Raw genomic sequence first — 115,343 nt, 5'->3', positions numbered from 1 at the left:
TTTCGCTGTGGCTGCCGGGCGTGTTTGGTTTTCTGAATAACTGACCGGGTGTAAAACGTCTGCCCCCCTTGGGTATTCATGCTAACGTAGAGTAAATTCGGACCATGGTTGCACTGGCGGTCTGTTGGCATATCAAGGGGTTCACTTTTCAGCAAAGGGCAGATGAGCAGAAAATGACGTCGAAAAAAATTGAAACGGCGCTGATCAGTGCCGGCAGGGATAAAAGATTTACACAGGGTTCGGTCAACACGGTCATCCAGCGCGCCTCATCGCTGGTTTTCGAGACGGTACAGGCAAAAAAATACGCCACCGCCCAGCGGGCTAATGGCGAGCTGTTTTATGGTCGTCGCGGCACGCTGACGCATTTTTCGTTTTCTCAGGCTATGGTCGAACTGGAAGGCGGCGCCGGCTGCGCGCTGTATCCTTGCGGGGCGGCGGCGGTTACCAATGCCATCCTGTCTTTTGTCAGCGCCGGTGACCACATTCTGGTAACCGGTTCAGCCTATGAGCCCACTCAGGATTTCTGTCAGCATATTCTGGCTAAACTTAACGTCAGCACCACCTGGTTCGATCCGATGATCGGCGCCGATATCGCCAGCCTTGTCCAGGATAATACCCGCGTGGTTTTTCTGGAGTCGCCGGGATCCATCACCATGGAGGTGCAGGATATTCCAGCCATTGTGGCAGCGGTCAGGGCGGTTAATCCCCATATCGTCATCATGCTGGATAACACCTGGGCGGCGGGCATACTGCTGAAGGCACTGGATCTGGGGGTAGATATTTCGATACAGGCCGGCACCAAATATATCATCGGGCATTCAGATGCGATGATAGGAACGGCGGTCAGCAATGCCCGCTGCTGGGATCAGTTGCGTGAGCAATCCTACCTGATGGGACAAATGGTGGATGCCGATACGGCCTATATGGCCAGCCGTGGCCTGCGCACCCTGGGTATTCGGCTGAAACAGCATGAAAAAAACGGTCTTGAGGTGGCAACCTGGCTGGCGGCGCATCCGGCGGTTGCCCGCGTCAACCACCCGGCACTGCCGGGCAGCAAGGGCCATGAGTTCTTTATCCGTGATTTTACCGGCGCCAGCGGCCTGTTCTCGTTTGTGCTGAACAAACGGCTCAGCCAGGCACAGCTGGAACACTTTCTCGACCATTTCCAGCATTTCAGCATGGCATACTCCTGGGGTGGCTTCGAGTCACTTATTCTGGCCAACCAGCCAGAGGAACTGGCGGCCATCAGGCCGGCCGGCGGCATTGATTTCAGCGGTACCCTGGTCAGGCTGCATATTGGCCTGGAAAATGTCGAAGACCTTATCGCCGATCTGGAATCAGGCTTGGCCCGCATACAACAGGTGGAATAATCGCTCTACCGGCAGATGCCAGCTAGAATTAAACTTACAGACTTCGCTGTTGCGTCCGTCTCAAGGAATGACCGGATAATGCGCGATAAGTAGACACCCATTTGAGGATAACCAGGCACAGATGAACGTTTTGCATGAAATTACCCGTGCGCTATGGCAACAGGATTTTGCCGCCCTTTCCGATCCACGGGTAGTAATGATTGTCTACGGCGTGATGTTTACGACGCTGTTTTTGGAAAATGGCCTGTTACCCGCTTCCTTTCTACCCGGAGACAGCCTGTTGTTGCTGTCCGGTGCGATGGTGGCCAAAGGCGTCATGTCTTTCTTCCCAACGATTATCATACTCACCCTGGCGGCCAGCTTCGGCTGCTGGTTCAGCTACCTTCAAGGCCGCTGGCTGGGAGATACGCGTATAGTCCGCTGCTGGCTGCTGCACCTGCCGGCCCATTACCACCAGCGGGCTTATGCCATGTTTCACCGTCATGGCCTGGCAGCGCTGCTGGTGGGCCGTTTCCTGGCTTTTATCCGTACCCTGCTGCCGACGATGGCCGGCATTTCAGGACTGAGCAATGGCCGCTTTCAGTTATTCAACTGGTTAAGCGCGCTGATTTGGGTCGGAACCCTGGTCACGCTCGGCTTTGCCATTAGCCATGTCCCGCTGGTGAAACAGCATGAAGATCAGGTAATGACCGCTCTGATGATACTGCCGCTTGTCTTGCTGGTGGCGGGCCTGGCCGGCAGCCTGATCCTGGTGCTGCGCAAGCGCAGGCTCAAAGACGCCGCCTGAGGGCGGTGCCGACCAATGCCGGTTTTTCGACTAGTATTAGGAATACGCATTTATCAGCGCCCGCCTTTGCGGGCGTGACGCCGATACGAAAAGGAGACAGAATGGCAACGCAACCAACCGTCACATTGAACGATGGCCGTACCATGCCGCAGCTGGGCCTGGGTGTCTGGAAAGCGACTAACGAAGAGGTGGTCACCGCCATTCATGCCGCTCTGGAGGCAGGATACCGTTCAATCGATACCGCGGCTATCTACAAAAATGAAGAAGGCGTCGGCAACGCGCTGGAGCAGGCATCGGTGCCGCGAGAAGAGCTGTTTATCACCACCAAGCTTTGGAATGGGGACCAGACCGCTGCCCCTAAGGCACTGGAAGAAAGCCTGAAAAAACTGAAGCTTGATTATGTGGATCTTTACCTGATTCACTGGCCGGTCCCATCCAAAGATAACTATGTCCAGGCCTGGCGTGAGCTGGTGAAGCTCAGGGAAGAGGGTCTGATTAAAAGCATCGGCGTGTGTAACTTCCAGATCCCGCATCTGAAACGACTGCTGGATGAAACCGGCGTGACGCCGGTGATTAATCAAATCGAACTGCACCCTCTGCTGCAGCAGCAAGAGCTGCGTCAATGGAATGCGGATAACCGGATCATCACTGAATCCTGGAGTCCGCTGGCTCAAGGCGGCAAAGGTGTATTTGATACCGAAATCATCAAGCACCTGGCGGCGAAATACGGCAAGACACCGGCGCAAATCGTTATCCGCTGGCATCTGGACTCAGGCCTGGTGGTCATCCCCAAATCAGTGACGCCGGCACGTATCAAGGAAAACTGGGACGTGCTGGATTTCAGCCTGGGGCAGGATGAACTGCAGCAGATTGCTACGCTCGACAACGGCACCCGCCTGGGATCACATCCTGACAAAATGAGTCAGGTCTGAACCTGTGCCGCCAGGCTAGCTGCTGGCGGCAATAAGCAGGTCAGGCATCAAGCCCTTCCGCCAGCGCCTCAGCCCCAGCGCTGGCTTGCTGACAGCGTCAGAATCGACAAACCTCACTCGATCAGTGATTGCGTCATTTGCAGCGGTGACCTGCACGGCGCTCCCGCGCCGACAAACCAGCCTCTTTCCGCCAGCGTCTCGGTCAGAGATAGCGTTTGCGGTCATCGCTCTGTCAGTCAACGCTGGCCGCCTTTCAGGCAGAAGCCCGGACGGTAAACTGCCCGGCACAGCCCCGGTCAGCCATTTCCAGCGTCTGGCTATAATACAGATAAGGGAAATGATCGCTCGCGGCCTGGGGGAACCACACCATCAGCTCCACATCGCTGTCCACCCACACCGTATCTTTCCAGCCCTGATCTTCCGGTAAGGGTGCATTGCCATTAACCCGTCTGATAAGAAACGCCACGCCCTGGATATGAAAAGACTGAGGAGTGTCGGAGTGCACGATCCAGCGCTCAAAACTGCCCTGCAGAGACTGGAAATCGGTGCGGTTCATATCCCACAAGGCGCCGTTGATTTCGGGCTGCCTATCGCCCAGGCGGAACTCTCGGGTACGGCTGACGTTGCCGTCCAACATCTGATCCGCCATCAGGCGCATCGGCAGGTTATCGGTTACCAGCGGTAGCAGTCCGGTGGGCTTAAGGGTCAGCACGATACCTGAAATCAGGATCGACGAGGGTTCGAAGAAGCCGCGCACCCGGTCCATGATACCGGCGGACTCACCGGCAGTGATGGAAACATCTTCCCCTTTGGACATATCAACCAGGATTTCACGACGCTCCCCCGGCGCCAGCGACAGATGGGTCACCGGTACCGGCGCCGGCAGAAAGCCCTGATCGCCGGCGACAACCTGCATCGTCCGGCCATCGCTGAGCGAAAGCAGGTAACGGCGGGAGTTGGAGGCATTCAGCAGCCGCAGGCGCACCCAGCCGCGGGAGACGTCGAGAAACGGGCTCTGCGCGCCGTTAGCCAGCAATGTATCGCCAAGAAACCCCCCGTTGGACGGGGTGTCATACACCGGGACGCCGAAATTATCCAGTCGCTTATCCTGGATAATCACCGGGAAATCGTCCACACCGTAGTGATTAGGCAGCGGCAGTGATTGGCTCACCTCATCCTCCACCAACCATAGTCCCGCCAGGCCATTATAGATATGCGGCGCCATGCGATTCGGCGTATTCGCATGGTACCAGCAGGTGCTGGCAGGCTGGCGGATAGGAATGACCGGCGACCAGTCGACACCTGGGGACATCATGCGCGCAGCGCCTCCCATTAGCGAGCCGGGCACCTGCAATCCGCTTACGGTCATCGAGACCGGCTCATTCAGCCGGTTGTTATAGATCAATTTAACGTCATCGCCGTTAAAAACCCGCACCGTCGGCCCGAGATAACCGCCATTCACTCCCCAGGTGGCCGCACGACGGCCGGGCGTAAATTCCCAATGGGAACGCTGCATGGTCAGAAAAAGCGGCTGGCCACGCCGGGACTCCAGCAATGGCGGCACCGGCAGGGCTATTGGCGCGCTAGCGGCGCTTGCCTTAGGTGAAACGGCGCTGGTGCACAGTACGATGCCTGAGGCTTGAATAAACTGACGTCGGCTGAGCGACATGATTTGCTCCGTAAGAACCCTGCATTTCCCGGGCGGTGGTGCCATGGGCCATAAACCCGGAGGAGATCCGGAAAGGGGCCGCTGAATGGCAGCCAATACTGTTTCAGACATAAGCAGGACGCCATTGCGGCCGGCGTCCTGGAGTGACTATCTACCGGCAGCCTCGCGTGTTGCCACTTCCCCATCAAGCTCAGCCAGCCGGTGGGCCATGACTTCCCGGCAGTGTTCAGCCAGTTCGCGTACCTGATCACGGCCGTAGCCGCTGGTATCGATTGGCGGCAGCAATTCTACAATGACCAGGCCATTGGACCAGCGGTTTATGTTAATCTTGTTTGAGGTATTTGACACGCAAATAGGCACTACCGGCACGCCGGCGGCGATAGCGGCATGAAATGCGCCGGTCTTGAACGGCATCAGCCCGCGTCCGCGGCTGCGCGTTCCTTCAGGAAACATCCATATAGAGATCTTTTTCCTTTTGATCTGCTTGACGATCTGGGTAATCGTGCCGTGCGCCTTGGAGCGGTTATCTCGATCAATCAGCAGATTTCCAGTTAACCAATAGAGCTGGCCAAAAAAAGGTATCCACAGCAGGCTCTTTTTCCCAACAGTAACGGTACCGGGCTGAACCATATTGGCAGCCGTCACCATATCGTAATTATTCTGGTGGTTGGCGATATAGATGCAGCTGCCCTGAGGTGCCGGTTTTTCAGGATAGCGCAACTCCACTTTCAGGCCGAGCAACGGCGCCATACGGCCAAACCAGCGGCCAAAAGTTGCGACATGACGAGGGTTCCTCGGACTGAAAAGACAGTAAATCGATCCAAATACACAAATAAGCAGGGAACAGATAACCACCAAAATAGTGCGAATAATCGCTAGCATAATAACCTCTTAATCTTCAGCCGCCGCAAGTATAACGGCTTCATGACAAAAGACACGGTTATTCCCGGCCATAACGCCGGGAATGTGTACTCATGAGTCAGCCTGTGGATGCTTGAATATCAGGAAATCCCGCGAGGCGCCTGCGGGTCATCCACCTCGATCCGGTCTACACGCTGCAGGCCTCTGGGCAGCAGCGTCCCCTTACGGCCGCGCTCGGCGGTGTATTTCTGCAGATCTTCCGGACGCAGGGTAACCTTGCGTTTGCCGACGAAGAACGTCACCGACGCTTTCGACGACAGCAGCAGCAACCATGCCAGGCGGTCTTTGCCGGCGGCGGCATCTGCGGCAGTTATCGAGATAACTTTATTCCCTTTGCCTTTAGACAGCTGCGGTAAATCCGCTACTGGGAAAATCAGTAAGCGGCCGGCTTCAGTGATTGCCATCAGCCGGTCGACATAGTCTTCCAGCCATAACGGCGTCATCGCCCGTGCGTTCTCCGGCAGCGTCAGCAGGGTCTTGCCGGCACGATTACGGGTCACCATATCGGCATAAGTGCAGACAAAACCGTAGCCGGCATCTGAGGCCAGCAACAGCTTTTGCGGGTCTTCGCCGGTCAGCATGTGATCAACCGAGGCACCGGGCGGCAGGGTTAATTTGCCGGTCAGCGGTTCTCCCTGTCCCCTGGCGGACGGCAGTGTGGAAGGATCCAGTGCGTAGCTGCGTCCGGTTGAGTCAAGGAATACCACCGGCTGATTGCTCTTGCCCTGTACCGCAGCAAGATAGTTGTCGCCGGAACGGTAATTTAGCGAACGCGGGTCGATGTCATGGCCCTTGGCGCTGCGCACCCAGCCCATGGTCGACAGTACGACGGTCACCGGTTCTGAAGGGGTCAGCTCATGTTCGCTTAGCGCCCGGGCTTCGCCACGTTCAATAAGCGGCGATCGACGCGGGTCGCCAAAGGCCGCCGCATCGGCTTCAATTTCTTTCTTGATGAGATTGCTGAGTTTACGTTCAGACGCCAGGATACCCTGGAGCCGGTCGCGTTCCTTCTCCAGCTCCGCCTGCTCGCCCCGCAGTTTCATCTCTTCAAGCTTGGCAAGGTGGCGCAGCCGCAGTTCGAGAATAGCGTCTGCCTGGGTTTCACTCAGCGCAAAGCGCTGCATCAGTTGCTGTTTCGGCTCATCCTCGGTACGGATGATATGGATAACTTCATCGATATTCAGATAGGCAATCAACAGTCCATCAAGAATATGCAGACGGCGCAGCACTTTATCCAGGCGGAAATTCAGTCGGCGACGTACCGTGTCACGGCGGTATTCCAGCCATTCGGTCAGGATTTCCAGCAGGTTCTTGACCGCTGGACGGCCATCCAGACCAATCATGTTCATGTTGATACGATAGCTGCGCTCCAGATCGGTGGAGGCAAACAGGTGATTCATCACCTGCTCCAAATCCACCCGGTTTGAGCGGGGCACCACCACCAGACGCGTCGGATTCTCATGATCTGATTCGTCGCGCAGATCTTCGACCATGGGCAGTTTTTTGGCGCGCATCTGATTGGCGATCTGCTCCAGCACTTTGGCGCCGGAAACCTGGTGCGGCAGCGCGCTGATAACCGCCTCGCCATCTTCAATTTTCCAGACTGCGCGCATCCTGACCGAACCCCGGCCGGACTGGTATATTTTACGCAGGTCCGCAGCCGGAGTAATGATTTCCGCCTCGGTGGGAAAGTCAGGACCTTTTACATGCTCGAGCAATTCTTCAAGCGTGGTCTTTGGATTCTGCAGCAGCGTAATCGCTGCGCTGGTCACTTCTGACACATTGTGCGGCGGGATATCGGTCGCCATGCCGACCGCAATGCCGGTAGTGCCGTTAAGCAGAATGTTCGGCAACCGGGCCGGCAGACGGGACGGCTCTTCCAGGGTGCCGTCGAAATTGGCCACATAGTCCACCGTGCCCTGCCCCAGTTCGCCCAGCAACACTTCGGCGTATCTGGACAGACGGGATTCGGTATATCTCATGGCGGCAAAGGATTTGGGGTCGTCAGGCGCGCCCCAGTTACCCTGACCATCAACCAGCGGATAGCGGTATGAGAACGGCTGCGCCATCAGGACCATGGCTTCGTAGCAGGCGCTATCGCCATGAGGATGATATTTCCCCAGCACGTCGCCGACGGTACGGGCGGATTTCTTGTATTTGGCGCTGGCGCTCAGCCCCAGCTCGGACATGGCGTAGACGATGCGCCGCTGAACCGGCTTTAGGCCATCGCCGATAAAGGGCAGCGCCCGGTCCATGATGACGTACATGGAATAGTTCAGGTACGCATTTTCAGTAAATTTATGCAGCGCAAGACGTTCCGCGCCGTCATGAGACAAGTCGCTCATTGATTGTTATTCCTCTGACCGCAGTACTTAATCCGTTGAACACCCTCATTCGTCGGCAGCGGCATGGTGTTATTTTCAGTTGATATTACCTTATCCGCCCCATGGCTGTCACAGCGGTTATCTCCGCCGGCTTTGCCACGCGATGAGAACGCTTATACGGCATGACTGACCCGCTATGCGCTGCGGTACGCATTCCGTTTATCGGAACACATTTTCTATGGGTGAACAGCAATGGCAGTAATTATTTTTTACAAGGAATATCAATCTACTGGCATGCCTTTGCCGCCAATGGTGATCGTCAAGGGAGGCATCAAGCCATCGCTATCACGCCGGTTACAAAAAAATTTCGCGAGCATCTCGGCCGGGTCTTTGGTTAACTATGTACCACCATACACAAAGATATCGGTAATACAGGGGATGCAATGATCACGGTAATCGCAGAGATTAAAGTCAAACCGGGGAGAAGAGAAGCAGTACTGGCCGCTATCACCGCGCTCAGGCCCCAAGTTTTGGCAGAAGACGGCTGTGGTGAATATACCCTGCTCACTGACTATAAAGCGCAAGTACCGTGGCGCAAGACCTCACCAGACTCCATTTTCATGCTTGAGCAATGGAAAAGCATTCGTCATCTGGAACAGCATCAGCAAACCGCCCATATGGATGCTCATCGCTCTCATATTCGTGACGACGTGATGGACGTGACTTTCCATATACTGGAAAAGCGCGCGGGCTGAATACTGGAAAAGCGCGCGGGCTGGATAACGATGTAGCGCGATAAGATCGACAGGGGGAGGCGTCGCCTCCCCCTTGATCCTGCACAGCAGGCAATCAGAAAATCAGTTTGAATACACCGGTCAGCGTGAGAAGACCAACGATAAAGATAATCGCAATAATCCACAAAAATATTTTCATTCCCTGTTCCTTTTTTTCTGAGTTGTCATCATGTTAGACGATAATCTGATGATATCGTTATTTTCAGTATAGAAGAGAAAATGAAAATGGCAGAAATCTGCAGCATAAAATTGATTAACTGTACTGGCGAATACGGGCGGTCAAGGCGCCGATATCATCGATGCGCCCGGCAGCCAGGATCAGCATTCTGCCAAGCTCGATAGCACTGCGCTGGCACTGCAGCCGCATCGCCGCATTGCTGATGCTGTCCAGGTCGGCCACGTGGGCCAAGCCCACGACTCGACGAATCAGCTCTGTACCGCAATAGCCTACGGCGTCCTGCCAGACCTCCCTGAGGAAGCTGCTTGCGTAGCCAGGCTCAGCCAGCGATTCATCGCGGGTCTTTTGGGCTGCCAGGGCAAGGAACCCCTCGCAGAATGCCTGCCAAAGCTCTCGGATATCGGTCAGCCGCTGTTCGCGCGCCGCTGCGGCAGCCCGCAGACCGGTCAGCCCTGGCAAACCGCAATAGTTAAGCAGCAGGTTGCCGATAGCAGTACCGATATCAAAACCGATAGGGCCATAATAGCCGAACTCGGCATCAATAGCCTTCAGCCGCCCTTCGGCCACAAACACCGATCCGCTATGGATATCACCGTGCAGTAATGCCTCCGCCTTAGTCAAGAAACGATGCTTTAACGCAGCGACTTTGCGCTTGAGCTCACTATCAAGGCGCAGTGAAGCGGCGTCCGTTTCAAGGGCCGCATCGTAAGCGTTGCGCTCATGGATCCGGTAAGGATCGCTGAAGAACAGATCTTCGGTAATCTGGCACATTTCAGGATTGGTAAAACGTACCACCGCTGATTTTTTCTCATGGGGATGCTGGAAAAAATCGGAGGTATGGAACAGTGTCTGGGCCAGATATTCACCCAATTGGCGAGAGGCCTGGGGATAATGCACACCCTTGATCAGTTCGCGCCGCCAGATATGATGATCCGACAGATCCTCCTGTATCATCACCGCCATCGCGGCATCGTGATGAACGATCTTGACCGTGTGCTGGGGACAAAAGCGGCTGTGTTCCAGCAAGGTCTCCGCTTCTATCCTCGCCCGATCGAGGGTCAGCGGCCATGATTCACCGACGCAGCGAACATAGGGCAACGCCTGTTTGACGATAATGCGGCTTATGCCCGCCGCATCCAGAATCTTAAATACCAGATTCAGGTTGCCGTCACCCACTTCCTCAGCACTGACCAGCGTTGCGGGGTTTTCCAGGCCGGCGTGGCGACGGGCGTATTCCACGGCATCATTAGCGGCGAGAGTGCGATAAGCGGGCATGGCTGTACCTCATGGGGGTTTGTCATTAAAAGCCGTACAGGTGTAAAAGCATATAGACGTCTATACATCTCCTTGGCATGTTGGCAGAATAGCAAAATAGATGCAATAACTGAAAAGGATACAGGCCCTGATGGAGACACTGACCACTACCAGTCTGCAGGTTCGCGATAATCAGCTGTGGATCCTCGATCAGCAGGCGCTGCCGCAGCAAAAAATCTGGCATCCGGCACATACCGTCGACGAACTTATCGACCATATCCATACGCTGCGGGTGCGCGGCGCGCCATTGATCGGCCTTTCCGCCAGCCTGCTGCTGGCGCTGCTGGCCGAACAGGGCCAGGAGAAACAGCAGTTGGAAGCCGCCTGGCAATTGCTGCGCCAGGCGCGCCCGACTGCCGTCAATCTGATGAATAACCTTGGCCGGATGCGCCACGCCCTGGACAGGGATGACTACGTGCATGCGCTGCGGATCGAGGCTTTGCGCCTGGTGGACGAAGATCGCCGACTGTGCGATGCCATCGCCGGGCACGGCGCCCGGCTGGTCAAACCGGGCAGCCGCCTGCTGACCCATTGTAATACCGGCGGCCTGGCTACCGCCGGCGTCGGCACCGCTATCGGCGTTATCCGCGTGGCTCATCAGCAGGGTAATGTCCGCCAGGTCTGGGTGGGTGAAACCCGGCCGCTGCTGCAGGGTGGCCGCCTGACGGCATGGGAGATGGGCGAGCTGGGTATCCCTTACCGGCTGGTAACCGACTCGATGGCCGCCAGCTTGATGGCGGCGGGCGAAGTCGATGCCGTCTGGGTGGGAGCGGATCGTATTGCCGCCAATGGCGATGTCGCTAACAAGATAGGCACCTATAGCCTGGCGGTGCTGGCTCACTACCATCAGCTACCTTTCTATGTGGCAGCACCGCACACCACCCATGATGCCGACTGCCCTGACGGCGCCTCAATTCCTATCGAACAGCGGGCAGGCAGCGAAGTCACCGGCGTAGCCGGCAGCTTTGGCTCTTGTCGCTGGGCACCGCCCGGTGCGAAAGTCTACAATCCAGCTTTCGACGTGACACCGGCGGCGCTGGTGACCGGCTGGGTGTTTGATACCGGGGTGGTAAGCCAGGCGCAAGTCGCTGCGGGCATACTGCGCCGGCCTCTGAGCGGATTGCGCTGACCGGTGCTGGCCAGGCAGACCCGTGCTGGCGGCGCGGCCTGCGCTGGCCAGACCGATGAGTGCTGCACAGCCTATCCCAATAGCTAGCACTACCTGGCCGGCGGCGCGGCCTGCCGCCGACCTGTCGATATGCCTAACGTTCCAGACGCGGATAGCTGTCGGCGATTTTGTCGCCGGTAAACTGGGCGATCCAGCCTTCAGGATTATCAAATACCCGAATGGCGGTAAAGTGCGGCGCGGCGCCCATATCAAACCAATGAGGCGTGGTCGCCGGCACCGAAATCAGATCGTTCTTCTCGCACAGTATCTGGTAGATTTTGCCCGCAAGATGAAGGCAGAATAGCCCGGCGCCCTCGACAAAGAAACGGACTTCATCTTCCCCATGGGTATGCTCTGACAGGAACTTGGTCCTCAGCGTTTCACGGTCAGGATGATCCGCACGCATGCTGATCACATCCCAGCTCTGATAGCCCTTTTCCGCCACCAGCTTATCAATAGCATGCTGGTAGGCAGCAATCACCACTTCTGGCGCAGGATTAACGCCCAAATCCCTGTCAGCTTCCCAGCGTTCGAAACGTACGCCAATAGCGGTAAGCTGCTCACCGATGGCGGCGGCATCCCGACTTTGCCACAGGGGGGCCGAGGGGTCTTTGTCGCTGAAAATCGTCAGTGCACTCATTCGGTAAACTCCTGAATATTGATCTGGTCAAAACGGTTAACCTGCGGATGTTGCCGCTGCGGATCGGCTTGGTCGCGAACCAGTTGGCAGGTACGCCAGCCGGCTTGTCTGGCTGCATCCAGCTCCTGTCGGATATCGGACAGGAACAGGATCTCGTCCGGCGCGAGCGCCAGCCTTTCACCGATGGTGCGGTAGGCTGAAACGTCGCGCTTGGCCCCGATCCGGGTATCGAAATAGCCACTGAACAGGCGGGTCAAATCGCCGGCGTTACTGTTGCCAAACAGCAAGCGCTGGGCCTCTTCCGAGCCCGATGAGTAAACATACAGTTTAATGCCCTGCTGATGCCATTGAGTCAGCGAGTTGGCGACGTCCGGATAAAGATGACCGAGGAAATCGCCGTTGCGGTATCCGCTGCGCCAAATCATGCCTTGCAGGGATTTCAACGCGGTAGACTTGCGATCCTCATCCATGAATTGATAGAGGGCTGCGGTTAAACGATCGATATCGGCAGCGGGCTCGCCCAGTTCATGACGCAATGCGGTCAACGCCGCCGATACTTCAGGTGCGGCATGATGGGCCCTGATCCAGTCCGACAACCGCTCGCGCGCATAGGGGAACAGCACCTGATGAACAAAACGGATATCGCTGGTGGTGCCTTCAATGTCGGTAACGATGGCCCGGATCATTTCGCCTCCAGTAAACGCAGTTGCAGTTCGCACTGGAACAGGAATTCCAGCCCCTCCAGATGGCGCCGCGCTTCCTTGACGTCGCGCCCCCAGCAGTAGAGGCCGTGGCCGCGCACCAGAAAACCGTATTGCAGCGGGACCGTGGCGTGGCTATCGGCCACCCGGGATGCCAGTGCAGGAATATCCTGGCTGTTATCAAAGATGGGAATAATGACCCTGTCCAGATGGCTGCGCTGACCGCCAAGGGATTTCTGCATTTCATACCCCTCAAGGATCACCGCATTGCTTTTCTCGACCCGAGACAGCACGGTGGCGTTGACCGAATGGGTATGCAGGATAGCGCCAACCGTCGGGAACAGGCTGTAGACCAGCGTATGCAGTCCGGTTTCAGCTGACGGGATCCGTCCCCCATCCACTTCACCGCTTTGCAGATTCACTGTCAGAAAATGTTCGGCACTGATGCTGCCTTTATCATGACCGGACTCTGTAATCAGGCAATGCTGCCCGGACAGACGCACCGACATATTACCGCCGGTAGCCGGACACCAACCTTTGGTGCCTATCCAGTGGCAAGCGGCAACCAAGGCATCTAATGGCGGTTGTTGTTCTATTGGCATGGTGGTTCCCCCAGGTACAGCGTAGCAACGTCAGGTGTAGCGATATAACCGTCTACGCAATGTTTAGCCGTATAACCATCTATATGTCTTTATCGTTGGATAGTAACATCGGCTTTCGCGGGCGGCAACCGGGGGTTGTCGGGCCGCAAGCTTTTGTACATTCCCAGCGCCAATCAGCTGATCGATTAAAATAATCTCCCTGGGTGAAAATGAGTAGCAACAGACATTTTCGGATCCATTTTACTATTCCGACTGCACAGCACCAGGCCGTGTAAGCGTATTAATATTTCAACATCGCAAACAACTTTACCGCATATGCTTATTTCGCATATCTCCAAACCAAATTCACGCTTAGCCGATTCAAAAAGACGAAACCAGATAAACAAACCCGAACATGTTATTTAATAATAACAACCTCTGCATATAATATCTCCCGACAAAAAAGCTAATGCTGAACCTATTTTCTTATTATTCATTGCCGTCCTGCGCCAGGAGAGAATCAGTTATGTTACGGGTATTATTATATTTTTTTTCAATCGTATTTTCACTGGGACCTATCGCCTTCCTGGCTGCTGCCCAGGAAATACCGTCCCAGCCGGTTCATGGCGGCACGCTGATTGTTGCCATAGACCCAGAACCCAGTTCGCTGACTTCTACTTTTAATAATCAATATTCCAATCGAACTATCTCCGCCAACATCTTTGATGGCCTGCTGACCTATGATGACAAATATCAGCCTCGACCCAATCTGGCGGAATCCTGGGAAGCGTCGCCGGACGGCAAAAGCATCACTTTTAAACTGCGTCACGACGTAAAGTGGCATGATGGACAGCCGTTTACCTCCGCCGATGTTCGCTATTCGGCGCTGGAAGTATGGAAAAAGGTACACTCGCGCGGTCGTTCGACGTTCGCCACCCTTACTGACGTCGAAACGCCCGATGCCTGGACGGCGGTTTTCCGTTTGAGTGCCCCTTCCCAGGTAATTCTTAATGCGTTCGACGGCGCGGAATCGCAGGTGCTTCCGGCGCATATTTTTGCCGGCAAAGATATCCGAACCAATCCCGCCGGTGCCCAACCGATTGGCACGGGCCCGTTCAAATTCAAAAAATGGGAACGGGGGCAATACGTAGAACTCGAGAAAAACCCTGACTACTGGGATAAAGGCAAACCCTATCTGGACCGGATTATTTACCGCTTTATTCCGGATGCCTCGGCAAGAAGTGCGGCACTGGAATCGGGAGAAGTGTCTTATATTCCTTTTGCTGGCGTGCCATTTGCCGATATTAACCGTTTGAAACAGAATCCTGATTTGGCCTTTGACTCTCGCGGATACTCTTATGCCGCTCAGACTTACTTTCTGGCGTTCAATCTGCGTAATAATTATCTGGCCCAGCAAAAAGTCCGCCAGGCTTTTGCCCATGTCATCGACAGGCAGCGGCTGATTGATACCGTCTGGTACGGTCAAAGCAAGCCTGAATACAGCGTCATTCCTTCTTCACTGACCCGCTATTTTACCGACGATATTCCGCATTACGAACTCAACATCGATAAGGCTAATCAGTTGCTCGATGAAGCCGGCTTTAAACGCAAGGCGGATGGTCAGCGCTTTACGCTGCGGCTTTATACCGATCCTGCATCCAGCCAGGCATTACTTATCGGCGAGTTTCTGCGCCAGGCGCTGAGCAAAGTCGGCGTCACGCTCAAATATACCCCGCTGGATAATGCGACTTTTACCCGCCGCATCTATACCGACTATGACTTCGATGTGGTGTTTCAGGGCTGGGGCATCATGCTGGATCCCCAGATGGGGTTGACCCGGGTCTATGATTCAAAAGCTCAGACGCCAGGAGTGCCTTATGCCAATGCCTTTGCATACAGCAATCCGGCCATGGACGCTATCATCAACCGTTATCAGCGTGAAGTTGACCCCCAGCAGCGAGTAGCCGAGTTCCATGACTTTCAACGTCTGGCGATGACCGATCTGCCGCTGATACCCATTATGCAGGCGCCTTTCTTCACCGCCTGGAACCGGAAATTACAGGGGGTAGACCTTTCCCCTGCGGGTGCACACAACGGTTTTCGTAATGCATGGTTAGTCCCTTGATCCCTATACCTAATACGCCAATAACTGGAGGCAGCTATGTCTGAGTTGGTCCTTGAGCCGGTATCACGCCGAGACGTTAGCGCTGCCGAATGGCAGGCGCGCATTGATCTGGCCGCCGCCCACCATTTCTCGGTGAACAACGGTTTCAGTCAGGGGATCTATAACCACCTGACGCTCGCCGTGCCGGATGAACAGGCGTTCTTGTTACTCCCATTCGGCCTGCACTGGTCGGAGGCGACAGCCAGCCTGTTCCTTAAGGTGGGCTACGACGGCCGACTGCTGGCAGGCAAAGGCCAGATACAGCGTTCGGCCTACTGCATCCATGCCCCGCTTCATGCTTTTACCCAGCAGCATGCGGCGGTTTTTCACACCCATATGCCTTATGCCAGCGCCATTGCCCGGCTTGAGGATCAACGCCTGCTGATAACCGGCCAGGCCGAAGCGTTGCTGAGCGATGATATCGCATATGACAATGACTATCAGGCGCTGGCCCGCGATCCGGCTGAAGGCGAACGACTGGTCAGTCTGCTGCAGTACAAATCAATTCTTTTTATGGCCAATCATGGGGTGGTGGTGACCGGTGCTTCGGCTGCTGAAGCCTGGGATCGCCTGTACTCGCTGGAATATGCCTGCCAGGTCCAGCTTTACGCCCGCTGGACCGGCCAGCCTTTGCGCGAATTAACGCCGGCCTTGCGCGAAAAAGTCCGCCATCAGATTACTCGCACACCGCTGCATGATGGCCGGAGCAGCGACTATCTGCCGGGACACCAACTGCATTTCAATGCGCTTAAACGCCTGCTCGACCGGGATGGCGTGACTTATAGCGATTAACAAGGCACCAGCAGGAGATCAGCATGGCTTTAGATATTCACCCCGTCGAACCGGACAAGCCGGTTGGACATTTCGACTATCCGGTCGTCAGCGCCCAAAGCAATGCGAAGTCGCTTGTCAGTGCCGCCCAGGGCTTGACGGCGGCATTGGCGGCTGAAGCGTCGTTGCGCGATCAACAGCGTATCCTGCCGCATCAGGCCCTGGAATGGGTACGTGAAGCGGGCATTACCGCGGCCCGTGTGCCGGCTGAATGGGATGGTCCCGAACTCGCCTATCAGGACTTGGCTCAAATCATGATTGCGCTCGCCAAGGGAGACCCCAATGTGGCGCAGGTACTTATCCCTCATTTCACCTCAGTCGAACGGCTGCGACTGAATGGCAACCCGCAGCAGCATGCCAGGTATTATGCCGGTCTGCGCCACGGCGATATCATCAGCGGTGCGACCGGTGAGCTGGGCGGGAAGTTTGTCACGGATATGGTGACGCAACTGGTCACTACGCCGCAGGGGCTGCGCCTAAGAGGCAAGAAATTTTACAGCACCGGCGGCTTGTTTGCCGACCGGTTAAGAGTCACGGCTAAAAACCAAGACGGCGATACGCTCTCAGTCCTTATCCCGCGGCAGCGGGAAGGGGTGGTGCAGCATGACGACTGGGATGGTATGGGACAACGCCTTACCGCCAGCGGCAGTACCGAGTTCAACGATGTTCTGGTGTTGCCTGAAGAAGTGATGTTCTACAGCAATGAGCTGAATAAACGTCGAAACTATCAACCGGCTGCCACACAGATGCTGCATTCAACCATCGAAGTCGGCATTGCGCTGGCGGTGCTTGATGATGCGGTTCGCTGGGCGAACCGCGGTGCGCGTCCCCGTCAGGATTCAGGAGTTGAGCGCTCGGTCGATGACTGGTACGTGCAGCATATTATCGGCAATATCGCCGCCCATGCCCATGCTGCCGAAGCGACGCTGCTACGCGCAGCCGGCCAGGTTGATGTCGCTGTATCGAGCTGGTACAGCGGTGTTGAGGAACAGGAGCTTGAAGCGCGTTTGATTGCCGCGTCCATCGCCACCGCCGAGGCAAAAATAGTCTGCAACAGTGCGGCGCTACGTGCTGCCGAGTTGATTTACGATGTCGGCGGATCGTCCGCGACCCTGAGCGTAAACAATTTTGATCGCCACTGGCGCAATGCGCGGACTCATACCACGCATGATCCGGTGAATCATCGCTATCGCGTCGTCGGCCGTTTTTACCTCGACCAAACGCCGCCGCCCATCACTATGTACGATTAATAGGGATAACCATGAGCAGCAAGCAACCGCCTCAGATGCATCTCGGGGCCTTTATACAGGATGCCGGCCATCATATTGCCGCCTGGCGACATCCGGATGCACCGGTAGGCGCGGGCATGAATTATGATCATTTTCACTATCTAGCCAAACGCGCTGAAGCCGCAAAATTCGATATGATTTTCCTCGGCGACCAGATGACCTTTCAGTACGAGGAAGACGAATATCTCGGCCGTACTTCCCGCACGGTGAACTTCGAACCGTTAACACTGCTTTCGGCGCTGGCGGTTTCAACCCGCCGTATCGGCTTAATCGCTACCGCGTCTACCAGCTACAACGAACCTTTTAACATTGCGCGCAAATACGCTTCACTGGACCATATCAGCAAGGGTCGCGCTGGCTGGAACGTCGTCACCAGTTGGACCGGAGGTGAGGCGCGCAATTTCAACCGTCAGGAGGTCATGGAACACGGTTTTCGCTATCGCCGCGCTCAGGAATTTGTGGACGTCGTCAAAGGTCTATGGGACAGCTGGGACAGCGATGCCTTGCTTGATGATCGTCAGCAGGGCCGCTTTTTCGATCCGGAACGGCTGCACGTGCTCAACCATCAGGGAGAATTTTTTCAGGTGCGTGGCCCCTTGACCATCTCCCGCTCGCCCCAGGGCCATCCGGTGATCGTACAGGCCGGATCGTCCGCGGATGGGCAGACGCTGGCGGCGCGTCATGCCGAGGTTATCTTTACCGCCCAGCGCGATCTTGGCGAAGCGCAGAAATTTTACCGCGAGGTAAAGGCCCAATTGACCAGCCTGGGTCGCGCGCCGGACAGCTTGAAAATCATGCCCGGTATTTTCCCGGTGGTCGGCGACAGCGCCGAACATGCGCGTGAAAAATTCGAGCAATTACAGGAGCTGGTCAATCCCGAGATCGGCTGGGCGGTACTGGCTCGCCATCTGGGCGGCGTTGATTTATCCGGTTACCCCCCGGACGATCCGGTTCCCGACCTTCCCCCTACCCAGGGAAATCAAAGTCGGCAGGCGTTATTGCTGGCGTTTGCCCGGCGGGAAAATCTCACTATCCGGCAACTGTACTGGCACGTGACCGGCACCCGTGGTCATTGGTCGGTATTTGGCACCGCCGTTGAGATTGCCGATGTGCTTGAAAGCTGGTTCAAACAGGGCGCCGCCGATGGATTTAATATCATGGCGCCCTGGCTACCGGGCGGCCTGGATGAATTTATTGAGCAGGTGGTGCCGGTGCTGCAAAAAAGGGGATTATTCAGAACCGACTATTCAGGCGATACCTTACGCAGTCATCTTGGACTGCAGCAGCCAGTCAGTCGCTATGCTAAAAGTGAGGCTATCTGAATGTCCCGAACCCTGCATTTAGGCGTTTTCGTGGAAACCACCGGCAGACACCTTGCGGGCTGGCGTCATCCTGACGTTGATCCCCAGGCGCCGATGCGTTTTCAGCATTATCGCCAGTTAGTTGAAATCGCCGAGCGCGGGCTGTTTGATCTGTTCTTTCTGGCCGATGGGCTGGCGGTAAGAGACCGTGCGGCAGAACGTTTGGGGCGAACGCCGAAAGCCCATCTGGAACCCCTGACATTACTCGCCGCCCTGGCCCCGCTGACGCAAAATATCGGACTGATTGCCACCGCCTCCACCACGTTTAATGAACCCTGGCATCTGGCACGAAAATTTGCCTCGTTGGACCATCTGAGCGATGGCCGTGCCGGCTGGAATATTGTGACCTCATCCAGCCAGGCTGAGGCGGAAAACTTTTCCCTGGCGGAAATTCCTGCCCCCGAGACCCGCTATCGCCGGGCGGAGGAGTTCGTCGAGGTGGTACGTGGACTGTGGGACAGTTGGGATGATGATGCGCTGGTCGCTGACCAGCAACAGGGACTTTATTTTCCGCCCCATCGCCTGCATGCCCTTGATCACCAGGGTGAATTTTTTTCAATCCGCGGTCCGCTCACCGTATCGCGCTCCCCCCAGGGGTACCCTTTATTGGTACAGGCCGGATCATCGGCCCAGGGCATCCAATTGGGGGCAAAATACGGCGAAGTGATCTATACCGCCCAGACCCAGTTGGCCGATGCCCAGCAGTTCTACCATCAGATAAAATCACTGGCTGAACAGGCCGGTCGGCAGCGTGACGATATCCGCATTCTGCCCGGCCTGTTTCCAGTGGTTGCGCCAAGCCGCAGCGAAGCTGCAGAAAAATTCGAGCAGTTGCAGTCACTGCTTCACCCCGAGGTCGGACTGGCCCAGCTTGAGCATCACTTGGGCGGGGTGAGTCTGTCAGGATGTGACCTTGACGGCCCGCTGCCTGACTTGCCACCGGGACGGGAATATACCAGCCGGGCCGAACTGCTGGTAAGCCTTGCCCGGCGCGACCGCCTGACCATCAGGCAACTGTACCAACAGGTGGGTGTTGCCCGAGGTCATCCGTTGCTGGTCGGCACGCCGGCGGATATCGCCGACTTCATGGCGACTTGGTTCCAGGAAGGCGCCGCAGACGGCTTTAATATCATGCCGGGATGGCTGCCGGGCGGCCTGATTGACTTTGTGGATCAGGTTGTACCGGAGCTGCAGCGACGTGGCCTGTTTCGTACCGCCTATCACGGTAGCACGCTGCGTGAACGCATGGGTTTCTCCCGTCCCGCCAGCCGCTACGCGGTCGCCAACAAATGAGGAAATACTGAAGGTGAAGAATACCATTCCTGTGCTGAGCCCCGAGCAGGCAATAGCAGCGGCCGACGCCTTTCGAGAGCAGTTTGCCGCCGGCAGCAGCCGACGCGATCGTAGCCGTCAGCTTCCTTACCGGGAAATCGAACAGCTCAAGCAGAGCGGCTTGCTGGCTTTGCGGGTACCGCGTCAGTTTGGCGGCGCCGAGATTGATATGCTGACTTTCAGTCGCGTATTGAGTACGCTGGCGGCGGGCGATCCCAACATCGCCCAGGCGGTGGCGCCGCAATTCACCAATCTGGAAAAGCTTCGCTTATACGGCAACGACAGCCAGAAAAAACGCTATTTTTCCCACGCGCTGGCTGGTGGACTGATGAGCAATGCGGCGGCAGAAAAAGGCGGAAACTTCATTGGGGACGTCAGTACTGCATTGCAACGCCTCGATTCACGCTGGCGGCTGGATGGGCGCAAAGCCTACAGCACCGGCAGCCTGTTCTCGACGCTCATTCTGGTCACTGCGCTGCATCCTGACGGTGGCCGCGCCGCCGTTTTTGTTCCCGTCGACCGACCGGGGGTCAAGGTGCATGATGACTGGGATGGCATGGGCCAACGCACCACCTCAAGCGGCACCACTGAATATCACCATGTCATCATCGAAGAAGATGAAATATTGCCGGCGCCGGCATTCGGCCAGCGCCGCACCCATGAAGGGTCGTTCGCCCAGTTGATTCACAGCGCTATCGATGCCGGTATCGCCAGAGCGGCGCTGGAAGATGCCTGTGCGTATGGCCGTGAGCATGCGCGGGTGTTGCGCGACAGCGGCGTGGAGACGGCAACCGAAGATCCCTACGTGCTGCACACCGTGGGCGAAATGGCCATCCAGACTCATGGGGCCGATGCACTGCTCGAACGTGGGGCGCGTTTACTGGATAAAGCGCTGGAAGCCAGCTATCGAAACGCCAGCAGTGCCGATCGCCTGCTGGCCGAGGCGTCCGTCGCCATTGCCGAAGCCAAATATGCCACCACCGAAGCGTCTTTGCGGGTCAGTGAAAGCCTCTTTCGCCTGGGCGGCGCATCGGCGACCACCCAGGCGATGAACCTTGACCGTCACTGGCGCAACGCCCGGACGCATACCACCCACGATCCGGTCTCTTACAAAGCCCGCGCGGTGGGCGATTATTATCTTAACGGCACCCTTCCGCCTATCAATACTAAAATCTGAGGCAACCGATCATGGATCTTGAGTTGGAAAACAAAGTCGTCATTGTCACCGGCGGCAGTAAAGGGATCGGACTGGCAGTGGTCCGTCAATTTCTGCAAGAGGGCGCGCGGGTCGCCATTATATCGCGCAGCGAGGAAAATCTGCGCGCCGCGCGTGACAGCCTGCAGCAAAGTGAGCACCGACTAGTGACCCATGCCGCTGACCTGCGGGATGCGCAACAGGCGCGGGAGGCTATCGATCGGGTGGCTGAGCGGTTGGGTGAAATCGACATTCTGGTCAACAGCGCCGGTAATGCTCAGCGTCGACCGGCGGAACAGCTCGACAGCGAAGCTTGGCATGCAGCGATGGATGCCAAGTATTTCACCTATATTCATGCACAGGATGCGGTATTGGCCCGCTGGCGGAACAAACAACCGGATGCAGCTGGGCAGCGCGGCGCTATTGTTAATATCGTCGGCACCGGTGGACGGGTGCCTAATCCGTCGCACGCCGCGGGCGGTGCGGCCAATGCGGCGCTGCTGCTCTCAACGCTGGCGCTGGCGACGCATTATGCCCGGGATGGCATACGGCTTAATGCCATCAATCCCGGCTTCACCAACACTGAGCGCATTAACCGTTCAGTAGAACATGAAGCCAAACGTTTACAGCTCACCGCCGAAGAGGCGCTGGCCAAAATGGAAGCCGAACTGCCGCTAGGGCGCTTCGGTGAGCCGGAGGAGATTGCCGATGCCGTGCTGTTCCTTGCCAGTCGGCGCGCCAGCTATATTGCCGGCGCAATCCTGACCGTGGATGGCGCGCAGAAAGCGATACTCTGACAGGTCCTGCCCGCCGCTTTCAGGCGGCGGGTAAAGCCTGCAGCGGCATTGCCTGCGCGGCGTCGATAAGCGCCCGGGTATACGGATGGACGGGCGCGGACAAGAGACGGATCGTTTCGCCGGCTTCCACCACCTGCCCCTCTTTCATCACCAGCACCTGGTGCGCCATGGCGGCCACTACCGTCACATCATGGGTGATGACCAGATAACTCAAGCCGCGGTCGCGCTGAATGTCCTGCAGCAATTCTACTACCTGCTTTTGTACCGTCACATCCAGGGCGCTGGTCGGCTCATCCAGCACCACGACATCCGGCTCAACGATCAGGGCTCGTGCAATGGCGATCCGCTGGCGCTGGCCGCCGGAAAACGCGTGGGGATGGCGCTTCAACAAATCGGGAAACTGCTGTTGGTGCAGTCCGACCTCTGCCAGCAAAGCGATAATGCGCTGACGCCGCTGGGCGAACGAGAGATGAGGAGCGTGAAACTGCAGCCCTTCCCCGATGATCTGCTCTATGGTAAGGCGCGGCGATAATGAGGAGTAGGGATCCTGGAAAACAGCCTGTATCTTGCGGCGCTGATCCTTGTAAGCCGCCCGGCTGGTCCTGCGCGCCTGCTGCCATGATACCCCGTCAACTTCCAGCAGCCCCTGATGCGTTATCAGCCCCAGCACGGCGTTGGCCAGAGAGGTTTTTCCCGACCCCGATTCACCGATAATGCCTACCGTCTGGCCCTTTCTTAGCTCAAGGCTGGCGTGATTGACGGCCTGGTGCCAACCGGGGCGAAACCACTGCCGCAGCCCACGGCTGATGCGGGGATAACGGACCTGCACATCTTTCGCCCGCAAACGGAGAATGTCGCTGCCGCCGGCATCAACCGGCGCTACCCGACGATCTGGCCGGCTGGAAAGCAGCTTACAGGTGTAAGGATGCTTTGGTGAGTTAAACAGCCGCTCGGTCGGCGCATCCTCAACCAGGATGCCTTTTTCCATCACTAGCACCCGATCGGCAAAGCGCCTGACCAGATGCAGATCATGAGTAATCAATAAAACCGCCATGCCATTACGCTGCTGCAGTTCACTGATAAGATCGAGCATCTGCACACGCAGCGTAACATCCAGTGCGGTGGTCGGTTCATCGGCCAGCAGCAGTTTCGGTTCTCCCGCCAGCGCCATCGCAATCATCACCCGCTGCCGCTGTCCTCCTGAAAGCTGGTGCGGATAAGCATGGGCCCGCCGTTCAGGCTCGGGGATCCCGGTGTCTTTCAATCGCTCGATCGCCATGCTCCAGGCATTCCGACCGCTGATATCACGATGCAGACGGTAGATTTCGGCTATCTGCTCACCGGCAGTCTTTAACGGATTGAGCGCCGTCATCGGTTCCTGAAAAATCATGGCGATATCACGTCCGCTGATGCCGCGAATCTCTGCCTGGTTAAGGGTTAACAGGTTATTTCCAGCATAGCGAGCCTCCCCGGACACTTGGGCGCCGGGCAGCAGATGCAGCAGACTCATCGCAGTAATGCTTTTACCTGAACCTGACTCTCCTACCAGCGCCACCCTTTCTCCGGCATTGACCTGGAATGAAACACCGTGAACCAGCGATTTACCGGCAAAACCGATGCGTAAATCTTTTACTTCCAACAAGCTCATAATCATTCTCCTGAGGATTTTTCAGCTCAGTTGCCAGCGCGCGATTTGCGTCATATCCAGTTCTGCGCCGAAGCCGGGTAAATCGCCAACCTTCAGTTGGCCCTGGTTCACGCAGACGGGTTCAGTGACCACATCGCCGACCAGGTCATGCGTTACGCTCTGGGTGAACGGCGAAGGGATAAGCGTATGGGGCCAGGCCGTTGCCAGGTGGGCTGCCGACAGTGTAGCCAGCGATGTCGCCGGATGATTCCCTGCTCGGATACGCCAGCCGGCAGCATCGGCAAGCTGCCACAAAGGTCTGATATGCCACAGGCCGCCATTCTTTGCCGTTTTGGTGTGCAGGCCATGGGCGACACGTTGCGGAATAAGCTGCAGCAAATCTGCCTGGGTGGTGACGCTCTCGTCCAGTATGAACGGGATCGCACTTCGTGAGGCCAGCTCGGCCAGTCCCTGCCAATCATGGCTGGCAAGGGGTTGTTCCACAGCATCGATATCAAACGGGGCTATGCCTTTGATCAGCCGTAGCGCATCATCAAATTCCATTGCCGCATTGGCATCAACCAGCAGGCGGACCTGATCGCCCAGCAGTGCGCGCAGCGCCGCAATGGTCTGGATATCGCGCTTGACGTCTTTGCCCACCTTGACGCTGAAATGACGATAGCCCTGCTGGTAGAATATCTGCGCTTCATCAAGCGTTTGCTCAATCCGCGGTCGCAGGGTCAGCAGGGCGCCGGCTTCAATGGTTGCTCGGGCGCGGCCCCCCAGCAGTTGCCAGACCGGCACCCTGAGCAACTGGCCCTGAGCATCATAAAGCGCATCCAGCAGCGCCGCTTTGGCCGCCAGCCGCCCATACAGTACTGCATCGAACTGACTGGCTATCTTCGCCAGATCAAATATCGACTGGCCGGTCATCAGCGGAACCAGCAGGCTGCGCATGGCATCCACCAGTCCTGCCAGGGTTTCACTGCTGCCCTGCCGCCGCCAGGCCTGGGTTTCGCCCAGCCCGACCACGCCCTCTTCGGTAAGCAACCGCACGATAACCACATCAATAGTTTGCCGCTCTTCGCCTATGGCAATCTGCAGGGTGTTTTTCAACGGAATGCGCAACGGCCAGAGTTCGACCTGGCGTATCACCCCCTCTTTTTGCCGCCAAGGGGAAATAGAGCCCGCCGTCATACGCCGACACCCGGCTGCGCGGCAGCCTGGTTAATTGTCAAACGGCGGAAACCATGCAGTCCATCATGCACTGCCCATTCAGGCAGGCTGGCTTCCCAGGCCAGGTAATCGCGGGACGCCTGCAGATTCCCACTGTGCCTATCATGCAGCCAGAACAGGAAATCAATGCGCTGGTCGTCGCTTAACGATGACCTGTCGCTGAGCGGCCAACCGGCATGTTGCCAGGCACTCGGCTCTCCCGCCACCACGGTTGCCTTGATGCCGAACCGGGTAGCTAAATCCCAGGCTACCGCCCAGGCCAGTTCCGTTTGGGCCGCAAATATCCATACCGGCTTATCCGCGGATAAGCCATCGACCGCTTGCCAGAGCTGGGCCCGATTGACCCAGCGCGCGCCCTGCACATGCTGTTGCAGATAGTTTTTACTGCGATCGGCGCTGAGCAGTTGCACCTGGGGGGTATAAAGTGATCGAGCCTCGTCAGCGTCCAGTGTAGCGATATCGGCAAAAATAGCCGACAGATTGCCGGCCACCGACCGGGGAATGTCCAGCCGCCGATGTCCCTGGTAACGACTGACTGACCAGCCAAGCTGGTATAGCCACCAGGCCGCAAACTGCGCTCGCGTGCCGAGGGGATCAAACAGCACTACCCTTGCCGCGCGCGTGCCGGCGTATTCATCGATCATCTGAATCAGTTGGCCTCCCGGCACCCAGATGGCGCCCGGCAGTGAACCGGACAGGTATTCCTCGCGGCTGCGCACATCAAACAGGTAGGTCGTGCGGTGCGGGTCTGCTTGCCACTGGTCGAGCTGGATATTATCGATAACCGGTATGGACTGCGTCTCAAGCCTAGAGAACACCTTGGGGAGCGGCTGGGTATCCGGTGAGGTCAATGGCAGCGCTTCAGGCCCGTTTTGCTCCATTGGCAACCCGGCTATCCGCCAGGCCTGGGTGCCGCCGGCCAATGCATAAACCGGTTGAGCCACCCCCGCATCGATCAACGTTTGGGCACCGATAATGCCGCGAGTGCGGCCGGCACAGGTGACCACCACCGGCAGGCTGGCCGGGAAATCCTGACCCGTAAGCCATCCTGCCAGTTCCGCATTCGGGCAATTTATCGCGCCGGGGATATGGTGCTGGGCAAACTCCGCCGGCGTGCGTCCATCCAGTAATAGCAGCGGTTTTCCGGCCTGTTGCCATTGATACACTCGCTCGGCTGAAACCGAGGGAGTATGCGCTTCCAGTTCCAACCACTCTGAAAATGCCTTGCTGGGGACGTTGACGCCCTGGAAAAGCAGATAGCCCGCCTGCCGCCAGGCGCTCAGGCCGCCTTGCGCCAGGTGGACATTGTCATAACCCAGCTGGCGTAAGCGCAGGGCCGCCTGTCGTGCCCGCTCGCCGCCGTCAGCATCTTGTACCACCACGCGCGCAGTGCGGCGGGGAATGAGCCGCAGGGCTTTCACTTCCAGTTCGCTCCAGGGCAGATTCAGGGCCAGCAGCGCATGACCGTTACCGTATTCGCCGGCTTCACGGATATCGATCAGCGCTATTTCCTCTGAGTCCTGTAACGCTTCCCTGATTGCCAGTGGGTTCAGTAATGAAATGTCAGCTTCTGCCATGGGGGTTAATTCCTTGATAAACGTGGGTTGAAAATATCGTTCAGGCCGTTGCCGATCAGCATAAAGCTCATCACGGTAACAAAAATGGCCAAGCCAGGAAGCGCCGCCATATACCAGGCAGTACGCAATACTTCTCGGCCGCTGCCCACCATGCCTCCCCACGAGACCAGGCTGGGATCGCCCAGGCCGAGAAATGAAAGCGAGGCTTCAGACAAAATGATCTGCGCAATCAGTACCGAGGCGGCGACCATCACCGGCGTAATACTGTTGGGCAAAATATGGCGGAAGATAATGCGGAAATCGCCCAGGCCGATAGTCGAGGCTGCGCGAATAAAATCCTGCTCGCGGATTTTCATCGCTTCAGCGCGCACCAGCCGAGCAATCTGCGGCCATGAGGTCGCGCCCAGCGCCAGCGACAGGCTGATAAGCGATGGCCCGAGCACCAGAATGATGGCGATGGCGAACAGCAATCGCGGCATGGTCAGGAAAACCTCAGTGAAGCGCATCAGCACATCATCAAGCCAGGTTGAGGCGAAATAGCCGGCAATGACGCCGATAATGACCCCTGCCACCAGTGACAGTGCGGTAGCGATCAAACCGATGGCGAGCGAAGCCCTGGCGCCGTAAAACAGCTGCGCCATCACATCGCGGCCCATCATATCGGTGCCTAAAGGGAAGCCCGGCGCGCTGCCCGGCCACTGATTCGGCGCCGACACCATTTCACGGGGATCGCCGGGGAAAAGCCAGGGCGCCAGCACTGCGCAGGCAATGATGGCTATTAGCAGCAGTAGGCCAATGACCAACGACGGTGAACGGCCTGGCAGTTGGAGGATTCTAGACCTGGGGTGGACAGGACTGACAGTGGTTATCGTCATGAGCGGCGTCTCCCGATACGTGGATCAAGGGCGACATACAGCAGGTCGATCAGCAGATTCATCGCTACCACCAGCAGAGAGCTGAGCAGAAAAATACCCAGTAACAGATTGATGTCTCGCTGCAGCACCGCGTCATACGCCAGGCGGCCGATGCCGGGCCAGCCAAACACCGTTTCAATGACTACCGAGCCACTCAGCAACCCGCCGATTTCCAATCCGGTCAGGGTAACAATCGGCAGGGCGGCGTTGCGCAGCATATGACGAAAGATAACCCGCCATTCTGTCAGACCTTTAGCCCGGGCCGTGCGGACGTAATCCTGATGGTAGACATCCAACATGGCCGATCGGGTTAAGCGCACATAGACCGATAAAAAGAACAGGCTAAGCGAAAACGCCGGCAGTACCAGATGCTTAAGTATGTCAAGAAAGTAGCTCAGGCCGTTACTGTGCTCGGCTCCCACTGTGGAAAAACCGCCGACCGGTAGCCAGCGTAACCAGAGGGAAAATACCACAATAAACAGCAGCCCAATCCAGAACAGCGGTGTTGCAAAGCCGATGGTGGAGAACACAGAAATGAATCCATCCAGAAATGATCCGCGATAGCGCGCCGCAATAATTCCCAGCAAGACGCCCACGATCAGCGCAAACAGGATGGCCGTTAGGGCCAGCAACAAGGTGGCCGGCAATCGGCTGAAAATCAGCTCTGACACCTGGGCATTGTATAGGAATGAATACCCCATATTCATGGTGACAAGCGAATGGAGATAGTTGCCGAACTGTCGCCATAGGGAAACATCAAGGCCATATAAGTGACGCATTTCATCCATGTATTCTGGTGAGGCGCCGCCGGACTGTGAAGCGATGACATCGGCCATGTCTCCCGGGGCAAGTTTCATCAGCCCGAATGCCAGCAAAATTATAATAACCAGCGTGGGCACAACCTGGAAAATTCGCCAGATAATATAGGTAATGGTACTGTTCATTTTGTTTCCTCCGACTGGGAGCATATCGACTATACCCAGGAAGAAAACGACATTATTTGTATATCTTCATTCTCTATTTGGCATAAAAAATAATATCAATATTTCAGTTATCAATTCCTGAAATTCAGCAATAAGCATTTTTTATTTATATAAGAATATCAAGACTACCAGGCGGGGGAAATACAATATCGGCCGGTGGCAGCTGAGATGAGATGAGATGAGATGAGATAATATGAGCTGAGCTGAGCTGAGATGAGCAAGCTCCAGCTTAACCAAAGGCGCCATGAAGAAGAGCTACCGCGGCTAGTTGGCGGCAGGTGATCTTGCCTGCCGCCGGCGTACGGCAGGTGACTTTGCCTGCCGCAGGAGTATGGCAGGTGACCTTGCCTGCAGGCGCAGTACGGCACTTCGCAGCAGCAGACGCGCGGGATCGCGGGATATTGGAACCGTGCGGCGGGTTTGGCAAACCGAACGCATCGTTCTGCCAGGCACCGGGCATCCTTGCCGCTGGCCTGTCAGACGCCGATTTCGGCCTCGTCGCCCTTTTCCTGCAGCCAGTTGCGCCGATCTTCAGAACGTTTTTTGGCCAGCAGCATATCCATGATTCTCATCGTCTCATCGACGTCCTCTTCGCTGATGGTCAGTTGCACCAGACGGCGGGTATTGGGATCAAGGGTGGTTTCACGCAGCTGGAGGGGGTTCATTTCGCCGAGTCCTTTGAAACGCTGCACGTTGGGTTTGCCCTTTTTGCGTTTCAACTGCTCCAGGATGCCGGCTTTTTCTTCCTCGTCGAGGGCGTAATACACTTCTTTGCCCAGATCGATTCGGTACAGCGGCGGCATAGCCACATAGACATGGCCTTGGCGCACCACCGAGGAGAAATGACGCACAAACAGCGCGCACAAGAGGGTGGCGATATGCAGGCCATCCGAGTCGGCATCGGCCAGAATACAGATTTTACCGTAGCGCAGTTGGCTGAGATCTTCGCTGTCCGGATCTATGCCGATGGCCACCGAAATATCGTGAACTTCCTGGGAAGCCAGCACTTCATCCGACGACACTTCCCAGGTATTGAGGATCTTGCCCTTCAGCGGCATGATCGCCTGATATTCGCGATCCCTGGCCTGTTTGGCCGAACCGCCCGCCGAATCCCCTTCGACCAAAAACAGTTCGGTGCGTGAAAGGTCCTGAGCGGTACAGTCCGCCAGTTTGCCCGGCAACGCCGGCCCGCTGGTCAGTTTTTTGCGCACCACTTTCTTGGAAGCGCGCAGCCGGCGCTGGGCGCTGGCAACCGCCAATTCAGCCAGCTGTTCGGCAATATGGATATTCTGGTTGAGCCACAGGATAAACGCATCCTTGACCACGCCGGAGACGAAGGCGGCGCACTGGCGTGAGGACAGGCGTTCCTTGGTCTGGCCGGCAAACTGCGGATCCTGCATCTTTACCGACAGCACATACGCACATCGATCCCAGATATCCTCGGCAGACAGCTTGACGCCGCGCGGCAGGATATTACGGTATTCGCAGAACTCGCGCATGGCGTCCAGCAGCCCCTGGCGCAAGCCGTTTACATGCGTACCGCCCTGGGGCGTGGGGATCAGGTTGACATAGCTTTCGGTCAACAGCTCGCCACCTTCTGGCAACCACAGCAGCGCCCAGTCGACGGTTTCGGTATCGCCGGTCACCGACCCGACGAAAGGCGCTTCCGGCAGCGTAATCAATCCGTTGATCGCTTCATTGAGGTAGTCGGTCAGCCCAGACTGATAGCACCAGCTCTTTTCGGTGTTATTAACCTGATCCTTGAAGACGATTTCTACGCCGGGGCACAGCACCGCCTTGGCCTTGAGCAGATGCGACAGACGTGAGACGGAGAAGCGGCCGCTGTCAAAGAAGCTGGCATCGGGCCAGAAATGGACGCTGGTGCCGGTATTGCGCTTGCCGCAGGTGCCAATGACCGACAAATCCTCGACCTTATCGCCATTTTCAAAAGCGATACGATAGATATTGCCGTCACGGCGAACCGTGACTTCAACGCGGGTGGACAGGGCGTTGACCACCGAAATCCCCACGCCGTGCAGGCCGCCGGAAAACTGATAATTCTTATTGGAGAACTTGCCGCCGGCGTGCAGCCGGCAAAGGATAAGTTCAACCGCCGGCACCCCTTCCTCGGCATGGATATCGACCGGCATGCCGCGCCCATCGTCTATGACTTCAAGTGATTGATCAGGGTAAAGGATGACATCAATGCGACGGGCATGCCCGGCCAGCGCCTCATCGACACTGTTATCAATGACTTCCTGTCCAAGGTGGTTGGGGCGGGTCGTATCGGTATACATACCCGGACGACGACGTACCGGCTCCAGGCCACTGAGCACCTCAATGGCGTCAGCGTTATAGCTTGATTGAGTCATGTTTTAAATCGTATTTCGTGACAATTTGGTTGAGAGCCTACCGCAAAGGACACCTGCTGGGAAAGCGTTATTCTGCTAAAGGATGGTTAACAAAATCAGACGGCGGTCAATCCCAGAAAATGTACGATGGGAGAAAAATAATGATCAAATCCAACGAATGCATGATTGCCGCCGGACTCTACGGTTTGGCGACAGCTGGTGTAATATTCCACCGCCTGGCGGTAATCGAGAATTTCGTCGCCAGTCTGCTGCAACAGCCAGATAAGATCCGGCGATTCCAGCATATCGATCTGCATAATCCGGAGATCATAGATATGACGAGACTCTAGCACATAACGCTCGCCGGTGTAGGGATTCTGATTATCGCCGAGAAAGTCATTAAGCAGCTCAAAGGGGCGAACCGCTGGATTGACCACTACCGCCGGCAGCATGAATGATTGGGAAAGCCAGGTAGCGAAATACCCGCCAAGCGATGACCCGACGATACCAATATGCTCCCCGGCGCGTTCCATCACCATCGACTCAAGCATCTCTGCGGTGTCGGCCGGATAAGCCGGCAACTGGGGCACCAGCATCTCGACATCGGGATGGTGTACCGACAGCCAGGCCTTTAACGCCGTGGCTTTCGCCGACGAGGGCGAGCTGTTGAAGCCGTGCAGATAGAGGAGAACCGCCATCAGTAGCCTTCCGAGTCCATATCGGGAAGATGCTCCAGTCCCGCTAGTCGCCTGACTTCGGTCTCGACCGTTCCGTCAGGCAGCAAATCCAGATAGCGCCATCCCGGCGCGACGGTATCGATAGTGAAATTGGTGCAATGGGGCTTGAACTGTACGCAGGTAGAGGGCGAAGCCAGCACGCGCCGGCCCTGCCATGACAAGTCCAGCTCCTGATGAATATGGCCGCATATCAGCGTCTTGACCAACGGATATTTTGCCAGCGCTTCAGCCAGCATATGGGCGTTGCGCAGGCTATGCTGGTCAAGCCAGATACAGCCTGAAGCCAGCGGGTGGTGATGCAGAAACAGCAGGGTATGCCGTTCAGGGCGCGCCGCGAGCACTTTTTCCAGCCAATCGAGCTGATATTCGCTTAATTCACCGTGAGGCACGCCGAACACCTGGCTATCGAGCAGCACCAATTGCCAGTTTTCACCTACCAGCACATGTTTCGAAGGCGTAATGCCCTTGCTGGCCAGCACATTGACCATGGCAGGCTGGAAGTCATGGTTCCCCGGCAGCCAGACGCAGGGGGCCGATAAACCGGTTATCCCCTCGGCAAAATGCGCATAGGCAGCCGCAGAGTGATCCTGCGCCAAATCGCCGGTAGCGACCACCAGATCGTAGGGTCTCTGTTCTGCCTTAACCGCATCCAGCACCGCGCGATAGCTGCGCAGCGTATTGACACCGAGCAGGGTCTCATCTTCACCGGCAAACAGGTGAGTATCGGTTAACTGTAAAATCCTGATATTGGCCCCAATCGCCACAGGAAGTGTTAATAGGCTTTCCAAAGGGTATCCTTGGTTAACGAAATTTGCCTAACAAACAGGAACCGCCATCGCGCCATATGCTATGCAATAACGTAGCCAATCCGCAAGGAACTGGTTGATCTGATGTTTTTCGTCACGTTGATGTAACTTTTTGTTGGGGTAATCATACCTCGCCTTAAACCGATGAATCTGCTGAGTGGAACACACTTCCGCAACCATGGCGTCATGATACAGCCGCACGTTCATCGAAGGCAGGCTCCAGAAGCTGGCCGCCGGCGCGGTCTGGAGGATTTCCACAAGCGTGGTATAGCGCGTTGATTCTACAATGGTCAGTCGGTACTCGGCGCCGTTGACCTGGTAGGCCGTCTTGTCGCCCACTTCGTTGCTGCGCGGCAGCAACCGGCGCAACTGGGCGAAGTTAGTCTCGCACAGGCGCATCATCTCTGGAAAATCAGGGGTGTAGCGCTTAATCATTAATCTGCCCACTCGTTACGTAAAGATTCATGGTGCAATGCCAGCCATTGCAGCGCAATGACAGATGCCGCATTATCGATAACCCCTTCCTCAACCCAGCGATAAGCCTGTTCCCGGCTCACCACATGAAGGCGGATATCTTCATTTTCCTCAACCAGGCCATGTATCCCTTCGGCAAGTCCGGCGTCTACTTCACCGACCATGACATTCAACCGCTCGCTGGTACCGCCCGGGCTTGCCAGATAACTCAGCGCCGGCTTGCAACGTCCGACATCCAGCCCGGCTTCTTCTGTGCATTCCCTGCGGGCCACCTGTTCGAAAGACTCTCCAGGTTCAATCATCCCCGCCACCAGTTCCAGCAGCCAGGGCGTCGGGCTGGTGTCATAAGCGGCAATACGTATCTGTTCCAGCAATACCACTTGATCGCGCTTTGGATCGTAAGGCAGCAATACCACTGCGTGCCCCCGCTCAAAAATTTCCCGGCTGACTTCGCCGCTCATTTCGCCATTAAACAGACGATGGCGAAAACGGTAGGATACCAGGGAAAAAAAGCCGCGATAAAGGGTTTCACGTGCAATAATTTCTACGTCATCTTTGAGTAGGGTAATGCATGTAGGTTCATGAGCGGTCATATTTATTGTTCCTCCAAACATTAAACACTCTTTAATACTGGTGGTTATTAATACCAGTCTGCCGTAAAACTATGGCTGTAAGGTAGATTTTTGTAAAATTGGCGCTGGATGGCACGTTCCGCCACCTCCGCCCTCTGGATGATTCTGTTAGAATCGGATACAAATTATCAGTTAACAGCGCTTACACGACAAATTGTCCGTGTCAAAAGGAAAGCAAATGAAGAGACTGCTCCCACTTCTTATCGGACTGAGCCTGTCTGGCGTCAGCACGTTAAGTCAGGCAGAAAACCTGCTACAGGTTTACCAGCAGGCCCGATTATCCAACCCGGACCTTCGCCAGTCTGCCGCTGATCGTGATGCTGCCTTTGAGAAAATCAATGAAGCGCGGAGCCCGTTGCTGCCTCAACTCGGGCTGGGAGCAGATTACACTTACCAGAGCGGCTACCGTCAGCAGAAGGATGTTGATAATACTGCCTCCAGCGCTGCGCTTAAGCTGACCCAGACCGTCTTCGATATGTCGAAATGGCGCAGTCTGACGCTGCAGGAAAAAACCGCCGGTATTCAGGATGCATCTTACCAGACTGCCCAACAGGACCTGATACTGAATACCGCCGTCGCCTATTTCAATGTACTGAGCGCAATCGATACGTTGTCTTATACTGAAGCACAAAAGCAGGCCATCTATCGTCAGCTGGACCAGACGACCCAGCGCTTCAATGTCGGCCTGGTGGCGATTACCGATGTGCAGAACGCCCGTTCTCAATATGATACCGTGCTGGCGGATGAAGTGAATGCGCGCAACGATGTCGACAATGCCTTGGAAAGCCTGCGCCAAATCAGCGGGAATTTCTACCCCCAGCTGGCATCGCTGAACATTCAGCGCTTTGCTACCCAGCGACCGGCTGCTATCAGCGGATTGCTGAAAGAAGCCGAGAACCGCAACTTGACATTATTGACCGCCCGCCTGCAGCAGGATCTGGCGCGCGAGCAAATCCGCTATGCCGAGACCGGACACTATCCGACGGTTGACCTAAGCGCATCCTCCACGGTGAGCAATACTGATTACAGTGGATCCAGGACCAATTCGGCTGAGTATACAGACCGGCGCATCGGCCAGAACGCTATCGGCCTGAGCCTGAATATTCCGATTTATTCCGGCGGTTCGGTGACCTCTCAAGTCAAGCAAGCCCAATACGGTTTCGTCAGCGCCAGCGAACAGTTGGAAAGCGCGCACCGCAATGCCGTGCAGACCGTACGTTCATCCTTTAACAATATATCGGCTTCGATAAGCAGCATCGACGCTTATCAGCAGGCGGTGGTCTCGGCCCAGAGTTCACTGGATGCCTCCGAAGCCGGCTATGAAGTCGGTACCCGCACTATCGTTGATGTACTGGATGCCACTACCACGCTGTATGATGCCAAACGCAACCTGTCGACGGCGCGTTACAACTATCTGATTAATCAGCTTAATCTGAAATCGGCACTGGGTACGCTTAACGAGACGGATCTGCAGACCCTGAATGCATCGCTGGGCCAGCCTATTCCGACCAGCCCGGATAACGTTGCGCCGCAGAATGCTTCCCAGGATGCGCGCGCAGAAGGCGTTAATCCTGCCCAGACCACCAGTGCGCCGCGCAGCAACCAATCCTCTGCCAGCGAGCCGCAGGTTTCGACCCTAAGCGCTACCCCGGCAACCGCTGCCAAGCCTGCCTCGCAGGGACGTAATCCGTTCAGCCAATGATCTCCCGCGGCCGGTTTACCGACTTCCTCTGTTAGGGATCGGATGGAAAATCGGCTACGCGGCGGCCATCAAGCTCCCCTGAGCCAGCGCGTGAGTCACGCCTGGCGCTTAAGGGTCACGATTTGATGTATAGCAACGTAAAGATCCACGGGCCATGCTGCTCCAGCTTCATTTTCAAGCACTTTTCACCTATCCTAGTAAGCAAGAATTTCCGAGTATTTCCACAAGTTTCATCCAGCGCAGGACAATGACCATGAAACGGACTAAACACATCAATCACGCCAGCTTTCGCAAGCAGTGGCGTAGCTATCGCATGGCGCCGGTCGCCCTGGCTGTCAGCGCGGTTTTCGTGCTTGCCGGCTGTGAAAAGGCCGATGAAAACGTGTCTCTGTACCAGAATACCGATGATTGCGCCCGGGCGAACCCTTCGATGAGTGAGCAATGTACTGTGGCTTACAACAATGCCCTGAAGGAAGCGGAAAAAACCGCCCCGAAATACGCCAACCGTGAAGACTGCGTTGCCGAGTTTGGCGAACAGCAGTGCACCAAGGCCCCTGCCCAGGCCGGCATGGCGGCAGAATCCCAGCAGAGCGGCAGCTTCTGGATGCCGCTGATGGCCGGTTATATGATGGGCCGAATGATGGGCGGCGGCTTCTCGCAGCAGCCGCTATTTACCTCCCGCTCGCCAGCAAGCCCGGCTAACGGTAAATTCGTCGATGCCAGCGGCCGTAACTATGGTCCGGCAACCGGCGGCGGTCGTACCATGACGGTACCGAAAACCGCTCTGGCGCCCAAGCCGGCGACCACCAATACCATTACCCGCGGCGGTTTTGGTGAATCGGTCGCCAAGCACGGCACGACCATGTCGCGCAGCAGTGCGGCTCCTGGCCGTAGCATGGGCGGTTGAGCAAAAAATGAAACGAGTTGCGATTAGTGAACGCCCGGACTGGCGTGAAAAGGCCGCCGAATATGGTTTTGAGTTTCATACCATGTACGGTGAGCCCTACTGGTGTGAGGATGCCTATTATCAATTCACGCTGGCCCAGATAGAAACGATTGAAGATGCAACGGCCGAACTGCACCAGATGTGCCTGCAGGTGGTTGAAAAAGTGGTGGCCAGCGATGAGCTGATGACCAAATTCTGCATACCCAAACATACCTGGGCCTTTGTGCGCAACGCCTGGCAGACTCGCCAGCCGTCGCTTTATTCGCGTCTGGATTTAGTCTATGACGGCGTCAACCCACCCAAGCTGCTGGAAAACAATGCCGATACCCCGACCTCTTTGTATGAGGCGGCGTTTTTCCAATGGATTTGGCTGGAGGATCAGCTTAAGGCCGGCCTGCTGCCTCAAGGGGCCGATCAATATAATAGCCTTCAGGAAAAGCTTATCGAGCGTTTTGGCGAGCTTCGCAACGAGCACGGCTTCGGATTGCTGCACTTCGCCTGCTGCCAGGAGACGGTAGAAGATCGCGGTACAGTGCAATATCTGCAGGACTGCGCCCTGGAAGCCGGCTTGCCGAGTGAATTCCTGTTTATTGAAGAGATTGGCCTGGGCGAAAAAGGGCAATTTACCGATGTCCAGAACCAGGTGATCAGTAACCTGTTCAAGCTTTATCCCTGGGAGTTCATGCTCAGGGAGATGTTTTCAACCAAGCTGGAAGATGCCGGCGTCCGCTGGCTAGAACCGGCCTGGAAAAGCATCATATCCAATAAGGCGCTATTGCCGCTGCTGTGGGAAATGTTCCCGAACCATCCCAATCTGCTGCCGGCCTACTTTTCGAACGACACTCCGCCGCCGATGGAAAACTATGTGGTCAAGCCGCTGTTTTCCCGCGAAGGCGCCAATGTACGTATCGTTGAAAATGGCAAGGAAACCGCCCGGGTAGACGGCCCTTACGGCGAAGAGGGCACCATTGTGCAGCAGTACTGTCCCCTGCCGCGCTTTGGCGACAGTTATACGGTGATTGGCAGCTGGCTTATCAATGATACCCCTTGCGGCATCGGCCTGAGGGAAGACAAAGCCATGATTACCCAAGATTTGTCGCGCTTTTATCCTCACGTCATTATCGACTGACAAGCTTGCCGGCGGCGGTTACCGCCCCGGCAAACCCTGCGCCTGGTGGGCATTTGCGGCATTTGCTGCATTTGCGGCATTTGCAGCATATGCGGCATATGCGGCATTTGTCGCATTTGCCGCTTTTGCCGCTTTTGCCGCTTTTGCCGCTTTTGCCGCTTTTGCCGCTTTTGCAGCCTATTTAGACCTTACCCCACCTGCACCGACAACATACTTAACGATCCCATCACGATGCCGTCAACCGGCACACTGATAGGCTCCTTGCCATCCCAACTGCCCAGCACATAGAGCAGGGGCAGATAGTGTTCCGGCGTCGGATTAGCCAGCGCGGCGCCCTCATGCTCCATAAAGCGCACCAGCGGATGGGGCGACGCCTGGGAAGCCAGGTTGTCACGGACATAAAGTTCAAATGATTCGGCCCAGGGATAGGCCGCTGCGTCTCCCTGCCAGCGAACCATCCGTAGGTTATGGACCACGTTACCGCTGGCGACGATCATGACCCCTTTATCGCGCAGCGCCGACAGCTGCTTGCCCAGGGCAAAATGGTTGTCCGCTTCTTGGGTGCCGTCGATACTCAGTTGCACCACCGGAATATCGGCATCGGGATACATTTTTGCCAGCAGGCCCCATGAACCATGATCAAAGCCCCATTCGGTGTCGGCGGTGACCGGCAGCGGCGCCAGCAGTTCCTGCACTTCCCGGGCCAATGACGGGGAACCGGGTGCCGGATATTGTATATCGAACAACGCCTGGGGAAAGCCGCCAAAGTCGTGAATGGTGCGCGGTCTTTCCATGGCCGTGACTGCGGTGCCACGGGTGTACCAATGGGCGGATACCGCCAGAATAGCGCGAGGGCGAGGCAGGGTCTGACCCAAACGCTGCCAGGTCTGGGTATAGATATTGTCTTCCAGAACGTTCATCGGGCTGCCATGGCCGAGGAATAGCGCGGGCATACGGCTGGAGGTAGTCATGGGTGATCCCTTCTTCATTTGATTAAGCGCTGTGCGCTCTGTATGGCATTTACCTTACGCGCGGAGCATCAAAAAGGAACGCAGATTACCATGAAGGTGATATTCAAATATTTTGAACAGGATACGTACAGGCGGGTCTGCCAAACGACATCGGTAATCGGGACCGATGTCGTATGACAGCAAGGAGTTTCAGTGCGTGATAGTCGCCCGTCAGCCCCTGCTGCGAGGCTGCCGGGCACCGGCGTACGACGTCAGCTGGCCTGCTGTGACAGCGCCTGGCGATAGGCAACCAAATCTTCAATGGTCACCACCGGCATATCATGCTTTTTAGCAAAGGCAATGACTTCAGGGGCATGGGCCATGGTGCCGTCTTCATTAGTGACTTCACACAGTACGCCTGCGGGCTTTAGCCCTGCCAGAGTACACAGATCCAACGTCGCCTCGGTATGGCCGCCGCGGGTCAGCACACCGCCGGGCTGTCCACGCAGCGGGAATACATGCCCGGGACGGTTAAGATCCGCAGGTTTGGCGTTGTCAGCAATGGCAGCGCGAATAGTCGTCAGCCGGTCGGCTGCGGATACACCGGTAGTGACGCCCTCGGCCGCTTCGATAGTGACGGTAAAAGCGGTCTGGTAATGACTGCTGTTACGCTCCACCATCATCGGCAGATCCAACTGCTGACGACGTTCCTCGGTCAGGCAGAGACAGACGATACCGCTGCCGTGACGGATCGACAGCGCCATCTGTTCAACGGTCATGTTTTCGGCGGCAAACACCATGTCGCCTTCGTTTTCACGATCTTCATTATCCAGCACCAATACCCCACGCGCCTGGCGCAGGGCATTCAGTGCGATTTCCACGCGTTCCGTCGGCGTACCGAATTCTGAAAGAAGCGTCTGATTCATGGTAAGTAAAACCTCATCATTACATGGATTACCAGAACCAGGGCAGACTTAGGAGCAGACCAAAAGGCCAAATAATAACGAGAATGGGCACGCTGGCGCGCCATTGTGGATCGTTACTCTCTCCCATCCGGACTATCACCGTCGGCCCCGGAATCACACCGGATCTGCTGTCCTCAGGATAAACCACAGCCTGAGCGCTCGCGGGCTTCCCGTGTGCAATGACACGGATTTACCGCCGGTGGGGAGTTGCACCCCGCCCTGAGAATAAGCGGTTTTACTATAACGCTATTGTAAAGACGGGGCAATTGGCAAACTGTTATTTTCCAGAGGGAACGGTCTTTAGCGGGGGCTGACTGCTGGCCAGGAGTTTGAGGCTAACATTTCTTTATTATACGGCGTTCTGGCATTACACTTAACCATATCAACCGAATTAGGGAACCGACGATGATTGACCCGAAAAAGATTGAACAACTTGCCCGCCAGGTGCACGAATCCCTGCCTAAAGGCATCCGGGATCTGGGTGAGGATGTAGATAAGAAAATCCGCCAGGTGCTGCAAAGCCAGTTCAGCCGTATGGATTTGGTCAGTCGCGAAGAGTTTGATGTGCAAACTCAGGTTCTGCTGCGCACGCGTGAGAAGTTGAGCCAGCTGGAACTGCGGATTAACGCCTTGGAAACCATGCCGAAAAGTGATGGCGCCGCACAAAACGACGGCTCCGGGCCGGTAACCGTTACACCGGCCGCGGCCGCGCTTGCTGATGCAGCGCTGACCAAGGCTCCTGAAAAGGCGCCGGACGCGCCAGATAGCAGCGACAAAACGCCACTCTAACCGCCTTGCCAGGGGTGAAAACGCGCCTTTTCAATCCCCTGCCGGCGCTTCCCCGGCAGCACATCGCCGGGAAAGCCAGCCGCCAACCTGAGCCGCGATTAACCGCGCTCGCCGCTTTTTATCGAGTTGATGATATTGGTGGTCGAACAGCCGTCTTCAAAGTTCAGCACCTTTACATCGCCGCCATTAGCCCAGACCTCTGCACTGCCGGCAATTTCTTGGGGCTGGTAATCGCCGCCTTTTACCAGTAAATCGGGCAAGATACCGGCTATCAGACGCTGGGGAGTATCCTCGATAAACGGGACTACCCAATCAACCGCCTCCAGCGCGCTGAGCACTATCATGCGCTGAGCCAGAGGATTCACCGGCCGCGATTCGCCCTTCAAACGCTTGGTAGATTCGTCACTGTTTACCGCCACAATCAATCGATCGCCAAGCTTGCGGGCATTCGCCAGGTACGAGACATGGCCGGCATGGAGGATATCAAAGATACCGTTGGTCATGACCACTTTCTCACCGCGCTGGCGGGCGCGCACCACCGCCTCCCTTAATTCGTCTTCAGTCATCAGGCCAAAGCCGGTGTCGGCGCGGCCGCGAATAGCGTTCTCAAGCTCAATCGGGCTGACGGTTGACGTCCCCAGCTTGCCGACCACCACGCCGGCGGCCGCATTGGCCAAAAAGCATGATTCTTCCAACGTATTACCGGCAGACAGCGCCGCCGCCAGCACGCCGATAACGGTATCGCCGGCACCGGTGACATCAAACACTTCCTGCGCCTGTGTCGGCAGATGCAGAGGATCTTTGCCAGGCTGCAGCAGAGTCATTCCTTGCTCGGACCGGGTAACAAGCAACGCCGAGAGATCATAATCAGCAATCAGTTTCATACCTCGGCTGACCAGCTCCGCGTCATTTTTGCAACGGCCGGCCACGGCTTCGAACTCGGAAAGATTAGGAGTCAGCAACGTGGCGCCGCGATAGCGGCTGAAATCGGTGCCTTTCGGGTCGATAAGCACCGGAACGCCCGCTTCACGGGCGAGCGTTATCATCAGTTGCACCTGGGCGAGCGCACCCTTGGCGTAGTCAGACAACACCACAGCGCCGGCCTGCGGCAACGCGCTTTTGATGCGTGCAAGCATCGGGCTGGCGTCCACATCGTCAAAGCTTTGCTCAAAATCCAGACGAATCAATTGCTGATTACGAGAAAGCACCCGCAGCTTGGTGATGGTCGGATGGCTGTGCACCGCCACGAAATCACAGGTGACGCTGACTTCACTCAGGCGCGCATCCAGGGCGCGGGCCGCATCATCAACGCCGGTCAAGCCAATCAGGCGGGAGCTTGCACCCAGCGCGGCAATATTCATCGCCACGTTTGCCGCCCCGCCGGGACGCTCCTCAATGGTATCGACTTTAACCACCGGCACCGGCGCTTCCGGAGAAATACGGCTGGTCGGCCCATACCAGTAGCGGTCGAGCATGACATCACCCACGACCAGTACTCCCGCCCGGCGAAAATCAGGCAATGTTACTTTCATTCGTCACTCCAGATACAGAGACATTCTCGGGCCAGATAGTACCACACACCCAATGCCTTCTCCCATCCCCGAGAAAGCGGCTGGCGGTGCCACCGGCCTTTACCGCGTTTCTGCCAGCCATTGCTGCCAATAGCGGCAAATCCGCCGACGTTCTTCGAGGAAACGTCCGGCGTCTACCCTGCCCGGCCGCGCCTGCAGCGCCAGGTGGTGAATCTCATCGCGCAGGGTTATATAGTCATCTCGCAGCTGTTGTTCCTGCTGCGAACTGATGATGCCGTGCTGGGCCATCAGCTCGAAAATTCGCACATTGTCGGACCAGCGCGTCAGCCGAGGATTGTCGGCGGCATGGAGCAGCACCAGATACTGGGCGATAAATTCAATATCGGTAATCCCCCCCTCATCGGCCTTAAGGTCAAACTCACCCTGATGCTTACCGGCCAGATGGCTGCGCATCTTCACGCGCATCGTCGCGACGTCGCTGCGCAGCGTTTCCCGGTCACGGCGCAGGCAAAGCACCTCACGACGGATGTGGCCGAAACGCTGCAGCAGACCGTCATCGCCATACACGATGCGGGCGCGAACCAAGGCCTGATGTTCCCAGGTCCATGCCTCGTTAAGCTGATACTCCCGGAACGCTTCCAGGGTGCTGACCAGCATGCCCGCAGCGCCGGAAGGACGCAGCCGGGCATCCACTTCATACAGAATCCCCGCCAGAGTGCGGGTGCTGAACAGGTGCATAATCCGCTGGGCCAGACGCAGGTAAAATTGGCGGCCATCAATACTGCGCCGACCATCGGTCATCACGTCATCCGGGCAATCATGCAGGAACACCAGATCAAGATCCGAGCCATAGCCCAGTTCCCAGCCGCCGAGCTTGCCGTAGCCGATAACGGCAAATCCCTGATTCACGCCGTGCTGCAGATGCTCTGGCTGGCCGTAACGCGCCACCATATATCGCCAGGCCTGCTGGATAACTGCGGCAATCATGGCCTCGGCCAGATAAGTTAAATGATCGCTGACTTTCATCACCGGCAGCACGCCAGAGATATCGCTGGCCGCAATGCGCAACTGCTGGGCTTGCTTGAACTGGCGCATCGCCTCCAATTGCTGTTCTTCATCCTCTTCAGGCACCCGCAGCAGATACTGCCGCAGTTCGTCCCGATAAGCCTGCGGTTCAAGGGGATGATAGAGCGTGGCGGGATCGAGCAGTTCATCCAGCAGTAGCGGATGCTCAGCCAACTGAGCGGCAATCATCGGCGAAGCCGAGCAGAGTCGGACCAAATGCCCCAACGCACCGGGGTATTCGACCAACAATTCCAGATAAGTGGTGCGGGACACAATGCTCAGCAGCATCGGCGTCACCCGGGCAAAGGCCGCATCAGCGTCTGGTCTGGCGCAGATTTCCGCCAGCAGCCGGGGAAGCAGTTGATCCAGCACTTCGCGGCCGCGCGGGCCGATGGTGCGTTTAGCCACATCGGCCCGAAAGCCAGTGATATGCGCCAGCAAGCGTTGCCCCGCTTCCCTGTCCAGCGACGGGATCAGTTCAGGCAGTTCCGGCGCCGCCAAATCGTCGAGCCACAGGGCACGATAACCTTCATGGCAGTCGACCTCATCCTGATGAGGAACATCATCGCCAATCAGCTGATCAAACACAGCGCGCACCCGTTGCATATGCTGCTGCAGCAGGCCATGCAGCGATGTCCAGTCGGCTTCGCCCATGCCGAAAGCCAGGCGGGCGCGACCCAGTTCGTCGGCCGGCAGCGTCTGAGTCTGTTCATCATTGATGGCCTGCAGCAGATTTTCCAGCCGCCGCAGGTACAGATAAGCTTCGGTAAGCGCTTGGGTCGCCTCAGGGGCCAGCAGGCCCAGCTCGCCGATGGCCGCAAGCGTCGGCAGCAACGCCCGCTGCTGCAGGCGGGGCTCTCGTCCGCCACGGATAAGCTGGAACACCTGGGTAATAAACTCGATTTCACGAATGCCGCCGGCACCGAGTTTGATGTTATCTTTAAGGCCGCGCCGGCGCACCTCCCGTGCAATCATCGCCTTCATGTTCCGCAATGACTGAATGACGCTGAAGTCAATATAGCGCCGATAGACAAACGGCCGCAGCAGACTGCTGAGCTCCCGGCTCCAGGCGTCGCCGGCATCGCCCATCAAACGCGCCTTGACCATGGCATAACGTTCCCAGTCCCGGCCCTGTTCCTGGTAGTAATCCTCAAGGGCTGCAAAGCTAAGCACCAGCGGACCGCTGTCGCCAAACGGCCTCAGGCGCATATCGACACGGTAGACAAAGCCGTCGGCGGTTTGCTGATCCAATGCTTTGATAAGGCGCTGTCCCAGCCGGGTAAAAAATTGGGCATTGTCCTTTTCCCGGCGCCCGCCCCGGGTAAAACCACTTTGGGGATAGGCAAATATCAGGTCGATATCCGATGAAAAATTAAGTTCGCCGCCGCCCAGCTTCCCCATGCCCAGGATCATCAGTTGCTGCGGCGCGCCTTCACTGTCGCAAGGCGTCCCCCATTCCCGGCAGCAAAGCTGAAACAGCCAATCCCGGGCCGCGATAATCAGCGATTCGGCCAACTGGCTGAGTAAGGTCAGGGTCGCCGGCGTGGTATGAAGACCCAGCGTCTGCCCCCAGCCGATACGCGCCAGGGCTCGCCGGCGAAACAGCCGCAATTCCCGCATCAGCCCGGCTTCGTCCTCTGCCCTGGCCAGAGCTTGCTGCAGCTTTGCAGGGAAATGACGCCATTCATCCGGCGCTGGCGGCTGGTCAAGCAATTCCTGCAGCCAGTCGGGATGAGCGATAAACGTCTCGCTGATAAAATCGCTTAACGCCGCTACCGCCTCAAGCGCAGGACTGGCCGCGATTCCGGCAGGCAGCCTGGCGAGAGTCCCTACAGCCTGATGTGTCAGCTCCTGGGGTAAAGGCAATGTGGTCATGGATATCGGTCTCCCCGGGGGCGGATGCACCAGGCATGCAGATGGGTTGATTATGGCTTGTTATGCCGCCAGAAACCTTGCTGGGTAACGGCCTGACGCCTCACCAGTTCAGTATCGCTGGTTTCCGGCTGCAAAATTGCCTGCTGCAGCCCTTTCCAATGCGCAATATAAGAGACGACCGCCGCCGCGGGATAGGCGCCGGACAGCAGGTGAAAAGCCATCAGGCGTTTCTCCAGCCGGGGCAGTTGCTGGGCATATTCTTCCCGGGAAAGGGTACGGCCGAAGGCGACCTTAAGCTCAGCGCCGCAGCGAGCCAGCATCTGATCGGCGAAACGCTTATAGGAGCCCGCCAACTTTCTCCGCGCCTGCTCATCAATGCTCCCTCGCCAGCCGCCTGACTCAAGCCATGATGTGAGCGCCAACTTACATTGAAGCCATGCGGCACTGTAGCAGAGTTGCGCCGGATCGGTCCCGGCCTCTTCGATATCCGCCGCCAAGATCGTCAACTGACTGCGCAAGCCGGTGGTGGCTTTGCGTGGGACCATGTTGCCCATCACGACAAAGGTTTCACGGATAAGCGTAATGCCTTCCAGGATACTGCGGCGGGCTTCGGCATTGCCGGTCAGCCACAGTTCTTCATGATATTGCCAGTGTCCCAGCGCCAGGGTAAGCGCCGCGACCATGCCCTGTTCGACCGTGGCTTTGGCCGCCGGCTTGAGCAGCGGCAATGGTCGGACATCGCGCCGGGGATTGCCTTTGGCAAGATGATAGCCGCGCGCCGCTTTGCTCAGGCTGCCCAGCCTCAAGCCGCTTTCGGTGCTAAGGGTTTGGGCAAACGCCAGCAGATCGGCAGTATTGCCCTCAAGCAGCTCAAGTTCCAGCTCACCGATAGGTTCACTGAGCTCACCCGCCGTCACTTCACCTTGATCATACGCAATCTCAATACGGCTTTGGTTGTAAGTGACTACCCACTTCTCCCGAGTGTAATCGGTACGAAACAAGGCGGCCAGCCTTGGCAGCAGCGAGTCAGCCGTCACCCCCGGCGGCCAGATATCGGCCGGTAGCAGGCTAAGATCAAGCTCCCCGGAGGGTAAATCGACATTATACTCTGGATGCTGATGAAGACCGCCAACCACCCTGCCGGCGGTTTTTGCCGTCATTTCATAGCGATCGCCATAACGCCGGATACGCAATCCGATGCCATGGCGCCGTAGCGTATTGTCGGGGGTTTCATAATAAATGTTAGTGAGAGGAATGGGGCCGGCATGTTCACCTTCTCCGGCGGAGATCCTTTTTGCCAGAGCTGCGCGTGCGTCAGGATGAACGATAAATTTTAACTCGATTTCTTCACTCATATATTAGGCCATACCAATAGTTGCTGTGTTACGCCCGGCAATGCCGTAATAAGAACAGGATAATCACTTCAGTTATCTTGTCCAGATCACTAATCATGGCCTGAATCAATCACCTGGACAAGTCCGGTGAAAAGGAAAATATCTATCGGAACGCCCTATTTTTCAAGTGCGTCGTGGATAAAGGTCGTTTATAGGGTTTACAGCGGCTTTGCAACGCCAGTCAGCTGAATATGACAGTTAAATCAGGCGCCAAAGGGGTAATGGCGCAGTCATAAGCGCAAATGCATAACCGCCAAAGCCTTACGCGGCCTGAGAGTAAGATAGTTCTCATTTCTGTTTAAGGATTGCGTCGTCAAACTGAACCCACTACTATCGGCCAACACTTGATTAAAAACGACGGAACAATGCACAAATTACGCCATATTTTTTTCGCGTTATTGGGCTTCGGCTTCGCCTCAGGCGCCCAAGCTGACGAAACGCGCTTCATTTCCGATGAACTGGCCACTTACACCCACAGCGGCCCGGGCAACCAATACCGCATCGTCGGCACCCTTAATGCCGGCGAGCAGGTCACCCTGCTCAGCGTAAATGCAGCCAATCAATACGGCCAGATCCGCGACGAGAAAGGCCGTACCTCCTGGATCCCCCTGGATCAGCTAAGCGCCCAGCCCAGCATTCGGACGCGTGTGCCTTCCCTTGAGCAGCAGGTCCAGACCCTGACGCAAAAGCTGGCCACTATCGACAGCAGTTGGAACCAGCGCACGGCGGATATGCAAACCAAAGTTGCTCAAAGCGACAGCACGCTTTCCAGCCTGCGCGAAGAAAACCAGAATCTTAAGAACCAGCTGATCGTCGCCCAGAAAAAGGTGGATGCCGTGACCCTGCAGCTTGATGACAAACAGCGCGCCATTATCATGCAATGGTTCCTGTATGGCGGTGGCGTAGCCGGCATCGGTCTGATTCTCGGCCTGGTACTGCCCCATCTCATTCCTCGCCGTAAAAAAGACAACCGCTGGATGAATTGAACTCTGGCGGCCGATGGTCGCCGGCCGTCGCAAAAAAGCGCTGCGTAAAGGTCTACACTTAACAGATGTGAAGGCCAAACCGACATCGTCAGGAGAGGATCGTGAAAAAGTATCTGGTCGGCGGTGCCGTGCGTGACAGCTTGTTGCATCTGCCGGTAAAAGAGCGGGATTGGGTGATTGTCGGCGCTTCGCCTGAGGAATTGCTTAGCCAGGGCTACCAGCAGGTCGGCAAGGATTTCCCGGTGTTCCTGCATCCCCAGACCCGTGAAGAATATGCCCTGGCACGCACCGAGCGCAAATCAGGCAAGGGCTATACCGGTTTCAATTGTTATTCAGCGCCGGACGTTACGCTGGAACAGGATCTGCGTCGCCGGGATTTGACCATCAACGCCATTGCCCAGGACGAACATGGCGAATATACCGATCCTTACCAGGGGCGGGCCGATCTGGAGCAGCGCCTGCTGCGCCATGTGTCCGATGCCTTCGGCGAAGATCCGCTGCGGGTATTGCGGGTGGCGCGCTTTGCCGCGCGCTTTGCCCACCTGAGCTTCCGTATTGCCCCTGAGACCATGGACCTGATGGGTCAGATGTCCCAGAGCGGTGAACTGCAGCTGATATCTCCTGAACGCGTATGGAAGGAAACGGAGAAAGCCTTGGCGACCCGTAATCCTCAGGTGTATTTCCAGGTGCTGAGAGATTGCGGCGCCCTGGCGGCGCTGTTTCCTGAGGTTGATTGCCTGTTCGGTGTTCCGGCGCCGGCCAAATGGCATCCGGAAATCGATACCGGCATCCATACGCTGATGACGGTATCGATAGCCGCCCAGTTAACCGACGACATTGCCGTGCGTTTCGCCACCCTGTGTCACGACCTGGGCAAAGGGCTGACGCCCCGCGACCAGTGGCCGCACCATTATGGCCATGGTCCGGCCGGTATCAAACTGGTTGAGGATATCTGCCAGCGGATGCGGGTGCCGAATCATATCCGTGACCTGGCGCGTATTGTCGCCGAGTACCATGATCTTATTCACGGTGTAGAGAAACTGACGCCCAGGACGCTGATGAAATTGTTCTCTGCCATCGACGTATGGCGCAAGCCTGAGCGTCTGGAACAGATGATCATGACCAGCGAAGCGGACGCGCGCGGACGCACCGGTTTCGAGAACAATCCCTATCCGCAGGCAGCTTATCTGCGCGAGGCTTATCGCATTGCCTGCAGCGTGAGCAATCGTGAAGTGATCGATGCCGGTTTTAGCGGGGCTGAGATTGGCGAAGAGTTGCGCCAGCGGCGGATGCAAGCGCTGGCCGCCTGGAAAGACGAACAGGACGCGCGGCGCGGCGAAGCGCAGGCGCATTAACGACGTTTAATACACACCGGAAGCTGGGCTCACTGCTCCAGCCTCCGGCCTGGATCGTTACATCAATACCCAGTACACCACCCCTGCCAGAATAAACCGGTAAATGGCGAACGGCACAAAGGAGATGCGCTTGATGATCTTCAGGAAGAATTTGATCGCCAGCAGCGCCACCACAAAGGCGGTCACGAAGCCAACGGCAAACATCGGGAAATCACTCCACTGCAGGAACGGCAGGCTCTTGTACAGATCCAGCACCGTAGCGCCCAGCATCATCGGTACCGCCAGGATGAATGAAAACTCCGAAGCCGCGTAACGGCTGACGCCGACCAGGATACCGCCGCTGATGGTCGCACCTGAGCGGGAGAAGCCGGGCCACAGCGCCAGACATTGAAAACAGCCAATCAGAAACGCCTGCAGGTAAGTGATATCATCAATACCCTGCGCCCGAGGCACCTTCGGTTTGAGCCATTCACCCGCCAGCAGCAGCAAGCCGCCCACCACCAGCGCATACATCACATATTTTGGCTCGAAGATCGATTTGATATCTTCGTGAAATACCAGCCCCAGCACCACCGCCGGGATCATGCCGAGCAGGATATGCCCCAGCTTGAGCCGCCCGCTGCCGATACCTTCATGTTTGACTTCACCAAAACGAATGCCGATCAGGCCGAACAAACGGCGCCAGAACACCGCCACCACCGCCAGGATAGAGCCAAGCTGGATGATAACCTCAAAGGTCTTGGCCCGTTCATCGGTAAAGCCCAGCAATGACCCGACCAGGATCATATGACCCGTCGAGGAGACCGGCAAAAATTCGGTTAACCCTTCTACCACGCCAAGAATAAACGCTATAACCAACTCATGCAGGTCTGACATACCGATCTCACCCCTCAAATAGACCATCACAAAAAAGCGGCGGAAGATTCTTCATGAACTCCGCGCCGCCTAAAAGAAGCCGCAAAATCAGACAAACATACTGTAAATTGGTTTCACCTGCATGACATATAGCTAAGTGCCGGTAAGTTTCAGATTTTTCGGTTTCCTCGCTCGATAATGACGCCAACGCTTCGAGCCTGTGGGACTGCGCCGGGTTTGCTGAGCCGGATACGCAGCCAGGGGACACCGAAACGCTGCATCAAAAGTCCGGCCACTTCTTCCGCCACCCGTTCGACCAGCGCAAACGGGCGGGAGCTGACGAACGATATCACCGCCTCTGCGACGTCAGCATAACTCAGGCAGTCCGCCACATCATCGCTGGCGGCGGCCTGCCGGTTATCCCAACCCAGTTCCAGGTCAAACACCAGTTTTTGCAGACGCTGCTGCTCCCAGTCATATACACCGATAACGGCCATTACCGTCAACTTTTCAATAAATACGATGTCCATGTGCCATACTCCCTTTTTGAGGCTGTCGGATACCACTTCGAATTGAATATGCGTATTATCCACACTCATGCAAATAAAACGATTATTACGAATGGAATTTGGTCATGAATGCAACCGCCCTTGGCATGATAATCTTCGCCTACCTCTGCGGCTCGATATCCAGCGCAATTCTGATGTGCAAAATTGCCCGGCTGCCCGATCCGAGGACGGCCGGTTCAGGTAATCCGGGCGCGACCAATGTGCTGCGCATCGGCGGCAAGGCCGCCGCCACCGCCGTGATGATCTTTGATATCCTGAAAGGCATGCTGCCGGTATGGCTGGGTTACAAGCTGGGCGTGGCGCCATTCTATCTTGGCCTTATCGGTATCGCCGCCTGCCTGGGCCATATTTATCCGCTATTTTTCAGATTTCGCGGCGGCAAAGGAGTGGCTACCGCCCTTGGCGCTATAGCCCCTATCGGCCTTGACCTGACCGGGCTAATGGCGGGAACCTGGTTACTGACGGTGCTGCTGAGCGGTTACTCATCTCTCGGGGCGATTATCAGCGCACTGATTGCGCCATTCTATGTCTGGTGGTTCAAACCGCAGTTCACCTTTCCGGTAGCGATGCTCTCCTGCCTGGTACTGCTGCGCCATCACGATAATATCCAGCGGCTCTGGCGCGGACAGGAAAGCCGGGTATGGCGCAAGCGCCAGAAAGACCGGGACATCGAGAATCAGAAAAATAAATCCTGATGCCGGCAGTCGGCTGCAACGCCTGACGTGATTATTATGACGGTCAGCCAGCAGCGACATCACTCGCTACCGGCGCGAGTTCATCCAGCGGCCAGCGCGGCCTGACCGACACCGCCAGACTGGTATTGGCACCGCTTTGCAGCCGCACCATCCCCGCATAGGCAATCATCGCCCCGTTATCGGTACAAAATTCTGGCCGGGCATAGAACACCTCGCCGCCGCGTTTTTGCATCATTATCGCCATGCGCTCGCGCAGGGTGTGGTTAGCGCTGACGCCGCCAGCAATCACCAGGCGCTTATATCCGGTTTGCTCAAGCGCCCGCCGGCATTTGATCGACAGGGTATCCACTACCGCGTCTTCAAATGCGCGGGCCACATCGGCCTTGGTCTGCTCATCCTGCTCATTGGCACGAATGGTGTTGGCCGCGAAGGTTTTCAGCCCGGAAAAACTGAAATCCAGGCCCGGTCGATCGGTCATCGGGCGTGGAAAGGTAAACCGTCCCGCACGACCCTTGCCGGCCATCCTGGACAGCAGCGGTCCACCGGGGTAGTCCAGGCCAAGCAGTTTGGCGGTTTTATCAAACGCCTCACCGGCGGCATCGTCAATTGACTCGCCGAGCAGTTCATAACGGCCGATGCCGGTCACACTGATAAGCTGGGTGTGGCCGCCTGAAACCAGCAGGGCCACAAACGGGAATGCCGGCGGATGGTCCTCGAGCATCGGCGCCAGCAGATGCCCTTCCATATGGTGTACGGCGATTGCAGGCACCTTCCAGGCGTAAGCCAGGGCACGTCCCACAGTAGCGCCGACCATCAATGCACCGACCAATCCCGGCCCGGCGGTGTAGGCCACGCCGTCGATATCGCCCGCCGTCAGGCCTGCCTGTTTTAATGCCGCCTGGATAAGCGGTACGGTTTTACGCACGTGATCCCTTGAGGCCAGCTCAGGCACTACGCCGCCATAATCGGCATGCAGTTTTACCTGGCTGTATAGCTGATTAGCCATCAGTCCCGCCTGCTCATCGTAAATCGCTACGCCGGTTTCGTCGCAGGATGTCTCAATACCCAGTACACGCATAATTTACCTATCCCCCAAAGTGCGGCGCGTAGTTTACCACATTCCACCCGCAGGGAAGGAAACGCCGCCAGCCGGCAGTAAATTTGATGTATTTCTTGCCGTCTTCATGGTACAAGTGTCGCCCATTACGCCTGCGGGATCGCTAAAAAGGATCCAGGATCCTCCGTTTTTTCCGGTCGACCGACAGGAAATGCCTACGATTCAGGATCGTTTGATTGGTCATGCCAATCAATTGCAGTATTTTTGCCCGATTTGCGCTATAATCAGACAACGTAATTTCATTTTTTCGCCTGGGAACATCAATGCGATAGCAAGATCACCCCGCGCGGCGCTTTACAAAGCAGTGGTGCTTGAAGTAAAATTCCGCACCATTTTGAAAAGGCTGACACAAGGTCAGCAGCAAAATCCGAATTCTATCGAGGTGAGAGTTACATGCCGGTAATTAAAGTACGTGAAAACGAGCCGTTCGACGTAGCACTGCGTCGCTTCAAACGTTCCTGTGAAAAAGCAGGTGTTCTGGCCGAAGTTCGTCGTCGTGAGTTCTATGAAAAACCGACTACCGAACGTAAACGCGCCAAAGCGTCCGCAGTAAAACGTCATGCAAAAAAATTGGCTCGCGAAAACGCACGCCGCACTCGTCTGTATTAATTTTCCGGGGTGATGCCTGCCCCACCCGCGTGATTAATGCGCAGACTCAAGTAGTTGCATACGAAGGCCGTGCGATCCGGAAGGATTGCGCGGCTTGTTCTTGTTTATAGGCTAACCAATCAGGGCTTATGGCTGGACGAATTCCACGCGTATTTATCAATGACTTGTTGGCTCGTACCGACATCATCGATCTTATCGATGCTCGGGTTAAGCTGAAGAAACAAGGCAAAAATTTTCACGCCTGCTGTCCGTTCCATCATGAAAAAACCCCCTCGTTTACCGTAAACGGCGAAAAGCAGTTTTATCATTGTTTCGGTTGCGGCGCCCACGGCAATGCCATTGATTTCCTCATGAACTACGACAGGCTCGAATTTGTCGAAACCATTGAGGAACTGGCCACCATGCATAGCCTGGAAGTGCCTTATGAAGCCGGTACCGGTCCGAACCAGCAGGAACGGCATCAGCGTCAGAGTCTGTATGAGCTGATGGGTGAACTGAGCGGGTTCTATCAGCAGGCGCTGGGGCAGCAGCAGGCTAAGGCTGTCCATCAGTATCTGCAGCAGCGCGGACTTAGCGAAGAAATCATTTCACATTTCGCTATCGGCTATGCGCCGGCCGGCTGGGATAACGTCCTTAAAAAGTTTGGCCGCAGTGCTGAAGAGCGTTCTGCATTGAACGATGCCGGAATGCTGGTGACTAACGATCAGGGCCGCAGCTATGATCGCTTCCGCGAGCGGGTGATGTTCCCTATCCGCGATAGGCGTGGCAGGGTCATCGCCTTCGGAGGACGCATTCTCGGCGAAGGCCAGCCTAAATACCTGAACTCGCCGGAAACCGACATCTTTCATAAGGGCCGTCAGTTGTACGGACTTTATGAGGCGCAGCAGCAGCATCCCGAACTCTCCCGGCTGCTGGTGGTGGAAGGCTACATGGATGTGGTTGCCCTGGCGCAGTTCGGTATCGATTATGCCGTGGCGTCGCTCGGCACGTCCACTACCGCCGAACACATCCAGCTGCTGTACCGGGCCACCGATCAGGTGGTGTGCTGCTATGATGGCGATCGCGCCGGCCGCGATGCCGCCTGGCGGGCGCTGGAGACGGCGCTGCCATACCTGAATGACGGCAGGCAACTGCGTTTTATGTTCCTGCCTGAGGGTGAGGATCCCGATACGCTGGTGCGACAGATTGGCAAAGATGCCTTTGAACAACGCATCGAACAGGCGCAGCCGCTGTCGGTGTTTTTATTTGAAACGCTGATGCCGCAGGTCGATCTCAGCAGTCCTGATGGCCGCGCCAAGCTGAGTACCCTGGCGCTGCCGTTGATAAGCCAGGTTCCAGGCGAAACGCTGCGGATGTATCTGCGCCAGCAGCTCGGCAACAAATTGGGCATTCTGGACGACAGTCAGCTTGAAAAGCTGCTGCCGAACCAGACCGGGCAGTCAAATATTTCGTCCCAGCCCCGGATAAAACGCACAACCATGCGTATACTTATTGCATTGCTGGTACAAAATCCGCGGCTTTCTACCCTCCTGCCCTCGATACAGGGCCTGGAGCAGGCAGACCAGCCCGGCGTGCCACTGTTTATAGAATTATTGCAGACTTGTCAGGCCCAGCCGGGAATTACTACCGGTCAGTTGCTGGAGCATTACCGGGATAATAAATCCAGCCAGCAACTTGAAACCCTGGCTATCTGGGACCATATGATCACAGAGGACATGATCGAGGCGACATTCGTCGATACCCTGACCAGCCTTTATGACTCGATCCTGGAAAAACGTCAGGAAGTACTGATTGCGCGTGAACGCACGCATGGACTATCGACTGAAGAGCGTAAAGAGCTTTGGTCACTGAATATGGCGCTTGCCAAAAAGAAATGACGACGAGGCTTAATTGCCGATAAATGCCGGGGCCAAGCCCTGAGCAAGGCCGTACTGGGTAACGGCGGTAAAAAAAACCCCGATCTCTTGTTGGTGATGAAATTTCACCGACCAACACCGAAAATTCTCTGAAGTGTGGATACCGTCTTATGGAGCAAAACCCGCAGTCACAGCTCAAGCTACTTGTCACTCGTGGTAAGGAGCAAGGCTATTTGACCTTTGCCGAGGTCAATGACCATCTGCCGGAGGATATTGTCGACTCCGATCAGATCGAAGACATCATCCAGATGATTAATGACATGGGTATCCAGGTGCTTGAAGAAGCGCCCGATGCCGATGATCTGCTGCTGGCGGAAAATACTTCCGATACCGACGAAGACGCAGCCGAAGCGGCCGCGCAGGTGCTTTCGAGCGTAGAATCAGAAATTGGCCGCACTACCGATCCAGTGCGCATGTATATGCGCGAAATGGGCACCGTCGAACTGCTGACGCGGGAAGGTGAAATCGATATCGCCAAACGTATCGAAGACGGTATCAATCAGGTGCAGTGCTCTGTTGCCGAGTACCCTGAAGCCATCACCTACCTGCTTGAGCAATACGACCGCGTTGAGGCCGGCGAAGCCCGGCTGTCCGACATCATCACCGGCTTTGTCGATCCGAACGCCGAAGAAGACATCGCCCCGACCGCTACCCACATCGGGTCCGAACTGTCTCCGGCTGAAATCGCCGACGATGATGACGATGACGACGACGATGACGATGACAGCGCCGACGATGACAACAGCATCGATCCGGAGCTGGCGCGTCTGAAGTTTGTTGAACTGCGCGAACAGTATGAATCTACCCGTGACGTTATCAAGACCAACGGCCGCAGCCATGCTCGCTCAGCGGAAGAAATCCTGAAGCTGTCGGACGTGTTCAAGCAGTTCCGCCTGGTGCCTAAGCAGTTTGATTACCTGGTTGGCAACATGCGTTCGATGATGGATCGCGTGCGCACTCAGGAACGTCTTATCATGAAGCTGTGCGTAGAGCTCAGCAAAATGCCGAAGAAAAACTTCGTCACGCTGTTCGCCGGCAATGAAACCAGCGAGACCTGGTTCCAGGCCGCACTGGCGATGAACAAACCCTGGTCTGAAAAGCTGCGTGATGTGGATGAAGATGTGCATCGCAGCCTGCAGAAACTGCGCCAGATTGAAGAAGAGACCGGTTTGACCATCGAACAGGTCAAAGATATCAATCGCCGCATGTCAATCGGTGAAGCCAAGGCACGCCGCGCCAAGAAAGAAATGGTCGAAGCCAACCTGCGTCTGGTTATCTCTATCGCCAAGAAGTACACCAACCGCGGTCTGCAATTCCTTGATCTTATTCAGGAAGGCAACATCGGTCTGATGAAGGCGGTCGATAAGTTCGAATATCGTCGAGGCTACAAGTTCTCCACCTATGCCACCTGGTGGATTCGTCAGGCTATTACTCGCTCTATCGCCGACCAGGCGCGTACCATCCGTATTCCGGTGCATATGATTGAGACCATCAATAAACTCAACCGTATCTCTCGCCAGATGCTGCAGGAAATGGGACGCGAACCGACGCCGGAAGAGCTGGCCGAACGCATGCTGATGCCGGAAGACAAGATCCGTAAAGTGCTGAAAATCGCTAAAGAGCCTATCTCCATGGAAACGCCGATCGGCGACGATGAAGATTCGCATCTGGGTGATTTTATCGAGGATACCACCCTCGAGCTGCCGCTGGATTCCGCCACTTCGGAAAGCCTGCGCTCCGCCACTCATGACGTGCTGGCCGGCCTGACCGCCCGTGAAGCCAAAGTGCTGCGCATGCGTTTCGGTATCGATATGAATACCGATCATACGCTGGAAGAAGTCGGCAAACAGTTTGACGTTACCCGTGAGCGTATCCGTCAGATTGAAGCCAAGGCCTTGCGCAAACTGCGCCACCCGAGCCGTTCGGAAGTGCTACGCAGCTTCCTGGACGATTAAGTCCGGCGCGTCGGCGTATCCGTTCCAGGCAACATGCGCCTGAAGAACAAAAATCCCCGTACTGTTTGTGACGGGGATTTTTTTTGCCGGTACAGTCAGGTTATTACCTGTCGCCAATCGGTACTGTCGAGCGTCAGACGTCAGACAGGTAACCGGCGAAAAGCGTATTCAAAAAATCGCTTTAGCCGCGGTGAGGTTCAGTTTCAGTGGCGCAATGCAAATCTGAACTGGCATCTGAATCACTGACTTGCATGATAACCGGCTGCGCTACAGTCCCTGACTCCGGAGATCACTGCGTAATTCGGCATAGGCCGCAACCAGAGCGTCCAGGCTCATGCGGTTAAGCCCGCTGGGATTGGGCAACACCCAGACCTCGGTATCACCGACGGTGATGGTCTGCTTGCCCCACTCGGCCGCGGTCCGGCTGAACGCCTGGCGATAGGCCTGCTTGCCCAGCACCGCCAATGCCGCCGGCTGGTACTGCTCTATCTTGGCAATTACCCGCCGCCCGCCCTGCAGATACTCCTGCCGTGAAAGCTCCGAGGCTTCGGTCGTTGGCCGGTCGACCAGCATGGTAATGCCGCAGCCGGTATCAAGCAGATGCGCTTCCTCCTCCGGTTTCAATTGTCTGTCGGTGAACCCGGCCAGGTGAATAACCCGCCAGAAGCGATTATTAGGATTGGCGAAGTGCACGCCTTTGCGCGCACTGGACAGCCCCGGATTGATACCGCAGAACACCACCCTGAGCCCTGTGGACAGGATATCGTCAATCATCCTTAGTGATCCCTATTTGATGCTGATTGCTGCCATAAACATATACTGGCGGCCAACTGATTATAAATCATCCATGCGATTCAGTAGCCTATGGATCTGCGCTTCGCAATAAACTATAATCAACGCCCACTCGGCCCCTTAGCTCAGTTGGTTAGAGCACGCGACTCATAATCGCTTGGTCGCTGGTTCAAGTCCAGCAGGGGCCACCAGATACAATAAGCAGTCAGACGAGAAATCGTCTGACTGCTTTTTTTATTTTATACGAATGGGTTCAGCTAAGGCATTGCCTCCCCACCTCCAGCTCAATATAGTCCAAAATGACTCAGCGGCGTCTGTTAAGCCCGTGGCGATTACGCAAGCTTACCGCTGCTGCCCTTCCCAGAACACCACTTTTCGCTGTAGCCAGCGCACCACCAGTGCGCCGGCGAGCCCAATGACCGCCAGCAGCAATACGCCGGCAAACATGGTGGCCAGGCTCATGTTTACCGAACTGGAGGCAATCAGGTATCCCAGCCCCTGCTGGGCAGACAGAAACTCGGCCACCACAGCGCCGATCAGCGCCAGCGCTACCCCTATCTGCAGCCCGGCGAAGATATCGCCGGCCGCAGAGGGCAGTTTCACATGCAGCAGCAGATAGAGGCGAGAGGCGGAAAATGCCCGACAGGTGTCCAGCAGTTCAGCATCGGTGCGGCGGATGCCGTTCACCGTATTAACAAACAGCGGAAAAAAACACACCAGCGTCACCAGCACGATTTTGGAGGCCAGTCCGAAGCCAAACCAAACCAGGATAATCGGCCCCAGCGCCACCTTGGGAGTGGCCTGCAACGCAATCAGCAACGGCCAGACAAACCGCTCGAACGTCTTTGATTCCGCCAATACTACGCCCAGCAATATCGCCAGCAGGCTACCAATGATATAGCCGCTCAGGGTTTCGCCCAGGGTGGTGCCGATATGCGGCCACAGACTGTGGTCAGCAAAACCCGCCGCCAGTGCCCCATACACTGCTGCTGGTGATGGCATCAGGTAATCGGGAATAGCAAAATACCGCACGGCGCCCTGCCAGATAAGCACCAGTATCAACACGCTGGTCAGGGGATACAACAAGGGCAACAGTCTACGCATCAGTGAAATGCCTCCGTAAATGCTGGCACAGCGCCATAAATTGTTCATCGGCCAGCGTCTCCAGGGTACGCGGGCGCGGCAGCGGTATCGCCAACTCCTCGACAATCCGTCCTGGTCTGGGCGACATCACCAGCACCCGATCAGCAAGAAACATCGCTTCCTGGATGCTGTGGGTGATAAACAGCACTGACTTACGTTCTTGACCCCATATACGCTGCAGCTCCAGCATCAGCGCCTCACGGGTCAGGGCATCCAGCGCCGCAAAGGGCTCATCCATCAATAGCAAATCCGGATCATGCAGCAGCATGCGGGCGATCCCCACCCGCTGTTGCATTCCCCCGGACAGTTCGAAAGGATAATCACCGGCGAAATCAGCCAGCCCGACCAGCTCAAGTAATGCCATGGCACGCTGGCGGGCGGGCTGCACGGGCAATCCAGCGGTTCTGGCCGGCAGCAATACGTTATTAAGCACGTTTTTCCAGGGCAACAGGTTAGGCTTTTGAAATACCACCCCGGTACGCTGACCCGGCCCAGTCACCTTCTCGGAGGCGACTTCTACCGTTCCACTGGTTGCCGGTATCAGCCCGGCGGCCAGTTTGAGGACCGTTGATTTGCCGCATCCGGACGGCCCCAGCAACGCCACAAATTCACCGTCATCAATCTGCAGGTTTACATCCGACAGCGCTTCAAGCTGGCCTCGGCGAGTTTCCCAGGTCAGTCCGACACTGCGTAACGCCAGCGCCGTACTCATAGTTTGCCCTCATGCGCCGCCCGTGCCGCAGACAGGAAGGCCAGCACCCGCCGCCAGCTATGGCACCGTGCCCGGGCATTGGCCAGCGGTGTGCCGCCGCCATCAATCACCACGCCGGCAACCGGGTGAACTCTGGCGATCTCAGTGGTGGGAACAAAAGGAAAGCCGATGGCGTGCCCGGCGCCTTCGTTGCGTACATGCTCCACCGGCCAGCCATGGGATTTGGCCTGCAAATCAGCTGCAATACGCTCACAGTAAGCGGTTGAAGGCCAGAAGCCGTCATCGGTGCCGGAAATAAGCAGCAGCGGGCCAGCAATACGCTCCACCGGTATACGTGCCGCCGCCAGGCTCTGCGGGTGACGTTCAGCGGTCAGAAAAGCCGGCGCCTGGCGGATAGGCGCCCCCGGCTGGGGCGGGTGATCAAAGGCGTGCCAGTCTGCCAGGGGATTACCCTGCCAGAGATTAGGCAGCGACTCTCCACGCCAGGTCCAGGCGGTGGCATCGCGCGGCTCCTCCGGGCGTCCCGCTCGCAGAGTGCCATTGATGACCGCACTGGGAACGTAACCGATTACCGCAGCAACCCTTTCGGGGAAAGTGGCTCCCAGCAACAGCGCCAGTTCCCCACCGCGCGAATGGCCCGCTACCGCAATAAACCCGGCTTTCGGCTGCAGTTCATCAATGACCCAGTCGAGAGCCTGCTTAAAATACTCCAGCGGCGTGGCAGAGATATAATCCGGCCGCCCGGGGGCCTTGAAATAAGCCAGCGCAAAACCGATATAGCCTTGGGCGGCCAGTAATGCGGCCTGCTGTTCCGGTGTACCGCCACCGGAACCGTTGAGTACGATAACTACCGGATGAGGGCCAGCCGTTCGTGGTAAGAACAGCGTGCCTGAAAGGCCGTTTTCCCGGACTTCCCTTCGGATGACGCCGGGTGCCAGATAGCGCTGAATGATCTCGGTCGAGGCCGATGCGCCGGCGGCATCTGCAATCTGCAACCTGATGTGATGAGGCTGGATGCCGTCACTCAACGCGGGATCGCGCGGCCGAGCTGTCTGTCGCAACGACCAGACCGGGGCCATCGGTTCACTTTCCTGCCAGTCTCCCGCTAGCGGCACGGCTGATGTCAGGTCCAGCTCGCCATTATCAGCAACGGCAAAGGTAGCAGTACTGCGCCAGAGGCTGCCATCAGCGTGCGTCAGCGTGGCCGTTAACCGGGCTACACCCGGTGCCAGCCCCTGGGCACGAATAGTGCGGGCCAGGTCGATAAGCCCATCAGGGATATCTACATGCAGCTGGATGCTCATTTCGCCGCCTCCGCGGTTGCCCGCAGAGCGGTTCTGTCAAAGTTGTCAAAGTCCTTCACAAAGGCGTTGGAGAAAATACGGTCCACCGGCACATCCGCAATCGGAAACTCGCCAGCAGCGGCCATGGCGGTAATGGCTTTACGCACAGCCGGCAGATCATATTGCCCCGGCTGTCGGCGCTGGCCGTCAGGCAGGTACAGGGTGCGTTGCAGACGCCGGGTCAGCAGGGTTCTGGCTTCCGCCAGACCTTTTCCTTGGGCATCGGCCGGCTTACTCTCCGGATGCTGGCGCCAAAACGCCCGCACACAGAAATCCGGGTTTACCTCACAGACATATTGCGCCTCGGTATAAGCTCGGCCAAAACGGCGAATCAGGTCGGGATGGTCTTTAAAGGTATCTTCATGGGCGATAAACCCATTGCCGGGCGTTTCCTGAAACACATCAGGGTACGCGATGCGGCGGATTTTGGTCCCGGTAAATTCAAATATATCCCCCCAACTGCTGTTGTAGTTCAGGGCATCGACCTGCTTGCTGCGCAGCGCCTGAAAACCTGACCCCAGCACACCCACCGCGACAAACTCCACATTTTTGCCCGGCTGTAGGCCGGCAACCCGCAATGCGGCGCGACTGTTGGGTATCGTGCCCCAGGTCAGCGCACCAACCCCGATTTTCTTGTCTTTCAAGTCAGCCAGGGTTTTTACCGGTGAGTCGGCCAGCACCACATATTCCATCGTCTGAGCCGGGGTCCCGTTATAGAAATAACGCAACGGCAGCGGATTTTTGCCACTGAAATAGCTCGAAATAACCGGTTCTGATACCGGATAACCAAAGGTCACGCGTTTGCTGGCCACCTGTGGCAACAAGGCGCCCGCGCCCTGAAAGATCAGCACCTTGACCGACAGGTTCTGCTGTTTGAACAACCCCAGTTCTTCTGCCGCCGCATAAGGCGCGCCATCATGCACCGCCGGCGGAATTGCCAGCGCGACGGTGACTTCATCGGGTGGCTGAGCCTGCGCTGCCCCGGTAACCATCAGAGACAATAGCAGCGATTTCAATCGCATGTGAACTCCTGGACGCTGAAAATATTCGGCGGCCAGAGTAATGCAGATAGGCATGAATCAGAACGAACAACTTCAGCTAAAAATGTGCATATAGTGGGAGATCTGGGATGCTCAATTCAATAACTGAGCATCCCAGACGCGTTAAGCAGCTAGTGTGTCAGCGGTCAGGGCCGCTTTATGACTGAGGTGGATTACGCTCGTTCCCTATAAGCTCGGGGCGTGCAAAACGGCGATTCTCCAGCACCGGCAACACATGACGCGCATAGGTAATCCGCTCGGGATCCAGTTCAGTAAACACCAGGCCCGGGCCTTCTGCCGCCCTGGCGATAACCACACCGAGGGGGTCGGCTACCATGCTGTTGCCAATATTCCGCGGTCCGCACTCGCCGACCGCTACCAGATAGCAGGTATTTTCCAGCGCGCGGGCGGTAACCAGCACCTCCCAGTGCTGCTCTTTATGTGGACCTTTTACCCAGGCAGCGGGCAACACCAGCACCTGGGCTCCGTCAACCACCAGACGACGGGCCAGTTCAGGGAAACGCAGGTCATAGCAGATCATCAGGCCGACCTTGATGCCGGCAACCTCTATCAGCGGCGGTATGCTGTTTCCCGGCACCACCCGCTCGGATTCGCGCAGGGTGAAGGCATCATACAAATGCATCTTTTCATAATGGCCGATGATTTCACCCTCCCGTATGGCAATAAGCACGTTCTTGACCTGACGGCCTTCAGTCGGCACATGAATACTCATGATGCTGGTCAGGGTGTTTTCGCGGCTGGCCGCCAGCAGCAGGCTGACAAACGGCCCATCCAGCGGCTGGGCCGCCCTCAGCGCCCCTTCAGGATCAGCGAGATCCTGGGCCAATACCCATTCAGGCATCACCAGCAGGTCGGCGCCGGTGGCATTTGCCTTGGCCATCAAAGAGATACAGGTCTGGGCGTTCTTCTGCCATTCACGACTTACGGCAAACTGCCCCATAGCGACTTTCATGACTTTCACCTCAATCATCAGATGGTCAGGTAGTGGGAAGAATCCCCTGCCGGCACGTTGAATTTTGCCTGCGGTTACCCCCTATGGCAACAGTTGCTGTGGCCAGATCACTGTATCCAGGGTACTAAAGATGCAGCACTCCATCCCGACCCGGGATATGGACAGCAAAGGCGTGATACGTATTACTTCTGAGGAACTCGCCTGATGGCGTATTGCCTGAGCCTGCCGGCAGGCATCACTCTTTATCAGATGGTAAAATAAAACGATCAAATAGGATAAAAAGTTAAACCATCTGAAAACATTTAAGCATTAAAACAGGTCATCATGATTAATAATTTGATTTTTACAGGCAGTACATTATTCTGTCACTGCCCGCTATAGTGCAATAAATAGAAAACGTAACGTCGTAAACACGAACATGACTACCGTGAAAAAAACAACAATATGCCTATTCAAACCATTAATTCGACTTATTTCGGCTTATAGAAATACCGATAAACTGATATTAACATGCCAGTAATCGGCGATGATAAATCAGGCAAAATTCGATTGACTGTTTAAAATCGACGCCGGTGTTAATGATAATGAAATTTCTAGAGTAACGTCAGTCAGCTTGAGATGTCTTATTAAAATAATCACCGACTCAGAGATTTATAGCTGACTATCGATTCCAAGGAAAAATAATGATGGAAACCAGACTAGTGTTAATTGATGGTCATGGATTAATTCTTAACGGTATAAGAATGATTCTTGCCCCACATGCGCATTATCACATTGCCGGCCAGGCGAAAAATGGCCTGGATGCTTATGCACTGTGCCGGGAAGAGCGCCCGGACATCGTGATTCTTGAACTGGATCTGCCGGGAATGGATGGCCTTGACGTCATCGCACAGCTGCATCGTCGCTGGCCGGCGATGCGTATCCTGGTACTGACGTCGCGTGGGCATGAGCTACACGCCGCCAGCGCATTGCGGCAGGGGGCCTCAGGGTATGTATTAAAGAAAAGTTCGCAGCAAACGCTGCTGTCGGGCCTGCAATGCGTAGCGGCCGGTAAACGCTATATTGATCCACTGCTGGACAGCGGCCAGGTACTGCAGCAGATTGATATCGGCGATGTGAAGATTCCACTGCTGACGCTGCGGGAGAGGCAGGTACTGAAGCAGATTGCCGAGGGTGCAAGTAACCCGGTCATTGCCGATAAGCTGTCAATCAGCCGGAAGACGGTGGAAACCCATCGATTGAATATGATGAAGAAATTAAACGTTCATAAGGCGACAGAATTGATTCGCTGGTCGCAACGTTATGGCATGATGGAGCCATAATATTCCTCTTGTATAGTGAAGATATAATCATCTCTTCAGGACGGATTCTATTCCGTGTGAAAAGGAATCTCATGCAAAGTAATATAAAAGCCTATACACCGTTGGATAAATATGGCGAGGGTTATTTCTTATTCAGCAAACTGACCGGCAAGGAATCTTTATCTGCTTTATATGAATACACTGCAGAATTCCTCACGCAACGCGACAATATCGACGTCAACATCCTGCTGGGTAAAACAGTGTCATTCCGCATGGCATTATCGACCGGTGAATACCGGTATTTTCATGGTTATGTTACTCGTATAACTACCAGCGGCGGGGAAAGAGTAAATCATAAAATGAGGCGTTACTTGCTGACGCTGCATCCCGCAGCCTGGTATCTCAGCCAAAATCGCGATTTCAGGATCTGGCAGGAAAAATCAGTCCCGGAAATACTGTCTGCGGTTTTATCAGCATATAAGATTGAATATGAAAGCCGACTGATCGGCCAGTACCGCCAGTGGGAATATTGTGTCCAGTATGCAGAGAGTACCTTTGATTTCCTCAGTCGGCTGATGGAGCACGAAGGGATTTATTATTTTTTTACTCATCAGAAAAATGGCCATCGACTGGTGCTGGCCGATGCCCCTGAAGCCCATCACCCGGTAGCCGGTTATGATGATATTTCTTTTCAGCAGCCTGGATTCGGCCTGACTGATCACCAGGAAGGCATACAGGACTGGCGCTTGATCCACGAAACGACGGCCTCTGTCTATGGTCATGACGATTATGACTTCCGTAAGCCCAGAGCGCATTTACTGGAGACTTGCCAGCATCAGGACCGCCCTGGCCATCATAGCGGCGAGGTGTTCGACTGGCCTGGTGGCTTTATTGACGGCCAGCAGGGCCAGGATTATGCCCGTATTCGCCAGCAGGCCTCGGCGGCCAGGCAGCTGCGGATGTCGGCGCAGGGAACCGCCAGAGGCATCAGTGCCGGCAGTCGATTTATTTTCCGCGGCGGCCCGGCGGGGTCGACTGATAAACCGTATCTGACCACCGATGCGACATATTGCCTGCAGGACTTGCGCTATCAGTCGGAACAGCAGCCCAGCAGCGAATTCAGCGTCAGCTGCTCGGTGATACCTGCCGGGCGCTTTTGGCGACCGGCCCGCAATACACCCTGGCCGAAAACCTGCGGCCCGCAAACCGCTGAGGTGGTCGGGCCTGCGGGCAGACCGGTCTGGACCGATCAACATGGCAGGGTAAAACTGAAATTTCGTTGGGACCGCCATGGGGCCGGTGATGACACCAGTTCCTGCTGGGTCAGGGTTGCCAGCGGTTGGGCCGGCTGGAAATACGGGTGTCTGCAGGTCCCCCGGGTCGGCGAGGAAGTGGTCGTCGATTTTATCAACGGCGATCCCGACCGCCCGATGGTAATCGCCCGCGTTTACAATCAGGATGCCATGCCGCCGTGGGAACTGCCGGCAGGCGCAAACAAGATGGGCTTTGTCAGCCGCAGCATCGGCGGCAGCCCGGAAAACGCCAGCCACCTGATCCTGGATGATACCCCGGGCCATGAACAATACTGCCAACATGCGGAACGGGATATGCAAGTGTCGGTTGAACACAATAAAACCCTGTCGGTCGGCGGTGCCCTGGATCAGCAGATCACCGGCGCCAGCCGTTATATCCATGCTGGACCCTGCCATACGTTCAAAAAACAACCCGACATGCAGATCTTCGGCCTGGGAAAAAGCTCGCAGGTATTAGCCGGTGGCAGCACCTCGGTGGTCACCGGCGGCGAGTATCGACAGGTCAGCGGCAATATTGAATTCAATACCAGTCAGCAGACGATCCTGCAAACCGGAACCAGCCTTAGCTGCCGCGCCGATGGGAATATCATGTTTGAGGCGGGGGAAAAGATCATCTTTGGCCAGCGACTGGCGCGGCCCCGTCCGGATATAGCCGCTATCAACACCAGTGACCCAGCGCGACCAGGGGTTCAGGCGTTAGCTGAAGGCATCAGCGATCACTGCGCCAGCGAAGCAACCGATGGCCGCCCGTCTGAACTGGTCTATCGGCACGGCGTGGTCAGCACGGTGGAGGGCGGTGATGTCCGGACCATCAGCAACGATCAGCGGCTGAAAATCGAAGGCGATGCCGACAGCCGGGTTGCCGGCCGCTGGCAGGAGCATGCCGGCGCCGATCGTCGAATCGGCAGCGATGCCGACCTGCAGCTGCACTGTGAAGGCACGATGCAGTTGTCAGGCAATAACATCGTCAATAAAGCATCGGATCAATTCGAGGTGCATGCTAAAAATGGCTCCCTGGTCATCGCGTCAATTCAGCAAGTGAATGCCCTGCGTATGTCGACCTCGCAAATGGCCATGGAAAATGACGGCATGGTGGTCTCCACTAGCCAGATGCGCATGGCCAACACTCAGTTGCAGGTATCCACGGTCGGCATCAATATCTCCCTGGGAAACCTGGAAATGAGGGGATCCCTGGTGAGCATCAATACCAGCGCCATCACGCTGTTTATCTGATTTTTCCCCAACCAAGGCAGTCTGATGCACGTGATAAAACCCCTGCGTCTGTCGGTTATGCAGCGCCCATGGAGCCAGAGTGGTAAACACCGCCTCGGCGTTACGGTGATGGCGCTGACCGATATGAGCAGCGCTCCCAAGCTGCGTCCTGAACCGGAACTCTGGCAACTGGCGGCCGAGGAGCTGCCTGAAGGTTGTTTGCTTGACGCGGGCATTCCCAAGCCCTCGGCAGAATATCTGGTCAGTGGTTATGCCTGGCCCTGCCATCAGCCACAGCAGCCACAGCAGCCACAGCAGCCGCACTGTATCGTTACCGTTCAGGTCGGCGATAAAGAAAAATGCCTGTCAGTGTCAGGGGATCGTTATTGGCTGCAGAACCAGGCCACCCCTCCCCGGCCCTTCGATCGTATGCCGCTCGATCTTAGCCATGCCTATGGCGGCCCCGCTCACCCGGTGAATCCGCTGGGGATCGGCATGGAACCACGATGTATCGATGGCCGACACTATCTGCCGTTGCCTAATGTGGAACCTGTCGACGTCCCGATGACCTCTTCACGGCAACAGCCGCCGCCGGCTACGCTTGGACCGATTGAATTCACCAGTCAGGCCCAGCTCGGCCTGATGGGTAAACAGTACGACGAAAGCTGGCGGCTGCAGGGTTTCCCGGGGTTTGCACCGGATATGGACCTGCATTTGTTCAACCGTGCGCCGTCGGACCAATGGTGGCCTGGGCGGGGCGAAGTGCCCGCCGCTGCGCCGTGGCTTATCCGCAATATGCACCCGACCCTTGCGGTGCAGCAAGGTCAGTTGCCGGCATGGCGCGCCCGCGGTTTTATCAACTATAAGCACGAACCGCAGTCTGCGGTTGAAGTTGTTCTCGGGCTGACAACGCTGTGGTTTTTCCCTCATCGGGATCAACTGATGCTGTTCTGGCAAGGCTCCATTGCCATCAGCGAAGATGATGCCGCCGACGTTGGCCAGTTACTGGTCGCCATTGAAACGGCCGAAGCTGCCCGCCCGCCTGCCCACTACCAGGAGGTGATGCGCACGCGTGCCGCCCGCAAGCCGGGGGGTGATATCGTCCGGTGGGAGCAAGAGCTGGTCTCCAGGGCGATTATCGGCCCTTGGCTTGACAGTGAACCCACCAGCAGCCCAAGTTCCCTGATGGACCATCTTGCCCGGCGGGAAGCGGCGCTGCGGGAGAGTCATCAGTCGGTGCTTGCGCCCGGTAGCCAGGAAGTCACCGGACTGATGGAGGCCGGTGTGGTGCCGGGTGGCATCGATCACATGCAAACCATCGATCACCGGGAGGCTATCGATCAGATGGAGGCCATCGAAGCAAGCCTCAGGCAAAAAGCGGCCAGCGCAGGTATGCCGCCTCAGGACAGCTTGGCGCTGCCCGCCGGGCCCGCGCAATATCACCAGATGCTGAAACGGCTCAATGCGTTTCCAGCGGACGATACCCTCCCCTATGGCAATGATGACCTCGCCAAGCTGGCCGCTGGGCATCAGCAGACCGCTGAGCGTCAGCAGATAGGCCAGGGCCTCTACCGGATGTATATGATGTCCGCCGGCGAACGTCCGCCGGCGGCTCAAGCGGCAGGGCAACGGCAGTTGGCCTTGCGCGGCAAGGCGATAGCTATCATGGCCGATCGCCGGGATTTCAGCGGACAGGATTTTACCGGCGCGGATCTCAGTGGCCTGGATTTAAGGCAGGCGGATTTCAGCCGGGCATTACTCGAAAGTATCACTTTGCATCACTGCCGGTTAGAGGGCGCTGATTTCACCGAGGCCATGCTGGCCAATGCGACCGTCACCGAGTCAGTACTGCATGGCGCAACCTTCGATAGCGCCTGCCTGACGGGATCCCGCTGGCAACACTGCCAATTCGACCAGGCGACGTTGAAAGCAACCATGCTGGTCCAGGCGATATTTATCGATTGCCGCTTTAGCCTGGCTCGGTTGACCGGTCTTTATTTCGAGCGCACCCGCCTGCTGCATTGTCGCTTTGATCAGGCCTCGCTAGAAGACTGCCACTTCCCGGCGCCTGACTGCCCTGGCCCCGATTTTAGTCGGGCGCTAATGCGGAAGGTCACCTTCCTGGAGGGCGATATCAGCGATGTCTGCTTTGATCACGCCCGGCTGGAAGAATGTAGCTTTCATGCCGTCAAATTGGACGCTGCCATTTTTGACCATGCCCGGCTCACCCGCTGTGCTTTTAGCGGCACCACCAAGGCCCCGGGATCGAGCTTTGCCTATGCCCTGCTGGACAGTTGCCATTTTCGCGGCCTTGGGCTGGAAAAGGCTGATTTTAGCCATTGCCGGGCGGATAACTGTGATTTCAGCGAAGCCAGCTTGCGTCAGGCAGTCATGACCGGATTGTTTGCCGGCGGCAGCCTGTTTATCCGCACCGATCTGACCGGCGCCAATCTGGCCTATGCCGACCTGACCGGCGCTCTGCTGCAAAAATCGGTGCTTACCGATACTGACCTGACTTATGCTTGTCTGTTTCGAACCGATATTTCCCAAGCGCTGTACGGTCCGGGAACCCGCTGGACCGATGCCTACACTCAACAGTGCAAAACCCTGCCCGGCCGGACGGAGGAACAGCCATGCAGGTAACGGCAGCAGCACTTCAGCGTCGGATAAGCAACGGAGAAGTGATAAGCAAAGTGACTCTGGGTCCTGAACAACTGCAAGGCGTGGCGCTGATAGGGGCAATGTTCACCGATGTCACCTTTGCGCAGCTACCCGCCAACGCCGGGCCGATACGGGATACCCTTTTCGATCACTGCCGTTTCCACAATGCCCATTTCAACCAGCGTTGTCTTGACGACTGCCGGTTTACCCATTGCCATCTGCCCGGCGCTGACTTCAGCGATGCAACGGTCAGTCAGTGCCTGTTCAACCATTGTGATTTGACGGAGGCGTCGTTCCTGCGCACCACGTTGAACCAGACTCAGTTGCTGCATACCGCATTGACCGGCATCCGCTTGGAGCATGCCACCCTCAGCAAGGTGTTGCTGTCCGAGACGCCGCTTGACCGCGCTATTTTGCAACAATGTCAAATAACCGGCAGCGTGTTTTTCAACTGCGACCTGAGAGGTAGCCGATTTACCGGTTGCGCCCTTGAAAACAGCGTCTTCGTCCGTTGTGACCATCGCAATTGCCACTACCCTGGTCAGCGTTTTTTGCGTTGCCAGTTTACCGAAAACCGCATGGACCAGGCCGACTTGAGTCATACCGATCTCAGCCAAAGCTGCTTCAAAGGCGCTTCGCTGGTCGGTGCCCGACTGGACCATTGCCTCGGAGACCACACCTTGTTTATCGAAGCCGATCTGCGGCAGGCCAGCCTTACCCATAGCCGTCTTGACCAGTCGCAATTTATCGATGCCGTGCTGCTGCAGACTGATTTCAGTGACAGTTCTCTGGTCCAAAGCCTGTTCCATCGGGCCACGGCAGAATACGCCCGCTTTCAGCGCTGCGATTTACGTTACGCCGACTTCAGCGGCGCAAATCTGCGCTTTGCCGATCTGCGGCGGGCGTTATTCCTGCGCACCCTGTTACATCGCTCCGTCTGCCAGCACACGCAGTTTTCCAGCCGCCTGGGAACATTGTCTGCCGATGAGGCGCTGCTCAACGCCCAACTCTGGCGTGAGCAGCATCCAGCAGTGTGAGGGACGTTACCATCAAAGCTATTTTTAAGGATGCCTTATGCATATGGACACCATTTCAGACCCACCCGCTCGAGCCGCGTTTTATCAGGGCAGCGGCAAAGTGCTGGCCCGACTGGCTGAAGGTCGTTATCTGATCTCCTTTGACAACCGCACCTGGCAGTGTCAGTTGGCCGCCAGTTGCTTACTGAGGCCCGAGGCGCATGATGAAGTGCTACTGGCAGGAGATGACGACCGGTTATGGCTGCTCGCCGTATTGCTGCGGGCCGATAGCAGCGGCGTGGCTACGCTGGGCGTAAGCGGCGATTTGCTTATCGCCCCTGCCGGCAACCTGCAGATGTCCAGTGCGGGACAGATCGGGCTCAACTGCCAGAGATTGGCGCTGGCTGCCGAAAGGGGCGAGTGCCGTATAGAGCAGATGAATTATACCGGCCAGGCGCTGTCGGTGGTACTGCAGCAGGCGGCAATAGTGGGTAAATCCCTCGAAACCCTGTGGCATACCGCCACTCAGATCAGTCATCGACTGCTGCGCTGCGTCACCCACAAAGAGCAGGTCCGCGCCGGACAGATAGACATCCAGGCCGAAGACTGTCTGCGTTTCCACAGTAAAAACACGCTGATCAGCGCCGAAGCGCTGATAAAAATTGATGCTGAACAGATTCATATGGGATAGCCATGGATAAAAACAACGATTATCGGCTGAATCCCGACCCGGCAGCGCATCGCCTGCATGTCGAATACGCACAGCCGGCGCTGCTGGAGCGGCTGACTGATGACGGGCTGTCGCTGTCGATGGATGCCGAGTCCAGCATCCGCCATCACAGCGTGCGCATGATGCGCCGGGCAATATTGGATAACCTGCATGCGCTGTTAAACAGCAGCCATTATCAGGCAGGGAATGATCTTGGCCGCTGGCCGCTGGTCGCTGGCAGTGTACTGAATTTTGGCATTTTGCCGCTGGCGGGAAAATGTATCTCGGCGCTGCCCCTGCATGATATCTGCCAGGCGATACATCAGGCCGTGTGCCGCTATGAGCCTCGTATTGACGCCGATACCCTGGAAATTGATACGCCCGCCGCCCCATGGCACGGCGGCCAAAGCGCACTGAAGTTTGAAATCAGGGGCCATCTCTGGCATTGCCCCCGATGGCAGGCGTTTGTATTTGAGAGCCGCTTGAGTCTTGAAAACGGTCACATCGAGCTGAGGGATAAGGGGTAATTCATGGATGACCGATTACTGGCGTACTATCAGCAAGAGCTGGCCTGGCTGCGTGAAATGGGTAATGAATTCGCTCAGCGCTACCCGGCGGTGGCAGGCAGGCTGGGCATGCAGGAAGGACAGATAGGCGATCCTTTTGTCGAGCGGCTACTGGAAGGCACTGCATTTCTGACCTCCAAGATCCAGCTGAAAATGGATGCCGGCTACCCTCAGCTTTCCAGGCAACTGCTTGAGGTGTTATATCCTAACTACCTTGCGCCGGTGCCGTCGATGGCGGTGGTAGAGCTGCAGCCCGATGAAGGTAAAGGCGATATCAGCGGCGGTTTTACCATACCGCGGGGAACGGTTATGGACAGCCTGGCGCTGAAAAAGCAAGGTATGACCTGCCGTTTCAGTACTGCCCATGAGGTGGTGCTCCAGCCTCTGCGTATTGAACAGGTAACGCTGGGTCCGGTGCCGGCCACGGTTGCCAAAGCCGGTATCAGGCCGAGCGGGCAGTCCAGTGCGTTGCGCATAATGCTGCGCTGCTTTGAAAATGTCTCCCTGGCGCAAATGAAATGCGATCGCATTATGTTCTATCTCTGTGCCGACCAGACCCCGGCCAGGGAGCTGCTGGAACTTCTCATGGAGCACACGCAGCATATCCTCTGCAGCATTGATGGCGACGACGTAACCTGCTCCCTGCTGGACCGTCAGTGCCTGCGACATGAAGGCTTTGACCGCGACCAGGCTCTGCTGCCAGCGGATATGCGTAACCTTGAAGCCTATCGCCTGCTACAGGAATACTTTTTTTTTCCCGATCGTTTTCATTTCTTCAGCATCAGCGGTCTGCAACCGTTGCTTGCACGGGCGGGCCGACAGCAGCAGTTCGAGATCATTTTGCTGTTGGGGAAACAAAATCCGGCCCTGGAACAGCAGGTCGACCGCCAGCATCTGGCCTTGCACTGTACACCGGTCATCAATCTCTTCCCACACCGGGCCGACCGGTTCATGCTGGATCAGCAGCAAAGCGAGCATCCATTGGTAGCAGACCACGTACGCCCCGATGATTTTGAGATCTATTCGGTCAGCCGAATCCGGGGATACGGTGCCGACAACCGCTGCCAGCGCGTGTTCAGGCAAATGTATGCCCCTGATGACCCGCATGGCGATAGTGCCGAACCCAGTTGGTTTTCGCTGCGTCGGCATCCCCAGCGCAGGCACGCCAATAGTGGGCTGGCGATGATCAACGGCTACAGCGCCTCGGCAGTGTATATCACCCTGACCGGCGGCGTGTCGACACCAGACCGCTACTGGCAGGACAGCCTCTGTGCGCTTGAGGCCGAGATCATCTGTACCAATGCTGGCCTGCCGTTGATTTTCGCCCAGCAGAGCGATCGGCAACTGGTGATGAGGGAGTCGTTCCCGGTACGCCATATTGTTATTCGCCAGGGTCCGACCCCCCCGTCCAGCGCCATGGCGGATAGCCGGGACAGTTGGCAATTGGTAAACCAGCTCAACCTGAATCTGTCCAGTCTCTCAGGCAAAACGGCAGAGCACAGCGCTGCTGCCCTGCGGCAATTGCTGGCATTTCACGCGGGCCAGGCGCCGGCGGCGGCGCGCCAGTTGTCGGGCATTCGCCACTGCACATTGACGGCGGTTAACCGATTAATAGCTCCACCCGGTCTTTATACCGGCGGCACCGCCGTTGCCATCAGCGTGGACGAACAGGTATTTGCCGGCGCAGGCGCTTGGCTACTGGGCAGCGTATTGGCGAGGTTATTCAGCCAGTCCGCCGCCATCAACAGCTTTACTGAAACCACGCTGACCGATGCCAGTCAGAATATCATTGGGTGCTGGGCGATGAGGTCAGGCGAGCAGGCCAGCCTATGAACATTTACTCTCTGCGACCTGTCGCTGCCCAGTGCTTGCCCACTGCCACGCTCCCTTATACCGATTTGCGCCAACCAGGCGCTGCCCGCCCGGTTCACAGCAACAGCCTGCCCGAACTCGGTGCCGGCCAAAAGCAGGGGACGTGGCCTTTGAACGCCAGAGCGCCATGGCAATACCGTCTTTTCCCTCTGCTCAGGCGGATCGATGCCTGCCAGGGTTCGCCCTATCCGCTCGGCTGTTCCCGATTGCCGCACCATGACCCATTACGTCTGGGCCAAAGCCCCTTTCCGGGCTATACCGCTTCAGAAATTGCCGCCATTGACCCATGTCATTTAAGCGGCCTGGGACGTGTGACGGTTTACGGATTTGGCCTGTTTGGCGCGGAAGGCCCTTTGCCACTGCATCTGACCGAACATGCCTGGCAACGGCAAAAGCATCACCAGGACACCGCTCTGGCCTCGTTCGCCGATATTTTTCATCATCGGCTGATTTCGCTGTTTTACCGGGCCTGGGCCGCCAGCCAGCTGGCATTATCCTATGATCGCATCGACACCCGCAGTGTCGATGACTGCCTGGCCAGTCTGTTAGGTATGGGCCAGCCGGCTCTGCGTCCTGAGGGCCTGAACTTACATTTGTGCAGCTATCTGGCAGGGCACCTCAGCCGTCGACCGCGCAATGCCGAAGGGTTGAAATCGATCCTGCAGCAGGTGTTTTCCGTGACGGTGCATGTTCTTGAAAATCGCTTTCACTGGCAAGCTATCCCGCGCCGCAGCCAGTGGCGTTTCAGGGCGGACCAGCCGGCCGCACTGGGGCGGGATACCTGCCTGGGAATAAGTACCGCCGATTATCGGCAGACCTTTCGTCTGCTTATCGGCCCACTGGACTGGAATGGCTATCAGCGAATGCTGCCCGGCGTTTACGCCGGCCCGCCCTCGCCGCTGTCGGCAGCCGGGCTGCTGCAGCAGTGGGTACACTGGTATGTCGGCCAGGAGCTGAGCTGCGAGGTACAGCTGGAGCTTGACGGCAAAGCGTATAGGGGATGCAGACTTGATGCAGGCCAGCCACTGGGGCAGGCCTGCTGGTTGGGTCATAATCCGGACGGCTGCGCCAGGAGAGAGGTGATTTATCGACTGCCTTCCTCCCCCCGAGAGCCGGATTGACACCTGGCTATTGGGTGTTGGATTTGACATCCCAGGTAAACGTTACCGGCGCACTGGACTGGCCGGCTTCGCTTTGCGCGGAATATTTCACCTCAAGCTTTGACGGCGAAAACCGGTACAACACCCCTATCTGACCGTCGGTGGCCCCCCCCTCCGCACGCTGGCCCGGCGCTAGCTCAATAGCGCTGATGATGACGTTTTTCAGGCTGATATTGAGAAACTCGTTCTGTTTGCCGCCCGCCTTGTCCATAGACAGCACCACCTCGCCCAATGCCCTGCCTTCAGCCGCCATGGTCATCATGGTCGGCATGGCCTTGTCAAGGCGGGCATAGACCAGCAGATCCTTTACCACCAGCCGTCCACACCCCCCGCCTCCCCCGACGGTATTCTCGGTGGGCTGTTTGATGTGCCATTCAAACGTCAGCACATCAATCCATCCCTGGTGCCCGGCATCCATGGCTTCGCCGGTCACGCCTTCTACCTGCAAATAAATACTGTTATGCATCCGTCTGTTCTCCCAGGGTTAATTTGCCGCTTTCAAGGAAGGCAATCTGGATACCAGCCGCAGTGATACGGTAAGCCCTTCCAACTGATAATGGGGACGCAGGAAAAACTTGGCCTGGTAATAGCCCGGGTTATCTTCAGACTCGCCGACTTGGATCTGGGCGGCGGCTAATGGCCGGCGTGCTTTGGTTTTCTGAGATGAATTGACCGGGTCCCCATCGACATAGTCGATAATCCAGTGGTTAAGCCACCGCTCCATGTCATCCCGACTCTGGAACGAACCGATTTTGTCACGTACGATGCATTTCAGGTAATGCGCGAACCGGCAACAGGCAAACAAATAAGGCAACCGGGCCGCCAGGGCGGCATTGGCGGTTGCATCCCCATCACTATAGTCGGCAGGTTTCTGCAGCGATTGAGCACCGATAAAGGCGGCAAAATCGGAATTTTTACGATACACCAGCGGCATAAAACCATTCTTGGCCAGCTCGGCCTCTCGCCGATCGCTGATGGCTATCTCGGTCGGGCATTTTATCTCTATCCCGCCATCATCGGAGGAATAACGGTGGCAAAGCAGATTGTCGACCGCACCGCCGGACTCGACGCCGCGAATGGAAGTGCACCAGCCGTATTCCTGGAATGACCGGTTGATGTTCACCGCCATTGCATAGGCCGAATTGCTCCAGACAAAGTTCTGATGGGTCGCGCCGGCAGTTTGCTCTTCAAAGTGAAAACGCACTACCGGATTGGTCAACTGACCATAGGGCAGGCGCGCCAGAAAGCGCGGCATCACCAAACCGATATAGCGCGCATCTTCCGATTCGCGCAGCATGCGCCAGGCGACATATTCGGTATTCTGGAATATCTTGGTCAAATCCCGCGGATTGGACAGTTCCTGCCAGGATCCCATCTGCATCACCTCGGGCGAAGCGCCGCCGATAAACGGGCAATGGGCGGCGGCGGCGATGCGGGCAATCTCCCCCAGTAGCTCGACATCCTGCGGCCCATGGTCAAAGTAATAATCGCCGACCAGGCAGCCCAGCGGCTCTCCGCCGAACTGGCCGTATTCTTCTTCATAAATACGCTTGAACACCGGACTTTGATCCCAACCGGCGCCCTTGTACCTTTTCAGCGTTTTTGCCAGTTCGTGTTTACTGATACTCATGACGCGGATCTTCAGCATTTCGCTGCTTTCGGTGTTGTTGACCAGGTGATGCAGGCCGCGCCAGGCACCTTCCAACTGCTGAAAATCTGGATGATGAAGGATGGCATTAAGCTGGCGGGAGAGTTGATGGTCAATGGCGCAGATCAGCGCCTGGATATCGTTAAAGGCATCCTGGGTCAACGGCAGCGCCAGGGCCAGCGTCTGGCGGGCGAGCGTTCTGACCGCTGCTTCCACCGCCTGGATCGCCTGAGCGGTTGTTGGACGAAATTCCTGTAGCAGCAGCGCGCTCAACTGGGCAGCGGTATGCTGCGGCGACAGTCTTTCATCCGGGGTGATCATCACATTATCGGCCTGCATGGTCAGACTCCTGTTGAGCAAGAGAGGCAGCATCGGCGGCGTCGATTGCATCGGCGCGGCTGAGGAGTTCAAGTAATGCCCTGTTTTGCAACAGCGACGCTATCAGATTTTCCGCACCATTTTTACCGTCCATATAGGACAGCAGATTAGATAATTCAATCCGCGCATCCAGCAATGTCTTAAGCGCGGGAATCTGCTGGGCGATGGCATCAGGTAGGAAATCGTCTATATGATTCAAGCTAAGCTCTACCGATAACTGACCCTCGCCAGCCAGGGTATTTTCCACCTTGAATGCGATGCCTGGCTGTAGTGATTTCATCAGCTCATTAAAGTTATCAGTATCAACATCCATGAATTTACGTTCATCTATCGCTGGCAGCGACGGCTCTCCCTTTTTGCCGACCAGATCGGCCAGCACCCCCATGACGAACGGCAACTGGACTTTTCTTTGCGCGCCATAGAGTTCGACGTCATATTCGATCTGCACGCGTGGCGCCCGGTTTCGGGCTATGAATTTTTGCCCACTTTTGTCGCTCTGTTGTGACATCCCTTTCTCCTTGTGGTTATACAAACGGTATCGGATACCCATTACCGTCCTGGTCATGCTTGCAATGGACCGGTCTATTTACTGGCTGATGAATTTAAAATAACGTCGAACTGCGCTGCCGCATCCGGTGCCAAATTGCGGATCATCTGCATGAAATCGAGATCAAATAATTGTTGAATGCGCTCAATCAATAAATAAGCCGGATGGCCCGGCTCATGTTGGGCGAAGTACGCCTGAACCGCCGCCAGCGCCTGGCGGGCATCCTCGCGGCACCGAATTTCCCCGTCAGCGGATATGCTGTTGATAGGCATAGCAGTTACCGATGCCGGCGAATTTATCGCCGCTGCCGCAGCGTCAGACAGTATTGGGGATAGCGTTTTTTCAGGCGCAGGCGCCAGCCGCCGTAAGACCGCCAGCAGTGACGACATCTCGGGGATCGCCGCCTCGCCAAGCCGTTGTCCGAGCAGGGTATTCATCTGCTGCACTGCGGCCAGGATACGCAGGATCAAACACGATGCCGGATCGACTCCCTGGCGCAATTGGGCCGCGAGCACCGCCGCGCCTCCCGGATAATCACTCTGTACGCTCTGGGGGCCGTCAAGCATTTTGAGCACATCAGCAACGGTTAACGCCTGGGCGCCGGCCTGTACCACCGGGCACTGACGCAGCAGACGGGCCAGGGCAAAACCATCACCCAACGCACGCAGTGCATTAATGCGCATGTAGGGATCCGGTTCTGCCCAGGGAGACAATGAGGGAATGAGTTCGTCCCAGTAACGTGCCATCGCTTCATTAATCAACTCCAGTCCTTGTGCATAGCCCGCCAGACCATGAAGAGCGGTCCACGCCTGTGCAAGCAGCACCATAATGCGAATATCCTTACTGCGCGCCATCAGACCAATGGCCCGATGTTCTACGCCGCGCCAGTCGGGGGGCTCGCCGGGAATCAGCATATCGCCATACTGCTGCTCTGGCTTACCGCAGGCAAGCTGGCTAAGCTCAAGGTACTCTGCGCTGTATTCAAGATTATCGCCGCAGGGCGTCGCCGGACTGACCGGATAAAGCAGGGAATCGTGATTCATAAGCGTCCTTTGTTATCCAGACAGCGGAATTCGGGTAAAGAGAACGGATCGTAGCTGCTGTCAGGCGTCACATCGACTCGCGCGCTATGCCCCTCCAGGTTGAACAGCAGCCGCCTGGCCGGGCCCTGATCGAGGGTTTCACTGTCGGCCCCGGCAAAAAGCCGATGGAGCGCCCAGGGACCTGAGGCGGTTCGGGCGACGACGCGGCCATCGGCAAGCTTCAGGGAAAGGCTGGCCTGGCCGGCCGCCGCTCCGCCCGGACCCGGCCAGGACAAATGCGCCGCTGTCAAAGGGCCGTGCCGATAGTGGGTAATCTGCCCGTTGATATCCAGCGTCATACTCAGTATTGAGCTGTCCATTGAGCGCGGACGCAGGACAAAAGAAAATGAAGGAGTGCTTACATCAGCCCGAAACAGGGCACCACTGATAGCCTGCGCCTGCCTGAAGGCATCAAGCAGTTCGCTGTCTTCCTGAGTGGAAGCGCCTGGGCTGGCAGGCAACCATCGCCATTCATTTTCCTGGCTGATGTTGTCGCGCAGATGCTGCTGGAATAGTTGACTCATGATGCCGCAGCCCGGCGCGAAAATATGCGCCAGGTCATCGGGAAGGATATCTGGACCCCTGGCGCCGGACAGCGGAAAGCGTCCCTGGATAGCCTGGCGGCAAAAATGGCCGCTCTGGGCGTTGACCAACTGGCGCAGTCTGGCCTGGGCATGATGCTGGCTGACCTCGGCGGTCTCGGCGGCGATACTGTGCAGCATAGCGCGAAAAGGTTGCGGCAAACGACCGGCTTCGGCCCGCAGCCTGGTCATGATATCGCCGTGGGCTACGCCATGACCGCCTTCGGCTTTAACGGCGACCAGATAGTAATAGACCTCCCCCAGTTGCTGGATAATGCCATCAAATCGAGTAGCTGCACCGGCATCCGCCAGCGGCCGAGAGATATCGATAAGATCCCGATAATGCTCTCTGACGATATCCTCCGGCAGCCATAACGGCTCGTCGTTTGCGGTTTGCCGGAACAGACCTGAAATCCTCTGCGCCGCCTCATCATTCAATTTACGGCCCCAGCCAGCCAGTTGATTTTGTTCCTGCGGACGTTCCAGTCTGAGGATGTATCCTAGCCCGACCAACAGATTACGCATGGGGGAACGTTCATCCGACAGCAGCCGTATGGCATGGATCCTTTCCTCCAGATTACGGCAACTGACCAGAACAACGTCAGCCAGCACCTGGTCCCAGTAACGTATGAATTCATCCATATAAAGCTGGCGTATCTGCCCGGCGACAATCTCCCCATCAGGCAGATCCTTGATTCCTGTCACCCATTGTTCTTCCTCTAGCTGCGCAGCTACCGTGTTATCTACCTGCCGGTCCAGGCCCAGCCAATATCCTTCTGGGGTAAACAGGCCTGCAATCGGTGCAGTAAGCGCCTGGCCGCTTTTGCGCTTGAAAACCTGCCCGGCCAGCGGCCCGGCGAGTTCGGCCAAACTGGAATATCCACCGCGATGTTCAGTTATCAGCGCCATTTTGAGCCGGCAGTAAACCCGCTTCGCCAGGCTTTTTTTGGCGATAACCCGGCGAAGCTGGCTGACCAGTTGGTCATCTCCGCCTCCGGGGGAAGCCGGTTTCGCATCGTCAAGCAACCGCAGCAGATGGCCCCGTAAATGTTCGCGCTCTAACGCGTTAAGTGGACGTTCACTGTCCTGATGTGGCAGACGAGCCATCAGCCAGTGGGTGAGAAATCTGCCGTCGTAGCGGTCCGGCTGATGCAGCATCAGATAGGCCTTTAATGCCTCCTGAGCAAAGGGCATTTCGCCGCTGGCGGCCTCGGCGGCCAATAGGTTGATGCGGTCGATGACCAGTGGCAGCATCAGACGCTTCAGGGCATGCACATAGACCACATCAGCAGAGACATGCATCATATGGCCACGATAAAGACCCATACGGTAGGCAAGCGTTGGTGCGGACGGATCGAACTGGTGACTGTCGGCCAGGTGTGACAGCCGATTCAGCAGCGGCAACAGGGCTCGCAGATCGTGATTAGGCAGCTTTGCCAGCCTGGCACTGTGGATTTCAAGATATGGCAGGCGATCCTGCACCTCATTGACGTAACGACAATTATTTTTATAACTCAGGATAAAAGCGCAAGTAAACATACTGACCAACAGTAGCATCGCTCCTGAAGCCAGCAGACACAGCATGCGCTGGGACCGCTTGCGGTAATGGGCATTGCCTGCAGACGTCCCGTCAGACAGAATGACTTGCCGAAATAAAGCTTCGAGAAAATAGCGCTGAGCAGGCACCCGTTTCTGTTCCTCGTCGCCCGGCCTGAGCTCGCTGTTGCCGGGTTGATAGGCGAACAAGTCAGTGCCCGTCTCCTTAGGCGGCGCTTGAGCAGATATTTTTTTCTGATTGGCGCTAGTAAAATAAACGCCCTCCAACTGGAAATGCTCCTCTCCATGATGGGGTGCGAAAATCAGCATCAATTGCCGCATCAGTGGGGGGCGTAGCGACATAAACGCCTGAGGAAATGCAAAAATGGCGGCTCGTTTACCGGGATCGGCCTCTGCCTGCAGCGTATCGGGCAGTGCCATGGCGAGACGCCGGTGCAGCTTTTCATACTGTGCCTCAAGCTGAATCGGCAGTTCGCTGTGCAGCGCTTCGCCACCGGACCGCATCAGATTGAACCCCCAGACCTGCTCCATTTCAGCGCCGTCCAAGCGGCTAAAATAGTCACTGAAACCCAGCAGGCAGTCCGCCTTGGTCAGCATGAGATAAACCGGAAAAGGCCGGCCCAGATCCCGTGCCAAATCAAGCAGTCGCGATCGCATCTGACTGGCCTGACGATGCAGATCTTCAGCCGAAAAAAACAGCAGATCCTGTACGCTGATGGCCAGGACCACTCCGTCAAACGGCTGGCGAGACCGATAGCGGCGCAGCAGGGATCGCAACAGCGGCCAATGGGCATTGTCATGATCCATATACTGCCCCGGCAGACTGAGCAGGATCCCAAGGGAAGAAAAGTACCACTCGCACTGACTATGCCCATCCGCGCGCGTACCGGCGTGCCGCTTTACCGGCGGAGGATAGAAATCCAGACCGGAATGGAGCAGTGCCTTGCTTTTTCCGCTGCCGCCGGCTCCGATGACCAGCAGCCAGGGGATATTGTAGAGGTATTTTCTGCCGGTCAGGCGCCAGCAGTATTTCCAATATCCCTGCAAATGCTGGCTTGCCAGTTTTTTGATAATCCGGCAGGCATTATCGAAGCCCATCTGTAAGGCAAGATCACTCTCGCCAGCCCCGGCAGCCGACTCGCTGCGGCTTTGCAAGTGCCGCAATAAGCGTCTCTGCAGCCAGGCTCGATAAAGTAACGGCATTGCCCGCAGCACCAGCCACACGCCAATTACCGCCGCTATCGCCTGACGCCGTCGCTGTGCTGAACGCAATGGACTTTCGCCTTCGATGGCAATCAGCGGCCCCGCCAGCCAGATCAGTAGGCAGGCGCCGGACACCATTACCCCCCCCCAGAAAAGCCGCGAGGTGAATATGACCATCAGTTTCTTCAGCATCCTGTCATCCCTGGGGTTTATGGCGCGACGTCATCAGGCGCCTGCGGTTGATAAATGATGTCAATTCTGCGGTTTATGGCGCGATTTGCCGGCGTGTCGTCAGGTACCAGCGGGTCTGGGTTTGCCGGTGCGGTGGCTCTTATCCAGGAAGGTCCCTGCAGATGGCTGCGCAGTAAATCTGCGACGCCCTCAGCCCTGGCAAGGGATAAATCCTGATTGGACGCATACTTGCTGCGGCTTATGTTCTGGCTGTCGCTGTGGCCGTTAACGGTGATGGTGCCGTGCGGAAATGCCAGATGACGCGCGATACGTTCGATAATGGTTTTATAACGTGGATTTAATGACGCCGAGGCCGGGGCGAATAAATCCCCCCCTTTTAAGGTGATCACCAACTTGCCCGGTTGTCGATCCCAGGCAATATCGCCCCGGGCAATTTCATCTTTGAGAGCCTGTTTCAAAGACCAGAACCCCAGGTCGACGGCGGGAGCGGATTTGGGCAGCGGCAAACTGTAGATAGCCCGTTGCACCGGCAAGGCCCTGCCATCCAGTTGATTGACCAGAATGATGTATAAGCCAAACAACAGCATGCAGCCAAACAGGCTGCAAACCCAAAGCAGATGCCAGGGACGGCCGGAAGTGGGGGCAATAGTCATGGGCGGTCTCGGCGGACTCAGTTCGGCGGGGTAACTCCCTCTTGCCCGGCGCAATTGCTCGGCCAAATGATGCACCAGGCTTTGCAGGCGCGCCTGACCATGCTCTATTACCCGGTAACGTCCGCCAAAACCGAGCGAGAGACAATAATATATGAGCTCCAGCTCATCCAGATGCTTCTCCGGCTGCAGCAGCAGTTCATCCAGCAGGCAGAAAAATGTTTCGCCGCCCCGGGTCTCATTATGAAAGGTGTTCAGCAGCCCATTTCCCGACCATAGACTGTCACCGCCCCATGGGGTCAGGCTTACCGCTTCGTCGAGGGCGGTGCACAGGCAATAGCGTGATCGCGTCATCATTTCATGGGACAGGCCGGTTTGCTGGCAACGTTTTTCAAAACGCCGGATCTCGTTAATCATCTGCTCGCGCAACAAGCCTGGATCATCCGGCGCGGGGCTGAATCTGATGCCTGAAATGGCATTGAGCAACGGATAAGCCGCCTTCAGCAAAGCATTGACCGGCGTGTCCCGACTGTACGGAATTTCATGTGGCAAGCTCATGATGCCGGGATGTCCTGCAGCGTCGACTGCCTGACGGCCCACAGCTCAACCGTGACGCTGGCTGAGTCGTGCGCCAGATAAAAAGCGAAGATGCCGGTATCCGAAATTTCCTGCCAGAATTCACCGCCGCTTTCCAGCAGTTGATAACGGTCACCACTACGGTATGGCAAGGAGGGGGGGACGCGATCCAGAGGCTTTAAAGCGACGCCGGGTAACTGCAGCTGCACCAGATCACGTATGCGGTTCAGTGGCGCTATTTTAAGCTGCCGCAGCACCTCATCGACTCCCTCGCCATTTTCCCCATCGGTATTAATGCGCAGGATGAAATCAAAACCAGCGATCATGGCGCGTTCGGGCAAGGTAGCAATACTGAGTCCGGGCATCCGCTTGACCAGCGGCAAAGGCAGCGCATTTTCCTCCAGCATCAGGCTAAGCCCTTGGCGCAACATGGCCATCAGGCGAGAAAAACCCTCTGCGGCAAGCTGATGGTCATATTGCGGTATGTCCATGTCTGCGGCATAGGGCGGGCGAAATGCAGACAGCTCCATCGCGGCGCCTAGCCATTCAGCGAACAGGATGTGCGGATGCAGGCAGGGAAGATGCAGGGCATGCTCGGTGCGGGCGCTGAAGCGGCTGACCAACCCAAGCAGCAACATATCCCGCACCGGAACCGCCCGGGCATTGTCCTGACCGTTCATATGGCGGCACAGCCGCTGGCGGCACTGGCGCAATAGTCCCGCCATCTCCTGCATCATGCGATGCACGGTCCGATGGGCGTGAACATTGAGCAATGGCGGGATATATCCTTCATCCAGGCAAACACCACCGTCGAGATCCTTTCTCTTTAACCGCACGACCCCCATGCCTATCCAATCGGCGGTCAGTGCTGACATCGGCATCAGCCTGAGACGTAACCTTGCGCAACATAAGGTGGCGCTGCCGGCCGACAGCTCATTGTCATCGATTACCTGTTTTTCGAAAGCCAGGTAACGCGCGGTCGAGCCGGAAGATTCGGTCAGTATGGCGGATTGCCTGCCTGCGCGTGCTGCCGGCAATGCCAGCACAATGATCATCTCCTGCCAGCTGTCATCCACATCGATGGGAGGCGGCAACGCGTCGACGCTATCTACATCGAAATACGTGCCGTCAGGTAAAATACCGCTGGCCGATACCAGGGCTATCTTGCCCAGAGACTGCATGCCGATATCCAATTCCAGGCGGGAAAATCCCCAATGATAGGCCCCCTGACGAGACTGGCGTATAATGGCCTGCTGCCATGCATCGGCATGCTGGAAATGGTGGGGGCGTAGAAACATTCCCTCCATCCACAGCACTTTATCTTCTTTCACTTTGCTTCTCCCTGGCCGAGTTTTTCGGTTGCATGAACAGCCGCTGAAAAGTCGATACTCAGCCCTGTACGGTCAAGCCGGATAAAGACCTCTCTCGGGGCGGGAGCTGCCTTTATCACCTTTTGCCACACAGAGAGTTCGACAGTGGGCGATGCTGGCAGCAAAAGTCGCCATTGCTGGGCGTCGAATTGCTTGAATTCCGCAAACAGGCCGATGTGGCTAATATTTGCCGCGAGCTGCAACGGATAAAATTTACTCTGTTCGCCGGGTACAATAAAAATACTGTTCTCCCCCGGTAAAATGTCATTATCCATCTTGGGATTTACAGCCTGCAGTTCATAAAAAGTCGCCCGCATAAAATCATCCTCATTACGTACGGGAAAAATACGTATCCGCAACGGCATGCCATCATTCAAATCATCTCTAATAATAAAAGTCAGTATATATTCCGTTTTCCGATTCACTTCACTCGATGAGCAACCGGCCAACCATAATATGGCGAGCAATATTTTAATTATTTTATTAAAACCCGGATCGACCTGAAAATGATGAACCCAGGGACTCGCTACCCGCATATCAGTCCATATTGACATTATTACTGCCAGCCAGCGGAACAATAATACGCAGGCGCTTTTTTGTGATAATTCTGCTGGGTATAGTTCATTGCCTATTGCTTACATCGCCAGCATCATGACAATCAACTGACTCGGGAGCAGCCGCATACCCAACGCATTTTTGTTGTTTTGCAGGCTCAGGCTGGTCATTCTCGTCGCGGGCGAGCCCTTGATAAGTACGGTAAATGCGCCGGTAATATGCCTGGACTCCCCCATGACAGTATGAGAAACCACGCCGAGCAACGTGCCGGCGTTGTCGCCAAAGCTCGATAGAGTACGCGTTGCCAGATTATGGGCCGGCATCGCCATAAATAACACCGTAAAACTGCGCGGCGTTGCCATAAAGCCCATAGCGATATTCGGATAAGGCACCGGCACCGGTAACGGCATGGGCGTCAGGCAAATATCAGGAAAAGCCAGATCCATGCCAAACAGCTGACAATTGGCAAACATAGCGGCGCTCCTCTGCAGGCTTCTTTTTATCGGCATATGATATAGACGGGCAATGGAGAGTCCAATAAGGTATTCACCTGAATTTTTATTGACACAGTGAGGCCAACTTTAACAAAGTATTCCTGTGAAAAAAATTCGATAAAATGAAATAAATAGGTTCAACAGCCCTTAGAGATGCGCTGCCCTGAGAGAAAAAACGAAGTGTTAATACTGAAAAGCCATATCCGTTAATAATATTCGTAATTAAAATTAAGGATGAATGAAATGTTCTATAATGAATGGCTATCTGGTGCCACCGAGGCCACGGCCTATGTTCGTTACTATGCTATTGATAAGAACGCAGAGCAGTCCGAGGCCTGCCGCGACGAACCCCTGACCGCATTACAAAATGCCTAGCATCTTGCCGAACGTCTGCTTAAGGTCCCGGTGGAGTTTTTAACCCATCATGGCCAGGCGACCCCTACCAATTTACTGCAAGAAACTGCCGACCTGTTTGAAAGTGAGCTGCCGGACAGTGTCAAAATGGAGGTGCGCGCCTGTCTGGGCAAAGCGGCAACCCAGGTGCTGCAGACGATTGCAGCCGAAGATGCCGTGGTGGCGCAGCCGTTGGAAAAAGCGGACCAGGTCAGACTGTGCCAGATGGTGGCCCAGCACAGTCTGACTGAACCGGGCTTGTTCAGCGACCGCGCGGAAGAAGGGAAAGCGTTGTGGTCACAAATTGCCCGCCTGCTGGCATTGCCCGACGCGATCGCCGCCGTCGGCAACGCAGGGGTAACCATAGAAAGAAATGTCTTTGAAACGGCAATCGCTCTGCTGGCGATAAAGTATCAGTTGCCCTGTTCGGCCTTAACATCGATCTGTCATCGCCAGCGTGCGGGGTCGACGGATACTGCCTGGTACCGCTGGCTAACAGATGAATCAGCAGGTCTGGTAAAAAAGGCCCGATTCCAGTTGCATGTGATGCTGGCCGGTGAGGTAATGCTCATGCCCTTTTCTTCAGTGGAGGTAGACCAGCATGAAAAAGAGGGTGTGAAAGTCCATTTCAGCGCGGTGATGGCAGTCAAAACCCCTAAGGGATTCGACTTCGTGGCATTTGATAGCTCAACGGACGCCAGTGAGAATTCGGATAGATTCAATATCATTTGCCAAATTACGCCAGAAACGCATAATCGGCTGTTTTTATTCCATAAATTTTTACAACATGAGAATGACTGTGCCATGCAGTCATATAACTTCTTTGACTGGTGCCTGTCGAAAAAGATAATTGCAAATATCGATTCGCTGAGTTATGAGGACTTTTTCCAGCACTACCAAGCGTATCTGAATGGCATCCTGGGCGCGGAGGGTGACAACGGCTCTTACGACAGCAGCATGTTGCGCCATCGCACCCTTATCGATTGGGTGGCAAACGGCTACACGCAGGATATCCCAGATCGGATTACCCGTGACTCTCCCTTGCTCCAGGGTACCGTGACCATGGCGCATCAAGCCGCAGGAGAATGGGGGGTAATGAGTAAGCTGTGGCGATCGCTGTCATGTCTGCGATAGCCCTCTATTTCAATCAAGGCCGGGCAGCGTCGTCCGTATCTTAAATACCGCAGGATTGATTAAACGCAGCGGCATCCCGCGCCAGCTGGTCAACATAGGAACGGATGATTTTGATTTTGTGCAATAAAGGATTTCGGTCCGGTGAACTGTCCAGATTATTGAGTTGCGAAACCAGATAGGCATTATTCTCGCGCAGCTTGGCCTCACGCTGCAAGCTGAGTTCAAGCTGTCGCTGGAGCGCCTGATAGCTTTCCTGGCTGTACCTGTGGTGCTGCACAAAGCTTTGCTCAAGCTCGGTGAATGCATGGTCCAAACGCGATTCTAACTCTTGCAGCAACATAATCTGGATCGTTCCTCTTAGGGGGCGCTGAGCGCAGTATACCGGCAGTCCGGGCGGTCAACAAACCGGGTTAGCCTGCAGAAGACCGCCGGTTATCTACCGCCTTGTCCGGCGCGTGTTTTAACTGCCCGCAATACGACGAATTTCGGGTTTGCGCCAAGCGTAGTGCAATTACCGAATAGTCGTTTAATTTGCTGATAATAGTCAAGGTGACGATTAGCAACAATACGCAGCTCCCCGCCGGGGGCCAGACAGCGCTTGGCATCGCGGAACATCTCGCGGGCGATATTGTCCGTCAGGGTCTGTTGCTGATGGAACGGCGGATTGCAAAGCACCGCTTGCAGGGAGTCCGGCTCGAATCCGGCCAGAGAGTGGCCAGTGCTGAATGCACAGCGGTCGACATCCTCGGGGCGGTTAACCGCTATGTTAAGGCGGCTGGAGGCAATCGCCATATAGGATTCATCGGCAAAATGGATCTGTCCGTCAGGATTTTTCGCCAGCAGCATCAGTCCGATGACGCCGTTGCCGCAGCCCAGATCCACCAACGTGCCTGCAATCCCCTCGGGTAAATGCTGCAGAAAGAAGCGGGCGCCGATGTCCAGGGACGCGCGGGAAAACACGCTGGCATGGTTGTGGACATGGTATGGCGTACCCTCAAGCGGCCAACTTAAGGTCGGTGCCGGTGCAGGCTGCACTTGCGCCGTTGCTTTACTGAAAATAAGCCGGGCTTTTTTACGCGCCAGCGAGGTGGTGGTCGGCCCGAGAATATCGCTGAAGCGCTGCAGGGTAGAGGTATGGATATCCCGCGCCTTACCGGCGGCGATGATAATCGTCTCAGGGGTGGCGACCGCACGGACAGCGTGCAGCTGATGCTCCAGCAGGGCCAGGGTTTTAGGCACTTTTATCAACACTAGCGCCGGCGCTGGCGGCAACGGCGCCAGGCTGTCCAGGAAAGTGGCGTTCTCGGCAGGCAAGTCGTTTTTCGCCAGGTTATACCGAGCCGCCTGGTGCCCCAGCCAGGAATCGCCGATAGTGATGGGTGAACGGGAGCACAACGCCACAGTCAGCGCACCGAAGTTATCGTTGAACAGCAGCGTAGGGCCCTCTGGCAGCGGCAGTTGGCTGCAGTGCAGCAGCAGATACTCATCGGCGGCATCCCATGCCTGCAGATTGTCGCTGGCCGCATCAGGCGGGAAACGCTCAAGCTCGAAGACGCCCAGGGCCGAGTCAAAAACTGACATATATTCCACCTGATTAAAATAATTGTGCTGGTTATCCCTGAAAAATGCGCTCCAGTAAACCGTTTTTTCCCTATACCCGGCGGGACTGGGTGATATTTCCTTGAGCAGGGCCTCAATTCATCAGCGGTTGCGGGAAAAACCCATGTGTTTTCCTTGAGGTAAGGCCGTGATAATCTCGGATGTCATTTCCCCCGGCTCAGGATAATTTTTCGACATGATTCGTTTCGCTGTGATAGGCACCAATTGGATCACGCGCCAGTTTATTGAAGCGGCCCATGAATGCGGCCGTTTCAAACTGACCGCTATTTACTCCAGGCAGCAGGATAATGCCCGGGCATTCGGTGTTGATTTTCAGGTCTCGGACTGCGTTGATTCACTGGACAGTCTCGCCCCAAGGGACGATATCGATGCCGTTTATATCGCCAGTCCAAATGCCCTGCACTGCAGTCAGGCGCTCCATTTCCTGCGCCATAAAAAACACGTGATCTGTGAAAAACCTTTCGCCTCCAATCTCACAGAAGCTGAGCAGATGATAGCCTGCGCCCGAGAAAACGGCGTGGTGCTGTTCGAAGCCTTCAAAACGGCCAGCCTGCCTAATTTTAATGTGCTGCGCCAGGCCCTGCCGATGGTGGGTACCCTGCGCAAGGCGGTGTTTTCCTACTGCCAGTATTCTTCACGCTATCCCCGCTATCTGGCCGGCGAGAACCCGAATACCTTTAATCCGGCCTTTTCCAACGGATCGATCATGGATATAGGCTTTTATCCCCTGGCAAGCGCGGTGGCACTGTGGGGCGAACCCAGGTCGATACAGGCCACCGCCTCATTGCTGGCCAGTGGTGTGGACGGGCACGGTACCGTCTGCCTGGGCTACGGTGATTTTGACGTTACGCTGATTCACTCCAAGGTCAGCCGCAGCGAACTGGCCAGTGAAATACAGGGCGAGGAAGGCACGCTGGTTGTCGAGAAATTGTCCGAGTGCCAGAAGATCACCCTGTTTCCGCTACAGGGAAGCAAACAAGATTTGTCTGAACCACAGCACATTAATACCATGCTGTATGAGGCCGAACAGTTTGCCGCGCTTATAGAAACCGGCAACATCAGCCACCACGGCCTGGAGGTATCCTTGATAACCGCCAGGCTGCTGACGGAAATCCGCCGCCAGACCGGCGTGGTATTCCCTGCCGATGGACAGCAGGATCATCGCCATTCAGGCTAGGCAAACCAATACCGGCGAGCAGCAACCGGTTCGCCGCCTTGCTACGCCGGTGTAGCTATTCTCACTCTTGCGCCGGTGCGGTACAGGTGCGTGGCTCATCAGCGCTTGCTCACCGGTACCGCCTTGTTTTCGGTCTCAAAAGGATCAATGCCGCGCAGCTGGAGCCGGCGGAAGCGGATGATATTAACGCCGTTCATAATTAAAAAGCTGCCTTCGATAAGCGAACCGCCAATCGACCCCAGCCAGATATTATGGATGACCCAGCCGCAGGTCGAACACCACATTATACAGCGGGTAGTCAGCCCGCGAGTACGAAACAGCGCCCAGGTACTGACCACTGTGCTGGTAATCGGCAGGATTTCAATAAGATGATTTATCCGGCTTACCCCCAGCACCAGCGTCAGCGCAATAAAGATAAACATCACCACGATGCTGCGGGTACGGGTGGAAATAACGGTACGCAGTGCATTGAGCACCGCGCTGGTGCCGGCCGCATTGGCCCCCATCAAGAAAAAATGACAGCCGATGACCGCACTGTAAAGCGACAGCTGTAATTTGAATCTGCGCTCGCTGCGATTAAAAAACATGGTAATACCGACGGCGAAAGCCATTACACCCACCGCCTGGGCAATCCAGTAAAGATCCATGGCACCCTCATCCTGTTAAGGCAAATACCGATCAAGGCGAATAAAAGAAAACGGCGTTTCATTACTGAAACGCCGTTGCCATTCTAGGTCTAAGGTGATTGCTTTACAATGTTACACCACTTTTGAAGATCGCCAGTTCACGGAAATCATTGAGTTCGTTCTTGGACCGCTTGCCGTTGGCTATCTCGACAATCAGACCGACAAACTCCGACAGTACATCGTCCATCGACATCCCATGAATAAGCCTGCCGGCATCAAAATCAATCCAATGCGGCTTCTTGGTCGCCAGTTCACTGTTGGTGGCAAGCTTGACGGTCGGTACAAAGCCGCCATAAGGCGTACCCCGGCCAGTGCTGAACAGCACCATATGACATCCCGCCCCCGCCAGCGCACTGGTGGCAACGGCATCATTACCCGGCGCACTCAGCAGATTAAGGCCAGGAACCTGCAGCCGCTCACCGTATTTGAGGACATCCATGACCTTGCTCTGTCCGGCTTTCTGTGTACAGCCGAGTGATTTTTCCTCGAGGGTGGTTATGCCGCCGGCCTTGTTTCCCGGTGATGGATTCTCGTAGATCGGCTGCTCATGGGCAATAAAGTATTGCTTGAAGTCATTAACCATCTGCACGGTTTTTTCAAAGGTGTCACGGTCGTGGCAGCGACTCATCAGGATACGCTCGGCACCGAACATTTCCGGCACTTCAGTCAGCACCGTGGTGCCGCCGTTAGCGATCAGATAATCCGAGAAGCGTCCCAGTAGCGGGTTGGCGGTAATGCCAGAAAGACCGTCAGAGCCACCGCATTCCAGGCCAAATTTAAGCTCACTCAGTTTGCCTGGCTCACGCTGGTCGCCGCGCATCGCCTGATACAGGGCGCGTAGGCATTCCAGGCCGGCTTCCACTTCATCGTCCTGCTGCTGGCAGACCATAAAGGTTACCCGTTCCGGATCGTATTCGCCAAGGGTAGTGCGAAACACATCGACCTGATTGTTTTCGCAGCCCAGTCCAATGACCAGCACCGCGCCGGCATTGGGATGGCGCACCATATTCTGTAGCATGGTACGGGTGTTTTCATGATCCTGGCCCAGTTGGGAACAGCCAAAGGGATGGGAGAAAAGATGCACGCCGTCGATATCTTCAGCGCCAAACGTTTCCTTGAGAAAACGCTGTTGAATCTGGCGGGCGATACCGTTAACACAGCCGACGGTCGGCAAGATCCACAATTCATTGCGGATACCGACCTGGCCGTTATTGCGGCGGAAGATCTCCACCGACCGGTCGCCCATCTGGTCCGGCAGCGTCATGAACTCAGGTTCATACTGATACTGGTCCAGATCGCTCAGGTTGGTCTTGGCATTCTGCGAATGAATATGCTGACCCGCCGCTATCGGCGCAAGCGCATGACCTATCGGCAGGCCATACTTCACGATCATTTCGCCCTGTCCTATCGGTTTCAGCGCGAACTTGTGGCCGCGGGCGACAGCCTGGGGAAGCGTGATTGACGCTCCCCCGATCTCCACCGTTTCATTCTCGGCCAAGTCTTGCAGGGCGACGACCACATTGTCCAGCGGGTGTATTTTAATAATATGCATGAATTAACCTTTTCTACTCTTAACAGTAGGATGAAACAGCCTTACGCATGCCCTGCTGAAGAATGGACTGCAATTGCTGCTCGACCTGGTCAGCCAGACCCGGCACTTGCCGTAAGTCCTGCTGCCAGTGTTCGGCATCGCCCAGTACTTCAGAGACCAGGGTCCGCAGCGATACGGCGCCCTGGCTGACGCCTGCCCACAGCTCACGATAACGATTAAGCCAGTGTTCGTCGTCCTGCAGCGGATAACTTTCGCCCTGGCGTTCGCCACGGTAAAAGGCGATTAATGCCGCCAGCGCAAACGTCAGGCGGGCCGGTAATTCTCCTTTCTGCTGCTGATAAACCAGCAACTGCGGCAGAATTCGGGTACGGTATTTGGTCATGCCGTTCAGCGCGATCGACAGCAACTGATGGCGGATGAACGGGTTACGGAACCGGCCTAGGACCGCTTGGGAAAATGACGTCAGTTCGTCATGGGGCAGATCCAGCACCGGAACGATTTCCTCGGTAATGGCTTTTTCGACAAAGGCGCTGACCTGGGTATCGTTCATGGCCTCACCCACGGTATCCAGCCCGGCCAGGAAAGCCACCGGCACCAGCGCGGTATGGGCGCCATTAAGGATGGCGACTTTCCGCTCTTTATAGGGTTTGATGTCGTCGACGATAAGCACATTCAGATTGACCTTATCAAGACGCAATTCACCGGCCAGCCACTGCGGCCCCTGGATAACGAACAGATAAAAATGCTCTGCAGTGTCCAGAAATGTGTCTTTATAGCCCAGTTCAGCCTGCAACGCCTCGACTTCATCACGGGGGAAGCCGGTAACGATCCTGTCGACCAGGGTAGAACAGAAAGTGTTGCTGACCTTGAGCCAGGTAATGAATTCAGTCGGCAGGGTCCACAGCTGGGCATATTTCAGCACCAGTTCCTGCAGGGCCGACCCGTTATAGTCAATCAGCTCGCAAGGCAGTAATACCCAGCCTTTATCTGCCGCGCCGTCAAAATGGCTGAAACGCTCAAACAGTAAGCGGGTCAATTTGGCCGGATAGCTGTCGGGCGGCGTGTCGGTAAAACGGTCCGCGGCATTGAAACTGATGCCTGCCTCGGTAGTGTTGGAGAACACAAAGCGAATGTTGGCATCATGTGCCAACGCCAGGTAATCATCAAACTGGGTATAGACATTAATTTCACGATTAACCGATCGGATAATACGCGACGTTTTCACCACTTCGCCCTGTTCGTTCAGTCCGCGGATAATCGTGGTATACAGACCATCCTGGGTGCTGAGCGATGGCGGGAAATCGCTATTGATCGGGCGAACTACCACTACACCGGCATCCAAATCGGTCGTTTCATTGATGATATCAAGCTGCCAGTCGACAAAAGCGCGCAGAAAATTGCCTTCACCGAACTGGATAACCCGATCGGTATAGCGAGGGCCGGGGACGTTTTCACGGTTTAACGTTTGCATGCACTATTACCCTAAATATTCAATATTGGGGACGAGGAAGGCGCTTCCCCGTCCGCACAGGATCACAACTCGATGGCAAAGTAACTTTTTGCATTATCGAAACAGATGTTCTTGACCATCTCGCCCAGCAGTTGGATATCCGCAGGCGCTTCACCGTCCTGCACCCAATGGCCGATCATCCGGCAAAGGATGCGGCGGAAATACTCATGACGGGTATAGGACAGGAAACTACGGCTGTCGGTAAGCATGCCGACAAAACGGCTTAGCAGGCCCAGATTGGCAAGCTGGGTCATCTGGCGCTGCATACCGTCTTTCTGGTCGTTAAACCACCAGCCGGAACCAAACTGCATTTTGCCCGGCATGCCTTCGCCCTGGAAATTGCCGATCATGGTGCCGATGGTTTCGTTATCGCTAGGGTTCAGGCAATAAAGGATGGTTTTCGGCAAGGCGTTGTTTTTGGCCTGCGCATCCAGCAAACGCGACAGCGGCTGAGCAATCGGCTGGTCATTGGTTGAGTCGAAACCGGTATCAGGCCCGAGCAGTTTCAGCATCCGGCTATTGTTATTGCGCAGCGCGCCGATGTGGTACTGCTGTACCCAGCCGCGACGGTTGTATTCAGAACCCAGGAATACCAATACCGCGGTTTTGAACTGAGCCACGGCATCAGGCGCAGGAATAGTCCCCGACAGCCTGCTGGTCAGAATGCGGTCCAGGGTAGCGTCATCCGCTTCGCCATACATCACCACATCCAACGCATGATCTGACACTTTACAGCCGTGGGCGGCAAAATGATCCAGCCGTTTGCTCAGGGCCTCGCGGAGATCACTGAAGCTGCTGATAGAGGTATCAGCTGCCGCTTCCAGGCGCTTGATATAATCAGCAAAGCCTGCGGCCTCGATATTAAACGCTTTATCCGGGCGCCAGCTAGGCAATACCTTTATAGAGAAACTGCTGTCTTCAGCAACGGCTTTATGGTGGCGCAGGTCATCAATCGGATCATCAGTGGTACCCACCATTTTGACATTCATCTGCTGCATGATGCCGCGTGCGGTAAAACGGTCTTCCGCCAGTAAGGCATTGCCGCGATCCCAGACTTGCCTGGCGGTCGATGGAGAAAGCAACGTATCGGTGATCCCAAACGGACGGCGCAGTTCAAGATGCGTCCAGTGATAGAGCGGGTTGCCGATGGTATGGGGAACGGTCTGCGCCCAGGCTTCGAATTTCTCCCAGTCGCCGGCATCACCGGTACAAAAACGCTCAGCCACGCCGTTGGTGCGCATGGCGCGCCATTTGTAATGATCACCTTTCAGCCAGATATCATACAGGTTTTTGAACCGATAGTTTTCGGCGATCTGTTCAGGCGGCAAATGGCAGTGAAAGTCAAAAATTGGCTGATCCACCGCATAGTCATGATACAGACGACGGGCAAATTCGGTATCCAGTAAAAAATCTTCGGTCAAAAACGCGGACATACTAGGCTCCTCACCTTCATCTTCTCTGAGTTATGTTTCTGAATTGTTGAAAGGTGTCATACCAATTTTAGCGTATTTACGGGACCTTGCAGGCTCCTGGTAGCACATTTCCGGTCAGATTAAACAAAAACTCAACAATATTAGGTCAGTAAAGGGCTTACCGGCCTCTCTGGGGACGGGTTTATTATCCCCTAAATAAATAATGGTTTTTGTGATGGCTCTCAACTTTTAAATCTGTATGACAAGTTATCGTAGCGCCGCATTGAGCTCAGACTCAATTAATTTTTGGTAATGAGGCTTGCAGGTTCATTACCACTGAGGCGAGGCGAACCTTCGGAACAGGCAGCAGCCGATTGCCAGCCGGACCCGAGAGTTCCACGGTGATGCGTTGGCAAGGCGCATTTACCGGCATCGCTCGACAATAACGAAACCCTGGTACCCGGCATCCCCGGCGCGTTATGCCATGGGGTGACGACTTAATCTGATTGGGAGAAGTGGTAATGCGTAAAATAAAAGGGTTACGCTGGTATATGATTGCTCTGGTCACCGTAGGTACGGTGCTGGGCTACCTGACGCGTAATGCCATTGCAGTGGCGGCTCCGACCTTACAGGACCAACTGCATATCACCACCCAGCAATATTCCTATATTATTGCCGCATATTCAGCCTGTTATACCATCATGCAACCGGTTGCCGGTTATGTGCTGGATTTGCTGGGTACCAAAGTCGGCTATGCGATGTTTGCCATTCTTTGGGCGGTATTCTGCATGGGCACGGCGCTGGCCAGCAGTTGGGGCGGACTGGCGATCGCCCGCGGCGCGGTCGGTATGGCCGAAGCGGCGATGATCCCTGCCGGTTTGAAAGCCAGCAGTGAATGGTTTCCGGCCAAAGAGCGTTCTATCGCCGTCGGCTACTTTAATGTCGGATCCTCGATAGGCGCGATGCTGGCGCCACCGCTGGTGGTCTGGGCTATCGTCTTGCACAGTTGGGAAATGGCCTTCATCATTACCGGCGTACTGAGCATGGCTTGGGCGATCGCCTGGCTGGTATTCTATAAGCACCCGAAAAATCAGAAAAAACTCAGCGACGAAGAGCGCGACTATATTCTCGAGGGCCAGGAAGCCCAGCACCAGGTTAATAACGGCAAGAAAATGTCTGCCTGGCAGATCCTGAAAAACCGCCAGTTCTGGGGCATTGCCGTGCCGCGTTTCCTGGCTGAACCGGCCTGGGGTACCTTTAACGCCTGGATCCCGCTGTTTATGTTCAAGGCTTATGGATTCAACCTTAAAGAAATCGCGATGTTCGCCTGGATGCCGATGTTGTTCGCCGACCTGGGCTGTATCGTCGGCGGCTATATGCCCCCATTCTTCCAGCGCGTTTTTGGCGTTAACCTGATTGTGTCCCGTAAACTGGTGGTCACCCTGGGGGCTTTCCTGATGATTGGCCCCGGCATGATTGGTCTGTTTGCCAGCCCCTATGTCGCTATTGGCCTGCTGTGCATCGGCGGTTTTGCTCACCAGTCCCTGTCCGGCGCGCTGATTACGCTTTCCTCTGACGTGTTCGGCCGTAATGAAGTGGCCACCGCGAATGGTCTGACGGGTATGGCCGCCTGGATGGCAAGCACGATGTTTGCGCTGGTCGTCGGCGCACTGGCCGACACTATCGGCTTCAGCCCGCTGTTTGCAGTATTGGCGGTCCTTGACTTACTGGGTGCTGTGGCTATCTGGACTATACTGCAGAATCGCCCTGCTGCCGAACCCAAGCTGGAGGATGAGCAACTCAAGCCCGCCCACCTGAACTGATACTGGCCGATAGGCCCGGAGATACCGGGCCATCAGCCCTACTGACGACATTGGCTTGATATGACATCGGCTTGAAGATCGGCACCGGCAGTTCGCGGTGCCTTTTTTTATGCCGCTGGCTCATTGCAAAGAACAGTAAGCGGCCACGTTAGCGGCTGGCCTGGGCTGGTAAGAAGTGGTATAACAAATAAATATCACTCGCGCCTAACGTTTAGTATGGACGGCATCACCAGCCAAGGCCATTCTGGCCTCCTTGTCGAAGAGCACGCATCATGGAATTCACTGAAACCCGGCGGTTATATCAGCAGCTCGCAGCCGAGCTCAAACGACGCATCGAGTCAGGGAATTACCGGGTCGGTGAAAAACTTCCCGCTGAACGTTACATTGCCGAAGAAATGAACGTCAGTCGCACCGTTGTGCGTGAAGCCATCATCATGCTAGAGGTCGAGGGGTATGTTGAAGTCCGCAAGGGCTCAGGTATCCATGTCATCTCCAATCAGCAGAAAAACCTGGTCACCGCCGGCACTGAAGTCCAGTTCGCCACTGCCGGACCGTTTGAATTGCTGCAGGCCCGCCAGCTTATTGAAAGCAATATCGCCGAATTCGCCGCCACCCAGGTGACCAAGCAGGATATCGTGCAACTGATGGAAATCCAGGATAATGCCCGGCTTGAGGACCGCTTTCGCGACTCTCAGTGGGATTTGAAATTCCATGTGCAGGTCGCGCTGGCCACTCAGAATACGGCAATGGCTACCATCGTTGAGCAAATGTGGAGTCAGCGGGTACATAACCCCTATTGGCGTAAGCTCCATGAGCATATTGACGACAAATCCATCGCCAGCTGGTGCGAGGATCATGACCATATTCTGCGGGCACTGATGCGTAAGGACCCCTATGCCGCCAAGTTGGCGATGTGGCAACACCTGGAAAATACCAAGCAGATGCTTTTCCATGCCACTACCGACGATTTTGAATTCAACGTTGATCGCTACATGTTTTCGGAAAATCCGGTCGTTCACCTCGACAATCTGGCCAATAGCGTTAAATAACCCTCTGCGCCGGCCCTCAGAACGCTGACGACCCGGGCGATATTCTTATGGTCAATTAATGTTGTTTTACTGTCAGGCCATGTAAAGAGCGTTTTTTTACTCTGCCTTTCAGACAAAAACCCTGTTCAAAGCCACGGCGTCGACTATATTTTCCTGTCTCGGACATGCTGGTATTGTTACAATGGCAGGCAGTTTCTTACACTTTTTAACGGCTGCCCATTGTGCCGGTAACCACTTCGTGAATACTTCCGTGCAGAGACCATCTCAGGACACACCATGTCAGGCCGGGCGGTGATCCCGCTACTGATATATGTCATCGTTCATGAAGATAACCGGGCACTTTGCCCCTGTGCTGAGCCGAAGTTCAGCAAGATACTTTGACGGAAATAGAAAATGCTGTTTCAAGCCGGGAATATCGAATGGATATAATAAAAGACTTGCTGCACGCCCTCTGGCAACAAGATTTTGACACTCTGGCGGACCCTAAACTGGTCTGGACCATCTATTTACTGATATTTGTTATTCTTTTTCTCGAAAACGGTGTTTTACCGGCGGCCTTTCTGCCCGGCGACAGCCTGCTAATCCTTGTTGGCGTACTGGTGGCGAAGGGCACCATGAATTTTCCCCTGACCATTCTTCTGTTAACTCTCGCGGCAAGCCTTGGCAGTTGGATAAGCTACATACAAGGCCGTTGGCTGGAAAACAACCGCATCGTGCAATCCTGGCTGGCCCATCTGCCGGCACACTATCATCAGCGCGCCCACCAGATGTTTTATCGACACGGTTTATCAGCCCTGTTAGTTGGCCGCTTTGTGGCTTTCGTCCGTACGCTGCTGCCGACTATCGCCGGTCTTTCCGGACTCAGCAACGCTCGCTTTCAATTCTTCAACTGGATGAGTGCCTTTCTCTGGGTATTTATCCTGACCTCGCTCGGCTTTGTGCTGGGCAAAACGGCGCTGTTCCGTCGTTACGAGGATGAACTGATGCTGGTACTGATGCTGTTGCCGCTGGTGCTGCTGGTATTCGGTCTGTTTGGCTCGATTGTCGTGATATGGCGCCGCAAACATGCCGCCAGCGCGGAGAAAGGACGTTGAGCATTCTCACGTTGCTGCGCCGCTGCCGCCATCACCGCCTGCTGCGTTACGGCGTATTGGCCCTGGTGACGATACTCGCCGTCTGCCTGCTGCTGCCGGCATTGCTGAATAAAGAAACCGCGCTGGAAATCAAGCTGGCGAGCGAACATGGTTCGCTGCCGGACGGTTTTTATGTTTACCAACTGCTTAATGGACGCGGCATCAAAATCAAGAGCATAACTCCGGCCAGGGACAGCCTGATTATCCTGCTGGATACGCCTGAGCAAGCCTTGGCAGCTCAGCGAGCGCTGAAGGACGACCTCAAGGGTGATTATTCCATTCTGCCAAGCGATCGTCAGACTACCGGCCATTGGCTGTATAAGCTGAATAAACCCAGCGCCAGTGTAAGCTGAGCACCCGGTATTTTCCCCGCATTCAGTACAGCCCTGCCCCTGCCCGCATAGCACTGCGGGCAAATAAACCCAAGAAAAAGCCAACCGTTTTTTGCCAATTGAGAATTTCGGGCTACGCTTTACTATAAGTCTTGAATTTATATGTCAATTTAATGATACCGGCTACTTTGCTTGACCCCTGCCGGCCACCCCGATAGTCAGCGTCGAAGGAGTACAATAATGATTAAAGACACCACCTCTGAACATTTGCGCACCGAACTCAAATCTTTGGCCGACACACTTGAAGAAGTCCTGCGTGGTTCTTCGCAAAAGCCCAAGGCAGAATTTGAAAAATTGCGCAGTAAGGCGGAAAGCGCGTTAAAAGAAACTCGCACCCGCCTGGGTGATGGCAGTGAACGTCTGGCTGAACAGACTAAAATCGTCGCTGACCGGGCCGACGAATATGTTCACGAAAATCCCTGGGTAGGCATTGGTATCGGTGCTGTTGCAGGATTTATCCTTGGTGCAATCATAACCCGGCGTTAATCATAATGGATCAACATACTCAAGGCCCCGGCCAGGGCGTTTTTACTATTGGTCAACGGATAGTGACAATTCTTGTCGGTATGGTGGAAACTCGCCTTCGTCTGGCGGTAGTGGAGCTTGAAGAGGAAAAGGCCAACATTATCCAGATGCTGATGATGGCGGGCATCACCTTGTTGCTGGCGGCCTTTGGCCTGATGAGCATGCTGGTCCTGGTGATTTGGGCTATTGACCCACAGTATCGCTTAATCGCTATCGCCTGGACCACCGGCATACTGCTGTTACTGGCGATTGTTGGTGCGGTAATGACGTTGCGTAAAGCACGCCAGTCCACTCTGCTCGGTTCGACCCGTGAAGAACTTCAGGTGGATCGCAACCTGCTCGAAAAAGTCCAGGATGAGATCCGTGAGGAAGAAGCACAACGTAAACAGCAAAAGGAAAGGGAGCGCCGATGAGCCTTTCGCCCAAGAAACAGTTGCTGTTACGGAAGGTTCACCAGCAGCGCATTGAGTTATCTGCCGGTAAGCGCGAGTGGTCACTGGCCACAGAGCGCTATGATCGCGCCTGGCAGAGCATTATGCATTACCGTAAATACCTGATAGCAGGCTCAAGCCTGCTGGCAGTTTATAACCTGCGCCATCCCAGTAAACTGGTGCTGTGGGCCAGACGTGTGGTAGGGATTATGGGTACGGTTAAACTGATTCGCAAATCATTACAGTCCCGCTGACGAAATTCGCAGGCAGGGCAATGATGCCGAGTGCCGCTGCTGGTTCCTCTAGCGCAGCCATCGTATAAGCCGCCGTTGATTTACCGGCGGCTTTTTTATTTCCAATAGCACGCTGCCATTTTTGACCCTCCCGCCCATTTTCTTCCTTCCGGTTCTATATCAGTTTTTTTGAGTTAATCACACAATTTTACTCGCTATCCGCTGTCATTTGACGGCGATAAGATGCCTGCCATGCCACACCGACGGCAGACAGAGCGGCTAAGGCTGCAAAATTTCTGCCATTAATCAAAAAAAAGATTATCAGCCACGCTGAATGACCGGGAAATGAAAGATGAAAAAATTAGATGATGGTGCCATCCTGATTGCACGAGTACTGATGCCAATACTGTTTATCGTTGCCGGTTACGGCAAAATCAGCGGCTATGCCGGCACCCAGCAATATATGGAAGCCATGGGCGTACCCGGATTCCTGTTGCCCTTGACGATCCTTTTGGAATTAGGCGGCGGCCTGGCGGTACTGTTTGGTTTCCTTACCCGTACTACCGCCATCATCACCGCGGTGTTCACCCTGCTCACCGCCTTCCTGTTCCATATCGATTTCGCTCAGGGCCCGAATCAAATCATGTTCATGAAGAACCTGACCATTGCAGGCGGTTTTCTGCTGCTGGCGGTGACCGGCCCCGGCGCTTTCAGCATTGATCGCCTGCTGAACAAAAAATGGTAACGACGTAAGCTGCCATGCCGCCTGAGGAAACTATACTTGTCTCCTTAGGCATTACACTTAGATATCATGTTGGGTAAATGAGGTTTCAGGCTACGGCCATTCATTGCTAGGAGACGGTTTATGGGATTGCTCGTCGAAGGAAAATGGCAGGACCAATGGTACGATACCAAAGCCTCGGGCGGCCATTTTGAACGCTCAGCCGCGCAGTTCCGCAATTGGGTGACCCCGGACGGTTCGGCCGGTCCTGACGGTCGTAACGGCTTCGCCGCCGCCGCACATCGCTACCATCTGTATGTTTCCCTGGCCTGCCCCTGGGCGCACCGCACGCTTATCATGCGTAAGCTTAAAGGGCTGGAAAACCTTATCCCGGTTTCGGTAGTGCATCCGCTGATGCTGGAGAACGGCTGGACCTTCGATACTGATTTCCCCGCCGCTACCGGTGATCAGTTAAATCACCACCGTTATGTCTACCAACTTTATCTGCAGGCCGATCCTCGCTACAGTGGTCGCACTACGGTGCCGATACTCTGGGATACCGAGCAGCAGACCATTGTCAGCAATGAGTCCGCCGATATCATCCGCATGTTCAACCAGGCGTTCGACGTTGTCGGCGCCCGAGCGGGCGATTACTATCCTCCGGCGCTTCGCAGTCAGATCGATGCGCTTAACGGCTGGATCTACGACCAGGTGAATAATGGCGTCTACAAAGCAGGCTTCGCCACCTCTCAAGAAGCCTATGACCAGGCGGTATCCGGCGTTTTTGACGCACTTGGTCGGCTGGAAGAGATCCTGGGACGCCACCGCTTCCTGACCGGCAATCGCCTGACCGAGGCCGATCTGCGCCTGTGGACGACGCTTATCCGCTTTGATCCGGTCTATGTGACCCATTTCAAATGCTCCCGCCATCGCATCAGCGATTATTTAAATCTCAGCGGCTTCCTGCGCGATATTTACCAGATACCGGGTATTGCCGATACGGTGGATCTGGCCCACATTCGTCATCACTATTACCGCAGCCACCCGACGCTGAATCCCCAAGGGATTATCGCCATCGGACCGGATCAGGATCTGAGCGAACCTCACGGCCGGGACATACGATTCGGTACCGATGAAAACAGCAGCATTATCGCTGAGTAAACAGTTTGGGGATTTCGCGCAGAAACCAGGATTTGGCTTCACCCATGCTGTCGCGCCGCCAGGCCATGATGATATCGATTTCAACACTGTATTCCGGGCTGACTACCCTCAAGCGACCGGCGGCAATATCTTCCTCAACCAACGGATAGGGCATGGTCGCAACCCCAAGCCCCGCCAGCAGCGCTTTGCGTTTATCCGACATCGAACTGACGGTCAGGCGCTGCTGCTTGTCCAGCAACTGCACCGTCAGTACCGGCCGCTCGCGGGCGGTATCGGCGATGGCGATACCCCGATACTTGACGCGGGTCACCTCCGACAATGGCTCCGGTTCCTGGTGAATCGGATGGTCAGGGCTGGCGACATACACATTCAGTACGCGATAAAGCTTGCGGCTGTTAAATTCGGACGACGGCCGGAAATTACTGTCCGGTGCAATCACGATATCGGCCCGCCCCTGCTCCAGCCGTTCCCAGGCACCCGCCAACACTTCGGTTATCACCGATACCTGGGTATTGGCTTTTAGCGCCAGCTTGTCAATCAACGGAAACAGTTTTTCCGCCGGCACCAGGGCTTCGGCCACCACTGTCAAATGCGTTTCCCAGCCCCGGGCCAGCGCTTCGGCATCGGTGGTCAGTTTATCCGCAGCTTCTAGCAGTATACGCCCGCGCTCCAGCAGCATTCGTCCTACGTGGGTAAATTTGGTGCGGTGGCCGGAGCGATCGAACAGCACCACATCAAGCTCATCCTCAAGCTTTTGCATGGTGTAGCTGAGCGCCGACGGAACGCGGCCCAGTTCATCAGCCGCGGCGGCAAAGCTGCCCCGGCGATCAATTGCATCCATGACCCGCAACGCTTCAAGGGTTAATGCTCGGTCTCTTGCCATTGGCCACTCATTCAGGAATTTTGAATATAGCCAGCAGATTATCTTGCTAACAATCTGCCGTCCAGACCCTTAGTATTTACCTATTCTACCGCATGGAGCCGATACAACCATGATCACACCCAGAACCGCCGGCCAATGCGGCCAGGCTGACTACGGTTGGCTCCAGGCGAGATATACTTTTTCTTTTGGTCATTATTTCGACCCCGAACTGCTGGGTTTTGATGCGCTGCGCGTGCTCAACCAGGAACTGATTACCGCCGGTGCCGCCTTCCAGCCCCGCACCTATCCTCGAGTTGATATCCTGAATATCGTGCTGCAGGGCCAGGCTGAGTATCGGGACAGCGAAGGCCGCCATCTCCATGCAGGCTGCGGCGATGCCGTGTTATTGTCGGCGCAACCCGGCATCAGCTACAGCGAACACAACCCGGGTCAAACGCCGCTTACCCGCCTGCAGCTCTGGCTGGACGTATGTCCAAGCCGCGACAATCCGCCGATCCAGCATATCGGGCGCAGCCATGAATCCCTAAGCCTCATGGCCTCGCCCGATGGGGCCAATGGCAGCATGCAATTGCGGCAACAGGCCTGGATAAGGCATGTGGATTTGCCTGCCGGCGAACAGCTAACCCTGCCTTTACTGGCTAACAATGCCTACCTGCAGTCGATCAACGGACGCATGGATATTCAGCGTCAGACCGCCGACACGCTGCATCTTGACTGTGGCGACGGCGCGTTCATTCAGCAGGAATCTTCGGTGATCATCCGCGCAGTAACCGCCGCCAGGGCGCTGCTTATCGACCTGGCCCGGCAGTAGCCAGGGCAAAAAAAACCCCATGCCATTATGAGGCATGGGGTTAACGCAATAGTGGAGTTGGCCGTTAAGCCGGGTTCTGTCGTGGACAGTCATTCATCTAGGCCAACGCTCGCGCGTTGGCTCAAGCAGCCTACCCGGGTTCAGTACGGGCCGTACCTTGTGAACCCCTATTTGGCCTTGCTCCGGGTGGAGTTTACCGTGCCGCAAACTGTTGCCAGCTGCGCGGTGCGCTCTTACCGCACCCTTTCACCCTTACCTGATCCCGCCTAAGCGGGCCATCGGCGGTTTGCTCTCTGTTGCACTGGTCGTGGGTTTGCACCCCCCAGGCGTTACCTGGCACCCTGCCCTATGGAGCCCGGACTTTCCTCCCCTCAATTCCTGTTCCCGAAAGAACAAGACTCAAGCGGCGACTGTCTAGCCAACTCCGGCGCGGAGTATAGGGGTTTTCGACTCAGTTGTCATCCCCGGAAATCGCCAGGACATGGCGATACAGGGCATTTTTCTTCACGCCATGGATCTCGGCGGCAATGGCGGCGGCTTTTTTAAGCGGTAAATCCTTCTGCAGCAGTGCAAGCGTACGCAGCGCCTCCGGCGGCAAGGCGTCTTCCTCGGCGTGAAACCCTTCGACGATCAGCACCATTTCCCCCCGGGCACGCTTCTCATCCTCACTCACCCATGCCAGCAGTTCGGCGACCGGCGCCCCGGTGATATTTTCCCAGGTCTTGGTCATTTCCCGGGCCAGCACCACATAACGGGAAGGGCCCCAGACGGTGACCATATCCTGCAGGCTGTCCAGCAGGCGATGGGTTGATTCATAAAAAATCAGTGTCCTTGGCTCCTGCTCCAGCGCCCTGAGCGTATCCTGGCGTCCTTTGCGCTTTGCCGGCAGGAAACCTTCATAACAGAAGCGGTCGGAGGGCAGACCGGCGGCACAGAGCGCGGTTATCGCCGCGCAGGCCCCGGGGAGCGGAACCACGCGAATGCCGGCCTCGCGACAGCGCCGCACCAGATGATAGCCAGGATCATTAATCAGCGGCGTACCGGCGTCCGATACCAGAGCTATACTTTGCCCCTGTTGCAGTTTCGCCAGCAGCACGTCGGCTTTTTGCTGCTCGTTATGATCATGCAGCGCGAACAGGCGCGCATTTATGGCAAAATGTTGTAACAATAGGCCGGTATGACGGGTATCCTCGGCGGCAATAAGATCAACCCGCTTGAGGACCGACAGCGCCCGCAGGGTGATGTCCTCCAGATTACCAATGGGAGTCGGTACCACATAAAGCGTTGATGCGGAAATATCCGCTTGTTGGTGTTGATTCATTGTCTCATCCGGATTGCCGATTTAATATTGAGCATCTTGAAAAAAACATCACTGGATACAGTATGCTTCCCTCAAATGTCATGGGTTTGAAAACAAGGCGCGTCATCCCTGTCGTTCTGGCCGCGCTGATACTGGCAGCCTGTACCGGTCAGGCGCCGCGGGGCAGCGCCGGCGGCGTACAGGAAAAGGCAGGAGCCAGTTCATCCTACTATCTGCAGCAGATGCAGCAAAGCAGCGATGATACCAAGACCGGCTACCAATTACTTGCCATTCGCGCATTGATAAACGAAGGCAAGCTCGATGAGGCCAACCGCCAGCTCAGCGCATTGCCACAGGGGCTTAATGAAGCCCTGCAGCGTGAACGGGTGCTGCTGTCGGCAGAATTCGCTCTCGCCCAGGGCCAGCAGCAGAATGCCCTGGCGGCATTGAAGCAGCTGAATGCCGGCAGCCTCACCGATGCCCAGAAGCTCCGCTACTATCAGGCCTACATCAGTGCCGGCAAGAGCCAGCCCTCACTTGACCTCGTCCGGGTACTGATTGCTCAGGAGCCGCTGGTCGGCCAGGATGCCCATCAGCAGAATATCGATCAGACCTGGCAGGCGCTGCTGGGCCTGACCGCTCAGCAGCAAGCCGGTATTGCTATCAACGCCGATGAAAACGTGCTGCAGGGTTGGCTTGATCTGCTAAGAATCTATAACGATAACCGCCAGGATCCGACGCTGCTTAAAACCGCTATCGCCGACTGGCAGGTTCGCTATCCGCATAATCCGGCGGCCAAAACTCTGCCGACCTCGTTAAGCCAGATGCAGAACTACCAGCCGGGAAGCGTCGGCAAAATAGCGCTGCTGCTGCCGCTGAGCGGCCAGGCGCGCGTGTTTTCCAACGCCATACAGCAGGGTTTTAACGCCGCCAGAAACGGCCAGCAAATCACCGCCCCGGCGCCACAGCCGGTAGACACCGCCGCTGCCGGCGGCCAGATTCCCGCAGCAGGCGACAGCGCCGCCGCCGGTGGCCAGGTTCCCGCAGCAGGCGACAGCGCCGCTGCCGGTGGCCAGGTTCCCGCAGTTGGCGACAGCGCTGGCGATACACAGCTGCCGGTCGGCGCCACCGAGACCAACGATGGCGCAACAGGCGCCGCCGGACAGCCTGACGTTGTCCCGGCCCCTGCTGCAAATGTCGAGGTCCAGGTGTATGACACCGTGGGTCAGTCTCTGCCCGCATTGCTGACCCGGGCGCAGCAGGATGGCGCGACCCTGGTTGTCGGTCCGCTGCTGAAAAACGAAGTCGAGCAGCTCTACAACGCGCCGGGTACCCTGAATGTGCTGGCGCTCAACCACCCTGAAAACCTGCAGAACCGGCCAAACATGTGCTACTTCGCCCTCTCGCCGGAGGATGAAGCCCGAGACGCAGCCGCCCATATCTATCATCAGGGCAGGCAGCAGCCGCTGCTGCTGATCCCCCGGGGTCCGTTGGGCGACCGTGTCGCCAAAGCGTTCTCTGAAGCCTGGGCGCAGGCAGGCGGCAGTACGGTGCTTGAGCAGCGCATCGGCTCGGCCGCCGAGCTTAAACAGGGGATCAACAGCGGCGCAGGCATCCGACTTTCCGGCACGCCGGTCACCGGCACGGCCGCCGGCGCGCCACAGTCCGTGACCATTGCCGGCCTGACCCTGGACGCACCGTCATCAGACGGCGCGGTCTCTCCTTCGGCGGCGCCGAGCGGCAACGTGGATGCGGTGTACATTATTGCTACCCCGGCGGAGCTTGCGCTCATCAAACCGATGATCGACATGCGCACCAGCTCGCGCAGCAAACCGGCGCTGTTCGCCAGCTCGCGCAGCTATCAGGCCGACGCCGGACCAGACTACCGGCTGGAGCTCGATGGCCTTGAGTTCAGCGATATTCCTTTACTTACCGGTGCTAATCCCGCATTACTGCAGCAGACCCGCCGCCAGTTCAACGCGGATTATTCACTGGTGCGCTTGTACGCGATGGGCATGGATGCCTGGACGCTGGCCAATCACTTTACCCAGATGCGTCAAATTCCCGGTTTCCAGATTACAGGCGGAACCGGTCTGCTGACCGCATCAGGAGATTGTGTTATCAACAGGAAGTTATCATGGCTGAAATACCAACGGGGCCAGCTGGTTCAGGCCCAGTAAGCAGCAGGGAACGCGGTGCGCAGATGGAATTGCGCGCCCGCCATTATCTGGAGCGAGCCGGTCTGCGGTTTATCGCTGCCAACGTGACGCTGCGCGGCGGTGAAATCGATGTGATAATGCGGGATAAGCAAACCTGGGTATTCGTCGAAGTACGCTATCGCCGCAATGACGCTTTCGGTACCGCAGCCCAAAGCGTGACCATACGCAAGCAACAGCGGCTCCGGCTGGCAGCCGCAGTCTGGCTGGCGCGCCACGGAAGCAGCCTGGACACATGTGCTTGCCGTTTCGATGTATTAGCCATTACCGGACACCAGGTAGAATGGCTGCGGAATGCGTTCGGTTCATAATGGCTCCGGAACGCGCTCGACGCATCCTGATGATGATTCATTTTATAATAATTTAGGTTTAATTCACGTGCTGGAAAGAATCAAAGGCTGTTTCACCGAAAGTATCCAAACCCAGATAGCGGCTGCCGAGGCTTTACCAGACGCTATTTCCCGGGCGGCCACCACATTGGTGCAGGCGCTGCTGAACGGCAACAAGATTCTGTGCTGCGGCAATGGCACCTCGGCCGCCAATGCCCAGCATTTTGCCGCCAGCATGATCAATCGCTATGAAACCGAGCGGCCGAGCCTGCCGGCGATTGCGCTGTGCGCCGATAACGTCGTGCTGACGGCGATCGCCAACGATCGCCTGCATCAGGAGGTTTATGCCAAACAGGTCAGGGCGCTGGGCCAGGCGGGCGATGTGCTGCTGGCTATTTCTACCCGCGGCAATAGCCGGGATATCGTCAAGGCCGTTGAGGCGGCGGTCACCCGCGATATGACTATTATCGCTCTGACAGGCTATGATGGAGGTGAGCTTGCCGGACTGCTCGGCGAGCAGGACGTTGAAATCCGCATTCCTTCTCATCGCAGCGCCCGCATCCAGGAAATGCACATGCTGACGGTAAACTGCCTGTGCGATTTGATTGATAACACTTTATTCCCTCACCAGGACGATTAAGGAGCCCAAATGAAGGTTCGATCCACATTTGCACTGCTGTTCACCGCCCTGCTTCTGCAAGGGTGCGTGGGCGCGGTGGTTGTCGGCAGTGCCGCCGTCGCCACCAAGACCGCAACCGATCCACGCACTGTGGGCACCCAGGTCGATGACGGAACGCTGGAAGCGCGCGTCACCAATGCGTTGGGGAAGGATGCTCAGATCAAAAAAGAAGCCCGGGTGGTGGCAACCGCTTATCAGGGTAAAGTGCTGCTGACCGGCCAGGCGCCCTCTTCCGACATGTCTGAACGCATCAGGCAGATAACCGCCGGTGTCGATGGCGCCACGGCGGTGTATAACGAAATCCGCCAGGGCCAGCCGATTACCATGGGCAGAGCCTCCATGGATACCTGGATAACCACCAAGCTGCGTTCACAATTGCTGGCCAGCGATGCGGTCAAATCATCCAATGTGAAAGTCACCACCGAAAATGCAGAGGTGTTCCTGCTGGGTCTGGTCACCCGTGCAGAAGGCAAAGCCACCGCTGAGGTGGCCAGTAAGGTCAGCGGCGTCAAGCACGTGACGACCGCATTTACCTACCTGGATTGATTTCCCCGCCATACCGCCGGTGAACGCCATGGCGTTCACCGGCGGCAACGCGCTATCGCAGTCCGTTCGCTACCAGAAATGACTCTGAACCCATCTGGCGCATCTGACGGAGTATCCACTGCTGTCGGCGCAACACATAGCCTGAAGGCCGGTCGGCACGGTATGAATGGGGGTTGGGCAATACCGATGCCAGCAGTGCCGCTTCGGCTGCGGTCAGCCGAGCGGCCGGCTTGTGAAAATAGCGTTGGGCGGCGGCCTCTACGCCGAAGGTCCCCGGGCCGAACTCGGCAATATTCAGGTAAACCGTCAGAATGCGGCGTTTGGTCCAGACTGTTTCAATCGCCAGCGTCACGCCGGTTTCCAGCCCTTTCCTTAGCCAGCTGCGGCCATCCCACAACAGCAGATTCTTGGCGGTCTGCTGCGACAGGGTCGATGCGCCCCGTACCCGGTTGCTGGTTTCGTTATGCCGCAGCGCCTGCTGGATAGCCTCCAGATCAAATCCCCAGTGCGAGGCAAACCGCTGGTCTTCGGCGGCAATAACCGCCAGTGCCATATGAGGCGAGATCTGATCCATCGCCACCCAGTCGGAATGGGATACATAGGCGACGTCCCCGCGCATCCAGGCCCCTATCTGCCGCTCCGCCATCACCGCCGAGAAAGGAACCGGCACCCAGGCAAACAGCATGACAAGCCCCAGCCAGCAGGTTGTTAGGCACAGGGCGAAAACGGCGACTCCCCTGACCACTCTTGCTGGCAGGCTTTTACCGCCCGCCCGGCGGCTCATTCAGTCCATTCCAAAACCCGTTCGACCAACTTGTTGATGCCCTTGGCGACATCACCAATCGAAGAAGCTACCCTCCAGGCCGGCGTGGTTATCACGCGGTTATCATCATCGATAACAATATCATCGACCGGACAGACCACGTGGATACCGCCCATGCTTTCTATTAGTTCAGCGGTATCCGGATCATTGCCGGTAGTCAGCCTCAGCGGAACACCGAGTATCCGCGGCAGCAGGGCCGGGGCGATACAGATAAACCCCAATGCTTTACCTTGCTTATGTATTTCTGCCACCAAATGCCGCAGTTCGCTGTCCACTTCACACTCGGCACCCTGATTCGCCAGGCTACTCAGACTGTTGGCAACGCCGAAACCACCCGGCACAATCAGCGCATCAAGTTCATCCGCCCGGGCCTCGGAAAGGGGGCGAACCTGCCCCCTGGCAATGCGTGCCGCTTCAATGAGCATGTTGCGCTCACCTGCCATTTCCTTGCCAGAAATATGATTAATAACAATGGATTGATTCCTATCCGGCGCAAAGCAAACGGCCTCGGCAGCCAAACGATCGAGCGCCAATAATGTCAGTACCGCTTCATGGACTTCGCTACCGTCAAATGCCCCGCAGCCGCTTAATACCACACCAATACGTTTCATATTCGGTCTCTCTGAAGTAGCCGGTGAAATTCTTATTTCTATTGACAAAATCTGGATTACATCCCAAATTTTAATGGATCTTGTAACATAATTCTCTTCTTTTGCTATGGTTCATAAGTAACAGCAAGCGAGACAAAACGCCTTGCCGCTGCAAATATCATTAAAAACCGACGGCGAGGATAATTTTTTCCCTGGTGTTGGCGCAATATTCGCGCACCCCGGCATCAGTCGGGGTCATTTTTTTCAGCTTCCTGCACCCATTGCCGCAGTGTCTGGACATCACGCCGCCAGTCATGTCTGAGTTCGTCTACCCACTCCTGCACGTTATCTTCCCAGGCGGGCATTTCCGGGCTTTGGATCTGCTGGGCCACCTGCTGCAGATGGCGCAGGCCGACCGAACCGGCAGCGCCCTTGATTTTATGGCCTTCCTCAACAATGCCCGATGTGTCGCGGGCGGTCAGGTTGGAGTCGAGAATCGACATATAACCCGGCATCACCTTTTCAAACATTTCCAGGCTTTGGTAAATCAGTGAGGGCCCGACCAGATCCAGATACTGCTCCAGCATATCGGTATCCAGGATCGTCTGGGCGGCAGGCAGCGACGGCTGCGGGTCATCTGGTTCCGACGCCTGCGCCGGCCGGTCCCAGTATTGCTGGATAATGGCGGTCAGGGCTGCCACCGCCAGAGGTTTGCTCAGCACATCATCCATGCCGGCATCAAGATATTCCTGCTTGTCCTTGAGCACATTGGCGGTCAATGCAATCAACGGCGGCAAATGCTGTCCCTGATACCGCCTGCGCAGTTCTCGGGAAATGTCCAGGCCGGTCATGTCCGGCAACTGGATATCCAGCAGCACCAGATCATATTCATCCGGGCTGAACATCGCCAACGCATCGTGGCCATTCATCGCCACGTCTACGCTGTTACCCAGTTTCTCCAGCACTGAACGGGCCACCACCACATTCAGCTCAATATCCTCCACCAGCAAAACGTTAAGCGCCGGCAGCAGCAGATCGTTGTCATCCTGCTCATCCGGCAACGCCTGGACTACCTCAGGCGCCACAATGGTCAGATTAAAGCAAGACCCTCGTCCAGGCTGGCTGCGGACGGTGATATCGCCGCCCATCGCCTGGGCAAGCCGCCGGGATACCGCAAGGCCGATGCCGGTGCCGGTGGCGGGCTTGCCGCCGTTTCTGCCTTTAACCTGGTAATACATGGCAAAAATTTTGTCCAGTTCATCTTCAGGAATACCGATGCCCGAGTCCTGCACCTCAAAGCACATTCGATCGCCTGACTCGCGACGTACCCGGATGATAATTTCCCCCTCAGGGGTAAACTTCACCGCATTACCGATAAGATTCCACAGTATCTGCCGCAGCCGCGTGCCATCGGCGGTGATGCTCGACGGCAGCGGTGCCTCGGTTTCCATTACCAACTTCAACCCTTTGGGTTGCACCAGCAGCCCGGAGAGATTTTCCAGATCCAGCAGAAAGGCGTTGAAATCCAGCGGCTGATTATCCAGTTGGACCTTGCGTCGCTCCAGCTTGTCCATTTCGATAATGTCGTTGAATATATTGCCGAGGGTAATGGCGCTGACATGGATGGTCTTCAGATAATTGAGCTGCTCTTTATCCAACTGAGTGTCAAGCAGGATCCTGGAAAGGCCGACGATGCCGTTAAGCGGCGTACGCAGCTCGTGGCTAATGGTAGAGATAAAGGTGGTCTTTTCCCTGCTGGCATTCTCCAGAGCGTCCTGATAGCGCTTACGCTCGGTTATATCGCGGCCAAAGCCCATAAGCCCATGCCGTTTACCCACGCGGTCATAAAACGGCACTTTGCGCAGTTCAAAACACGCCTTGCGACCATCCGGGTAGACCAGCCACTGTTCATAGGTCAGCGACACATTATGGCGGAACACTTTCTCATCGGTTTCCACCACCTTTTCCGCGATATCAGGCGAATAAACATCGGCAGGGGTAAGGCCGATCAATTGCTTTTCGCTTTTGCCGACCAGCAATTCAGTAGCGCGGTTGCAGCCGGAAAATTCTTTGTTTTCATTGCGGTAATAAACCAGATCCGGTGAGGCATCCAGAAAGGAGCGCAGTAGCGAAGACTGTTGTTCCAGCTCGACCTGAGCCTGCTCGCGGCGGGCCATTTCTTCGGTCAGTTTGCTCATGGCTCGCTGGCGGGCATCTTCGGCTTTTTCGCGATCGGCCATTTCCCGATTGAGCTGCGCAATATTATCCTGCAGCTGCTGGTTAAGATGCAGATCGCGATTGCGCATCTCTTCCAATTTATCCACCAGCCTGGCCAGCCGCTGGCGCGATTCTTCCAATTGCTCCACCACTACCGACAGAAAATAGACCGCCCAAGGCGTAATCAGCAACCCGAAGAACACCGAGCGCACGACGTCGATGCTCTCGACCTGGCCTCGCAGCACCATGGTGACCGCCAACTGGACAATCATCGCCAGTACCACCAGCGCGGATGCCAGCAGCAGGGAAAATCGGACCAGCCCCAGCTTGACCATCAGGTCGACGTAGTATTGGGCCAGCAATCGGATTTGCTTCATATAAAGGTTCCTTGAATAACACTATGTTCAATCATACCGTAAAAAAGGCATTTCACACCCAGGCCGCTACAGTGCGCTCCCCTGTCCACCCTGTGCCAACAGTTGCTGGTAGATGGCGTTCAAGGCTTGCCAGCGATCGGCGCACCATATTGGCGCAAGCAGCGTCGGCCGATGGGCAGTGGCTGAAAGCCGATGGAAAACAATGTCCACTGGCGTATGACGTATCAGGGTGGCCGCGATATCACAGTATTGTGCCAGTTCAAGTGTCGTCTGGCGCCCTGCCCGCCACGCTTTGGCCATGATGCTGCCGTCAACGATCAGCAGTGGATGCAGCTTGAGTCCATCGACGCCGGCCTCAATCACCCGGTTCAGCGAGTCGAGGCAGACCTGCTTATCTTCGCCGGGCAAACCAGCGATAAGATGGGTACAGAGGTTGAGTCCCTGTGATCTCGCCTGCTGGGCTGTATGCCGATAACAGGCAAAATCATGGCCGCGATTGATGCGATGCAGCGTTTTATCCTGCGCGCTTTGCAGCCCCAGTTCCAGCCAGACCTCATAGCCCTCATCCCGATAGCCGGCCAATAAATTCAGCACCGACTGAGGTACACAGTCGGGGCGGGTGCCAACGCAAAGACCCACGATATCCGCCTGGGCCAATGCCTGCCGGTAGAGGTTGTCCAGCACGGTAACTTCTGCATAAGTACTGGTATAGGCCTGAAAATACGCCAGGTAGCGTTTAGCCCGATGGGGACGAAGGATTTGGTGGGTCAGTTGCTGGCTGATACTGTTGAACTGCTGATCTTCGCTGGCAAATGAGGCCACATTGCAAAACGTGCAGCCGCCCCGGCCAACAGTACCGTCACGGTTAGGGCAGCTGAAACCGCCGTGCAACATAAGCTTATGTACTTTTTCGCCATAGCGCCTGGAAAGATCACCGCCGAACATATTGACGACATTTTGCAACTGCATATTCTGGAATCCCCGCCTGATAAAGGCCGTCAAGCCTAACGGTTTCGTCCCTTGTTGATGATGACCCTGATCAATTCACTGCGCCCCCGGCTATCATATAGAATAGTTATTCACTTTAATTGAAAAATAAATCACTCTGCTGATAATTAATAATTCTTATTCGCCCCGGGGTGATCATTCAAAAGAGCACACATATTGAAAAATAGTCTCATAACTCGCAAAACATCCGATAATCAGTATATCGTACTGTTATTTTGACCCGCACTAGCATGGTGCAGAGATTTCAGCACTGCACTACAGTGATACAGCGCATGCCGCCCGCTGGTACCCATTGCGCTGATCAGGCTGCATGGGATGGATAAATACATTTAATTTCAATAACTTGAATTGAAATAACCCATTATCACCCCTGTCATTGGGGATATTTGACCTCAGTTACGTTTCTCGTTAATTTGAAAGGCCGCTGGAAGAATTCTGGACGGGTTAACGACTCGTCATATTTATGCAGTGCAAGACTCCTTCATAGAGCAAGTCGTTTACCATTTGTCAGACCGCCACGAGAGGTTACCCGGAGAGAGCGGGACAGCTGAAACTGGAGAAGTCGATCCGGGGTCATACGCTGCCGCTCAATACTGATACGCCTCCTCGCAGTAGGTTGTGAGAGTCACCTGGAGCCTGGGGAGGTTCACGTTATGTTGTATGATGCATCCCAAGAAAAAGACAACTGTGGCTTTGGCCTGATTGCCCATATCGAAGGCGAACCGAGTCATAAGGTCGTCCGTACGGCAATTCATGCCCTGGCGCGTATGCAGCATCGTGGCGCGATCCTTGCTGACGGCAAGACCGGCGACGGTTGCGGTCTGTTATTGCAAAAACCGGACAAGTTCTTTCGGATGGTGGCACAGGAACGCGACTGGCGCCTGGCGAAAAACTATGCGGTCGGCATGCTGTTCCTCAGCCTGGATGAAGAAGAAGCCCGCGCCAGCCGGGAGATTGTCGAAGAAGAGCTGCAGAACGAAACCCTGTCGATTGTCGGCTGGCGCGCGGTTCCTATCAATCCTGATGTGCTGGGTGAAATCGCCCTGTCCTCCCTGCCGCGCATTGAGCAGATTTTTGTCAATGCCCCGGCGGGCTGGCGTCCGAGGGATATGGAACGGCGTTTGTATGTGGCGCGTCGACGCATTGAAAAACGCGTCACCGACAACAGCTTCTATGTCTGCAGCCTATCTAACCTGGTGACCATTTATAAAGGTCTTTGCATGCCGGCGGATCTGCCGCGCTTTTACCTGGACCTGGCCGATCTGCGCCTGGAATCGGCCATTTGCCTGTTTCACCAGCGCTTCTCGACTAACACCGTACCGCGCTGGCCGCTGGCGCAGCCGTTCCGTTACCTGGCCCATAATGGCGAAATCAATACCATTACCGGTAACCGGCAATGGGCCCGAGCCCGTGCCTATAAGCTGAAAACGCCGCTGATACCCGATTTGCAGGATGCCGCACCGTTTGTTAACGAGACCGGCTCCGATTCAAGCTCGCTGGATAATATGCTGGAATTGTTCCTCAGCGGCGGTATGGACCTTATCCGCGCCATGCGCCTGCTGGTGCCGCCCGCCTGGCAGAACAACCACAATATGGACCCTGAGCTGCGTGCATTTTTTGACTTCAACTCCATGCATATGGAACCCTGGGATGGCCCCGCCGGTCTGGTGATGTCCGATGGCCGCTTTGCCGCCTGTAACCTGGATCGCAACGGCTTGCGTCCGGCGCGCTATGTCATTACCACCGACAAGCTGATTACCTGCGCCTCTGAAATTGGCATCTGGGACTACCAGCCTGACGAAGTCGTGGAAAAAGGCCGCGTCGGCCCCGGCGAATTGATGGTGATCGATACCCGCAACGGCCGCATTCTGCATTCG

At 56.1% G+C, this 115,343-nt stretch carries 102 protein-coding genes, 1 tRNA gene, 1 other RNA gene, 1 pseudogene and 1 riboswitch (2 of these 106 running past the window's edge); of the genes and pseudogenes, 51 read left to right on the top strand and 54 right to left on the bottom strand.

Features of this window, described 5'->3' with window-relative positions:
* The 4 genes from EDC52_RS05210 to dkgA form a co-directional block, all read left to right on the top strand.
* Nucleotides 1-44 carry the 3' end of a TRAP transporter large permease gene (locus tag EDC52_RS05210; RefSeq protein WP_131864287.1) on the top strand. Its footprint begins 1,249 nt before the window's first position, so only the last 44 of its 1,293 coding nucleotides appear in the window; the start codon falls outside the window, past its left edge; its stop codon occupies nucleotides 42-44.
* A 129-nt stretch (nucleotides 45-173) separates the two neighbouring features.
* Nucleotides 174-1,370 (top strand): cystathionine beta-lyase, encoded by a 1,197-nt coding sequence (metC, locus tag EDC52_RS05205; RefSeq protein WP_131864286.1) that lies wholly within the window; start codon nucleotides 174-176, stop codon nucleotides 1,368-1,370.
* Between the two features lie 121 nt (nucleotides 1,371-1,491).
* Entirely contained in the window at nucleotides 1,492-2,157 is a 666-nt protein-coding gene (locus EDC52_RS05200) for a DedA family protein (protein ID WP_131864285.1), read from the top strand.
* A 101-nt stretch (nucleotides 2,158-2,258) separates the two neighbouring features.
* Nucleotides 2,259-3,089 (top strand): 2,5-didehydrogluconate reductase DkgA, encoded by an 831-nt coding sequence (dkgA, locus tag EDC52_RS05195; RefSeq protein WP_131864284.1) that lies wholly within the window; start codon nucleotides 2,259-2,261, stop codon nucleotides 3,087-3,089.
* Nucleotides 3,090-3,342: 253 nt separating this feature from the next.
* Here dkgA and ftsP read toward each other — a convergent pair whose 3' ends face one another.
* The 3 genes from ftsP to parC form a co-directional block, all read right to left on the bottom strand.
* Nucleotides 3,343-4,758: a cell division protein FtsP gene (gene ftsP / locus EDC52_RS05190; protein WP_131864283.1), complete on the bottom strand. Its 1,416-nt coding sequence runs from the start codon at nucleotides 4,756-4,758 to the stop codon at nucleotides 3,343-3,345.
* Nucleotides 4,759-4,905: 147 nt separating this feature from the next.
* Nucleotides 4,906-5,640 carry a 1-acylglycerol-3-phosphate O-acyltransferase gene (locus tag EDC52_RS05185; RefSeq protein WP_131864282.1) on the bottom strand — a complete coding sequence of 245 codons (735 nt, stop codon included), beginning with the start codon at nucleotides 5,638-5,640 and terminating at the stop codon, nucleotides 4,906-4,908.
* Between the two features lie 119 nt (nucleotides 5,641-5,759).
* Nucleotides 5,760-8,024 (bottom strand): DNA topoisomerase IV subunit A, encoded by a 2,265-nt coding sequence (gene parC / locus EDC52_RS05180; RefSeq protein ID WP_131864281.1) that lies wholly within the window; start codon nucleotides 8,022-8,024, stop codon nucleotides 5,760-5,762.
* 161 nt (nucleotides 8,025-8,185) lie between these two features.
* Here parC and EDC52_RS05175 point away from each other — a divergent pair, with 161 nt between their 5' ends.
* Both EDC52_RS05175 and EDC52_RS05170 read left to right on the top strand, forming a co-directional pair.
* The gene (locus EDC52_RS05175) at nucleotides 8,186-8,401 is read left to right on the top strand and encodes a hypothetical protein (RefSeq protein ID WP_131864280.1); all 216 of its coding nucleotides are present in this window, start codon (nucleotides 8,186-8,188) and stop codon (nucleotides 8,399-8,401) included.
* Nucleotides 8,402-8,446: 45 nt separating this feature from the next.
* Entirely contained in the window at nucleotides 8,447-8,758 is a 312-nt protein-coding gene (locus tag EDC52_RS05170) for a putative quinol monooxygenase (protein ID WP_131864279.1), read from the top strand.
* A 94-nt stretch (nucleotides 8,759-8,852) separates the two neighbouring features.
* Here EDC52_RS05170 and EDC52_RS20515 read toward each other — a convergent pair whose 3' ends face one another.
* On the bottom strand, nucleotides 8,853-8,936 hold the full coding sequence (locus EDC52_RS20515) for a small membrane protein YohP (RefSeq protein WP_442976089.1): 84 nt from the start codon (nucleotides 8,934-8,936) through the stop codon (nucleotides 8,853-8,855).
* Nucleotides 8,937-9,050: 114 nt separating this feature from the next.
* Entirely contained in the window at nucleotides 9,051-10,250 is a 1,200-nt protein-coding gene (mtnK, locus tag EDC52_RS05165; protein ID WP_131864278.1) for an S-methyl-5-thioribose kinase, read from the bottom strand.
* 130 nt (nucleotides 10,251-10,380) lie between these two features.
* Between mtnK and mtnA the strand changes: the two genes are divergently transcribed.
* Nucleotides 10,381-11,418 carry an S-methyl-5-thioribose-1-phosphate isomerase gene (mtnA, locus tag EDC52_RS05160; protein ID WP_131864277.1) on the top strand — a complete coding sequence of 346 codons (1,038 nt, stop codon included), beginning with the start codon at nucleotides 10,381-10,383 and terminating at the stop codon, nucleotides 11,416-11,418.
* Nucleotides 11,419-11,551: 133 nt separating this feature from the next.
* Here mtnA and EDC52_RS05155 read toward each other — a convergent pair whose 3' ends face one another.
* The 3 genes from EDC52_RS05155 to EDC52_RS05145 are packed head-to-tail and all read right to left on the bottom strand — an operon-like array spanning nucleotide 11,552 to nucleotide 13,394.
* Nucleotides 11,552-12,097: a 1,2-dihydroxy-3-keto-5-methylthiopentene dioxygenase gene (locus tag EDC52_RS05155; RefSeq protein WP_131864276.1), complete on the bottom strand. Its 546-nt coding sequence runs from the start codon at nucleotides 12,095-12,097 to the stop codon at nucleotides 11,552-11,554.
* Nucleotides 12,094-12,783, bottom strand: a complete 690-nt coding sequence (gene mtnC, locus EDC52_RS05150) for an acireductone synthase (protein ID WP_131864275.1) — start codon at nucleotides 12,781-12,783, stop codon at nucleotides 12,094-12,096. The genes EDC52_RS05155 and mtnC overlap by 4 nt, the downstream gene beginning before the upstream one ends.
* On the bottom strand, nucleotides 12,780-13,394 hold the full coding sequence (locus EDC52_RS05145) for a methylthioribulose 1-phosphate dehydratase (RefSeq protein WP_407924200.1): 615 nt from the start codon (nucleotides 13,392-13,394) through the stop codon (nucleotides 12,780-12,782). Before EDC52_RS05145 ends, mtnC begins: the two co-directional genes overlap by 4 nt.
* A gap of 511 nt (nucleotides 13,395-13,905) precedes the next feature.
* Between EDC52_RS05145 and EDC52_RS05140 the strand changes: the two genes are divergently transcribed.
* From EDC52_RS05140 to EDC52_RS05110, 7 genes are read left to right on the top strand one after another with little or no spacing between them, the layout of a single operon-like run.
* Nucleotides 13,906-15,504 (top strand): ABC transporter substrate-binding protein, encoded by a 1,599-nt coding sequence (locus tag EDC52_RS05140; RefSeq protein WP_165911662.1) that lies wholly within the window; start codon nucleotides 13,906-13,908, stop codon nucleotides 15,502-15,504.
* A gap of 36 nt (nucleotides 15,505-15,540) precedes the next feature.
* Nucleotides 15,541-16,335 (top strand): class II aldolase/adducin family protein, encoded by a 795-nt coding sequence (locus tag EDC52_RS05135; RefSeq protein WP_131864272.1) that lies wholly within the window; start codon nucleotides 15,541-15,543, stop codon nucleotides 16,333-16,335.
* Nucleotides 16,336-16,358: 23 nt separating this feature from the next.
* On the top strand, nucleotides 16,359-17,624 hold the full coding sequence (locus EDC52_RS05130) for an acyl-CoA dehydrogenase family protein (RefSeq protein WP_131864271.1): 1,266 nt from the start codon (nucleotides 16,359-16,361) through the stop codon (nucleotides 17,622-17,624).
* An 11-nt stretch (nucleotides 17,625-17,635) separates the two neighbouring features.
* Nucleotides 17,636-18,985: an LLM class flavin-dependent oxidoreductase gene (locus EDC52_RS05125; protein ID WP_131864270.1), complete on the top strand. Its 1,350-nt coding sequence runs from the start codon at nucleotides 17,636-17,638 to the stop codon at nucleotides 18,983-18,985.
* Nucleotides 18,986-20,317 carry an LLM class flavin-dependent oxidoreductase gene (locus tag EDC52_RS05120; RefSeq protein ID WP_131864269.1) on the top strand — a complete coding sequence of 444 codons (1,332 nt, stop codon included), beginning with the start codon at nucleotides 18,986-18,988 and terminating at the stop codon, nucleotides 20,315-20,317.
* Between the two features lie 13 nt (nucleotides 20,318-20,330).
* Entirely contained in the window at nucleotides 20,331-21,533 is a 1,203-nt protein-coding gene (locus EDC52_RS05115) for an SfnB family sulfur acquisition oxidoreductase (RefSeq protein WP_165911661.1), read from the top strand.
* A gap of 11 nt (nucleotides 21,534-21,544) precedes the next feature.
* Nucleotides 21,545-22,348, top strand: coding sequence for an SDR family oxidoreductase (locus EDC52_RS05110; protein WP_131864267.1), 804 nt, complete (start codon nucleotides 21,545-21,547; stop codon nucleotides 22,346-22,348).
* Nucleotides 22,349-22,367: 19 nt separating this feature from the next.
* On the opposite strand, the gene EDC52_RS05105 is transcribed toward EDC52_RS05110, so the two are convergent.
* The 10 genes from EDC52_RS05105 to nudF all read right to left on the bottom strand — a co-directional run bounded on the left by EDC52_RS05105 (nucleotide 22,368) and on the right by nudF (nucleotide 33,646).
* Nucleotides 22,368-23,996, bottom strand: a complete 1,629-nt coding sequence (locus EDC52_RS05105) for an ABC transporter ATP-binding protein (protein ID WP_230467960.1) — start codon at nucleotides 23,994-23,996, stop codon at nucleotides 22,368-22,370.
* A gap of 21 nt (nucleotides 23,997-24,017) precedes the next feature.
* The gene (locus tag EDC52_RS05100; RefSeq protein ID WP_131864265.1) at nucleotides 24,018-25,172 is read right to left on the bottom strand and encodes a mandelate racemase/muconate lactonizing enzyme family protein; all 1,155 of its coding nucleotides are present in this window, start codon (nucleotides 25,170-25,172) and stop codon (nucleotides 24,018-24,020) included.
* On the bottom strand, nucleotides 25,169-26,788 hold the full coding sequence (locus EDC52_RS05095) for a rhodanese-like domain-containing protein (protein WP_131864264.1): 1,620 nt from the start codon (nucleotides 26,786-26,788) through the stop codon (nucleotides 25,169-25,171). The genes EDC52_RS05100 and EDC52_RS05095 overlap by 4 nt, the downstream gene beginning before the upstream one ends.
* 5 nt (nucleotides 26,789-26,793) lie before the next feature.
* Nucleotides 26,794-27,663 (bottom strand): ABC transporter permease, encoded by an 870-nt coding sequence (locus tag EDC52_RS05090; RefSeq protein ID WP_131864263.1) that lies wholly within the window; start codon nucleotides 27,661-27,663, stop codon nucleotides 26,794-26,796.
* Nucleotides 27,660-28,646: an ABC transporter permease gene (locus EDC52_RS05085; protein ID WP_131864262.1), complete on the bottom strand. Its 987-nt coding sequence runs from the start codon at nucleotides 28,644-28,646 to the stop codon at nucleotides 27,660-27,662. The genes EDC52_RS05090 and EDC52_RS05085 overlap by 4 nt, the downstream gene beginning before the upstream one ends.
* Nucleotides 28,647-29,161: 515 nt before the next feature.
* Nucleotides 29,162-31,057, bottom strand: coding sequence for a DNA topoisomerase IV subunit B (gene parE, locus EDC52_RS05080; protein ID WP_131864261.1), 1,896 nt, complete (start codon nucleotides 31,055-31,057; stop codon nucleotides 29,162-29,164).
* A 95-nt stretch (nucleotides 31,058-31,152) separates the two neighbouring features.
* Nucleotides 31,153-31,734 (bottom strand): esterase YqiA, encoded by a 582-nt coding sequence (gene yqiA / locus EDC52_RS05075; RefSeq protein ID WP_165911660.1) that lies wholly within the window; start codon nucleotides 31,732-31,734, stop codon nucleotides 31,153-31,155.
* On the bottom strand, nucleotides 31,734-32,561 hold the full coding sequence (gene cpdA, locus EDC52_RS05070; RefSeq protein WP_131864259.1) for a 3',5'-cyclic-AMP phosphodiesterase: 828 nt from the start codon (nucleotides 32,559-32,561) through the stop codon (nucleotides 31,734-31,736). Before cpdA ends, yqiA begins: the two co-directional genes overlap by 1 nt.
* A 27-nt stretch (nucleotides 32,562-32,588) precedes the next feature.
* Entirely contained in the window at nucleotides 32,589-33,011 is a 423-nt protein-coding gene (locus tag EDC52_RS05065) for a DUF1249 family protein (protein ID WP_131864667.1), read from the bottom strand.
* Between the two features lie 2 nt (nucleotides 33,012-33,013).
* Nucleotides 33,014-33,646 (bottom strand): ADP-ribose diphosphatase, encoded by a 633-nt coding sequence (gene nudF / locus EDC52_RS05060; RefSeq protein ID WP_131864258.1) that lies wholly within the window; start codon nucleotides 33,644-33,646, stop codon nucleotides 33,014-33,016.
* A 217-nt stretch (nucleotides 33,647-33,863) separates the two neighbouring features.
* Here nudF and tolC point away from each other — a divergent pair, with 217 nt between their 5' ends.
* The 3 genes from tolC (at nucleotide 33,864) to EDC52_RS05045 (ending at nucleotide 37,462) form a co-directional block, all read left to right on the top strand.
* Nucleotides 33,864-35,387, top strand: a complete 1,524-nt coding sequence (gene tolC / locus EDC52_RS05055; protein WP_131864257.1) for an outer membrane channel protein TolC — start codon at nucleotides 33,864-33,866, stop codon at nucleotides 35,385-35,387.
* A 253-nt stretch (nucleotides 35,388-35,640) separates the two neighbouring features.
* A complete protein-coding gene (locus tag EDC52_RS05050) occupies nucleotides 35,641-36,294 on the top strand; it encodes a DUF1190 family protein (RefSeq protein WP_131864256.1) in 654 nt (217 codons plus the stop codon).
* 7 nt (nucleotides 36,295-36,301) lie between these two features.
* A complete protein-coding gene (locus tag EDC52_RS05045) occupies nucleotides 36,302-37,462 on the top strand; it encodes a glutathionylspermidine synthase family protein (protein ID WP_131864255.1) in 1,161 nt (386 codons plus the stop codon).
* 188 nt (nucleotides 37,463-37,650) lie between these two features.
* Here EDC52_RS05045 and ygiD read toward each other — a convergent pair whose 3' ends face one another.
* Both ygiD and ribB read right to left on the bottom strand, forming a co-directional pair.
* On the bottom strand, nucleotides 37,651-38,433 hold the full coding sequence (gene ygiD / locus EDC52_RS05035) for a 4,5-DOPA-extradiol-dioxygenase (RefSeq protein WP_131864254.1): 783 nt from the start codon (nucleotides 38,431-38,433) through the stop codon (nucleotides 37,651-37,653).
* Nucleotides 38,434-38,684: 251 nt separating this feature from the next.
* The gene (ribB, locus tag EDC52_RS05030) at nucleotides 38,685-39,338 is read right to left on the bottom strand and encodes a 3,4-dihydroxy-2-butanone-4-phosphate synthase (RefSeq protein ID WP_131864253.1); all 654 of its coding nucleotides are present in this window, start codon (nucleotides 39,336-39,338) and stop codon (nucleotides 38,685-38,687) included.
* Between the two features lie 111 nt (nucleotides 39,339-39,449).
* Nucleotides 39,450-39,608, bottom strand: a riboswitch (FMN riboswitch).
* 174 nt (nucleotides 39,609-39,782) lie between these two features.
* On the opposite strand from ribB, the pseudogene ubiK reads away from it, so the two are divergent.
* A pseudogene (ubiK, locus tag EDC52_RS20395) lies at nucleotides 39,783-40,022 on the top strand (ubiquinone biosynthesis accessory factor UbiK); the annotation flags it as partial.
* 242 nt (nucleotides 40,023-40,264) lie between these two features.
* Here the strand turns inward: ubiK and hldE are convergent.
* From hldE to EDC52_RS05010, 3 genes are all read right to left on the bottom strand, one after another.
* Nucleotides 40,265-41,698 carry a bifunctional D-glycero-beta-D-manno-heptose-7-phosphate kinase/D-glycero-beta-D-manno-heptose 1-phosphate adenylyltransferase HldE gene (gene hldE, locus EDC52_RS05020; RefSeq protein WP_131864252.1) on the bottom strand — a complete coding sequence of 478 codons (1,434 nt, stop codon included), beginning with the start codon at nucleotides 41,696-41,698 and terminating at the stop codon, nucleotides 40,265-40,267.
* Between the two features lie 99 nt (nucleotides 41,699-41,797).
* Nucleotides 41,798-44,638 (bottom strand): bifunctional [glutamate--ammonia ligase]-adenylyl-L-tyrosine phosphorylase/[glutamate--ammonia-ligase] adenylyltransferase, encoded by a 2,841-nt coding sequence (glnE, locus tag EDC52_RS05015; RefSeq protein WP_131864251.1) that lies wholly within the window; start codon nucleotides 44,636-44,638, stop codon nucleotides 41,798-41,800.
* Nucleotides 44,639-44,688: 50 nt separating this feature from the next.
* On the bottom strand, nucleotides 44,689-45,993 hold the full coding sequence (locus EDC52_RS05010) for a CYTH and CHAD domain-containing protein (protein WP_131864250.1): 1,305 nt from the start codon (nucleotides 45,991-45,993) through the stop codon (nucleotides 44,689-44,691).
* 404 nt (nucleotides 45,994-46,397) lie between these two features.
* On the opposite strand from EDC52_RS05010, the gene EDC52_RS05005 reads away from it, so the two are divergent.
* The gene (locus tag EDC52_RS05005) at nucleotides 46,398-47,018 is read left to right on the top strand and encodes a TIGR04211 family SH3 domain-containing protein (RefSeq protein WP_131864249.1); all 621 of its coding nucleotides are present in this window, start codon (nucleotides 46,398-46,400) and stop codon (nucleotides 47,016-47,018) included.
* Nucleotides 47,019-47,119: 101 nt separating this feature from the next.
* A complete protein-coding gene (locus EDC52_RS05000; protein ID WP_131864248.1) occupies nucleotides 47,120-48,373 on the top strand; it encodes a multifunctional CCA addition/repair protein in 1,254 nt (417 codons plus the stop codon).
* Nucleotides 48,374-48,430: 57 nt separating this feature from the next.
* Here EDC52_RS05000 and bacA read toward each other — a convergent pair whose 3' ends face one another.
* Both bacA and folB read right to left on the bottom strand, forming a co-directional pair.
* Nucleotides 48,431-49,249: an undecaprenyl-diphosphate phosphatase gene (bacA, locus tag EDC52_RS04995; RefSeq protein WP_131864247.1), complete on the bottom strand. Its 819-nt coding sequence runs from the start codon at nucleotides 49,247-49,249 to the stop codon at nucleotides 48,431-48,433.
* A gap of 149 nt (nucleotides 49,250-49,398) precedes the next feature.
* Entirely contained in the window at nucleotides 49,399-49,758 is a 360-nt protein-coding gene (gene folB, locus EDC52_RS04990; RefSeq protein ID WP_131864246.1) for a bifunctional dihydroneopterin aldolase/7,8-dihydroneopterin epimerase, read from the bottom strand.
* Between the two features lie 104 nt (nucleotides 49,759-49,862).
* Between folB and plsY the strand changes: the two genes are divergently transcribed.
* Nucleotides 49,863-50,492, top strand: a complete 630-nt coding sequence (plsY, locus tag EDC52_RS04985; RefSeq protein ID WP_131864245.1) for a glycerol-3-phosphate 1-O-acyltransferase PlsY — start codon at nucleotides 49,863-49,865, stop codon at nucleotides 50,490-50,492.
* Nucleotides 50,493-50,535: 43 nt separating this feature from the next.
* Here the strand turns inward: plsY and tsaD are convergent, their stop codons facing one another.
* A complete protein-coding gene (gene tsaD / locus EDC52_RS04980) occupies nucleotides 50,536-51,570 on the bottom strand; it encodes a tRNA (adenosine(37)-N6)-threonylcarbamoyltransferase complex transferase subunit TsaD (RefSeq protein WP_131864244.1) in 1,035 nt (344 codons plus the stop codon).
* Nucleotides 51,571-52,002: 432 nt separating this feature from the next.
* Here tsaD and rpsU point away from each other — a divergent pair, with 432 nt between their 5' ends.
* The 3 genes from rpsU to rpoD all read left to right on the top strand — a co-directional run bounded on the left by rpsU (nucleotide 52,003) and on the right by rpoD (nucleotide 56,089).
* Complete coding sequence (gene rpsU, locus EDC52_RS04975; protein WP_001144069.1) at nucleotides 52,003-52,218, top strand: 30S ribosomal protein S21; 216 nt, start codon at nucleotides 52,003-52,005, stop codon at nucleotides 52,216-52,218.
* A gap of 128 nt (nucleotides 52,219-52,346) precedes the next feature.
* On the top strand, nucleotides 52,347-54,095 hold the full coding sequence (gene dnaG, locus EDC52_RS04970) for a DNA primase (RefSeq protein WP_131864243.1): 1,749 nt from the start codon (nucleotides 52,347-52,349) through the stop codon (nucleotides 54,093-54,095).
* Nucleotides 54,096-54,223: 128 nt separating this feature from the next.
* Nucleotides 54,224-56,089, top strand: coding sequence for an RNA polymerase sigma factor RpoD (rpoD, locus tag EDC52_RS04965; protein ID WP_268990342.1), 1,866 nt, complete (start codon nucleotides 54,224-54,226; stop codon nucleotides 56,087-56,089).
* A 267-nt stretch (nucleotides 56,090-56,356) separates the two neighbouring features.
* Here the strand turns inward: rpoD and mug are convergent, their stop codons facing one another.
* Entirely contained in the window at nucleotides 56,357-56,863 is a 507-nt protein-coding gene (gene mug / locus EDC52_RS04960; protein WP_131864241.1) for a G/U mismatch-specific DNA glycosylase, read from the bottom strand.
* 132 nt (nucleotides 56,864-56,995) lie between these two features.
* Here mug and EDC52_RS04955 point away from each other — a divergent pair.
* Nucleotides 56,996-57,072: transfer RNA gene (locus EDC52_RS04955), tRNA-Ile, on the top strand.
* Nucleotides 57,073-57,223: 151 nt separating this feature from the next.
* Here EDC52_RS04955 and EDC52_RS04950 read toward each other — a convergent pair.
* The 5 genes from EDC52_RS04950 to EDC52_RS04930 form a co-directional block, all read right to left on the bottom strand.
* A complete protein-coding gene (locus EDC52_RS04950; RefSeq protein ID WP_131864240.1) occupies nucleotides 57,224-57,985 on the bottom strand; it encodes an ABC transporter permease in 762 nt (253 codons plus the stop codon).
* Complete coding sequence (locus EDC52_RS04945) at nucleotides 57,978-58,736, bottom strand: ABC transporter ATP-binding protein (protein ID WP_131864239.1); 759 nt, start codon at nucleotides 58,734-58,736, stop codon at nucleotides 57,978-57,980. Before EDC52_RS04945 ends, EDC52_RS04950 begins: the two co-directional genes overlap by 8 nt.
* Nucleotides 58,733-60,040: an acyl-CoA thioester hydrolase/BAAT C-terminal domain-containing protein gene (locus EDC52_RS04940; RefSeq protein WP_131864238.1), complete on the bottom strand. Its 1,308-nt coding sequence runs from the start codon at nucleotides 60,038-60,040 to the stop codon at nucleotides 58,733-58,735. The genes EDC52_RS04945 and EDC52_RS04940 overlap by 4 nt, the downstream gene beginning before the upstream one ends.
* On the bottom strand, nucleotides 60,037-61,101 hold the full coding sequence (locus EDC52_RS04935) for an ABC transporter substrate-binding protein (protein ID WP_131864237.1): 1,065 nt from the start codon (nucleotides 61,099-61,101) through the stop codon (nucleotides 60,037-60,039). Before EDC52_RS04935 ends, EDC52_RS04940 begins: the two co-directional genes overlap by 4 nt.
* A 175-nt stretch (nucleotides 61,102-61,276) precedes the next feature.
* The gene (locus tag EDC52_RS04930; RefSeq protein ID WP_131864236.1) at nucleotides 61,277-62,092 is read right to left on the bottom strand and encodes a deaminated glutathione amidase; all 816 of its coding nucleotides are present in this window, start codon (nucleotides 62,090-62,092) and stop codon (nucleotides 61,277-61,279) included.
* Between the two features lie 686 nt (nucleotides 62,093-62,778).
* On the opposite strand from EDC52_RS04930, the gene EDC52_RS04925 reads away from it, so the two are divergent.
* From EDC52_RS04925 to tssG, 8 genes are all read left to right on the top strand, one after another.
* Complete coding sequence (locus tag EDC52_RS04925; protein ID WP_131864666.1) at nucleotides 62,779-63,414, top strand: two component system response regulator; 636 nt, start codon at nucleotides 62,779-62,781, stop codon at nucleotides 63,412-63,414.
* A gap of 71 nt (nucleotides 63,415-63,485) precedes the next feature.
* Nucleotides 63,486-65,939 (top strand): type VI secretion system Vgr family protein, encoded by a 2,454-nt coding sequence (locus EDC52_RS04920; protein ID WP_131864235.1) that lies wholly within the window; start codon nucleotides 63,486-63,488, stop codon nucleotides 65,937-65,939.
* 24 nt (nucleotides 65,940-65,963) lie between these two features.
* On the top strand, nucleotides 65,964-68,561 hold the full coding sequence (locus EDC52_RS04915) for a DUF2169 family type VI secretion system accessory protein (RefSeq protein ID WP_131864234.1): 2,598 nt from the start codon (nucleotides 65,964-65,966) through the stop codon (nucleotides 68,559-68,561).
* Entirely contained in the window at nucleotides 68,552-69,616 is a 1,065-nt protein-coding gene (locus EDC52_RS04910) for a pentapeptide repeat-containing protein (RefSeq protein WP_131864233.1), read from the top strand. The genes EDC52_RS04915 and EDC52_RS04910 overlap by 10 nt, the downstream gene beginning before the upstream one ends.
* Before the next feature lie 43 nt (nucleotides 69,617-69,659).
* Nucleotides 69,660-70,286: a DUF3540 domain-containing protein gene (locus tag EDC52_RS04905; RefSeq protein ID WP_165911659.1), complete on the top strand. Its 627-nt coding sequence runs from the start codon at nucleotides 69,660-69,662 to the stop codon at nucleotides 70,284-70,286.
* A 2-nt stretch (nucleotides 70,287-70,288) separates the two neighbouring features.
* Entirely contained in the window at nucleotides 70,289-70,831 is a 543-nt protein-coding gene (gene tssE, locus EDC52_RS04900; RefSeq protein WP_131864231.1) for a type VI secretion system baseplate subunit TssE, read from the top strand.
* A gap of 3 nt (nucleotides 70,832-70,834) precedes the next feature.
* Nucleotides 70,835-72,703 (top strand): type VI secretion system baseplate subunit TssF, encoded by a 1,869-nt coding sequence (tssF, locus tag EDC52_RS04895; protein WP_131864230.1) that lies wholly within the window; start codon nucleotides 70,835-70,837, stop codon nucleotides 72,701-72,703.
* Nucleotides 72,700-73,863, top strand: a complete 1,164-nt coding sequence (tssG, locus tag EDC52_RS04890; protein WP_131864229.1) for a type VI secretion system baseplate subunit TssG — start codon at nucleotides 72,700-72,702, stop codon at nucleotides 73,861-73,863. The genes tssF and tssG overlap by 4 nt, the downstream gene beginning before the upstream one ends.
* 7 nt (nucleotides 73,864-73,870) lie before the next feature.
* Here the strand turns inward: tssG and EDC52_RS04885 are convergent, their stop codons facing one another.
* The 9 genes from EDC52_RS04885 to EDC52_RS04845 form a co-directional block, all read right to left on the bottom strand.
* Complete coding sequence (locus EDC52_RS04885) at nucleotides 73,871-74,368, bottom strand: Hcp family type VI secretion system effector (RefSeq protein ID WP_131864228.1); 498 nt, start codon at nucleotides 74,366-74,368, stop codon at nucleotides 73,871-73,873.
* Nucleotides 74,369-74,386: 18 nt separating this feature from the next.
* Complete coding sequence (gene tssC, locus EDC52_RS04880; protein WP_131864665.1) at nucleotides 74,387-75,871, bottom strand: type VI secretion system contractile sheath large subunit; 1,485 nt, start codon at nucleotides 75,869-75,871, stop codon at nucleotides 74,387-74,389.
* Between the two features lie 4 nt (nucleotides 75,872-75,875).
* The gene (gene tssB, locus EDC52_RS04875) at nucleotides 75,876-76,436 is read right to left on the bottom strand and encodes a type VI secretion system contractile sheath small subunit (RefSeq protein ID WP_131864227.1); all 561 of its coding nucleotides are present in this window, start codon (nucleotides 76,434-76,436) and stop codon (nucleotides 75,876-75,878) included.
* A gap of 74 nt (nucleotides 76,437-76,510) precedes the next feature.
* On the bottom strand, nucleotides 76,511-77,518 hold the full coding sequence (tssA, locus tag EDC52_RS04870) for a type VI secretion system protein TssA (RefSeq protein ID WP_131864226.1): 1,008 nt from the start codon (nucleotides 77,516-77,518) through the stop codon (nucleotides 76,511-76,513).
* Nucleotides 77,515-81,090: a type VI secretion system membrane subunit TssM gene (gene tssM / locus EDC52_RS04865; protein ID WP_131864225.1), complete on the bottom strand. Its 3,576-nt coding sequence runs from the start codon at nucleotides 81,088-81,090 to the stop codon at nucleotides 77,515-77,517. Before tssM ends, tssA begins: the two co-directional genes overlap by 4 nt.
* Before the next feature lie 17 nt (nucleotides 81,091-81,107).
* The gene (gene icmH / locus EDC52_RS04860; RefSeq protein WP_131864224.1) at nucleotides 81,108-82,298 is read right to left on the bottom strand and encodes a type IVB secretion system protein IcmH/DotU; all 1,191 of its coding nucleotides are present in this window, start codon (nucleotides 82,296-82,298) and stop codon (nucleotides 81,108-81,110) included.
* Nucleotides 82,295-83,647 carry a type VI secretion system baseplate subunit TssK gene (tssK, locus tag EDC52_RS04855; protein WP_131864223.1) on the bottom strand — a complete coding sequence of 451 codons (1,353 nt, stop codon included), beginning with the start codon at nucleotides 83,645-83,647 and terminating at the stop codon, nucleotides 82,295-82,297. The genes icmH and tssK overlap by 4 nt, the downstream gene beginning before the upstream one ends.
* Entirely contained in the window at nucleotides 83,644-84,240 is a 597-nt protein-coding gene (tssJ, locus tag EDC52_RS04850; protein WP_131864222.1) for a type VI secretion system lipoprotein TssJ, read from the bottom strand. The genes tssK and tssJ overlap by 4 nt, the downstream gene beginning before the upstream one ends.
* A gap of 81 nt (nucleotides 84,241-84,321) precedes the next feature.
* Nucleotides 84,322-84,714: a DUF4150 domain-containing protein gene (locus tag EDC52_RS04845; protein WP_131864221.1), complete on the bottom strand. Its 393-nt coding sequence runs from the start codon at nucleotides 84,712-84,714 to the stop codon at nucleotides 84,322-84,324.
* Nucleotides 84,715-84,978: 264 nt separating this feature from the next.
* Here EDC52_RS04845 and EDC52_RS20230 point away from each other — a divergent pair, with 264 nt between their 5' ends.
* Together EDC52_RS20230 and EDC52_RS04840 are read left to right on the top strand one after the other, a co-directional pair.
* Nucleotides 84,979-85,110, top strand: a complete 132-nt coding sequence (locus EDC52_RS20230) for a hypothetical protein (protein WP_268990339.1) — start codon at nucleotides 84,979-84,981, stop codon at nucleotides 85,108-85,110.
* 30 nt (nucleotides 85,111-85,140) lie between these two features.
* Nucleotides 85,141-86,262: a hypothetical protein gene (locus tag EDC52_RS04840; RefSeq protein WP_131864220.1), complete on the top strand. Its 1,122-nt coding sequence runs from the start codon at nucleotides 85,141-85,143 to the stop codon at nucleotides 86,260-86,262.
* A 40-nt stretch (nucleotides 86,263-86,302) separates the two neighbouring features.
* Here the strand turns inward: EDC52_RS04840 and EDC52_RS04835 are convergent, their stop codons facing one another.
* Together EDC52_RS04835 and rlmG are read right to left on the bottom strand one after the other, a co-directional pair.
* Nucleotides 86,303-86,602, bottom strand: a complete 300-nt coding sequence (locus EDC52_RS04835) for an MbeD/MobD family mobilization/exclusion protein (protein ID WP_131864219.1) — start codon at nucleotides 86,600-86,602, stop codon at nucleotides 86,303-86,305.
* A 92-nt stretch (nucleotides 86,603-86,694) separates the two neighbouring features.
* Entirely contained in the window at nucleotides 86,695-87,843 is a 1,149-nt protein-coding gene (gene rlmG, locus EDC52_RS04830) for a 23S rRNA (guanine(1835)-N(2))-methyltransferase RlmG (protein ID WP_131864218.1), read from the bottom strand.
* A 214-nt stretch (nucleotides 87,844-88,057) separates the two neighbouring features.
* Here rlmG and EDC52_RS04825 point away from each other — a divergent pair, with 214 nt between their 5' ends.
* Nucleotides 88,058-89,059 carry a Gfo/Idh/MocA family protein gene (locus tag EDC52_RS04825; protein WP_131864217.1) on the top strand — a complete coding sequence of 334 codons (1,002 nt, stop codon included), beginning with the start codon at nucleotides 88,058-88,060 and terminating at the stop codon, nucleotides 89,057-89,059.
* A 98-nt stretch (nucleotides 89,060-89,157) separates the two neighbouring features.
* On the opposite strand, the gene EDC52_RS04820 is transcribed toward EDC52_RS04825, so the two are convergent.
* The 4 genes from EDC52_RS04820 to uxaC form a co-directional block, all read right to left on the bottom strand.
* Entirely contained in the window at nucleotides 89,158-89,706 is a 549-nt protein-coding gene (locus tag EDC52_RS04820) for a YgjV family protein (RefSeq protein ID WP_131864216.1), read from the bottom strand.
* Between the two features lie 103 nt (nucleotides 89,707-89,809).
* Entirely contained in the window at nucleotides 89,810-91,297 is a 1,488-nt protein-coding gene (locus EDC52_RS04815; protein ID WP_131864215.1) for a UxaA family hydrolase, read from the bottom strand.
* Between the two features lie 19 nt (nucleotides 91,298-91,316).
* Complete coding sequence (locus EDC52_RS04810) at nucleotides 91,317-92,768, bottom strand: tagaturonate reductase (protein WP_131864214.1); 1,452 nt, start codon at nucleotides 92,766-92,768, stop codon at nucleotides 91,317-91,319.
* 62 nt (nucleotides 92,769-92,830) lie between these two features.
* Complete coding sequence (uxaC, locus tag EDC52_RS04805) at nucleotides 92,831-94,240, bottom strand: glucuronate isomerase (RefSeq protein ID WP_131864213.1); 1,410 nt, start codon at nucleotides 94,238-94,240, stop codon at nucleotides 92,831-92,833.
* Nucleotides 94,241-94,740: 500 nt separating this feature from the next.
* On the opposite strand from uxaC, the gene EDC52_RS04800 reads away from it, so the two are divergent.
* The 9 genes from EDC52_RS04800 (at nucleotide 94,741) to EDC52_RS04760 (ending at nucleotide 101,687) form a co-directional block, all read left to right on the top strand.
* Nucleotides 94,741-96,042, top strand: coding sequence for an MFS transporter (locus EDC52_RS04800; protein WP_131864212.1), 1,302 nt, complete (start codon nucleotides 94,741-94,743; stop codon nucleotides 96,040-96,042).
* Between the two features lie 272 nt (nucleotides 96,043-96,314).
* Nucleotides 96,315-97,091, top strand: coding sequence for a transcriptional regulator ExuR (gene exuR, locus EDC52_RS04795; protein WP_131864211.1), 777 nt, complete (start codon nucleotides 96,315-96,317; stop codon nucleotides 97,089-97,091).
* Between the two features lie 419 nt (nucleotides 97,092-97,510).
* Complete coding sequence (locus EDC52_RS04790) at nucleotides 97,511-98,185, top strand: DedA family protein (protein ID WP_131864210.1); 675 nt, start codon at nucleotides 97,511-97,513, stop codon at nucleotides 98,183-98,185.
* Nucleotides 98,182-98,577, top strand: coding sequence for an EnvZ/OmpR regulon moderator MzrA (gene mzrA / locus EDC52_RS04785; protein WP_165911658.1), 396 nt, complete (start codon nucleotides 98,182-98,184; stop codon nucleotides 98,575-98,577). Before EDC52_RS04790 ends, mzrA begins: the two co-directional genes overlap by 4 nt.
* A 219-nt stretch (nucleotides 98,578-98,796) precedes the next feature.
* A complete protein-coding gene (locus tag EDC52_RS04780) occupies nucleotides 98,797-99,102 on the top strand; it encodes a DUF883 family protein (RefSeq protein WP_131864208.1) in 306 nt (101 codons plus the stop codon).
* A gap of 5 nt (nucleotides 99,103-99,107) precedes the next feature.
* A complete protein-coding gene (locus EDC52_RS04775) occupies nucleotides 99,108-99,554 on the top strand; it encodes a phage holin family protein (protein WP_131864207.1) in 447 nt (148 codons plus the stop codon).
* Nucleotides 99,551-99,826, top strand: coding sequence for a YqjK-like family protein (locus tag EDC52_RS04770; RefSeq protein ID WP_131864206.1), 276 nt, complete (start codon nucleotides 99,551-99,553; stop codon nucleotides 99,824-99,826). The genes EDC52_RS04775 and EDC52_RS04770 overlap by 4 nt, the downstream gene beginning before the upstream one ends.
* 331 nt (nucleotides 99,827-100,157) lie before the next feature.
* On the top strand, nucleotides 100,158-100,550 hold the full coding sequence (locus EDC52_RS04765) for a DoxX family protein (protein ID WP_131864205.1): 393 nt from the start codon (nucleotides 100,158-100,160) through the stop codon (nucleotides 100,548-100,550).
* Between the two features lie 120 nt (nucleotides 100,551-100,670).
* Complete coding sequence (locus EDC52_RS04760) at nucleotides 100,671-101,687, top strand: glutathione S-transferase family protein (protein ID WP_131864204.1); 1,017 nt, start codon at nucleotides 100,671-100,673, stop codon at nucleotides 101,685-101,687.
* Here EDC52_RS04760 and EDC52_RS04755 read toward each other — a convergent pair.
* Nucleotides 101,674-102,570: a LysR family transcriptional regulator gene (locus tag EDC52_RS04755; protein WP_131864203.1), complete on the bottom strand. Its 897-nt coding sequence runs from the start codon at nucleotides 102,568-102,570 to the stop codon at nucleotides 101,674-101,676. The two genes, EDC52_RS04760 and EDC52_RS04755, sit on opposite strands and share 14 nt — an antisense overlap.
* Before the next feature lie 109 nt (nucleotides 102,571-102,679).
* Here EDC52_RS04755 and EDC52_RS04750 point away from each other — a divergent pair, with 109 nt between their 5' ends.
* Nucleotides 102,680-103,381 (top strand): pirin family protein, encoded by a 702-nt coding sequence (locus tag EDC52_RS04750; protein ID WP_131864202.1) that lies wholly within the window; start codon nucleotides 102,680-102,682, stop codon nucleotides 103,379-103,381.
* Between the two features lie 49 nt (nucleotides 103,382-103,430).
* Here the strand turns inward: EDC52_RS04750 and rnpB are convergent.
* An RNA gene (rnpB, locus tag EDC52_RS04745) (RNase P RNA component class A) lies at nucleotides 103,431-103,807 on the bottom strand.
* Nucleotides 103,808-103,832: 25 nt separating this feature from the next.
* On the bottom strand, nucleotides 103,833-104,702 hold the full coding sequence (gene rsmI / locus EDC52_RS04740; protein ID WP_131864201.1) for a 16S rRNA (cytidine(1402)-2'-O)-methyltransferase: 870 nt from the start codon (nucleotides 104,700-104,702) through the stop codon (nucleotides 103,833-103,835).
* A 62-nt stretch (nucleotides 104,703-104,764) separates the two neighbouring features.
* On the opposite strand from rsmI, the gene EDC52_RS04735 reads away from it, so the two are divergent.
* From EDC52_RS04735 to dolP, 4 genes are all read left to right on the top strand, one after another.
* The gene (locus tag EDC52_RS04735) at nucleotides 104,765-106,861 is read left to right on the top strand and encodes a penicillin-binding protein activator (protein WP_131864200.1); all 2,097 of its coding nucleotides are present in this window, start codon (nucleotides 104,765-104,767) and stop codon (nucleotides 106,859-106,861) included.
* Nucleotides 106,819-107,208 (top strand): YraN family protein, encoded by a 390-nt coding sequence (locus tag EDC52_RS04730; RefSeq protein WP_131864199.1) that lies wholly within the window; start codon nucleotides 106,819-106,821, stop codon nucleotides 107,206-107,208. Before EDC52_RS04735 ends, EDC52_RS04730 begins: the two co-directional genes overlap by 43 nt.
* 67 nt (nucleotides 107,209-107,275) lie before the next feature.
* Nucleotides 107,276-107,866, top strand: coding sequence for a DnaA initiator-associating protein DiaA (diaA, locus tag EDC52_RS04725; RefSeq protein ID WP_131864198.1), 591 nt, complete (start codon nucleotides 107,276-107,278; stop codon nucleotides 107,864-107,866).
* 9 nt (nucleotides 107,867-107,875) lie between these two features.
* A complete protein-coding gene (gene dolP / locus EDC52_RS04720) occupies nucleotides 107,876-108,451 on the top strand; it encodes a division/outer membrane stress-associated lipid-binding lipoprotein (protein ID WP_131864197.1) in 576 nt (191 codons plus the stop codon).
* A gap of 52 nt (nucleotides 108,452-108,503) precedes the next feature.
* Here dolP and mtgA read toward each other — a convergent pair whose 3' ends face one another.
* The 4 genes from mtgA to EDC52_RS04700 form a co-directional block, all read right to left on the bottom strand.
* Complete coding sequence (mtgA, locus tag EDC52_RS04715) at nucleotides 108,504-109,235, bottom strand: monofunctional biosynthetic peptidoglycan transglycosylase (RefSeq protein ID WP_131864196.1); 732 nt, start codon at nucleotides 109,233-109,235, stop codon at nucleotides 108,504-108,506.
* The gene (gene elbB, locus EDC52_RS04710; protein WP_131864195.1) at nucleotides 109,232-109,885 is read right to left on the bottom strand and encodes an isoprenoid biosynthesis glyoxalase ElbB; all 654 of its coding nucleotides are present in this window, start codon (nucleotides 109,883-109,885) and stop codon (nucleotides 109,232-109,234) included. The genes mtgA and elbB overlap by 4 nt, the downstream gene beginning before the upstream one ends.
* A 224-nt stretch (nucleotides 109,886-110,109) precedes the next feature.
* Nucleotides 110,110-112,458, bottom strand: coding sequence for an aerobic respiration two-component sensor histidine kinase ArcB (gene arcB / locus EDC52_RS04705; protein WP_131864194.1), 2,349 nt, complete (start codon nucleotides 112,456-112,458; stop codon nucleotides 110,110-110,112).
* Between the two features lie 66 nt (nucleotides 112,459-112,524).
* On the bottom strand, nucleotides 112,525-113,427 hold the full coding sequence (locus EDC52_RS04700; RefSeq protein ID WP_131864193.1) for a TIGR01212 family radical SAM protein: 903 nt from the start codon (nucleotides 113,425-113,427) through the stop codon (nucleotides 112,525-112,527).
* A 692-nt stretch (nucleotides 113,428-114,119) separates the two neighbouring features.
* Here EDC52_RS04700 and gltB point away from each other — a divergent pair.
* Nucleotides 114,120-115,343 carry the start of a glutamate synthase large subunit gene (gene gltB / locus EDC52_RS04695; protein WP_131864192.1) on the top strand. Its footprint extends 3,240 nt past the window's final position, so 1,224 of the gene's 4,464 nt are visible here — the first part of the coding sequence; the start codon lies at nucleotides 114,120-114,122; its stop codon lies beyond the right edge, outside the window.

Source organism: Biostraticola tofi (assembly GCF_004343195.1).
Taxonomy (GTDB): domain Bacteria; phylum Pseudomonadota; class Gammaproteobacteria; order Enterobacterales; family Enterobacteriaceae; genus Biostraticola; species Biostraticola tofi.
This window is presented reverse-complemented; position numbering and strand designations above follow the sequence as displayed.

Coding starts and splice junctions, on each gene's coding strand:
- EDC52_RS20515 (WP_442976089.1), bottom strand. CDS start 8,936: ATGAAAATATTTTTGTGGATTATTGCGATTATCTTTATCGTTGGTCTT.
- EDC52_RS04775 (WP_131864207.1), top strand. CDS start 99,108: ATGGATCAACATACTCAAGGCCCCGGCCAGGGCGTTTTTACTATTGGT.
- EDC52_RS05100 (WP_131864265.1), bottom strand. CDS start 25,172: ATGACGGCGGGCTCTATTTCCCCTTGGCGGCAAAAAGAGGGGGTGATA.
- EDC52_RS04750 (WP_131864202.1), top strand. CDS start 102,680: ATGATCACACCCAGAACCGCCGGCCAATGCGGCCAGGCTGACTACGGT.
- exuR (WP_131864211.1), top strand. CDS start 96,315: ATGGAATTCACTGAAACCCGGCGGTTATATCAGCAGCTCGCAGCCGAG.
- parE (WP_131864261.1), bottom strand. CDS start 31,057: ATGACTCAATCAAGCTATAACGCTGACGCCATTGAGGTGCTCAGTGGC.
- EDC52_RS05010 (WP_131864250.1), bottom strand. CDS start 45,993: ATGAGTGAAGAAATCGAGTTAAAATTTATCGTTCATCCTGACGCACGC.
- EDC52_RS04810 (WP_131864214.1), bottom strand. CDS start 92,768: ATGCAAACGTTAAACCGTGAAAACGTCCCCGGCCCTCGCTATACCGAT.
- nudF (WP_131864258.1), bottom strand. CDS start 33,646: ATGACCGCTCATGAACCTACATGCATTACCCTACTCAAAGATGACGTA.
- EDC52_RS04945 (WP_131864239.1), bottom strand. CDS start 58,736: ATGAGTACGGCGCTGGCGTTACGCAGTGTCGGACTGACCTGGGAAACT.
- tssF (WP_131864230.1), top strand. CDS start 70,835: ATGGATGACCGATTACTGGCGTACTATCAGCAAGAGCTGGCCTGGCTG.
- EDC52_RS04930 (WP_131864236.1), bottom strand. CDS start 62,092: ATGAAAGTCGCTATGGGGCAGTTTGCCGTAAGTCGTGAATGGCAGAAG.
- arcB (WP_131864194.1), bottom strand. CDS start 112,458: ATGAAGCAAATCCGATTGCTGGCCCAATACTACGTCGACCTGATGGTC.
- EDC52_RS04780 (WP_131864208.1), top strand. CDS start 98,797: ATGATTAAAGACACCACCTCTGAACATTTGCGCACCGAACTCAAATCT.
- tolC (WP_131864257.1), top strand. CDS start 33,864: ATGAAGAGACTGCTCCCACTTCTTATCGGACTGAGCCTGTCTGGCGTC.
- EDC52_RS05200 (WP_131864285.1), top strand. CDS start 1,492: ATGAACGTTTTGCATGAAATTACCCGTGCGCTATGGCAACAGGATTTT.
- EDC52_RS05130 (WP_131864271.1), top strand. CDS start 16,359: ATGGCTTTAGATATTCACCCCGTCGAACCGGACAAGCCGGTTGGACAT.
- EDC52_RS05120 (WP_131864269.1), top strand. CDS start 18,986: ATGTCCCGAACCCTGCATTTAGGCGTTTTCGTGGAAACCACCGGCAGA.
- EDC52_RS05090 (WP_131864263.1), bottom strand. CDS start 27,663: ATGACGATAACCACTGTCAGTCCTGTCCACCCCAGGTCTAGAATCCTC.
- EDC52_RS04915 (WP_131864234.1), top strand. CDS start 65,964: ATGCACGTGATAAAACCCCTGCGTCTGTCGGTTATGCAGCGCCCATGG.
- EDC52_RS05135 (WP_131864272.1), top strand. CDS start 15,541: ATGTCTGAGTTGGTCCTTGAGCCGGTATCACGCCGAGACGTTAGCGCT.
- EDC52_RS05005 (WP_131864249.1), top strand. CDS start 46,398: ATGCACAAATTACGCCATATTTTTTTCGCGTTATTGGGCTTCGGCTTC.
- EDC52_RS05110 (WP_131864267.1), top strand. CDS start 21,545: ATGGATCTTGAGTTGGAAAACAAAGTCGTCATTGTCACCGGCGGCAGT.
- glnE (WP_131864251.1), bottom strand. CDS start 44,638: ATGACCACATTGCCTTTACCCCAGGAGCTGACACATCAGGCTGTAGGG.
- tssM (WP_131864225.1), bottom strand. CDS start 81,090: ATGCTGAAGAAACTGATGGTCATATTCACCTCGCGGCTTTTCTGGGGG.
- EDC52_RS04885 (WP_131864228.1), bottom strand. CDS start 74,368: ATGCATAACAGTATTTATTTGCAGGTAGAAGGCGTGACCGGCGAAGCC.
- mtnK (WP_131864278.1), bottom strand. CDS start 10,250: ATGCCCGCTTATCGCACTCTCGCCGCTAATGATGCCGTGGAATACGCC.
- EDC52_RS04735 (WP_131864200.1), top strand. CDS start 104,765: ATGCTTCCCTCAAATGTCATGGGTTTGAAAACAAGGCGCGTCATCCCT.
- dolP (WP_131864197.1), top strand. CDS start 107,876: ATGAAGGTTCGATCCACATTTGCACTGCTGTTCACCGCCCTGCTTCTG.
- dkgA (WP_131864284.1), top strand. CDS start 2,259: ATGGCAACGCAACCAACCGTCACATTGAACGATGGCCGTACCATGCCG.
- EDC52_RS04790 (WP_131864210.1), top strand. CDS start 97,511: ATGGATATAATAAAAGACTTGCTGCACGCCCTCTGGCAACAAGATTTT.
- rsmI (WP_131864201.1), bottom strand. CDS start 104,702: ATGAATCAACACCAACAAGCGGATATTTCCGCATCAACGCTTTATGTG.
- EDC52_RS05045 (WP_131864255.1), top strand. CDS start 36,302: ATGAAACGAGTTGCGATTAGTGAACGCCCGGACTGGCGTGAAAAGGCC.
- folB (WP_131864246.1), bottom strand. CDS start 49,758: ATGGACATCGTATTTATTGAAAAGTTGACGGTAATGGCCGTTATCGGT.
- EDC52_RS04800 (WP_131864212.1), top strand. CDS start 94,741: ATGCGTAAAATAAAAGGGTTACGCTGGTATATGATTGCTCTGGTCACC.
- EDC52_RS04765 (WP_131864205.1), top strand. CDS start 100,158: ATGAAAAAATTAGATGATGGTGCCATCCTGATTGCACGAGTACTGATG.
- EDC52_RS05140 (WP_165911662.1), top strand. CDS start 13,906: ATGTTACGGGTATTATTATATTTTTTTTCAATCGTATTTTCACTGGGA.
- EDC52_RS04700 (WP_131864193.1), bottom strand. CDS start 113,427: ATGCAGTTGCAAAATGTCGTCAATATGTTCGGCGGTGATCTTTCCAGG.
- EDC52_RS05170 (WP_131864279.1), top strand. CDS start 8,447: ATGATCACGGTAATCGCAGAGATTAAAGTCAAACCGGGGAGAAGAGAA.
- hldE (WP_131864252.1), bottom strand. CDS start 41,698: ATGAAAGTAACATTGCCTGATTTTCGCCGGGCGGGAGTACTGGTCGTG.
- mug (WP_131864241.1), bottom strand. CDS start 56,863: ATGATTGACGATATCCTGTCCACAGGGCTCAGGGTGGTGTTCTGCGGT.
- EDC52_RS05185 (WP_131864282.1), bottom strand. CDS start 5,640: ATGCTAGCGATTATTCGCACTATTTTGGTGGTTATCTGTTCCCTGCTT.
- EDC52_RS05155 (WP_131864276.1), bottom strand. CDS start 12,097: ATGAGTGCACTGACGATTTTCAGCGACAAAGACCCCTCGGCCCCCCTG.
- mtnA (WP_131864277.1), top strand. CDS start 10,381: ATGGAGACACTGACCACTACCAGTCTGCAGGTTCGCGATAATCAGCTG.
- EDC52_RS05105 (WP_230467960.1), bottom strand. CDS start 23,996: ATGAGCTTGTTGGAAGTAAAAGATTTACGCATCGGTTTTGCCGGTAAA.
- uxaC (WP_131864213.1), bottom strand. CDS start 94,240: ATGTCCGCGTTTTTGACCGAAGATTTTTTACTGGATACCGAATTTGCC.
- rlmG (WP_131864218.1), bottom strand. CDS start 87,843: ATGTCAGTTTTTGACTCGGCCCTGGGCGTCTTCGAGCTTGAGCGTTTC.
- EDC52_RS04835 (WP_131864219.1), bottom strand. CDS start 86,602: ATGTTGCTGCAAGAGTTAGAATCGCGTTTGGACCATGCATTCACCGAG.
- tssC (WP_131864665.1), bottom strand. CDS start 75,871: ATGATCACCCCGGATGAAAGACTGTCGCCGCAGCATACCGCTGCCCAG.
- EDC52_RS05085 (WP_131864262.1), bottom strand. CDS start 28,646: ATGAACAGTACCATTACCTATATTATCTGGCGAATTTTCCAGGTTGTG.
- plsY (WP_131864245.1), top strand. CDS start 49,863: ATGAATGCAACCGCCCTTGGCATGATAATCTTCGCCTACCTCTGCGGC.
- tssG (WP_131864229.1), top strand. CDS start 72,700: ATGAACATTTACTCTCTGCGACCTGTCGCTGCCCAGTGCTTGCCCACT.
- EDC52_RS04910 (WP_131864233.1), top strand. CDS start 68,552: ATGCAGGTAACGGCAGCAGCACTTCAGCGTCGGATAAGCAACGGAGAA.
- EDC52_RS04815 (WP_131864215.1), bottom strand. CDS start 91,297: ATGCATATTATTAAAATACACCCGCTGGACAATGTGGTCGTCGCCCTG.
- elbB (WP_131864195.1), bottom strand. CDS start 109,885: ATGAAACGTATTGGTGTGGTATTAAGCGGCTGCGGGGCATTTGACGGT.
- EDC52_RS04935 (WP_131864237.1), bottom strand. CDS start 61,101: ATGCGATTGAAATCGCTGCTATTGTCTCTGATGGTTACCGGGGCAGCG.
- bacA (WP_131864247.1), bottom strand. CDS start 49,249: ATGTCAGACCTGCATGAGTTGGTTATAGCGTTTATTCTTGGCGTGGTA.
- EDC52_RS04760 (WP_131864204.1), top strand. CDS start 100,671: ATGGGATTGCTCGTCGAAGGAAAATGGCAGGACCAATGGTACGATACC.
- EDC52_RS04925 (WP_131864666.1), top strand. CDS start 62,779: ATGGAAACCAGACTAGTGTTAATTGATGGTCATGGATTAATTCTTAAC.
- tssE (WP_131864231.1), top strand. CDS start 70,289: ATGGATAAAAACAACGATTATCGGCTGAATCCCGACCCGGCAGCGCAT.
- EDC52_RS05050 (WP_131864256.1), top strand. CDS start 35,641: ATGAAACGGACTAAACACATCAATCACGCCAGCTTTCGCAAGCAGTGG.
- mtnC (WP_131864275.1), bottom strand. CDS start 12,783: ATGATCCGGGCCATCGTTACCGACATTGAAGGCACCACCAGCGATATC.
- yqiA (WP_165911660.1), bottom strand. CDS start 31,734: ATGGCGGTTCTCCTCTATCTGCACGGCTTCAACAGCTCGCCCTCGTCG.
- ygiD (WP_131864254.1), bottom strand. CDS start 38,433: ATGACTACCTCCAGCCGTATGCCCGCGCTATTCCTCGGCCATGGCAGC.
- metC (WP_131864286.1), top strand. CDS start 174: ATGACGTCGAAAAAAATTGAAACGGCGCTGATCAGTGCCGGCAGGGAT.
- EDC52_RS05125 (WP_131864270.1), top strand. CDS start 17,636: ATGAGCAGCAAGCAACCGCCTCAGATGCATCTCGGGGCCTTTATACAG.
- EDC52_RS04845 (WP_131864221.1), bottom strand. CDS start 84,714: ATGTTTGCCAATTGTCAGCTGTTTGGCATGGATCTGGCTTTTCCTGAT.
- EDC52_RS04950 (WP_131864240.1), bottom strand. CDS start 57,985: ATGCGTAGACTGTTGCCCTTGTTGTATCCCCTGACCAGCGTGTTGATA.
- EDC52_RS04755 (WP_131864203.1), bottom strand. CDS start 102,570: ATGGCAAGAGACCGAGCATTAACCCTTGAAGCGTTGCGGGTCATGGAT.
- tsaD (WP_131864244.1), bottom strand. CDS start 51,570: ATGCGTGTACTGGGTATTGAGACATCCTGCGACGAAACCGGCGTAGCG.
- tssB (WP_131864227.1), bottom strand. CDS start 76,436: ATGTCACAACAGAGCGACAAAAGTGGGCAAAAATTCATAGCCCGAAAC.
- dnaG (WP_131864243.1), top strand. CDS start 52,347: ATGGCTGGACGAATTCCACGCGTATTTATCAATGACTTGTTGGCTCGT.
- EDC52_RS04920 (WP_131864235.1), top strand. CDS start 63,486: ATGCAAAGTAATATAAAAGCCTATACACCGTTGGATAAATATGGCGAG.
- EDC52_RS04820 (WP_131864216.1), bottom strand. CDS start 89,706: ATGGATCTTTACTGGATTGCCCAGGCGGTGGGTGTAATGGCTTTCGCC.
- EDC52_RS04940 (WP_131864238.1), bottom strand. CDS start 60,040: ATGAGCATCCAGCTGCATGTAGATATCCCTGATGGGCTTATCGACCTG.
- EDC52_RS04905 (WP_165911659.1), top strand. CDS start 69,660: ATGGACACCATTTCAGACCCACCCGCTCGAGCCGCGTTTTATCAGGGC.
- EDC52_RS05175 (WP_131864280.1), top strand. CDS start 8,186: ATGACTGACCCGCTATGCGCTGCGGTACGCATTCCGTTTATCGGAACA.
- EDC52_RS04730 (WP_131864199.1), top strand. CDS start 106,819: ATGGCTGAAATACCAACGGGGCCAGCTGGTTCAGGCCCAGTAAGCAGC.
- mtgA (WP_131864196.1), bottom strand. CDS start 109,235: ATGAGCCGCCGGGCGGGCGGTAAAAGCCTGCCAGCAAGAGTGGTCAGG.
- rpsU (WP_001144069.1), top strand. CDS start 52,003: ATGCCGGTAATTAAAGTACGTGAAAACGAGCCGTTCGACGTAGCACTG.
- icmH (WP_131864224.1), bottom strand. CDS start 82,298: ATGAGCTTGCCACATGAAATTCCGTACAGTCGGGACACGCCGGTCAAT.
- EDC52_RS04825 (WP_131864217.1), top strand. CDS start 88,058: ATGATTCGTTTCGCTGTGATAGGCACCAATTGGATCACGCGCCAGTTT.
- EDC52_RS05095 (WP_131864264.1), bottom strand. CDS start 26,788: ATGGCAGAAGCTGACATTTCATTACTGAACCCACTGGCAATCAGGGAA.
- EDC52_RS04770 (WP_131864206.1), top strand. CDS start 99,551: ATGAGCCTTTCGCCCAAGAAACAGTTGCTGTTACGGAAGGTTCACCAG.
- ribB (WP_131864253.1), bottom strand. CDS start 39,338: ATGAATCAGACGCTTCTTTCAGAATTCGGTACGCCGACGGAACGCGTG.
- tssJ (WP_131864222.1), bottom strand. CDS start 84,240: ATGTCAATATGGACTGATATGCGGGTAGCGAGTCCCTGGGTTCATCAT.
- EDC52_RS20230 (WP_268990339.1), top strand. CDS start 84,979: ATGTTCTATAATGAATGGCTATCTGGTGCCACCGAGGCCACGGCCTAT.
- ftsP (WP_131864283.1), bottom strand. CDS start 4,758: ATGTCGCTCAGCCGACGTCAGTTTATTCAAGCCTCAGGCATCGTACTG.
- parC (WP_131864281.1), bottom strand. CDS start 8,024: ATGAGCGACTTGTCTCATGACGGCGCGGAACGTCTTGCGCTGCATAAA.
- tssA (WP_131864226.1), bottom strand. CDS start 77,518: ATGAATCACGATTCCCTGCTTTATCCGGTCAGTCCGGCGACGCCCTGC.